The following is an 81,794-nucleotide window of genomic DNA, read 5'->3' as shown; positions in this document are numbered from 1 at the left end:
CCCATCCCGAACTCGGCCGTTAAGCGCCGTCGCGCCAATGGTACTGCGTCTCAAGACGTGGGAGAGTAGGTCACCGCCAGACCTGGAAAGAAACGCAAACCTCTCCGAAACGATCACACAACCCCCGCACCCAAAAACCCGCGGGGAACCCGCTGCGCAAACGCAGCTCGGACGCGGGGTAGAGCAGCCCGGTAGCTCGTCAGGCTCATAACCTGAAGGCCGCAGGTTCAAATCCTGCCCCCGCAACCAACATTGTTTCCGCAAGAACATCAACGGCTCAAGCGCCCAGCCCCGCCCTCCGCGGGGCCATTCGCATTTGCGCCAAGGCAATCCCGGCAAAACAGGCGGGGGGCCGTGCTCCGGATCTCCACTCGCAACATGGCCCATGCATTCGCGTCCGGCTGGACCCAGACCATCCCCAGCAACTCGCAGCAACCGGTCAGACTTGGCTCTCTCGTCGGTGCCTTCCAGAAGGGTCTCCAGCCGCGCCTGACACCCGTCGACCTTCGTCAGTTCGTTGGCGCGCGGCACGAGCATCTGTCATCGCGAGCCCACACCGAGATCTTGGAGTCGCTTCTGCAAGGTTGCCCACTTCGCTCGTGGCGCCTTCGAGTGGACCTGCAGGGGACTCAGGTTGACCACCTTGTCGATCATATCGAAAATTCGTGCGATCCCAAGTCCAGCTTCGCCAAGTCGCGGGCCAGCCGATGGCGATCATTTGCATCTTGGGCGCACGCTGCGGACAGGGCCTTCTGCAATTCAGTCGGGAAATGCTCGGCTAGACGACCTTTCGAAAAGGCCGGGGTCCGGAAGAGAATGCGTTGCGCCCCCGAGGCCGACGCGGCGAGCGAGGCCCGCCTCGTTGCTTCAAGGCCCTGCGCTGTGCTTCGTCCTTGCCGGCACGCGGATCCGCCTGCACCCGGCAACTCGGCGGCTTGTGCATCGGCATCGCAAGCGAGGCCGGACTGAAGATGGTCTCTCCGCCAACCCGGCTGCACCCGACCTTCGGTGCGACCGGCGCTTCCACCTCCTTGCCGAAACGGTGGACGGAAAGCCGCGACCCTTGTGTCCGAGGCTGGCGGGCAAGGGGGCGCTGCGTCGCGACGATGATCCGGGATGGATCACTGGGCCCCGAAGCCATTATGACAGGCCAGCCAAACGGGACAGGAGATTCCGCGATGCGGATGCGTGACACGATCATCAAGCCGATGCACCCGGAGGGTTTTCGCTTCCTGGCCATCTTCGCCGCCATCACGCTTGTTCTGTTCCTGCTGTGGGAGCCGCTCGGCTGGATCGGCGTGGGCCTGACGGTCTGGTGCTATTATTTCTTCCGCGACCCCGAGCGGGTGACGCCCGACCGTCCCGGACTGGTCGTCAGCCCTGCCGACGGCATCGTCTCGCTGATCGAGCCCGCCGTTCCGCCCGCCGAGCTGGGGATGGCGGACATGCCCCTGACCCGCGTCAGCGTCTTCATGAGCGTCTTCAACTGCCACGTGAACCGCAGCCCCGCCGCGGGCGAGGTCACCGCGATCTCATATCGCCCGGGCAAGTTCTTCAACGCCTCGCTGGACAAGGCCAGTGCGGACAATGAACGCAACAGCCTGCGCATCCGCATGGCGGACGGGCGCGATCTTGCCGTGGTGCAGATCGCGGGCCTCGTCGCGCGGCGCATCCTGTGCTTCGTCAAGCCCGGCGACCGGCTGGGAACGGGCGAGCGCTTCGGCCTGATCCGCTTCGGCTCGCGGCTGGATGTCTACCTGCCGCCGGGCGTCGAGCCGCTGGTCCGGGTGGGTCAGACCATGGTCGCGGGCGAAACCGTCCTGGCCGATCTCAACCCGACCGCGAGGGGGCCCGCATGACCGAACCGGTGCCACAGCAGGCCGAATTCTCGCTGTTCCAGTTGCTGCCGAACGCGCTGACCATCCTGGCGATCTGCGCCGGACTGACGGCCATCCGTCTGGGCGTGCAGGGGGATTACGTCCTGTCCGTGCTGCTGATCATCGGCGCGGGCATCATCGACGGGGTCGATGGAAGACTGGCGAGGCTTCTGGGCAGTTCCAGCAAGATGGGGGCGGAGCTGGACTCGCTGGCCGACTTCCTGAACTTCGGCGTGGCCGCGCCGCTGACACTGTATTTCTGGGCGCTGCAGGACATGCGCGGCCTGGGCTGGATCTCGGTCCTGGTCTTCGCGGTCTGCTGCGTGATCCGGCTGGCGCGGTTCAACGTCACCGCCAAGTCCGACGAGCCGCGCGACAGCGCCTATTTCCAGGGCGTGCCCTCGCCCGCGGGGGCGCTGCTGGTCATGCTGCCGATGTACCTGTCCTTCGCGATCGCCGACCGGGCGGTCCTGCCGGACACGGTGATCTGCCTTTACATGATTGCCGTGGGCCTGCTGCTGATCAGCCGCCTGCCGACCTGGTCCTTCAAGACCACCAAGATCTCGCGCGAGAACGTCAAGTTCTTCCTGGTGGGCGTCGCGGTGGTCGGGGCGGCGCTGTTCAGCTTCGCCTGGCTGACGCTCATCGTGCTGTGCCTGGGCTATGTCGCCATGGTGATCTGGGGTTGGATCGCCGGGCCAAGGCCGCGCCGCCATTAGCCGTCGTCGTCCCCGACCGCCTCGGCTTCCATCCCCTGGTCCAGCATCTGCTCGGCCAGGACGGCGGCGCCCGCCGGGCCAGCGCCGAAGCGGGAGGCCACGTCGGGGGCATAGCGGAACAGGTCCGTCCTCAGCCTGAGAAGCGACAGGTCCTTGGTCTTGGCTTCCAGCATGACGTCGAACTCAAGCCCCTCGGCCTCGCGCATGAAGGTCGCGAATTCAAAGGGGTTGGTGAAATCGGCGTGGCCGGTCCAGACGGGCGGCAGCAGCACGGTCTTGATGCGCGAGGTGGGCTTCACCACGCCCTTGGTCAGCGCACCCTTGCGGGGGCTCGCGCTTTTTGCCGCCTCGCGCTCCTTCTCGGTCACCTTGCGCTTGATCTCGCGCATCTCGGTGCGCGGAGAGGAGAAATGGATCTTGGGCCGCACGCCCTCGGGCCAGGATCGCAGGATGCGTTCCAGCGTGGGGCGCAGCGCCAGCCCCTCGGGGTTCAGGCACCAGTGGTGCTGATAGTCGAAGATCAGCGGCACGCCGCAGCGTTCATGGATCCACAGCACGTCGGCGGCGGAAAAGCGGATGTCGTCGTTTTCCAGCACCAGCCGGCGGCGGACGTGGTCGGGACATTGCTCGTAGCCCTTGATCCAGCGGGCGCGGCTTTCCTCGCGGTCGCCATAGACACCGCCCACATGGGTGACGAGGACGCCTTCGGGGCCCATGCCCATGCGGTCCAGCATTTCGGCCTGCGAGGAAAGGTCCCAGATGCTTTTCGCCGTCAGCGAGGGATCTGGGCTGTTCAGCAGCACGAACTGCGACGGGTGGAAGGACAGGCGGATGTCGAGCTCGCGCGCCCGCCGCCCGAGCGCCGCCAGCTCGGCATCGCTTTCGGCCACCATGTCGTGGAACTGCGGCATGTCGGGATGCGTCGCATAGGGCGCGAGGTCCGAGGACATGCGGTACATGTCGATCCCCATCTGCACGAGATAGTCGAAGATCGCGTCCAGGTATTCCAGCGAGGTCTTCAGGTGCGGGTTCTGCCGCCAGCGCCGCGTGTCGTTGCTTTTCAGGCCGGGCCGGCCCATCACCTTGACGGGAAAGCCCAGACGCAGGGGGCGGTCACTCATGGGGCAGGGTCTCCTCGGGGAAGCCGATCCGGGCGGCGAAGTGGTACCAGTCGGCGGGACGCAGCGCGCCGCCCGTGGCCTGGGCATGGCCGCTGCCGTATTCCGCGCCCGCGCCGGGCGGGCGGTGGCGGGCCAGGAAGTCGATCAGGTCCGTGCCCGTGGCGCTGCGCGCGGCGAAATGGACCCAGCCGGGGCGATAGCCGGTGTTGGCGGCCAGCACGATCTTGTCCTTCAGCCGCCCGCGCCAGGACTGGGCGATCAGCGGATGGATCTGGCAGGGCGAGGAAAAACGGATCAGCGCGACATCGCCGCGCACCTTGGGCGGCACGCGCCTCGCGCCCTCCAGCGCCGCCGCGACCTCGGCCTTTGCAGCAAGCAGTTGCGCCGTCTCGGGGTGCCCGCCCTTCAGCAGCTCCTTGGGCGAGTCGCACTTGAGCAGCAGGGCCAGCGCGGGCGCAGGGTCGGCCAGGGCGGTGCGGCGCGGCGCGTTGACCAGCGAGGCCGCGTCGCGCAGCGCCGTCTTGCCAAAGCGCGCCTGCGCCTCGGCCAGTTCGGGGAAATCCCCTTCGGCCATGTCGCCGACCAGCCCCAGCGCCGCGAGCCACAACAGCTCCTCTGGCGGATCCAGCGCCTGCACGCACCACCAGGCCAGCAGCGACGATGTCGGCTCGGGCAGCCGGCCGTTCCCGGTGATCACGACCGCCTCGCCGGGGGTGCCCCGGGGCACGTGGTGGTCGATCAGCACGGTCGGGGTCCCAGGCAGGATCTCGCCCTCGCCCACGCCGAGGTCGGTGACGATCAGCCCGCCGGGGGCACGTGCCGCAAGTTCCTGGCGGAGCGCGGGCGACCAAGGGTTTTCGCCCTTGCCCGTGATGCGGATGTCGGAGGGCCGTCCCGCGCGCTCCAGCGCGCGCGACAGGATCGCCGCGGCCGACAGGCCATCGGCGTCGAAATGGCCCAGGATCAGGGGGCGCCGGTCCGGGTCGAAGCGGTCCAGCGCCGCCCGGAAGGCGGCGCTTGCATCGGCAGGGGTCTGGACGGGCGGGAAGGGCATGGTCCTCAACGGCGCAGGGCGTGGCGGGTTTCACGCCGCGGGTCAGGTAAACCCGCGCGCCCGTCGCCCGGGCACCCCGGAAGGTCAGCCGCCGAAGGGGGGCGTCTCGGCCAGGGCCTCGGCCAGCGCCGCGATGCCGGGCGCGATCTGCTCGACGGCGATCGAGCCGAAGCCCAGCCGGAAACAGGGGCAGGGCGCGGGCGGGTTCTCGAAGAACACCGCTCCGGATTCGATCAGCACGCCCCGTGCGGCGGCCCGCCGCGCCAGGTCCCCGCTGTCGATGCCGGGGGGCGCCAGCATCCACAGGCTGGTCCCGCCCGCCCGGTCCGCCCCCGCGATGCGGAAGGGCGTTCCCTCCAGCGCCGCGATCACGGCGGCGCGGCGGCGAGCCATCTCGGCCCGCAGCCGCGTGATATGGGTGTCGTAATGCCCCTGCGCCAGGAAATAGGCCGTCACCCGCTGCAACTGGGTCGGAGGATGGCGCAGGATCATCGCCCTGAGCGCGCGCGCCGCCTCGATCAGCGGGGCCGAGGCCACCAGGTAGCCCAGCCGCAGCCCCGGGAACAGAGACTTGGAAAAGCTGCCCAGGTAGATGACCCGGCCCGCGTCGTCCATCGACTTCAGCGCCGGCATCGGCGGGACCAGATAGGACATCTCGAAGTCGTAGTCGTCCTCGATCACCAGCAGGTCGTCGTCGGAGGCCCGCCGCAGCAGCGCCTCGCGCCGGGCCATCGGCATGGTCGCCCCGGTCGGGATGTGGTGGCTGGGGGTGGCGATCACGATGCGCGTGCCCGGGGGGATCGCCCCGACATCCATGCCGCCCGCGTCCACGGGCACAAGGCGCATGGGCACGCCGCGCGCCCGCAGGGTTTCGGCGAAATCGGGATAGCCCGGCTCCTCGATCGCCACGGGGCGGCCGGGGTCCGCAAGAATCTGCAGCGCGATATACAGCGCGTTCTGCGAACCCACGGTGATCAGCACCTGGTCGGGCGTGGCCGCGATGCCGCGCCGGGGCAGGGTGGAGGAACAGATGTGGTCGATCAGCATGGGATCGTCCCGGGTCATCAGGTCGATCGTCAGGCCGCCGAAGTCCCGCGCCCCCAGTGCGCGCCGGGCGCAGTCCCGCCAGGCGGCATGGTCGAACAGCCTCGGGTCCGCCTGCCCGAAGAGGAAGGGATAGGGATGGCTGCGCCAGTCCGCGGGCTTGCGGATGACCCGTTGGCGGGGCCTTGAGGCGCCCAGCCAGTCGCCCCAAGCCACCTGCTCGCCCCGGGCGCTGGGGGCCTGACCGGCCACGCGCCGGTTCGGCACCGTTTCGGCCACCACGAAGCCCGACCGCGGCCGGCTGGCGATGTAGCCCAGCGCCCCCAGTTCCGCATAGACCAGCGTCACCGTCATGCGCGACACGCCCAGCGCCCCCGCCAGCTCGCGGGTCGAGGGCAGGCGCGTGCCGGGCAGGCAGCGCGCTTCCAGGATGGCGGCGATCATCCCCTCGATCAGCCGCGACTGCAGCGGCCGGTCCTTCGCCCCCCGAAGGCGGATCGAGTCGAGAGGCAGCAACGCGGCCATGATCTGGACCTAGCTCTATTCCCAACTGGACCTATGCCGCGACACTAGGCCGCGCCATGGTAGCCGCCAAGCCGCATCTCAAGACGGCGCAACCTCTTGACAGGGAGTTACCGAATGACCCTCGCATCCATCCTGCGCCACGGCGCGGCCGTCTGCGCGCTGGCCGTCGCCGCTGCGCTGCCCGCCGCCGCCAAGGACTTCAGGATCGCGGTCGGCGACGGCGCCGGCGGCACGCAGGAAGCCTTGGGCCGCGCCTTCATCGCCGCGCTGGAAAAGCAGACCGGCGGCGCCCATACGGCCAAGCTGTTCCTGAACGGCCAGCTCGGGGACGAGCAGGACACCGTTACCGCCGCCGCGACCGGCACGCTGGATTTCTCGATCCTGGCCATCAACAACATCACGCCCTTCTCGCCGACCGTGGGCGTGCTGACCATGCCCTATGTCATCATGTCCCAGCAGGACGCCGAGACGCTGACCCAGGGCGAGATCGGCCAGTCGCTGGTCGACCGCACGATCGAGGACGCGGGCGTGCGCATCCTCGGCTGGGGTTATTCGGGCTTCCGGGTGCTGACCAACTCGAAGCGGCCCGTCCAGACCCCCGAGGACCTCAAGGGCTTGGTGATCCGCGTGCCCAAGAACGAGATCATGATCGAAACCTACAAGGCTTGGGGCGTGGACCCGACGCCCATGGCCTGGTCGGAAACCTTCGCGGCCCTGCAGCAGGGCGTCGTGGACGGTCAGGACAACCCCTACATGACCATCCATGCGATGAACTTCGACGAGGTCCAGAAGCACGTCACGAACATCCGCTCCATCTTCTCGATCGAGCCGCTGGTCGTGTCCGAGCAGTTGTTCCAGTCTCTTTCCCCCGAGGAACAGCAGCAGCTGGTCGCGGCCGGGAAAGAGGCGACCCAGGCCTCCAGCGCGTTCCTGAAGGCCGAGGAGGCCAGGATCCGCGACGAACTGGCGGCGCGCGGGATGCAGATCGCCGATCCCGCGGACGGCGAGGCGCAGTTCATCGAATTGGCGACCGGCAAGGTCTGGCCCAGGTTCACCGACAGCATCGGCGGCAAGGAGGTGCTTGACCGCGCCCTGGCCGCGCTGGGCCGCCCTGCCACGTAAGTTCTCAATTCCTCCCCCCTCGCGGCGGCGCGCACCGCCCGGCAGCGGCCGCCGCGCTTTTTTCCCGAGCATCCGCATCACGTCGGAGGATGGATCATGCGTGCCGTCTGGCAGCACCTCGACCATATCGAAAGCTACATCTGCCGGGCGCTGCTGGCCGTCTTCGTGACGCTGCTGTTCGTCCAGATCGTCGCCCGGCAAGTCTTCGGCACCTCGATCACCTGGATCGAGGAGCTGTCGGTCATCCTGTTCGTCTGGTTCGCCTATTTCGGGGCCAGCTACGCCGCGCGCATGTCGGCGCACAACCGGGTGACGTTCCACATCAGGATGCTGCCGCGATCCACGGGCCGGGTGGTCGAGGCCTTGGGCGACGCCTTCTGGGTGATGTTCAACCTCGTCTTCATCTGGTTCGCGATCCGGTACATCGGCGCGCTGAAGCCCTTCGTGAAGGCGCAGACACTGGGCTGGCCCATGAAATGGGTGATGGCGCCCATGGTCGTGGCCTTCGCGCTGATGACGGTCCGCATCCTGCAGGTCAACTACATGAAGCTGGTCCTGGGCCTGGACCCGCGCGACCCCGACGAGGTCGTGATCGACTCCGAACTCCAGCTTGCCGAACAGGAACTCGCACCCCGGAGGGCCGCCTGATGGATACCGCGATCATCCAGGTCCTGTTCGGGACCCTGGCCATCCTGCTGCTGATCGGGGCGCCGATCTCGGTCGGCCTGGGCGTCTCGGCGCTGGCGACCATGTGGTACCTGGGCGACAACCCGATCAAGATGGTGCAGATGGCCTGGTCCTCGGTGGGGTCCTTCCCCCTGATGGCGCTGCCGTCCTTCATCCTGGCGGGCGCGCTGATGGAAGCCGCGGGCATCTCGCGCCGCCTCATCACCGTGGCGGAAAGCCTGGCCGGGCCCTTCACCGGCGGCATCTCGGCCGCGACGATCATCGCCTGCGTGTTCTTCGGCGCCATCTCGGGCTCGGGCCCCGCCACCACCGCCGCCGTCGGGATGCTGATGATCCCGGCCATGGCGCGGGCGGGCTATGCCAAGTCCTACGGCGCGGCCGTGACGGCCAGCGCGGGGGGGCTCGGGATCGTCATTCCGCCCTCGATCCCCATGGTGATCTTCGGCATCTCGGCCATGGGCCTGCAGGCCCCGCCCGAGGCGATCGAGAAGTTCGGCCCCTTCCAGACTGTCTCGATCAGCAAGCTGTTCATCGCGGGCTTCCTGCCGGGCTTCCTGATGGCCTTTGCGCTGCTGGTCGCCAACTACTTCCGCGCCCGCCGCGCCGGCTACTGGGGCGGGACCGAGCCGCTTTCGGCGCGCCGGATCGGGCTGGCGTTTTATCAAGGCTTCTGGTCGGTGCTGGCGCCCCTGGTGATCCTGGGCGGCATCTACGCGGGCTTCTTCACGCCCACCGAGGCCGCGATCGTGGCGATCTTCTACACGCTGTTCGTGGGGATCGTGATCTACCGCGAGATCGACCTGCGCGCGATCTTCAACGCGCTCGAGGCGACGACCTGGCTGACGGGCCGCGTTCTGCTGGTGCTGTTCACCGCGACGATCTTCGGCCGCATCCTTGTGGAAAACCAGATCCCCGCGCATCTGGCCGACGGCCTGCTGTCGCTGACCACCAGCAAGGTCGCGATCTGGGCCATCATCATCGCCTTCCTGCTGATCGTGGGCATGTTCATGGAAACGCTGGCCGCGATCATGATCCTGGTCCCGGTGATGCTGCCCGTGGCCTACAGCGTCGGCATCGACCCGATCCACTTCGGCATCGTGATGATCTGCACCCTGTCGGTGGGCTTCATCACCCCGCCCTTGGGCGAGAACCTGTTCATCGCCTCGGGCATCTCGAAGCTCGACTACGAGGTGATCGCGGCCCGGGCGATCCCCTTCATGCTGGCGCTGGCCGCCGCCATCGCCCTGATCGCCGCCTTCCCCCCCATCGCGCTGTGGCTGCCGCGCGCGCTGGGCTATTGACGAAAGGACCGACCCCATGACCCCCAGGAAGCTGACCGCCGAGGACCTGAAGGCCACCTTCGACGCCTTCAACCGCCACGACATCGACGGCGTGATGACCCACTTCGCCCCCGACTGCGTGTTCTGCACCGTGGCGGGTGACAACGAATACGGAAACAAGGTCGAGGGCCGCGACGCCATCGCCCGCGCCTTCACCGGCGTCTGGACCGCGATGCCCGACGTGCAATGGGCCGACCACGAGCATTTCCTGTCCGAGGACGGCACCCGCGGCGTCAGCCAGTGGACCTTCCGCGCCACCAACCCGGACGGCACCCGGACCGAGGTGCAGGGCGCCGACCTGTTCCGCATCCGCGACGGGCAGATCGTCGAGAAGCAGGCGATGCGCAAGCAGCGGCCCGCCATTCCCGCGAAGTGAAGGGCCCGACCATGCAGACCAGACCCTTGCGCGGATCGGCGGCCTATGACGCGCATTACGACCCGCTGACCGCGCGGACGCTGGGCCGGGGCAGCGACTATGCCCCGACCTACTGGATCGCCACCGCCGGCCAGCCGCCCGAGGACGACGGCCCGGTGACCGGCGACATGGATGTCGAGGTGGCCGTGATCGGATCGGGCTACACCGGCCTGAACTGCGCCATCGCCCTGGCCCGCGACCACGGGATGCAGCCGGTGGTCCTGGAAGCCCACGGCACCGCCTATGGCTGTTCCACCCGCAACGGCGGCCAGGCGCAGTTCTCGGCCGGCCGGCTCAAGCGCAGCCAGTGGATCGAGCGCTGGGGCCTGGACGTGGCCCGCCGCCTGCACGGCGAGATGTTGGAAGCCTTCGACTACTGGCGCAGCCAGATCCGCGACCATGGCATCGACTGCGACCCGCAGGACGGTGGTCATTACTACATCGCGCACAAGGCCTCGGTCGTGCCCGGCATGGCCAGGGAGGCCGAGCTGCTGCGCGACAGGTTCGGCTATGGCGCGAAGATGATGTCGCGCGACGAGGTCATGGCCGAGGTCATCCGCGACCACGAGGCGCAGGGCGCCATGTTCGAACCCGACGGGGTCGGCATCCATGCCGCCAGGCTGGCCTTCGGCTATTGCCGCCTGGCCCGCGAACTTGGCGCGAAGGTGCACACCGACAGCCCCGTGGAAGGCTGGGTCTACCGGGACGGCCGCCACCACCTGCGCACGCCGGGGGGCACCGTGCGGGCCCGGAAGGTGGCGGTGGCGACGGCGGGCTATGCGCCGCGCGGGCTGCACGCCCGCCTGCGCGACCGCCTGCTGCCGATCATGTCGAACAGCGTCGTCACCCGCGTCCTGACCGGGGCCGAACTGGCCGAGGTGGGCGCCAAGGTCGGCTCGCCCCTGACCGACACCCGGACGCTGCGCCATTACTATCGCCTGCTGCCCGACAACCGCCTTCAGATCGGCTCGCGCGCCGCGATCACGGGACGCGACGCGGCCAACGCCCGTCACCTGGCCGGGCTGCGCGAGGGCCTCGCCCGCAAGTTCCCCGTCCTGCGCGGGATCGAGCTGGATTTCAGCTGGTGGGGCTGGGTCGATGTCAGCCACGACATGATGCCGCGCATCACCGGCCTGCCCGACCTGCCGGGCGCCTATTACGCGCTGGGCTACGGCGGCAACGGGGTCATGTATTCCGCGATGGCCGGGCGGCGCATGGCGCAGCTGGCCGCCGGGGTCCGGCTGCCCGACCTGCCGATCTTCGGCAGCGAACTGAAGCACGAGGGGTGGAAGACGCCCTTCCGCCGGTTGGGGCAGTGGGGCCTCTACCAGCTTTATCACTATCGCGACGAACGCCAGTAAAGGAGAGACTTCAATGCGGATGACGACCGAGGAGGCCTTCGTCAAGGTTCTGCAGATGCATGGGATCGAGCATGCATTCGGCATCATCGGCTCGGCGATGATGCCGGTGTCGGACCTGTTTCCGAAGGCGGGGATCACCTTCTGGGACTGCGCGCACGAAACGAACGCAGGGCTGATGGCGGACGGGTTCACGCGCTCGACGGGCAGGATGTCGATGGCGATCGCACAGAACGGGCCGGGGGTGACGGGGTTCGTGACGCCCGTCAAGACCGCCTACTGGAACCACACGCCGCTGCTGCTGGTCACGCCCCAGGCGGCCAACCGCACCATCGGCCAGGGCGGCTTCCAGGAGATGGAGCAGATGCGGCTGTTCGCCGACTGCGTGGCCTACCAGGAGGAGGTGCGCGATCCTTCGCGCATCCCCGAGGTCCTGAACCGGGTGATCATGCAGGCCTGGCGCAACAGCGCGCCCGCACAGATCAACATCCCGCGCGACTTCTGGACCCAGGTGATCGACGTGGACCTGCCGCAGGTGGTGGCCTTCGAGCGCCCGGCGGGCGGCGAGGCGGCGGTGGCCGAGGCGGCGCGGCTGCTGTCGGACGCGAAGAACCCTGTGATCCTGTCGGGCGCGGGCGTGGTCCTGTCGGGCGCGATCCCCGACCTCGTGCGGCTGGCCGAGCGGCTGGATGCGCCGGTCGCCTCGAACTACCAGCACAACGACAGCTTCCCCGGCAGCCATCCGCTGGCGGTGGGCCCCCTGGGCTACAACGGGTCCAAGGCGGCGATGGAGCTGATCCGCGACGCCGACGTGGTGCTGGCGCTGGGGACACGGCTCAATCCCTTCTCGACCCTGCCGGGCTACGGGATCGACTACTGGCCCAAGGATGCGAAGATCATCCAGGTCGACATCAACCCCGACCGGATCGGCCTGACCAAGAAGGTGACGGTGGGCATCCAGGGCGACGCGGCCAAGGTCGCGCGCGCGATCCTGGCGCAGCTTTCGCCCGAGGCCGGCGACGAGGGCCGCCAGGCGCGGCGCGACCGCATCGCCCGGACCCGGTCGCGCTGGGCGCAGGAGCTGTCCTCGCTGGATCACGAGGAGGACGACCCCGGCACCCGCTGGAACGAGGAGGCGCGGGCGCGCGACGCCGGGCTGATGAGCCCGCGCCAGGCCTGGCGGGCGATCATGCAGGCGGTGCCGCGCGACGCCGTTGTCAGCTCCGACATCGGCAACAACTGCGCCATCGGCAACGCCTACCCGTCCTTCGAGGCGGGGCGGAAGTATCTGGCGCCGGGTCTTTTCGGACCCTGCGGCTACGGCTTCCCGGCCATTCTGGGCGCCAAGATCGGCAACCCCGGCACGCCCGTGATCGGCTTTGCGGGCGACGGCGCCTTCGGCATCTCGATGAACGAGATGACCGCCTGCGGGCGCGACGACTGGCCGGCGATCACCATGGTGATCTTCCGCAACTACCAGTGGGGCGCCGAGAAGCGGAACACGACGCTGTGGTATGACAACAACTTCGTGGGCACCGAACTGGACCGCGACACCTCCTATGCCGGGATCGCGCGGGCCTGCGGGCTGGAAGGCGTGGTGGTGCGCAGCCCCGCCGAGCTGACGGCGGCGCTGCACGAGGCGGTCGAGCGGCAGATGAAGGAGCGCAAGACCACCTTCATCGAGGTGCTGCTGAACCAGGAACTGGGCGAGCCCTTCCGCCGCGACGCGATGAAGAAGCCCGTGCCCGTGGCGGGCATCGACCCCGCCGACATGCGTCCCCAGCGGGTTCCCGCCTGAAACGCGCCCCCGGGCGTCCTGGCGCGCCCGGGGTTTCCGTCCCGCACGAAGACGCCCGAACCCGCGACCGGCCTTGCGGCCGGCGCATGGATGCCGCCTGCTCGATGAAAGGATGCCATGGTGGTGGTGATGACCTCGCAGCTTTCGGTCCCGTTGCTTTCCCGCCTGCGCGAGCTCTTTCCGGGCTTCGCGGTCTCGGCGCTGGTGGCCGCGACCGCGCAGTTCCTGTCCGAGCATTACGGCGCCCCGGCGATGCTGATGGCGCTGCTTCTGGGGCTGGCGCTGAACTTCCTGGCCGAGGAGGGAGCGAAGACCGCTCCCGGCATCTCGATGACGGCGCGCACCGTGCTGCGGCTGGGCGTGGCGCTGCTGGGCGCGCGCATCTCGGTCGAGATGCTGGCGCGCCTGGGCTGGCCGCTGGTGCTGCTGGTGGTGGCCGGCGTGGTGGCCACGATCCTGTTCGCGCTGGCGGTCGCGCGGCTTTTCGGGCGCAGGTGGCGCTTTGCGCTGCTGACCGGGGGCGCGGTCGCGATCTGCGGGGCCTCGGCCGCGATGGCGATCGCGGCCGTCCTGCCCCGGCACGAGCGCTCCGAACGCGATCTCGTCTTCACGGTGCTGTCGGTGACGGTGCTGTCCACGGTGGCGATGGTGATCTACCCGATGCTGACGGGCTGGCTGGGCCATGACGACCACAAGGCCGGGGTGTTCCTGGGCGGCACCATCCACGACGTGGCGCAGGTCGTGGGGGCGGGTTTCTCGATCAGTCCCGAGGCGGGCGAGACCGCAACGCTGGTCAAGCTGATCCGGGTGTCGATGCTGGCGCCGGTGGTGCTGGCCTTTTCCGTGATCATCCGCGCCCGCGGGCTGGCCGGTCCGGCCGAAGGCGCGCGCCCGCCGCTGCTGCCCGGCTTCGTTCTGGGGTTTCTGGCGCTGGCGGCGCTGAACTCGCTGGGGCTGGTTCCGGCCGGGATCGCGGCGCTTGCGGGCGACCTGTCGCGCTGGTGCCTGCTGGTCGCCATCGCCGCCGTCGGAATCAAGACCTCGCTTGCGCGGATGCTTGAGGTGGGCGCGGGGGCGATCGCGCTGCTGGTGCTGGAAACGCTGTTCCTGGGCGGCTGGGTCATGGCCGGGCTGCATCTGCTGGGATGAGATCATGAGACTGCTTGACCGTATCTACGACGCCGCCCGGGCGCGGCCCGCCCATGTCATCCTGCCCGAGGGTCAGGACCCCCGCGTGCGCGAGGCCGCCGCCATTGCCGCGGGCGAGGGGCTGGCCCGCATCACCCTGATGGGCGGGGACGCGCCCGGCGCCACGCGGCTTGACCCCGCCGAGGCACCCGAGTTCGAGCAGCTCGCCGAGGCCTGGCTGGCGCTGCGCCGCGCCAGGGGCGCCACGCCCGAGGCCGCGCGCGCCGCCATGCTGGACCCCATCCAGCAGGCGGCGATGCGAGTGCGGTCGGGGCTGGCCTGCGGCACCGTGGGGGGCGCGGTCGCCACCACCGCCGACACCGTGCGCGCCGCGCTGCAGATCATCGGCAAGGCCGGTGACGCGCGGCTGGTGTCGAGCTTCTTCCTAATGCTGGGCTGCGCGCCGGGCACCGCGCTGCGGGGCGGCATGATCTTTTCCGACTGCGGGCTGGTGGTGGACCCCTCGGCCGAGGAACTCGCGGGCATCGCGATCGCCGCCGCGCGATCCTGCCGCCAGCTGCTGGCCGAGGAGCCGCGGGTGGCGCTTCTGTCCTTCTCGACGGCGGGTTCGGCCAGCCACCCCAAGCTCGACCGCATCCGCGCCGCGCTTGAGCTGATCCGCGCAGAAGCGCCCGACCTTCTCGTGGACGGCGAACTGCAGTTCGACGCCGCCCTCGACGAGGCGATCCGCGCCCGCAAGGCGCCCGACAGCCCGCTGCGCGGCGCACCCAACGTCCTTGTCTTCCCCGACCTTGCGGCGGGCAACATCGGCTACAAGATCGCCGAGCGGCTGGGGCGGATGACCGCCATCGGCCCCATCCTGCAGGGCCTTGCCCGCCCTGCCAACGACCTGTCGCGCGGCTGCAGCGTGCAGGACATCACCGCCGCGATCGCCATCACGACCCTTCAGGCGCAGCGATAGCGCAAGGCAGCGGAAAGGGCCGGGGGCCTGTGCCACGGGGGACCGCCGTTGCGGCGGATCCTGCCGGCCTTACTCCGCCCCGGACAGGAAGGCGTCCACCTCGCGCGCCGTGCGGTCCCGCAGGGCGGCGTCGAAGTCGAGGGGCGACAGGGCGGCGTGGTCCTGCTGGTCGAAGCCATGGTCGGCCCCGGGCAGGACCTCGATCCTGAGCCGCGCGCCCCGCTCGCGCAGGCGCTCCGCCAGATCCTCGCAGGCGGGAGTGCTGATGATCTGGTCCTCGGCGGCCAGGACCATCAGGATCGGCGGGGCGGCGGTCCAGTCGCCCTCGTCCGCGCCGTTCAGCAGCCCGCAATAGGGATAAAGCAGGATGACCCCGTCCAGACGGCGCAGCAGGTCCGCCGGGCTTGCGGGCCAGCGGTCCAGCCCGGGCGGAACCTGCCGGGTCAGGGCGAGGCGCAGGAACTCCATCGCGGCCCATCCGCCATGCGAGGCTCCCAGCACGATCCTGCCGCCCGCGGGCAGCGCCGGGTCGGCCAGCGCGACGGCCAGGTCGCCCGACCGCTCGGCGCCGGGCAGCACCTGTCCTGCACAGACCAGCCGCCAGGCCTCGAAGCGGTCCAGCCCGCGGGGGCGATGGCTGTCCAGGATCAGCGCCCGGTATCCCCGCGCGGCAAGGCGTTCGGCCCAGAAGTCCATGTTGTCGTGGACGCCGTCGCAGCCCGACAGCAGCACCGCGCCCCCGGCCTCGGCGGTGCCCCGGGGCGGCGCCACGATGCGCCAGAAGGGCGCCAGTTCCGCCCGGCGCCGCGCGGCGGCCTCGGACGAGCCGGCCAGCCCCGCCCAGTGGCGCGCCGTGTTGGCGCCGAGCCCGGCCAGGACAAGGACCGCCAGCGCGGCGGCGATCAGCAGCGCCCGTTTCACCCGTTGTCGCATCCCTGCTGGAATCCCATGTCGCAATGGGCGGTCAGACGGGCGCTGTCGGCCGGGGTCCAGCCCTCGGGGGCCGTCACGGCGACCCAGGGACCGATGTAGTCGCGCGCGTAATAGGAATGGCCGTGCCCTTCGGGGGCGCTGGTGGCCAGGATCATGTCCACGACAAGCTGGAACTGCGTCACCACGGGGGTGAAGCTGAGATCGGGCGAGACGTCCGGGGCGGGCGGCTCGCGCATCCAGGCGGGCGCGCGCCACAACGAGGCGGGCTCGTAGAAGACAATGGGATCGCTGGAATACTGCAGGAACATCAGCCGCATGTCGCCCCAGCCCTCGGGGCCGCCCGCGTCCTGCGTGTGGCTGGCAAAGCGGATCAGCCGCCCGGCGCCGACCTGGGGCGCGACATAGGGACTGCCGGGCCTGCGCTCGGCCATGGCCTCGTTCCAGCGGGCCGAGGGGAAGGGCGGCCCGGCCCAGAGCGCGCCGGCGATGGGGTTGTCCAGCAGGGCAAACAGGTCCGTGCCGTACATCGAAGCCCAGGCGCCGAGGCTCAGCCCGTGAACGTAAAGGCGGGGCCTGCGGTCGCGCGGAAGGCTGCGCCAGTGGCGGTGGATCGTGCCGATCAGCGCCCGCGCCTGGTCGAGGCCCGCCCGGGTTTCCAGCAGCAGCGCCATCGGGGACTGCAGGTAGGAGTACTGCGCCGCCACCGTCGCGATGTCGCCGTTGTGCATGTATTCGACGACATCGAAGCTGCCCGGATCGAGCCAGCCGGTCCCTGTCGGCATGGCGACGATCAGAACCTTCCGTTCAAAGGCGCCAAGGCGCAGCAGCTCGGCCAGGGCGCGATCGGCGCGTTCCTGCGCGCTGTCGGCCTCGGCCAGACCCACATAGACCCGGATCGGGTCCAGGGCCGGGCTTCCCCGGAAGGCGGCGATCGCGCGGGCATCCGGTCCCTCCGTGACGAAGTTCCGGCCGGGCTGACCCATCGCCCCCCAGTCGATCACCGAGGCGGCGCTGCCGGGCACCCGGGCATCGTCCGGCGGCGGGGGCGCGGTGTCGAACAGTTCCTGCGCTGTGGTATAGGACTGGTCCAGCCCGCGGATCACGCGGTCCAGCACGCCGTCGCGCGTGATGACCGCAAGCGCCAGCGTCACGAGCAGCAGCCCCGAGACATCGGCCGTCCGCCGGGGCATGTGCCTGTAAAGCCACGCCCGCAGCCGGTCGAAGGTCCAGCGCACCAACGCCCCCGCCAGCATCAGCGCCGTGAAGACCAGCAGCGCCGCCACCGCCATGTTGGGCACGTCGACGCTGTCGAGCAACTCCATCCCCATGCGGCTGCGGATGCCGTTCTGCCAGTCCCGCGCACGCGCCAGGCAGAAGACCAGCAGCGCAAGCGCCGGGGCGGCGGCCAGAAGATGCGCGACCGTCGCGACCCGCCCGCGCACGCGCGGCAGGCCCAGCGCGCGCCACAGCGTCACCAGGAAGCGGCCGATCATGTAGCCCAGGGCCGCCACGAGCCCGCCCAGCACGCCCTGGACCAGCCAGCCCCGCGGGATCAGCGAGGGCGTGAGCGAAGCCGCGAAGAAGGCCAGCCCCAGGCAGAGCGGGAACAGGGACACGTGGAGAAGTCGCCGGCGTTGCATTCGGTCCGCCTGTGATTCGGTGGCATTCAGGTTGGCCCGATTTCCGCAGGAATGACAGCGCAAGATCATGCGGCCCCAGCCGGTTCGCCCTCGGGCGCCGCCCTGATGCCCAGCCATCGCCAGGGCGCGGTCAACCGGCCCGTGGCCCTTTCGTATACATTGATCGAAAGTGCCGGCATATGCATCTGCCCCGACAAAACGCTTGCCACGCGAAAGCCTTCGCGCCTAGCATCCCTGCAATGAATACCTTTGGGAGGGGGTGTGCATGGCTTCGGTGACGATGGACGGCGTCCGCAAGTCCTATGGCTCGCACGAGGTCCTGCACGGCATCGACATCGGCATCGAGGAAGGCGAGTTCGTCGTCCTGGTCGGACCCTCGGGCTGCGGCAAGTCCACGCTGCTGCGGATGCTGGCGGGGTTGGAACATATCACCGCCGGGCGCATCCTGATCGGCGGGCGCGTGGTCAACGACCTGCCGCCCAAGGACCGCGACATCGCCATGGTGTTCCAGAACTATGCGCTCTACCCCCACCTGACGGTGGCCGAGAACATGGGCTTCTCGCTGAAGCTGGCGGGGGCCTCGCGCGCGGCGATCGCGGACAAGGTGCGCCCCGCGGCCGAGATCCTGGGGCTCGCGCATCTGCTGGACCGCTACCCCCGGATGCTGTCGGGCGGCCAGCGCCAGCGCGTGGCCATGGGCCGCGCCATCGTGCGCGACCCGCAGGTGTTCCTGTTCGACGAGCCCTTGTCGAACCTGGACGCCAAGCTGCGCGTCACCATGCGGACCGAGATCAAGAACCTGCACCAGCGGCTGAAGACGACAACCGTCTATGTCACCCACGACCAGATCGAGGCCATGACCATGGCCGACAAGATCGTGGTCATGCATGACGGCCGGGTGGAACAGATCGGCGCGCCGCTGGAGCTTTACGACCGGCCCGCGAACCTGTTCGTGGCGGGCTTCATCGGCAGCCCGGCCATGAGCATGATCCGCGGCACGCTGGCCGCGGACGGACAGTTCCTCGCCGACGACGGCTCGCGCCTGCCGGTCGGCGACACGGGCCGGGCCCGCGAGGGCCAGTCCCTGATCTACGGCGTCCGCCCCGAGGCGATGCAGCTTGGCGGCACCGTCCCGCTGACCGTCGAGGTCACCGAGCCCACGGGCGCGGAAACCTATGTCGTCGGCCGCATGGGGGGGACGCCGATCACGGGGGTGTTCCGCAGCCGCATCGACGTGCGGCCGGGCGGGACGCTGGACATCGCCATCGACCCTGCCGCCGTCCACCTGTTCGACGCCGAGGGAGGGCAGCGCCTGACCGCCTGACATAACAACCCCGCCGCGCCGGAAGAGGAGCCTGCGCCAAGGGGACGACAGAGGAGGAGAGTGAATGACCATCGACCGCAGAACGCTGCTCAAGGGCACGGCCGCGATGGCTGCCGCCGGCGCCCTGATCGGCCCCTTCGGCGCCCGCCGCGCCGCCGCCCAGGCCGCGGCCCCCGCCGGCGCCGCCATGTTCACCCCCGAGGAGGGCGCGTCCCTGCGCCTGCTGCGCTGGGTGCCCTTCGTCAAGGGCGAGGAGGAAGCCTGGAACGCCAACACCCAGGCCTTCACCGAGGCCACGGGCGTGGCCGTCACCATTGACCAGGAAAGCTGGGAGGACGTGCGGCCCAAGGCCGCCGTTGCCGCCAACGTGGGCACCGGCCCCGACATGGTGATGAGCTGGTTCGACGACCCCTTCCAGTATCCCGACAAGCTGGTGGAGGTGACCGACCTTTGCACCATGCTGGCCGAGCGCCACGGCGGCTTCTACGAGGGGCTCGCCGCCTATGGCCAGCAGGACGGCAAGTGGATCTCGACGCCCCTTTGCGCCATCGGCAACGCGATCTGCTACCGCGACAGCCACGTGAAGGCGGCGGGCTTCAACGAGTTTCCGCGCGACACCGAAGGGTTCCTGAAGCTCTGCCAGGCGTTGAAGGAAAAGGGCACGCCCGCGGGCTTCCCGCATGGCAAGGCGGTGGGCGACGGCAACAACTATGCCCACTGGCTTCTGTGGTCGCACGGCGGCCAGACCGTCAACGAAGCGGGCGAGGTCGTCATCAACAGCCCCGAGACGGCGGCCGCGATCGAATACGCCAAGCAGCTTTACGCGACCTTCATCCCCGGCACGGAAAGCTGGCTGGACATCAACAACAACCGCGCCTTCCTGGCCGGAGAGGTGTCGCTGACCGCGAACGGCGTTTCGCTGTATTACGCCGCGATGAAGGACCCCGCGCTGAAGGCGATCGCCGACGACATCCGCACGGTGAACCTGCCGGTCGGCCCGGTCGGGCAGCCGGTCGAGCTGGCGCAGACCTCGACCGTCTCGATCTTCAGCCACTGCAAGTTCCCGAACGCGGCCAAGGCCTATCTCGAATTCATGTTCCGCTCCGAGAACATGAACCGCTGGATCGAGGCTGCCAGCGCCTATTGCTGCCAGTCGCTGCGCGAGTTCGAGGCGAACCCCGTCTGGACCTCGAACCCGATCCACGCGCCCTATGCCAAGGCGTCCGAGTCGCTGCGGGTGAACGGCTATGCGGGGCCGCTGGGGCCGGCCTCGGCGGGTGCGATGGCCGACTATGTGCTGGTGGACATGTTCGCCGAGGCCGTGACCGGCCAGCGCTCGACCGAGGACGCCATCGCCAACGCCGAACGGCGCCTTCAGCGCTATTACCGCTGATCCCCCCGGGCCGGCGGCACCATCCGCCGGCCCTTTCCTGCACGGAGGGACCATGACCGCCACGCTTGAAACCCGGGCGCCCCGCAGGCGCCGCCTTGGCCGCCTGTCCGAAAGCCGCAACGGCCTGGGCTTCCTGTTCATGCTGCCGGCGGCGGTCTTTCTGCTGTTCTTCCTGACCTATCCGCTGGGACTGGGGGTCTGGCTGGGCTTCACCGACAGCAAGATCGGGCGGCCCGGCGTCTTCATCGGGCTGGAAAACTACCGCTGGCTGTTCGACGATCCCGTCTTCTGGCTGACGGTGTTCAACACGATCTTCTACACGGTCTTCGCCTCGATCGCGAAATTCGCGCTGGGCCTGTGGCTGGCGCTGCTGCTGAACCGGCACCTGCCGTTCAAGAACTTCTTCCGGGCCGTCATCCTGCTGCCCTGGGTCGTGCCCACGGTGCTGTCGGCCATGGCCTTCTGGTGGATCTTCGACAGCCAGTTCTCGATCATCTCGTGGTCGCTGATGCGGCTGGGGGTGATCGACCAGCCCATCAATTTCCTGGGCGATCCCTGGAACGCGCGCTGGTCGGTGATCGCAGCCAACATCTGGCGCGGCATCCCCTTCGTGGCGATCTCGCTGCTGGCGGGGTTGCAGACCATCCCGCAGTCGCTGAACGAGGCCGCGGCCATCGACGGCGCGACAAGCTGGCAGCGCTTCACCAAGGTCACGCTGCCGCTGCTGACCCCGATCATCGCGGTGGTGATGACCTTCTCGGTGCTGTTCACCTTCACCGACTTCCAGCTGATCTACGTCCTGACGCGCGGCGGCCCGGTGAACGCCACGCACCTGATGGCGACGCTGTCCTTCCAGCGCGCCATTCCCGGCGGACAGCTGGGCGAGGGCGCGGCGATCGCCGTGGCGATGATCCCCTTCCTGCTGGCGGCGATCCTGTTCAGCTTCTTCGGGCTGCAGCGCCGACGCTGGCAGCAGGGCAACGACTGAGGACATGGCGATGGCGCAAACCGAAGATCACGCGGTCGGGCTGGACCAGTACGAGACGCTGCCCCGGCGCATCCTGACCGTCTGGCTGCCGCTGTTCGTCTTTGTCTTCGTGCTGCTGTTCCCGTTCTACTGGATGGCGATCACGGCGGTGAAGCCGGACAACCAGCTGACGGACTACGCCAACCACAGCCCCTTCTGGGTGGTCGGCCCGACGCTTGAGCACATGCGCTACCTGCTGTTCGAGACGACCTATCCGCGCTGGATGTGGAACACGATCATCGTGTCGGTCGCCTCGACCACGATCTCGCTGGTGGCCTCGGTCTTCGCGGCCTACGCGATCGAGCGGCTGCGCTTCAAGGGCTCGCGGATCACGGGGTTGATGATCTTCCTGGCCTATCTCGTGCCGCCCTCGATCCTGTTCATCCCCTTGGCCTTCATCGTCTTCCAGGTCGGCATCTTCGATTCCCGACTGGCGCTGATCCTGACCTATCCGACCTTCCTGATCCCCTTCTGCACCTGGCTGCTGATGGGCTATTTCCGGTCGATCCCCTACGAGCTGGAGGAATCCGCGCTGGTGGACGGGGCGAGCCGCTGGCAGATCCTGACCAAGATCGTCCTGCCGCTGGCGGTGCCCGGACTGATCTCGGCCGGGATCTTCGCCTTCACGCTGTCGTGGAACGAGTTCATCTATGCGCTGACCTTCATCTCCAGTTCCGAAAACAAGACCGTGCCGGTGGGGGTGCTGACGGAACTGGTGCGCGGCGACATCTACGAATGGGGCGCGCTGATGAGCGGGGCGCTGCTGGGCTCGCTTCCCGTGGTCATTCTCTATTCCTTCTTCGTGGATTATTACGTCTCGTCGATGACGGGCGCGGTCAAGGAATAGCGATGAGTTCTGAGGATGCGGGTCTTGCCGTCCTGGCGGTGGGCGAGGCGATGGTCGAACTGTCGGCCAGCGCCACGCCCGGCCAGTGGCACCTCGGCTTTGCCGGGGATACGCTGAACACGGCCTGGTACCTGCGCAGGCTTCTGCCGCCCGAACAGGCGGTCGGCTACCTGACGCGGGTCGGGCAGGGCGGCTTTTCCCGCCGGATGGTGGATTTCATCGCCCAGGCCGGCATCGTCACCGACCACGTCGGCACCGATCCGGGGCGCGAGGTCGGGCTTTACGCCATCGACCTGGACCGGGGCGAGCGCAGCTTCACCTATTGGCGCAGCGCCTCGGCCGCGCGCGGGCTGGCCCAGGACGCGGACGAGCTGTCGCGCGCCTTCGCCCGTGCGCGTGTGATCTATCTGTCGGGGATCACGGCGGCCATCCTGCCGCCCTCCGGGCGCGAAACCCTTGCCCTTGCGCTGGGACAGGCGCGGGACCGGGGCGCGCAGGTCGTCTTCGACCCCAACATCCGGCCCCGCCTGTGGGAGGATGCCGCGACCATGCGCGACCAGGTCACGCGCTTTGCCGGTCTGTCCGACCTGGTCCTGCCCAGCATGGACGACGAGGCCGCGCATTTCGGCGATGCGGGGCCCGGGGCCACCATCGACCGCTATCTGGCGGCAGGCGCGACGCAGGTCGTCGTCAAGGCGGGCGGCGGCCCGGTCCATTACGGCGGCCCGGCGCAAGGCTGCGTCGAGGGGCTTGAGCGTGCTGTTCCCGTGGACACCACCGCGGCGGGCGACAGCTTCAATGCCGGCTATCTTGCCGCGCGGCTTCAGGGCCGGGACGTCGAGGAGGCCATCCGCGCCGGGCATGCCATAGCCCTTCGGGTGGTCGGGGCGCGCGGGGCGCTGGTCGAGATCTAGGCGCCACCTTCGGCGAAGTGGCGTTCCACGTTGCGCACCAGCGCGTCGAGATGGCTTTCCATGTGCCGCCGCATGGCGCCTGTATCCCGCGCCGCCAGCGCCGCGACCATGCCGCGGTGATCGGCCAGCACCCGGTCCGCATCCGTGCGCTGCCGCGCCGACATGAAGCGGATGCGCCACAGGCGCGCAAGGTATTCACCATGGGTCCGGGCCAGCGCCGCGTTGTGGCCCGCCGCCACGATCAGCCGGTGCATCTGCATGTCCAGGTCGAAGACCTCGACCGGGTCGCCGCCGGCGTGGTCGCGCTCGACCGTCTCGCTGAGCCGCGCGATGACGGCGATCTCCTCGGCCGTGGCGTTCCGGCAGGCCAGCTCGCCCCCGAACAGTTCCAGTTGGCGCAGGACGGCGACCTCGTCCAGCGCCTCGTCGCGCGTGGGATCGGCCACCAGCGGACTGCGCAGGGGCCGCAGGGTGACAAGGCCCTCCTTCGCCAGGATGCGGACCGCCTCGCGCAAGGGCGTGCGGCTGACGCCCAGCCGCTCGGCATGGTCGCGTTCCTTGACCGGGCTGCCGGGGGGCAGGGCGCCCGTCAGGATCTCGCGACGGAGCCGCGCGGCGATGGCGGCCGGGAAGGTCGCGGGCCCGGGCGCGGGGTCGGACATCAGTTGACCGGCGTCAGGGCGGGCCGGCCCGCCAGCACCGCGTCAAGGTTGCGCCGCTGCAGGTCCAGCATGGCGCCGCGCGTTTCCACCGTGGCCGAGCCGATATGCGGCAGCGGCAGCACGTTCGGCGCGCGGGCAAGGCGCGGGTCCACCTCCGGCTCGTTCCAGAAGACGTCCAGCGCCGCGCCGCGCAGCCGGCCCGCTTCAAGCGCCGCGATCAGGGCGGGCTCGTCGATGACCGAGCCCCGCGCGACGTTGACCAGCACGCCGTCCGCGCCCAGCGCCGCCAGCACCTCGGCCGAGACGATGCCGCGCGTGGCCTCGCCGCCGACGATGGCGATCACCAGATCGTCCACGGCGCGGGCGAGTTCGACCGGGTCGGCGTGGAAGCGCCAGTCCCCGGGCGTGTCCTTGGGGCTGCGGGACTGATAGTGGACGGGGCAGCCGAAAGCGGCCAGCCGGTCGGCGATGGCGCGCCCGATCCGGCCCATGCCGAGGATGCCGATCGTCCGTCCCGACATGCGCCGGCCCAGCGGCGGGCCACCCTGCGTGGCCCATGTGCCCTCGCGCACCGCACGGATGGCGGGCTCGAAGCCCCGGTTCAGCGCGATCAGCATTCCCACGGCCAGGTCGGCCACGTCGTCGTTCAGCACGTCGGGCGTGTTCGTGACCGTGATCCCCCGCGCGCTGGCCGCCGCCACGTCGATGGCGTCATAGCCCACGCCGAAATTGGCGATCACCTGCAGGTTCGGCAGCAGGTCCATCTGCGCGGCCCCCAGGGGCTCATGGCCCATGTAGCCCAGGGCCCGCACCGCCGCACGCCCGTCTTCGGGAAGGCCGGCCAGATCCTCCAGCCGTGCCAGCATCCGCGCGCCGTCCTCGGCCCAGGCCGCGCGGGCCGCGTCACCATAAGGGCCGATCACCAGCCTGTCCGTCATGGGAAGCCCTTTCACAGCGAGGCGGTGATGCCGCCGTCCACATAGACGACGGTGCCGTTCACGAACGAGGCCGCGTCCGAGGACAGGAAGATCGCGGCGCCGACCAGTTCCTCGACCCGGCCCCAGCGGCCCGCCGGGGTGCGGCGCGTCAGCCAGTCGTTGAAGGCGGGGTCCGCCACAAGCGCGGCGTTCAGGGGCGTGTCGAAATAGCCGGGGGCGAGGCCGTTGCAGTTCAGCCCGTGCCGCGCCCAGTCGGCGGCCATCCCCTTGGTCAGGTTCGCCACCGCCCCCTTGGTCGCCGTGTAGGGCGCGATGCCGGGTCGCGCCAGCGCGCTTTGCACGGAACAGATGTTGACGATATGCCCGCGTTTCCGCGCGATCATGTGCCGCGCGCAGGCCTGCGCCACGTTGAAGACGCTGGCCACGTTGGTCTGCAGAAGGCGCTGGAAGGCGTCCTCGGGGAACTCCTCCAGGGGCGCGCGGTGCTGGATGCCCGCGTTGTTGATCAGGATGTCGATGGGACCGGTTTCCGCCTCGAAGCGGTCCACCGCCGCGCGGGCGGCGGCGTGGTCGGTCACGTCGAAGGGCAGGGTCTCGACCGCGAAGCCCTCGGCCCGCAGCGCCTCGGCCGCGGCGTCCAGCCGCGCCGGGTCGCGTCCGTTCAGCACCGGCATCGCGCCCGCCTGCGCCAGCCCGCGCGCCAGCGCGAAGCCGATCCCCTGGGACGAGCCCGTGACCAGCGCCCGCCGTCCGGTCAGGTCGAAGAGCTTCAGCGACATCATCCGCGCCCGATGAAGGGCATGTTGGTCGCCATGACGGTGACGAACTGGATGTTCGCGCCCTCGGGCAGGGACGCCATGTGCAGCACCGTGTCGGCCACCACCTGCGCGTCCATCACGGGCTCGACCCGCGTCGTGCCGTCGGCCTGCGGCACGCCCTTGGTCATCGCCACCGCCATGTCGGTCAGCGCGTTGCCGATGTCGATCTGCCCGCAGGCGATGTTGAAGGGCCGCCCGTCGAGGCTGATTGAGCGCGTGATCCCCGTCACCGCGTGCTTCGAGGCCGTGTAGCCGATGGAGCCCGGACGCGGCGCGTGCGCGGACACCGAGCCGTTGTTGATGATCCGCCCGCCCTGCGGGTCCTGCGCCCGCATCACGCGGAAGGCCGCGCGGGCACAGATGAAGACGCCGTTCACGTTGACGTCGATCACGCGGCGGAACTCGTCGGCCGGGATCTCGTCGGGGGTCTGGGGGACGAGCCCCGTGCCCGCGTTGTTGAACAGCACGTCCACCCGGCCCCATTCGGCCACCGCCCGGTCGAAGGCCGCGTCCACCGCGTCGGCGTCGCAGACGTCGCAGGGCAGGACCAGCGCCGCGCTGTCCCCCGCCGTCTCGCGCAGTGCGTCCTCGCGCCGGCCGATCAGGCCCACGCGCCAGCCGGCGTCCAGGAAGGTCCGCGCCGTGACCCGGCCGATGCCGCTGCCGGCCCCGGTTATGAGGATGGTCTTGTCCATGCCCTGTCCCTTTGTCTTGTGGAGGTGCCGCCTAGTGGTTGTCGCGCGGCAGCGACTGCGCCACGCGGCGGTAGGCGGTGGCAAGCTCGATGCAGCCGCCCTGCGCAAGCTGGCCCACGGTCTTGCGATAGATCTCCTGCCATGGGGTCTGGTTGACCAGTTCGGGCGGGGTCCAGGCATCGCGCCGGGCCTGCCATTCGGCCTCGTCCACCAGCGCGTCCAGCCGGCGCGCGTTCAGGTCCAGCCGCACCCGGTCGCCCGTCTGCAGGAACGCAAGGCCGCCGCCCACCACCGCCTCGGGCGAGGCGTTCAGGATCGAGGGGCTTTCCGAGGTTCCCGACTGCCGCCCGTCGCCCACCGTGGGCAGGTGGCTGATCCCGGCCTTCAGCACCGCGTCCGGCGGCTGCATGTTCACCACCTCGGCCGAGCCGGGATAGCCCACGCAGCCCACGTTGCGGATGAACAGCATGCAATGCTCGTCGATCGCCAGCGCGGGGTCGTTGATGCGGTCGTGGTAATCCTCGGGGCCCTCGAAGACGACCGCGCGGGCCTCGTGGATGCCTTCGCGGCCGTCGTCCGACAGGAAGCGGTCGTGGAAGTCCTTCGAGATCACGCTGGTCTTCATCAGCGCGCTGTCGAACAGGTTGCCCGACAGGACGAGGAACCCGGCCTTTTCCCGCATGGGCTGCGTCACGGGGCGGATCACCTTGTGGTCGGTGGACCGCCAGCCCGCGACGTTCTGGCCCACGGGCTTGCCGGTGACGGTCATGGCGCCTTCGTGCAGAAGGCCCGCCTCCTGCAGCTCGCCCATGACGGCCGCGACGCCGCCCGCGTGGAAGAAGCTTTCGCCCAGATACTCCCCGGCGGGCTGCATGTTGACCAGCAGCGGCAGGTCGAAGCCGACGGTTTCCCAGTCCCTGACGTCCAGCTCCACCCCCGCGTGGCGCGCGATGGCCTGCAGGTGCGGGGGCGCGTTGGTTGACCCGCCGATGGCGGTGTTGACGCGGATCGCGTTCTCGAAGGCCTCGCGCGTCAGGATGTCCGAGGGCTTGAGGTCGTCCAGCACCATCTGCACGATCCGGCGGCCCGTCTGATAGGCCATGCTCATCCGTTCGCGGAAGGGCGCGGGGATGGCGGAACAGCCGGGCAGGGACATGCCCAGCGCCTCGGCCATGGCGTTCATGGTGCTGGCCGTGCCCATGGTGTTGCAATGCCCAAGCGAAGGGGCCGAGGCGCAGACGCGCTCGATGAACTCGGGGTAGTCGATCTTGCCTTCCGCCAGCAGGCGGCGGCTTTCCCAGACGATGGTGCCGGACCCCGCGCGGCGGCCCTGCCACCAGCCGTCCAGCATCGGCCCGCCGTTCAGCGTGATCGCGGGCAGATCCACGGTGGCCGCCCCCATCAGCATCGCAGGCGTGGTCTTGTCGCAGCCGGTGGTCAGCACGACGCCGTCGAGGGGATAGCCGTGCAGCACCTCGACGAGGCTCAGATAGGCGAGGTTGCGGTCCAGCGCCGCCGTCGGCCGCTTGCCGGTTTCCTGGATCGGGTGGACCGGAAATTCCATCGGGATGCCGCCCGCGTCGCGGATGCCCGCCTTGATCCGGTCCATCAGGAAGACGTGGATCTTGTTGCAGGGGGAAATGTCGCTGCCGGTCTGGGCGATGCCGATGATCGGGCGCTCCGAGGTCAGTTCCTCACGGGTGAAGGTGCTGTTCTGGTAGCGTTCCAGATACAGCGCCGTCATGCCCGGGTTGTTCGGATTGTCGAACCATTCCTGGCTGCGGAAGCGTTTGTTGGCGCGCGTGTCCCCCATGAGCGTCTCCTGGCTGGTGGATCGCCCTTGAGATTTACCGGGGCATGATTCTGGTATACCATTTCGAAAAGCCCTGTAAAGCGGGCCGTCCGGCACCGCATGACCCAGCGAGGAGGCGACGATGCTGATCCACGAAGATCCTGCCCTGCCCCATGCGGCGCCCCCCCAGGGGATGAGCCGGCGCCAGTCGCTGCGCAGCATCGGCCTTGGCGCCGCGGCGGCGATGGTCGCGCCGCAGGTGGTGCTGGCGCAGGCCGCCACAACGCCCGAGCCGCCCAGCACCGTCACCACGCCCCCGCGCAGCTTCGCACCCGACGCGCCCCCGAACGTCTACTTCTGGGACCCCGACGTGATCGCCGTGGACCCCTCGTTCAACGGGCTCGCCCAGCCGAACGCGCCGATCCGGCGGCTCTGGACCGGGGCGCTGTGGGCCGAGGGGCCGGCCTGGAACGGCGTCGGCAAGTTCCTCGTCTGGTCGGACATCCCCAACAACCGCCAGATGCGCTGGCTCGAGGACGACGGCCATGTCAGCGTCTTCCGGGCGCCCTCCAACAACTCGAACGGCAACAGCTTCGACCGGCAGGGGCGGCAACTGTCCTGCGAGCACCTGACGCGGCGGGTCGTGCGCTATGAACTGGACGGCTCGATCACCATCCTGGCCGACCGTTTCGAGGGGAAGCGCTTCAATTCCCCAAATGACGTGGTCGAGCATCAGGACGGCAGCGTCTGGTTCACCGACCCCCCCTATGGCGGCCAGCTTTACGAGGGCGCGCCGGATGCGCCCGGCGGCCGCTCGAACCCCGAGGGCCGGCTGAACAACCGCCTGGGCCAGCCGCCCGAGATCGGCGAGGCCGTGCGCGAGATGGACCACGGCATCTACCGCATGGCCCCGGACGGCGCGATCACCCGTGTCGGCACCCAGGACCAGGTGGCGAACCCGAACGGGCTGTGCTTCTCGCCCGACCATGCGCGGCTTTACGTCGCCAGCACCGGGGCGGGGCCGGGCGACAACGGGCAGGGCGGCACGGGCGAGATCTTCGTCTATGACGTGGCCGGCGGCGCGCTGTCGAACCCGCGCGTTTTCAGCGACTGCATGGTGGACGGGGTGAAATGCGCCCCCGACGGGCTGCGCTGCGACGTGAACGGCAACCTGTGGGCGTCCAGCAACGCGGGCCGCGCGGTCGGCTACAACGGCGTGACGGTCTGGTCGCCCGAAGGCAACCTGCTGGGCCGCATCCGCCTGCCCGAGGTTTGCGGCAACATCTGCTTCGGCGGGCCCAAGCGGAACGTGCTGTTCATGGCCGCCAGCCAGTCGCTTTATGCCGTCCACACCGCCACCCAGGGGGCCGGTCCGTCCTGACCTGCTTGCCGCCGGGCGCGGCTGCACTAGCATCCGGCCCGGAACACGCCAGGGAGGACGCGGTGGTGGAACTGGGATTGCCCGAAAAGGGGCGCTTCGTGGGTCGGGCCTGGCTGCCGGGCACCGGCCCGGCGCTGGTGGAACGCCGGGGGGACCGGCTGGTCGATGTGACGGCGGCCGAGGTGCCGACGATGCGCGACCTGCTGGAACTGGACGATCCGGCGGGCTGGCTGGACGCGCAGGCGGGCCGCGATCTTGGCTTGCTTTCGGATTTCGCCGTCACGGGGGCCTCGGGCGATGCGGCGCGGCTGCTCTCGCCCGCCGATCTTCAGGCGATCAAGGCCAGCGGCGTGACCTTTGCCGCCTCGATGGTGGAACGCGTGATCGAGGAACAGGCGGCGGGGAACCCCGATCTCGCCGCCGGCATCCGCGCCCGCATCGGCGAGGCCATCGGCGCCAACCTGCGCGGGATCGTGCCGGGGTCGGACCGCGCGGCCGAGGTCGCGCGCATTCTCAAGGCCGAGGGTCTGTGGTCGCAGTATCTGGAGGTCGGGATCGGACCCGACGCCGAGATCTTCACCAAGTGCCAGCCCATGGCCTCGGTCGGCTGGGGCGCGGATGTGGGGCTGCACCCGATCAGCCGCTGGAACAACCCGGAACCCGAGATCGTGCTGGCCGTGGACAGCCGGGGCCGCATCAGGGGCGCGACGCTGGGCAACGACGTCAACCTGCGCGATGTCGAGGGGCGGTCCGCGCTGCTTCTGGGCAAGGCCAAGGACAACAACGCCTCGGCGGCCATCGGGCCCTTCATCCGGCTGTTCGACGGCGGCTACGGGCTGGAGGACGTGCGCCGGGCCGAACTGACGCTGCGGGTGGAAGGGCAGGACGGCTTTGTGCTGGAAGGCGCCTCGTCCATGGCGCAGATCAGCCGCGACCCGGCGGACCTGGTGGCGCAGGCGGTCGGGCGGCACCACCAGTATCCCGACGGCTTCATGCTGTATCTGGGCACGCTCTTTGCGCCGACCCAGGACCGGGACGCGGCCGGACAGGGCTTCACCCATCACGCGGGCGACGTTGTGACCATCGCCGAGCCCGGCTTGGGCGCACTGGTCAACACCGTGCGGCTGTCCACCGACTGCGCGCCCTGGGACTTCGGCGCGGCGGCGCTGATGCGGAACCTGGCCGGGCGGGGCCTTCTGGGCGCTTGAAACCCACCGTGCCGCCTGTAACGTATACACGGGCGGAGGAGAGTGGAGGAAGGCGCATGAAGGTTCTGGTCCTGGGCGGGGCGGGCATGGTCGGCCGCAACCTGGCGGCGCGGCTGCTGGCGGATGGCGAACTGGGCGGGCAGCCGGTCGAGATGCTGACGCTGTTCGACGTGGTGCCCGCCGATCTTCACGGCACCGGCCGCACGAAGGTCGAGAGCCGGACGGGCGATATCTCGGACGCCGAAACCGTCCGGGCCTTGGTGGCCGACCGCCCCGAGGTCATCTTCCATCTCGCCGCCATCGTCTCGGGCGAGGCGGAGGCGGATTTCGACAAGGGCTACCGCATCAACCTGGACGGCACGCGCAACCTGTTCGAGGCGATCCGCGCCTTGGGCGATTATCTCCCGCGCGTGGTGTATACATCGTCCATCGCGGTCTTCGGCGCGCCCTTCCCCGAGGCGATCGGGGACGAGTTCCTGACCGCCCCCATGACCAGCTACGGCACCCAGAAGATGATCGGAGAGCTTCTGCTCAACGATTACTCCCGCCGCGGCATCTTCGACGGCGTGGGCATCCGCCTGCCCACCATCGTCGTGCGCCCCGGCAAGCCCAACAAGGCGGCCTCGGGCTTCTTTTCGGGCATCATCCGCGAGCCTCTGGCGGGGACCCCCGCCGTCCTGCCGGTGGACGACGACGTGCGCCACTGGGTCGCAAGCCCCGCCGCCGCCACCGGCCTCCTTCTGCACGCGGCGACGATGGACACCTCCACCCTGGGGGCGCGGCGCAACCTGACCATGCCGGGCCTGTCGGTCACCGTGGGCGAGATGATCGAGGCCCTGGGCGAGGTCGCGGGCCCCGAGGCCGTGGCCCTGATCCGGCGCGAGCCCGACGCCACCATCCGGGCCATCGTCGCGGGCTGGCCCCGCAACTTCGATCCCGCCCGCGCGCGCGCGTTCGGCTTTGACGCCGACGCGAGCTTCCAGGACATCATCCGGGCCCATATCCGCGACACCGCGGCCGCCGGATGACGCCCGGCGGGCCCGCAATCAGCCGCGCGGCCCGGCCGCGTTCGGTGCCCTCGCAGGCGGCGGGAATGAGCGCGCGCGACCGGGCCTACCACGACCTGCGCTATCGCATCCTGAACGGCCGGCTCGCCCCCGGCACCACGCTGCTGGAAACGGAACTGGCCGCGCTGCTGGGCCTGTCGCGCACCCCCGTGCGCGAGGCCGCGATCCGGCTGGCCGAGGAAGGGCTGGTCAGCATCCGCCCCCGCCACGGCATAACGGTGGTGGACCTGACGCTTGTGGATTTCCGCGACATCCTTGACGTGTTCTCGGCGCTCGAGGTGCGGGCGGTGGCGCTGGCGGCCTCGCGCCCGGCCGGGCCCGCCGCGCGCGAGGCGCTGGTCCAGCTTGTCCAGCGGATGGAGCGCGCCACGGCCGAGGGCGACATCGCCCGCTGGTCGGACCTCGACGACGATTTCCATTCCACGTTGGTGGGGCTGTGCGGCAATCCGCGCCTGCAGCGGACCATCGGCGAATACTGGGGCCTGCAGTATCGCGGCCGCCGCCTGATCCTGCCGCATCGGCCGTTGCCGACGGCGTCGGACGCCGAGCACCGGGTGATCCTGGACGCCGTGCTGTCGGGCGACGTGGCGGCCGCCCATGCGGCGCATCTCGCGCATCGCGCCCGCGCCGACCGCGTGCAGCTTGCCCTTCTGCACCAGGTGCTGTCCCCGGCCGAGCCGCCGGTCCTGCCCATCCTTTCCTCCGACAAGGAGCTGACATGAACCGCATCGACCTGACCGGCCGCCGCGCCGTCGTGACCGGGGGCGCCCAGGGCCTGGGCCGCGCCATCACCGAGCGGCTGGCTGCCAGCGGCGCCGCTGTCGAGATCTGGGACATCCAGGACGGCCCGGCCCGGGACGCGGCGGCCGCGATCGGCGGGGCGGTCCGCGCCCGCGTGGTGGACCTGTGCGACGACGAGGCCGTGGCCCGCGCGGCCGAGGCGGCCGGGGCGGTGGACATCCTCGTCAACAACGCCGGCATCACCGGGGGCAATGCGCCGACCTGGCAACTCGACCCCGCCGTCTGGCGGCAGGTGATGGAGGTGAACCTGACCGCGCCCTTCGTGGTCTGCCGCGCGCTGGTGCCCGGCATGATCGAAAGGGGCTACGGACGCATCGTCAACATCGCCTCGGTCGCGGGCAAGGAGGGCAACCCCAATGCGGCGCATTACTCGGCCTCCAAGGCGGGGGTCATCGCGCTGACCAAGTCGCTGGGCAAGGAACTGGCGGAAACCGGCGTGCTGGTGAACTGCGTGACCCCTGCCGCCGCCCGCACCCCCATCTTCGACCAGATGAGCCAGGAGCATATCGACTACATGCTGTCGAAGATCCCGATGAAGCGGTTCCTGGAGCCGGCCGAGGCGGCGGCCATGGTCGCCTGGCTCGCGTCCGGGGACTGCGCCTTCTCGACCGGCGCGGTCTTCGACCTGTCGGGGGGCCGGGCGACCTACTGAGCGCGCGCCATCGCGGCGCCATGGGCCGCGATGATTCCGGCCGCACCCGTCGCGGTCGGCCGCCCATCCCCATACGCGCCCCGCGCCGAAGCAGGCTGCCGGTCGCGCAATGCTGTCCTGAGGGGCGCGCGAGAGTTCAGCGGCATCTCGACGGTCGTGATGCCCGCGCCGATCGGCGCCTTTGCAGCTTGGGCTTCGGGCGGGGTGTTGCCGCGCAGGATGGGGAAAAGAGTGCGGCTCAGGCCCCGGCCGCCAAGGCACGCGCCCGGGTCAGCCCCGCCAGCACGGCGTCCTCGGCCGCGACCTGCCGCGCGGCGATCCCCTGCGCGCGCAGCGCCCGCGCGTAAAGCCCGGCCAGCGTGCCTTCGCCCACGATCACCACGTCGCGGCCCAGCCACCAGGCCCTGGCCGCAGCCAGTTCCGTGCCGATCAGCAGGCCCGACAGACGCGCCCGCGCCGCGTCCGGCGGCAGCCCTGCCAACAGCCCCTCGGCCCGCAGGGTGAACAGCCGCGCGGTCAGCCACTCGGGGCGGGACATGCCGTCCGAGACGCCGCTGTCGAAGGCCCTTTCGTCCCAGCCCGTGCCCGCCATCCCGTGCCGCAGGACCGAGCCGGTGGACAGCCAAGCGAACATCTCGCCCGTCATGAAGCTGCGGAAGCTGACGACCTCGCCCGCCGAGACCTCGGCCCACTTGCTGTGCGTTCCGGGCAGGCAGACGACGCCGTCCCAGTCGGGGGCAGCGGCCAGCACGCCCGCGACCTGCGTTTCCTCGCCCCGCATCACGTCGGCCGAGGGGCGCGCCTGCGACAGCCCCGGCACGATGGACACCGCGATGCGCGGGTCGCGCGCGGGCGCCCGCGTCAGGGGCGGGCCCAGCGGCGGACAGGGGACGGCGCGATAGGCGGCCTCGATCCAGCCCTGCCGCGCGCCCACCATGCCGCAGGCGACGACGGGCGTGACGCGGTCGGGGTCCAGCCAGGGCCCGACCAGCGCCAGCAGCGCGGGTTCGAAGGCGTCGGGCGCCAGCCCGCCCATGCCCTGCTCTGACTCTGCCTGCGCCACGGGGCGGCCATCGGCGCTCATGGCCCAGGCGCGCAGCCTGCTCGTGCCCCAGTCGACGGCGATCCAGTCGGGCCTGTCCATCTCAGATCGTGACCCCGCCATCGACCAGCACCGCCTGCCCGCTCATGAAGCGGCTTTCGTCGGACAGCAGATAGACCACCATCGGCGCAAGGTCGTCCACATGGGCCAGCCGCCCCATGGGCTGGCGGGCGATGAAGTCGCGCTCGGCCTGGGCGGGGTCCGCCGCCGCCGCGATCCGGCCGCGCAGCGAAGGCGTGTCCACCGTGCCGGGGCACAGCGCATTGGCCCGCAGCCCCGCGCGGACGTAATCGGCGGCAAGGGACTTGGTGAAGCCGATCACCGCCGCCTTGGTCGTCCCGTAGGCGCAGCGGTTCGCGAAACCCTTCACGCTCGAGGCCATCGAGGCCATGTTGACCACCGAGGCCGCGCCTGTCGCCCCGGCCCGCCGCAGGAGCCCCGGCAGGGCGGCGCGGGTGACGTGGAACATGGCGTGGATGTTCACGTCGAAGCTTTGGTGCCACTCGGCCTCGTCCGTGTCGGCAAGCGCGCCGTTCACCACGATGCCCGCGCAGTTGAACAGCCCGTCCAGGTCGCCCGCACCCCCGACCACCGCCCGCACGGCCCCGGCGTCGGTGACGTCCATCGCAGCCGTCTCGATCCCCTGCGCGGCCAGGTCCGCCAGCAGGCCCGCGTCGCGGTCGGTCGCCAGCACCCGCGCACCTTCCGCCGCGCAGGCCAGCGCCGCCGCGCGCCCCATCCCCTGGCCCGCCGCCGTGATGAGGATGCGCTTGCCCTCCAGCCGTCCCGCCATGCCGTCCCCCCTGTCTGCGGCGAAGGATGCACCGATGCCCCCGCGGCGCAAGGGCGAGTTTGGTTGCCTTGCGCCGCGCGGCCGTGACAAGTTGCGGCCGATCAAGGAAAGGCCTCCCTCATGTCCGATGACCTGCCGCTGTCCGGCCTGACTGCCGTCTGCATGGCCGCCAACGTGCCCGGCCCCGCGGCGGCCGCGCTGCTGGCGGCGCAGGGGATGGCGGTGGTCAAGATCGAGCCGCCCTCGGGCGACCTGACCGCGCACGCGATGCCGCAGTGGTATGCCGAACTGAACCGCGCCGCGCGGGTCGAGACGGTGGACCTGCGCTCCGCCCCGGGGCAGGCGCGGTTCCGCGAGCTGCTGGCGGGCGCGGACCTGCTGATCTCCAGCCACCGCCGCGCCGCGCTGGCCCGGCTGGGGATCACCGTGCCGGCCCTTGCGGCGGTCAACCCGCGTCTTGCCTGGGTCGAGATCGTGGGCGACGAGGACGCCCCCGACGTGCCCGGCCACGACCTGACCTATCAGGCGGCGGCCGGTCTGCTGGACGGGCGGATGCCGCGCACGGTGATCGCCGACATGGCCGGGGCCGAAGCCGCGGCGCGCGCCGCCGTCATCCTGCTGCTGGCGCGAGAACGGGGCCGCCCGCAGCGCCATGCCGCCGTCGGGCTGCGGCAGGCGGCGGAACGCTTCGCCGCCCCTGTCCGCCACGGCGTCACCGTGGGCGGCGGGCTTCTGGACGGCAGCCTGCCCGACTACGCGATCCACCGCCTGCGCGACGGCCTTGTCGCCTGCGCCGCGCTCGAGCCGCATTTCTCGGCCCGTCTGGCCGAGGTCGCGGGCGGGGACATTCCCGGCTTCTTCGCCGGGCTGACCGCCGAGGAATGCCGCGCGCTGGCCATCGAACGGGACCTGCCGCTGGAGCCGTTCCGGGCGTGACCGCCGTCCGGGCCGGATGTTGACGCAGGCCGCGTCTTGCGCCCGAAGCGGGAATGCAGTAAAGGCCGCCAGTCGTCGCAAGCCCGCAAGGGGTCTGCGGCGGTTCACCTGTTCATCACGCCGCGTGCGCCCCTTTGTCGCTGTTGGGGCGTTTCCGGCCAAGGAGATAGCGACATGAAACTGCATGAACTGCGCGACAACGAAGGCGCCGCCCGCAAGAAGAAGCGCGTGGCGCGCGGCCCGGGTTCCGGCAAGGGCAAGACCGCCGGCCGTGGTATCAAGGGCCAGACCTCGCGTTCGGGCGTGGCGCTGAACGGCTACGAAGGCGGCCAGATGCCGCTGTACCGCCGCCTGCCGAAGCGCGGCTTCTCGAAGCCGAACCGGCTGGAATTCGCCGTGGTCAACCTGGGTCAGCTGCAGGCCATGGTCGATGCGGGCAAGCTGACCGCCGGCCAGACGGTGGACGAGGACGCGCTGATCGCGGCCGGCGCCACCAAGCGCAAGCGCGACGGCGTCCGCCTGCTGGGCAAGGGCCAGCTGACCACCGCGCTGAACCTGACGCTGTCGGGCGCCTCGGGCTCGGCCGCGGCCGCCGTCCAGGCTGCCGGCGGCTCGCTGACGCTGACCCGTCCCGTGGCCGCGCCCGACGCCGCCACCGCCGAGTGAGCGGCCGAATAAGCTGTTGAAGCGGTGCGGCGCGCCGCCTAGATAGCAGTGAGTTTTTCCCAGCGCCGCCGCACCGGCAACGGTCCGGCGGCGCTTTCCAATCCGGCCCGCGGATGCGCGGTGCGAGAGACGAGGGCAGTCATGGCGTCAGCCGCAGAACAGATGGCCGCAAACCTCAGCTGGGGTCAGCTGGGCCGCGCGACCGAGCTTCGCCAGCGCATCTGGTTCACCATCGGTCTGCTGATCATCTATCGCCTGGGCACCTATATCCCGGTCCCCGGCATCGACGGCGGCGCGCTGCGCACCTTCATGGAGCAGGCGCAGGCGGGCATCGGCGGCATCCTGTCGATGTTCACCGGCGGCGCGCTGGGCCGCATGGGCGTCTTCGCCCTGGGCATCATGCCCTACATCTCGGCCTCGATCATCGTTCAGCTTCTGACGGCCATGGTTCCCTCGCTGGAACAGCTGAAGAAGGAAGGCGAGCAGGGCCGCAAGAAGATCAACCAGTACACCCGCTACGGCACCGTGCTGCTGGCGCTGTTCCAGGCCTATGGCATCGCGCTGAGCCTCGAGGCCGGCGGCATGGCCCATGATCCGGGCTGGTTCTTCCGCGCGGCGGTCATCATCACGCTGGTCGGCGGCACCATGTTCCTGATGTGGCTGGGCGAGCAGATCACCGCCCGCGGCATCGGCAACGGCATCAGCCTCATCATCTACGTCGGCATCCTGGCGGAAATCCCCGGCCACCTGGCGCAGTTCTTCGCGCAAGGGCGCTCGGGCGCGATCTCGACCCCCGTGATCCTGGGCATCATCGTCCTCGTGATCGTGGTCATGGCCTTCGTGGTCTTCATGGAACGCGCGCTGCGCAAGATCCGCATCCAGTATCCCCGCCGCCAGGTGGGCATGAAGATCTATGACGGCCAGTCCAGCCACCTGCCGCTGAAGGTGAACCCGGCGGGCGTCATCCCGGCGATCTTCGCCAGCTCGCTTCTGCTGCTGCCGGTGACGATCTCGACCTTCTCGGGCAACCAGACCGGCCCGGTGATGTCCACGATCCTGGCCTATTTCGGGCCCGGCCAGCCGCTCTACCTGCTGTTCTTCGCGGCGATGATCGTCTTCTTCAGCTACTTCTACACCCAGAACGTGGCCTTCAAGTCCGACGACGTGGCCGAGAACCTCAAGAACCAGGGCGGCTTCATTCCCGGCATCCGTCCCGGCAAGCGGACCGAGGAATACCTGGACTATGTCGTCAACCGGGTGCTGGTGATCGGCTCGGCCTATCTTGCCGCCGTCTGCCTTCTGCCCGAGGCGATCCGCGACTGGTTCTCGGTGCCCTTCTACTTCGGCGGCACCTCGGTGCTGATCATCGTTTCGGTGACGATGGACACGATCAACCAGATCCAAAGCCACTTGCTTGCCCACCAGTATGAGGCTTTGATCGAAAGGTCGCAGCTGCGCGGCAAGCGCAAGGCCGGCGAGCCCAAGCCCCGCCGCCTGCCCGCCCGCCGCTGACAAAGCCATCAAGGGGGGGGACGCGTGACGATCAACATCATCCTGCTGGGACCGCCGGGGGCGGGCAAGGGAACCCAGGCCCGCACGCTGGTCGAGGACCGGGGCCTCGTCCAGCTGTCCACCGGCGACATGCTGCGCGAAGCGCGCAGTTCGGGGACCGAGATGGGCCGGGTGGTCGCGGATGTGATGGACCGCGGCCAGCTTGTCACCGACGAGATCGTCATCGGACTGATCCGCGAGAAGCTGGACACGGTGGATGCGCCCGGCTTCATCTTCGACGGCTTCCCGCGCACGCTGCCCCAGGCCGACGCGCTGGAGGATCTGCTGTCGGGCATGGGCCGCGGGATCGACGCGGTGATCGAGATGCAGGTCGATGACGAGGCGCTCGTGGACCGCATCAGCGGCCGCTTCACCTGCGGCAGCTGCGGCGAGGTCTACCACGACCGCACCAAGCCCACCGCGAAGGATGGCATCTGCGACGTCTGCGGCTCGACGGACCTGCGCCGCCGGGCGGACGACAATGCCGAAAGCCTCAAGACGCGGCTGATGGAATACTACAAGAAGACCTCGCCGCTGGTCGGCTACTATTACGCCAAGAAGACCCTTGCGCCCGTGGACGGCATGGCCGCCATGGAGGACGTCGGCGCCCAGGTGGCGGCGATCGTCGATGGCCTCGGGCTGGCTTCGGCGGGCGGCGCGCGGGCTGCCGGCGGTTGACGGACCGCCCGTGATCCATTAACCGCAGGCATCTCATTCGAGAATCACCCATTCGGGGTGAAGCGATGGCCCGACGGCGCGATGCCGCGGGCCATTGGTTGTGAAAAAAGCTTCCGGCGCTACGGAAGCGCAACATAAAAGGACCACGGACTTGGCCCGTATCGCTGGCGTCAACATCCCGACCGGAAAGCGCGTTCCCATCGCGCTGCAATATATCCACGGCATCGGCCCGCTGAATGCCGAACAGATCTGCGAGGCGGTCGGCATCGACCGCGCGCGCCGCGTGAACGACCTGTCGGACGCCGAAGTCCTGCAGATCCGCGAATACATCGACGCCAACCTGACCGTCGAAGGCGACCTGCGCCGCGAAACGCAGATGAACATCAAGCGCCTGATGGACCTGGGTTCCTACCGTGGCCTGCGCCACCGCCGCGGCCTGCCCGTGCGCGGCCAGCGCACCCACACCAACGCCCGCACCCGCAAGGGCCCGGCGAAACCCATCGCCGGCAAGAAGAAGTAAGGGAGGGCGAGACTCATGGCACGCGACAAGACGCGCATGAAGCGCAAGGAACGCAAGAACATCGCCACCGGCGTGGCGCATGTGAACTCGTCGTTCAACAACACCAAGATCCTGATCTCGGACGTGCAGGGCAACGCCATCGCCTGGTCGTCGGCCGGCACGATGGGCTTCAAGGGCTCGCGCAAGTCGACCCCCTATGCCGCCCAGATGGCCGCCGAGGATGCCGGCCGCAAGGCGCAGGAACACGGCATGCGCACCATCGAGGTCGAGGTCCAGGGCCCCGGCTCGGGCCGCGAATCGGCGCTGCGCGCGCTGGCCGCCGTCGGCTTCAACATCACCGCGATCCGCGACGTGACGCCGATCGCCCACAACGGCGTCCGTCCGCCCAAGCGCCGGCGCGTCTGACGACCCCACATTGACCCGTCCCGCGCCGCACATGTCGGCGCGGGACGGCTTTCGCATTTTACCTCGGGCGTTTCCGGCGGCTGGTCATGGGGCCGGAAACAGGAATGGAGGAAATCGCATGATCCACAAGAACTGGGCCGAGCTGATCAAGCCCGCGCAGCTGGACATCCGGCCGGGCGGCGATTGGGCCCGCGTGGCCACCCTGGTCGCCGAGCCGCTGGAACGGGGCTTCGGCCTGACGCTGGGCAACGCCCTGCGCCGCGTGCTGATGTCCTCGCTGCAGGGCGCGGCCATCACCAGCGTGCAGATCGACAACGTCCTGCACGAGTTCTCGTCCGTCCCCGGCGTGCGCGAGGACGTGACCGACATCGTGCTGAACCTCAAGGGCGTCACGCTCAAGATGGACGTGGACGGGCCCAAGCGCCTGACGCTGTCCGCCAAGGGCCCGGGCGAGGTCAAGGCCGGCCAGATCTCGGAAACCGCGGGCATCACCGTGCTGAACCGCGACCATGTGATCTGCCACCTCGACGAAGGCGCCGAGCTGAACATGGAACTGACGGTCGCCATCGGCAAAGGCTATGTCGCCGCCGACAAGAACCGTCCCGAGGACGCGCCCATCGGCCTGATCCCGATCGACGCCATCTTCTCGCCGGTCAAGCGCGTCAGCTACGAAGTCACGCCCACCCGCGAGGGCCAGGTGCTGGACTATGACAAGCTGACCATGCGCGTGGAAACCGACGGCTCGCTGACCCCCGAGGACGCCGTGGCCTATGCCGCGCGCATCCTGCAGGACCAGCTGTCGGTCTTCGTGAACTTCGAGGAACCCGAATCGGCCCGCAGCGCGGATGCCGAGGACGGGCTCGAGTTCGACCCGCGCCTGCTGAAGAAGGTGGACGAGCTGGAGCTTTCGGTCCGTTCGGCCAACTGCCTCAAGAACGACAACATCGTCTATATCGGCGACCTGATCCAGAAGACCGAGGCCGAGATGCTGCGGACCCCGAACTTCGGCCGCAAGTCGCTCAACGAGATCAAGGAAGTGCTTTCGGGCATGGGCCTGCATCTCGGCATGGACGTGGTGGACTGGCCGCCGGAGAACATCGAGGACCTGGCCAAGCGCTTCGACGACCAGTTCTGAGAAATCCGGGGGCGCGGCCCCGCCTGCATCGCCTGTGCACCGGATGTGCATGAGGTGAGCAGGCGCCGTGCCCCCGCAAGACCGGGCAATCCCGCCCCAAGGAGAGCGGCCCGCACGCATGGGCTGCCGGACAAAGCAAAAGACGTAAACGGAGAATCATCATGCGTCACGCCCGTGGCTACCGCCGCCTGAACCGCACCCACGAACACCGCAAGGCGCTGTTCGCCAACATGGCCGGCTCGCTGATCGAGCACGAGCAGATCAAGACGACCCTGCCCAAGGCCAAGGAACTGCGCCCGATCATCGAGAAGCTGATCACGCTGGCCAAGCGGGGCGACCTGCATGCCCGCCGCCAGGCCGCCGCGCAGCTCAAGCAGGACATGCTTGTCGCGCGCCTGTTCGACGTGCTGGGCCCCCGCTACGCCAACCGCCAGGGCGGCTATGTCCGCGTCCTGAAGGCCGGCTTCCGTTATGGCGACATGGCGCCCATGGCGATCATCGAGTTCGTGGACCGCGACACCTCGGCCAAGGGTGCGGCCGACCGCGCCCGCCTGGAAGCCGAAGCGAACGCCGACCTTTCGGCCTGAGGCCACATTCCCCTTGGCGTCACCCTGACGCTACGTCATTAAATAACCCGCGCAGCCTCGCTGCGCGGGTTATTTAGTATTTCCGTTCACCGAAAACTAACCATTGCTCATTAAGACCATGGTAGTGCGTGGCAAGACGGACCTCTGGCGTCCATATAATCTTGGTTGACCTTAATGGTTGCAATTTGTCTAAAAAGACATGTCATCGAGAGCTGAAATTTCCGCGACCTTGGCACGTCTGCAGAAGCTGGCGCCCAAGGGCTATTACATCGGCCTGCACATTCGCTTTGCTGCGCCCATCATGCAGTTCCAGACCTATCCGGAAACCTGGGCGGAGCGTTATTCCAGCAACGCCTATGCGCTGCGGGATCCGACGATCGCCTGGGGGTTTTCGACCACGGGCGCGGTCCGCTGGTCGGCCATGCCCATCCCCGATCCCTTCGGCATCCTGGCGGACGCTGCCAGCCACGGGCTGATCTACGGGCTGACGCTGTCCTGCGGGCCTATCAAGTCGCGCACCATCGCGAGCTTTGCCCACGGCACGCGCGAATTCAAGGATGACGAGATCGAGACGATCTCGACGATGGTACGACGGCTCCACGACATCACCGAGCCGCCGGAGAGCCTGACGAAGGCTCAGCAAGAGGCCCTTCGATGTATCGCGGAGGGCGATCGTCATGCGGCAGCCGCTGCCAAGCTCGGCATCACCGAAAGTGCGTTCAAGGCCCGTCTGATCTCGGCCCGCGAACGGCTGATGGCCAAGACAACGGCCGAGGCGCTGCAACGAGCCAAGGATTACCGACTGCTATAGGACCGTTCGCCCGTCACAAACTCCAACCGCGGTCGCTCCGGGGGGCCAAATTCCTCAACCCACGGAGAAGACCATGCAGACCACCACGCTTTCCTTCAGCAATCTTCACAACCACGGCGAACTGTTCGCCAACCTGTTCCGGGCCCGTCGCCAGAGCTTCATCATCCAGAAGAACTGGGACCTGCCGCAGGCGGACGGGATGGAGTTTGACCAGTACGACACTCCCGCCAGCCGCTGGGTCGCGGTTCACGACGGCGCCCACGAGGTGCTGGGCGGCTTCCGCCTGACGCCCACCACGGCGCAGTGCGGGATCTATTCCTACATGATCCGCGACGCCCAGCGCGGCGTCCTGGGCGGCACGATCCCGCAGGACCTGCTGTATGGCGAGGCTCCTGTCGATCCGCAGGTCTGGGAATGCACCCGCGTCTTCGTCAACCACTCGACGCCCATGGCGATCCGCCGCAAGGTCCACATGGCCATGGCGGGCGCCATGACCAGGACGGCGCGCGAGCTTGGCGCCACGCGCCTGATCGCCCTGACGGGGGCGACATGGCCGCGGTGGTACGGGCGCTGCGGACTTGATGCCGAGGCCATCGGCCGCGTCATGCTGATCGAGGGCGAAGAGAACCAGTGCGTTTCGATCAACCTCGTTCCGAAGATGCACTGATGCCCCGGCAAAGGTGGGGGATACCCACCGCATGGCGGGCAGCGTAATCTGCCCGCCATGGCCGATCTTTTCGACAGTCTTGTGCCCGACGAACCCAGGCCCGGCGCCGCGCCCTCGGCGCACCGGCCCCTGGCCGACCGCATCCGTCCAGGCCGTCTGGCGGATGTCATCGGGCAGGGCGAGGTGCTGGGGCCGGACGGCCCCCTGGGGGCGATGCTGGCGGCAGGCAGCCTGTCGTCGCTGATCCTGTGGGGGCCGCCGGGCGTCGGCAAGACCACCATCGCGCGGCTTCTGGCCGACCAGACCGACCGCGCCTTTGTCCAGATTTCCGCGATCTTTTCCGGCGTGCCCGAACTGCGGAAGGTCTTCGACAGCGCGAAGCTGCGTTTCCGTCAGGGGCAGGGGACGCTGCTGTTCGTGGACGAGATCCACCGCTTCAACAAGGCGCAGCAGGACAGCTTCCTGCCCCATATGGAGGACGGCACCATCCTTCTGGTCGGGGCCACGACCGAGAACCCGTCCTTCGAACTGAACGCCGCACTTCTGTCCCGCGCGCAGGTGATCGTGCTGAAGCGGCTCGAGCTTGCCGATCTTGAACGGCTTGCCCAGCGGGCCGAGCGCGAGATGGGCCGCGCCCTGCCGCTGACCGGCGAAGCGCGCGAGGCGCTGCTGTCGATGGCCGACGGAGACGGCCGCGCCGCGCTGAACCTGATCGAGCAGGTCATGGCCTGGAAGGTGGACCGCCCCCTCGGCCTTGATGAACTTTCGCGCCGCCTGATGCGGCGGGCCGCGATCTACGACAAGTCCGGCGACGAGCATTACAACCTGATCTCGGCGCTGCACAAATCCGTCCGCGGCTCGGATCCGGACGCCGCGCTCTACTGGCTGGCGCGGATGCTGGAAGGGGGCGAGGACCCGCGCTATCTCGCCCGCCGCATCACCCGCATGGCGGTCGAGGACATCGGGCTGGCCGATCCCGCGGCGCAGCGGCATTGCCTGGATGCCTGGGCGCTTTATGAACGGCTGGGCTCGCCCGAGGGCGAACTCGCGCTGGCGCAGGCGGTGATCTATCTCGCGCTCGCGCCGAAATCGAACGCGGGCTACGCCGCCTACAAGGCCGCGCGCGCCGAGGCGAAGAAGACCGGCAGCCTGATGCCGCCCGCCCATATCCTGAACGCGCCGACCCGGCTGATGAAGGACCAGGGCTATGGCGCGGGCTATGCCTATGACCACGACGCCGAGGACGGGTTCTCGGGGCAGAACTATTTTCCCGAAGGGATGAAGCGCCCCGTCCTTTACACGCCGGTCGAACGCGGGTTCGAGCGGGAACTCAAGAAGCGGCTCGACTGGTTCGTGAGCCAGCGCGCGCGGCGCGGCGGTTGACTTTGCGCGGGCGCGCCTACAGGTCAGCGGGATGATGAATCCGGTAATTCAGGTGGCGCTGGGCGGCGCCCTCGGCGCCTCGGCGCGCTATGGCGTGAACTTGGGCGCGGCACGGCTGTTCGGGCCCGTCTTTCCCTGGGCGACGCTGGCGGTGAATGTCGCGGGCTCGTTGCTGATGGGCCTGCTGGTGGCGGCCCTGGGGCGCGACAGCGGGTGGGCGCCCCTGCTGATGACGGGGGTGCTGGGGGGCTTCACCACCTTCTCGGCCTTCTCGCTGGATGCCGTCGCGCTGTGGCAGAAGGGGCAGGGGGCCGTGGCGGCCCTTTATGTCGGCGCCAGCGTCATCCTGTCGCTTGCCGCCCTGACGGCCGGGCTTTCCATGGGGCGTCCGGCATGAGCGGCGTGCAGATCCTTCGCGTGGGTGAGGACGAGGGCGAGCAGCGGCTGGACCGCTGGCTGAAGAAGCGCTTTCCCCAGCTGAACCAAATCGCCATCGAGAAGCTGTGCCGCACCGGCCAGATCCGCGTCGATGCGGGGCGCGTCAAGCCCGCCACCCGCATCGAGCCTGGGCAGGAGGTCCGCGTGCCGCCCCTGCCCGACGCGGCCCCCGCGCCCGCCGCGCCGCGCCTGCGGGAAACCGATGCCGAGATGATCCAGGCCGCCGTCCTGTGGAAGGACGAGCATATCATCGCGATCAACAAGCCGCCGGGCCTGCCGTCGCAGGGCGGCTCGGGGCAGGGCGAGCGTCACGTGGACGGCCTGACGCCCGCGCTGATGTTCGGCTACAAGGAAAAGCCGAAGCTGGTGCACCGGCTGGACAAGGACACCTCGGGCGTGTTGCTGCTGGCGCGCACCGACCGGGTGGCGCGGCGCCTGTCGGAAGCCTTCCGCGCCCGCACCACCCGCAAGATCTACTGGGCCGCCGTCGCGGGCGTGCCTTCGCCCAGGATGGGCACGGTCCGCTTCGGGCTGGTCAAGGCGCCGGGCCACGGGCGCGGTGGAGAGGGCGAGAAGATGATCTGCGTCCACCCCGCCAAGGTGGACCAGACCGAGGGCGCCAAGCGCGCCACCACCGATTACGCCGTGCTCGACAGCCTCGGCACCCGCGTCAGCTGGGCCGCGCTGGTGCCCGTCACCGGGCGGACGCACCAGTTGCGGGCGCATATGGCCGAACTCGGCCACCCGATCATCGGCGACGGCAAGTATGGGGGCTCGGGGCAGGAGAACCTGGGCGACGGCTGGGGCGCGCAGCTGGGCGGAGAGATCAGCCGCAAGCTGCACCTGCACGCGCGCTCGATCAGCTTCGACCATCCGATCACGGGCAAGCGCATCACCCTGACCGCGCCTTTGCCCGAGCACATGGCGCGGACCTGGAAGACCCTGGGCTGGTCGGAACGCGACGTGCCCGCAGACCCGTTCGAGGAAGAATGAAGCTCGTCATCTGGGACATCGACGGCACGCTGGTGGACAGCCACGCGATGATCATGGATTCGATGGCCGCCGGCATGGCCGCCGTGGGCCTGGCCCCCCTGCCGGACCGGACGGTCAGCGGCATCGTGGGCCTGTCGCTGCCGGTGGCGGTGCGGACGCTGCTGCCCGGCCATGACGAGGCGGTCCATGCCGCGGTCGTGGAAGGCTACCGGACGCATTACTCCTCGGCGCGGGCCGAGGCCGAATCGCCTCTGTTTCCCGGCGCCCGGGGCTGCCTTGACCGGCTGGCCGCAAGGGACGACCTGTTGATGGCGGTCGCCACGGGCAAGTCGCGCAAGGGGCTTGAGGCGCTGCTGGAGGCCCATGACCTTCAGGGCTATTTCACCGCAACCCATTGCGCCGACGGGCATCCGTCCAAGCCCGCGCCGGGGATGATCCTGTCCTGCCTGAACGACAGCGGGGCGCAGGCGGACCGCGCGGTGATGATCGGCGACACCAGCTTCGATATCCTCATGGCGGGGAATGCCGGCATCGCGGCCTTCGGCGTCGCCTGGGGCCATCACCCGGCCGAGGAGCTGACCGCGGCAGGGGCGCGGGCCGTCGCCCGCGACTTTCCCGAGCTTTCGGAACTGATCGAGGAGTGGGCAGCATGAGCGAATGGAAGGCGCGGCGGTTCTGGACCCGGGCCGAGGTCGCAGATGTCGAGGGCGGCTATGAGGTCCGTCTGGACGGCCGCCCCGTCCGTACGCCCGGCAAGCTGCCCCTCGTGCTGCCGACCCGCGCGCTGGCGCAGGCCGTGGCGGCCGAATGGGACGCGCAGACGGATGCGATCGACCCCGGCGCGATGCCGCTGACGCGGGCCGCGAACTCGGCCATCGAGCGGGTCGCGCCGCAGTTCGACGCCGTGGCCGACATGCTGGCCGACTACGGCGGTACCGACCTGCTGTGCTATCGCGCCGAGCATCCGGTCGAGCTGGTGGTGCGCCAGGCCGAGGGCTGGAACCCCTGGCTGGACTGGGCGCGGGACGATCTGGGCGCGGACCTGCGGGTCACGCAGGGGGTGATCCCGGTCACGCAGGACCGGGAGGCGCTGGCGCGGCTGCGCGCGCGGCTCGCGGAGCTCACGCCTTGGCAGCTGACCGCGCTGCATGACCTCGTGACGCTCTCGGGATCGCTGGTGCTGGGGCTTGCCGTGCTGGAAGGGCGGCTGGACGCCGAGGCCGCGCATCGCCTGTCGCGCATCGACGAGGAGCATCAGGCCGAGATCTGGGGCCGCGACGAGGAAGCCGACATCGCCGCCGGCGACCGCCTGCAGGCGCTGCGCAACGCCGCGCGGCTGCTGGCGCTGCTGTCGTCGCCGGACGTGGTGTCCGAAGCCGCGGCCGAGCCAGACGCTTGACGGGCGCGATCCGAGCGGCAGTATGAGGGTCAGGCGGGGCGCGCCAGGGTGCGGCCTCAAGGCCGGGCCGGGGGCGGACCCGCGGAACCGCGCCGGGCGCAGATCCGGCCGACAGCAGAGAGGACTTTCATGCGTTATACGGCTTTCCTGGCCACTGTGGCGGCTTCGGCGCTGACCGCGGGCGTGGCGCTTGCGGCCGAGGGCGACACCCTCGCGCAGGTCAAGCAGCGCGGCGTGCTGAACTGCGGCGTGAACACCGGCCTTGTCGGCTTTGCCGCGCCGGATGCGAACGGCAACTGGTCGGGCTTCGACATCGCCATCTGCAAGGCGGTCGCCGCCGCCGTGCTGGGCGATCCCTCCAAGGTGAAATACATCCCCACCACCGGGCAGACGCGCTTCACCGCGCTGACCTCGGGCGAGGTGGACGTGCTGGCGCGCAACTCGACCTGGACCTTCCAGCGCGACACCGACCTCAAGATGGATTTCGCAGGCGTCAACTACTACGACGGGCAGGGCTTCATGGTCCGCAAGGACCTGGGCGTCAGCTCGGCCACCGAACTGGACGGCGCGACCATCTGCATCCAGACCGGCACCTCGACGGAACTGAATCTGGCCGACTGGTTCAAGGCCAACAACATGACCTACCAGCCGGTCAACATCGATTCGAACGCCGAAGGCGAGCAGCAGTACATGGCGGGCGCCTGCGACGCCTACACGACCGACGCCTCGGGCCTGGCGGCGACGCGCGCGGCCTTCGCCGATCCCGACAACCACGTCATCCTGCCCGAGATCATTTCCAAGGAACCGCTCGGGCCGGCCACCCGCCACGGCGACAACAACTGGACCGACATCGTCCGCTGGACGCTTTACGCGCTGGTCTCGGCCGAGGAGTACGGCGTGACCTCGGCCAATCTGGACGAGCTGTCGCGTTCGTCCACCAACCCGGACGTGCAGCGGATGCTGGGCACGATCGACGACTACGGCACCATGCTGGGGCTGGACAAGGAATGGGCCAAGCGCGCCATCGCCGCCTCGGGCAACTACGGCGAGATCTTCGCCGCCAACATCGGCGAGCAGACGCCCATCGGGCTGCCGCGCGGGCTGAACGCGCTGTGGACCCAGGGCGGCCTGATGTACGCCATGCCGTTCCGCTGAAAACCCTGACGCCCTGCCCCGCTGACATGCGCGGCGGGGCGCTTCGTTCCGGCTGAACGACACAGCCCGGCCGAGGTGGACAGAAGATCCGCCCGGCCCAACTGGGAGAAACTTGCTCATGGCGCCTGCCTCCGGGGCAGGGCAGCCCTTCCGGCTGTCCATGCTGATCCACGACCGCCATTACCGCGCCCTGCTGATCCAGGCGCTGGTGTTCATTCTCGTGATGTCGCTTGCCGCCTGGCTGGTGAACAACACGGTCCAGAACCTCGCCCGCATGGGCAAGACCTTCGACTTCGGCTTCCTGTTCAACCGGTCGGGCTATGACATCCCCTTCAGCCTGATCCCCTACGATTCGAACTCGACCCACCTGCGCGCGGCGATGGTGGGGCTGCTGAACACGCTGCTGGTGTCCGCGCTGGGCTGCCTGTTCGCCACGATCCTGGGCGTCCTCGCGGGCGTGCTGCGGTTGTCGCGCAACTGGCTCGTGGCAAAGCTGATGACGGTCTATGTCGAGGTTTTCCGCAACGTGCCCCTGCTGCTGTGGATCCTGGTGATCCTGGCGCTGTTCACCGAGGTGATGCCCGCGCCCCGCGACTATCGCCCGGCTGCGGACGGGGCCGCCGGCGCGCAGATGATCCTGTTCGGGACCATCGCCCCCACGAACCGTTACACTGCCATCCCCGCCGTCGTGGCGGAACGCGATCCCGGCCCCGTCTCGGTGCTGGGGCTGCAGGTCGATGCGATGGTTGTGGCCTTCGCCGTGGCGCTGCTGGCCGCCTGGCTGATCCATCGCTGGCTGCGCGCCTGGGCGCAGTACCGGCAGGACACCACGGGACGGCGGCCGGTGACCTGGTGGATATCCCTTCTGCTGTTCCTGCTGCCCATCCTGGGGCTGAGCCGGCTGTTCGGCATCCACCTCGTCACGCCCGAGCTGCGGGGCTTCAACTTCGCGGGGGGCTTGAACCTCGACAACGGCTTCGTGGTGCTGCTGCTGGCGCTGTCGCTTTACACCGGCGCCTTCATCGCCGAGATCGTGCGCGCCGGCATCCTGTCCGTCAGCCGCGGCCAGACCGAGGCGGCCGCCGCCCTGGGCCTGCGCCCGCGCCCCATCATGGCGCTGGTGGTGCTGCCGCAGGCGCTGCGGGTGATCATCCCGCCGCTGATCTCGCAGTTTCTGAACCTGACCAAGAACAGTTCGCTGGCCATCGCCGTCGGTTATCCCGACCTGCGGGCGACGCTGGGCGGCACGACGCTGAACCAGACGGGCCGGGAGATGGAATCGATGATCCTGATGATGGGGATCTACCTTGCCATCAGCCTGATCGTGTCGGCGGCCATGAACCTCTACAATTCCCGTGTCCGGCTGAAGGAGCGCTGAGATGAGCGAGGTCCACGCCGAAACCGTGCCCTTTGTCCGCGACACCATGCTGCCCTCCGCGGCCCCGCCCGCCCGGCAGTCGGGGGCGGTGCTGTGGCTGCGCGAGAACCTGTTCTCGGGGCCTTTGAACATCCTGCTGACGCTGGCCGGGCTGGCCGCGCTTTGGGCGCTCGTGTCGCATCTGTGGCCCTGGTTCGGCCATGCGGTCTGGAACGCGTCCAGCATCGGCGAATGCCGCCAGATCATCGCCGAGCGCTATGGCCAGGGCGCGGGCGGCGCCTGCTTCGCCATCATCCGCGAGCGCTGGAACCAGTTCATCTTCGGCTTCTACCCGGCCGAGCATTACTGGCGTCCCACCGCCGTCTTCGGGCTGATGATGTTCGCGGTGGCGCCCATCCTGTTTTCCGAAAGCCGCCGGCTGCGCTGGACGGTCTTGGCGGTCAGCGCGGTCGCCAGCTTCGCCGCCTGCGTGGCGCTGGGCGCGCCCGGCCGCGCGCTGCTGGCCGTCGGCGCGGGATTCGTGGCGCTGGCGGCGCTGATCGAATACGCGCCGCGCCGGGCTCTGGCCTTCAGCGTCCTTTACCCCTTTCTCGCGGTCTGGATGCTGTGGGGCGGCTCGTTCTGGGGGCCGGTCGCGGTGCTGGCGGGCTTCGCGCTGGCACTGGCGATCTGGCGGCTGGGCGCACGGTTCGGCGCGGGGCTGCTGGGGCTTGCCCTGGGCGTCGCGGCGGCCGTCTGGTGGTGGGCGGCGCTGGGCCCGCGCGTGGCGGCCGACCTGCAGGGGCTGATGCCGCTGGCGCTGGCGCCGGTCGAATCGCGGTCCTTCGGGGGCTTCCTGCTGGCGCTGACCATCGGCGTCTCGGGCATCGTCATGTCGCTGCCGCTGGGCATCATCCTCGCGCTCGCGCGGCAGTCGAACCTGCCGGTGGTGCGGACGCTGGCCGTCATGTTCATCGAGTTCATCCGCGGCGTGCCGCTGATCACGCTGCTCTTCGTGGCCTCGATCCTGCTGAACTACTTCCTGCCGCCGGGCACCAACTTCGACATCATCCTGCGGGTCATCATCATGGTGACGCTGTTCGCCGCCGCCTACATGGCCGAGGTGATCCGCGGCGGCCTCGCCGCCCTGCCGCGCGGGCAGTACGAGGGCGCGGATTCGCTGGGGCTGACCTACTGGCAGGCGCAGCGGCTGATCATCCTGCCGCAGGCGCTGAAGATTTCCATTCCCGGCATCGTCGGCACCTTCATCGGCGTCTTCAAGGACACCACGCTGGTCACCTTCGTGGGCCTCTTCGATCCGCTGAAGCAGATGGCCGACACGATCCGCGCGACCTTCGCCTGGAAGGGCGCCTACTGGGAGCCCTACATCTTCACCGGAACCATCTTCTTCATCCTGTGCTTTGCCATGTCCCGGTACGCCATGTACCTGGAACGGCGGCTCAAGACCGACCATCGCTGAGGGGCTGCTCATGACCGAACCTGCGAACGCGGCCCGTCCGGCCTTCGGGACCGAGACTGCCGTCCAGATCGAGAAGCTGAACAAGTGGTACGGCACCTTCCACGTGCTGCGCGACATCGACCTGACCGTGCGGCGGGGCGAGCGGATCGTGATCGCCGGCCCCTCGGGGTCGGGGAAATCGACGCTGATCCGCTGCATCAACCAGCTTGAGGAGCACCAGTCCGGCCGCATCACCGTGGACGGGATCGAGCTGACCAACGACATCAAGAACATCGACAAGATCCGGTCCGAGGTCGGGATGGTGTTCCAGCACTTCAACCTGTTCCCGCACCTGACCGTGCTCGAGAACTGCACCCTGGCGCCGATCTGGGTCCGGAAGATTCCCCGGCGCGAAGCCGAGGAAACGGCGATGCATTTCCTGCGCGAGGTCCGCATCCCCGACCAGGCGCACAAGTATCCGGGTCAGCTTTCCGGTGGACAGCAGCAGCGCGTGGCCATCGCCCGCTCGCTCTGCATGAGGCCCAAGATCATGCTTTTCGACGAGCCGACCAGCGCGCTCGACCCCGAGATGATCAAGGAGGTCCTGGATACCATGATCGAGCTGGCCGAAGGCGGCATGACGATGATCTGCGTCACGCACGAGATGGGCTTCGCCCAGGCCGTCGCGCACCGGGTGATCTTCATGGACCAGGGCCAGATCGTCGAGGAGAATACGCCACAGGAGTTCTTCAACAATCCGAAGTCCGATCGTACCAAGCTGTTCCTCAGCCAGATTCTGGGGCATTGAGGGACAGAACAAAGGGGGTGACCGGATGAGCCAGATGTATCTTCTGTTGCTGGGGGTGCTGGGGATCGCCGCGCTGGGCAGCCTTTTCTCCAGCGACGACGACGAGGAATTCGACGAAGGCGAGGACATCCCCGACCTGCCGGTCACCGACGGGGACGACACCGACGAGGAGATCTCGGGCACCGACGCGGCCGAGATCATCCGCGGCTTCGGCGGCGAGGACACGATTGACGGGCGTGCGGGCGACGACTGGATCTATGCCGGGACGGGCGAGGATTCGGTCATCGCCGACGCGGGCGACGACCGCATCTTCCTGGGCTCGGGCGATGACGTTTACGGCCCGCCCGACACGCCCATCGACGAGGGCGACGACTGGATCGAAGGCGGCAGCGGCGACGACACCATCACCGTTCAGGACGGCAACCACGAGGTCTGGGGCGACGATTCGGACGACGACCAGGAAGGCGAGGACCTGCTGACCGCCGAGGGCGGGCAGGTGACGCTGCACGGCGGGCAGGGGGACGACACGCTGGCGGCCCATGACGGCGGCTCGGGCGATCCCTCGGTGGTCGATGTGCTTTATGGCGGCGACGGGGACGACGAGCTGACGCTGGGCGCGGGCGACACCGGCGATGGCGGCGACGGCGCCGATCGCTTCGTCATGGACACGAGGCTGGAATCCGCCGCGCGGATCGCGGATTGGAACGGCGACGACGAGATCGTGGTGAACTATGTCGGCTCGGCCGACAACCCGCCCGAGGTCGAGGTCCTGCAGGCGGGCGCGGACGCCCATCTTTTCGTGAACGGCGAGCTTCTGGCCGTGCTTCAGGACACCGATGCGGATGAGGTCGGCAACATCGACTTGGTGGCCCAGAGCAGTCCGACGGTGTCGTGACAGGCAGTCGCCCTGGCGAGACTGCATCAGCCCTCGATCCGGCGACGGCGCCCGCGCGCCGGTCGATCCCCGGAGCCCCCGAGGAAAAGGCCCGCCGGATCGGCGGGCCCTTGTCGTGTCAGACGGCCGTGCGGCGCATCTCGTCCAGGTAGATCTCGCGCAGGCGGCGCGCGACGGGGCCGGGGGCGCCGGTGCCCACCGCCGCCTCGTCGATGGCCACGACCGGCATCACGAAGGCCGAGGCCGAGGTGACGAAGGCCTCGTCCGCGGCCTTGGCTTCCTCAACGGTGAAATTGCGCTCCTCGACGGCCAGTTGCGCCTCGGCGGCCAGGCGCAGGACGGCGGCGCGGGTGATGCCGTGCAGGATGTCATCGGACAGCGCGCGAGTGACGATAGTGCCGTCCTTGACGATATAGGCGTTGTTGGACGTGCCCTCGGTCACATGGCCGTCCTCGACCATCCAGGCGTCGTCGCAGCCCCGCGCCTTGGCCTCCATCTTCGCCATGGACGGATAGAGCAGCTGCACCGTCTTGATGTCGCGCCGCGCCCAGCGCAGGTCGGGCAGGGTGCAGACGCGCAGGCCCGTGTCCGCCTGCGGGTTCTCGGCCAGGCCGGGCTTGGACTGGGTGAACATCACGACGGTCGGAGGCGTGTCCTTGGGCGGATAGGCGAAGTCCCGGTCGCCGGGGTTGCCGCGCGTGACCTGCAGGTAGACCAGCCCGTCGGTGATGTCGTTTTCCGCGATCAGGCGGCGGTGCGCCTCGAGCCATTCCTCGTCGGTCATGGGATGGCTCATGCCCAGTTCGTCCAGCGAGCGCGCCAGCCGCTTCATGTGGCCCTCGAAGTCCAGCAGCCGGCCATCCAGCACGCTGACGACCTCGTAGACCCCGTCGGCCATGAGGAAGCCCCGGTCGAAGATCGAAACGGTGGCCTGGTCCTCGGGCAGGTAGCGGCCGTTGACATGGACGATGCGGGTCATGGGGTTCTCCTGGAAAGGGCGCGCATGGGTTTTGCGCCAAGGCAGGCGGCCGATCAATGGCCTGTCCGCCGGATGGGCCACATGCAGGTGCAGAAAGCATGGTTGCAAGCGCAGCAATGATCCTTCAACTTGGCGCCGCCAGACGCAACAACCTTGCCCGAGGTCTCATGTCCTTCCGCCTGCAACCCCCTGCGCCCGCCCGGCTGAACCGCTGCCAGCTTTTCGGTCCCGGTTCCCGCACCCAGCTGTTCGAGAAGATGGCAGGTTCGGCCGCCGACGTGATCAACCTTGATCTGGAGGACTCGGTCGCCCCCGACGACAAGGAGCAGGCGCGGCGGAACGTCATCCAGGCGATCGGCGACGTCGAGTGGGGCAACAAGACGCTGTCCGTCCGAATCAACGGGCTGGACACGCCCTTCTGGTACCGCGACGTGGTGGATCTGCTGGAACAGGCCTCGGACCGGCTGGATTCGATCATGATCCCCAAGGTCGGCAACGCCGCCGACATCTACGCGGTGGATGCGCTGGTGACGGCCGTGGAACGCGCCAAGGGGCGCACCAAGCCCATCGCCTTCGAGGTCATCATCGAAAGCGCCGCCGGCATCAGCCATGTCGAGGAGATCGCCGCCGCCAGCCCCCGCCTGCAGGCGATGAGCCTGGGCGCGGCCGACTTCGCCGCCAGCATGGGCATGGCCACGACCGGCATCGGCGGGACGCAGGAAAACTATTACATGGCCCATGCGGGGCAGAAATACTGGGCCGATCCCTGGCACTGGGCGCAGGCGGCCATCGTCGCGGCCTGCCGCACGCATGGCGTGCTGCCGGTGGACGGTCCGTTCGGCGACTTCAGCGACCAGGAAGGCTTCCGCGCCCAGGCGCTGCGCTCGGCCACGCTGGGCATGGTCGGCAAATGGGCGATCCATCCCAGCCAGGTGGCCCTAGCCAACGAGATCTTCTCGCCCGGCGAGAAGGCCGTGGCCGAGGCGCGCGAAATCCTGGCCGCGATGGACGAGGCTCAGCGCTCGGGCGCCGGCGCTGCGGTATACAAAGGTAGACTGGTTGACATCGCGTCGATTCGTCAGGCACAAGTGATCGTGCGTCAGGCAGAGTTGATTGCGGCAGAGGCAACCCGCTGACACAGCGCATACCCGGACGGCACGGCGGGGAGGCCAGCCGTTTCCGGGGGAGGAGCGACAGGCCCCGTCCCTTACGGGGCCTGTCTCTGTTTCGGGGGCTGCCCCCGCTTTTCCGAACCGCCGCCCTTTTCAGAAATCGAACAGATCGCCCAGGAAGGACTCGCGCCGCTTCTTCTTGCCGTGGCGATGGTAGTCGTCGTCATCGTCGTGGCGGTCGCGATAACGGTCATCGGCGCGGCCCTGGTCCCCGAACGGCGGACGGCCCTGCAGGTGGGGCGCGGCGGTGGGCGCGGCGGCAGGCGTGGCGAAGGCGGCCGGGGCCGGCTGCTGGGCCGCGCCGGCGCGGTCGATGATCTTGTCCAGCTCGCCCCGGTCCAGCCAGACGCCACGGCATTTGGGGCAATAGTCGATCTCGACGCCGCTGCGGTCCGCCATCACCAGCGTCTCGCCATCAACCGGACATTTCATTGGCCGCTCCCTTGTTGTGCCTCCTGACAGGTAGGGCGCCCGTTCCGGGGTGCAAGGGTGCCCGGCGTCACAGCTGAGGCAGGATCGGCGCGGCGGCGACAAGCCGCCGCGTGACGGGATGGAGGGGGTGCGACAGGATGCGCCCGGTCGGGCCTTCCTCGACGATGCGGCCCGCGTCCATGACCAGCACGCGGTCGGTGATGGCGCGCACCACCGACAGGTCGTGGCTGATGAAAAGCCAGGCGAGCCCGTGCTGACGGCGCAGCCGCGCCAGCAGGTCCAAGATGCGCGCCCGCACCTGCACGTCCAGCGCGCTGACCGCCTCGTCCAGAAGGATCAGGCGCGGGCGGATGATCAGCGCGCGGGCGATGGCGATGCGCTGGCGCTGGCCGCCCGAGAACTCGTGGATGTGGCGCGACATGGCCTCCGCGCCGATCTCGACCTCGGCCAGGGCCTCGGCCACGCGGTCGCGCCAGTCGGCGGGGCGGCCGGTCAGGTGGAAGGGCTCGGCCACCAGGCGGTCCACCCGCCAGCGCGGGTCGAAGCTGGCGAAGGGGTCCTGGAAGACCGCCTGCACCTGCGCGCGCTGGGCCTTCGGCATCCGGGGGCCGACCCCGGCGCCGTCCAGGCGGATCGCGCCGCCCTGCAAGGCGTCCAGCCCCAGGATCGCGCGGGCGAGCGTCGATTTCCCGCAGCCGGATTCGCCCACCAGCCCGACCGATTCCCCGATGCCCACGTCCAGGCTGACCCCGTCCACCGCCCGCAGGACCGGACGGCGGGCAAAGAGCGCCGGGCGGGGCAGGCGGTATTCGCGCACCGCCCCTTCGACCCGCAGCAGGGGTCCGCCGCCCGCCGTCCCGCCCGAAGGCGCCGGAACATGGCGGGCGGCGGCGAACAAGGCGCGGGTATAGGGATGGGCCTGGGTGCGGAAGACCTGCGCCGTGGCCCCCGCCTCGACGATGCGGCCTTGCTGCATGACGGCCACGTGGTCTGCCACGCCCGAGACCACCGCGAGGTCATGGGTGATGAGCCACAGCGCCATGCCCTCGTCCCGCACGAGCCCGCGCAGCAGGTCCAGGATCTGGGCCTGGGTGGTCACGTCCAGCGCGGTCGTGGGCTCGTCCGCGATCAGCAGGTCGGGGGCATCCGCGATGGCCATGGCGATGGCCACGCGCTGGCGCTGGCCGCCCGACAGCTGGTGCGGGTAAAGCCCCAGCGGGAAGCGCGCGGCAGGCAGGCCGACGCGGTCCAGACGTTCGCGCGCGCGGACCAGCGCCTGCGCCCGGCCAAGGCCGCGGTGGCGGCGCAGGCCCTCGGCCACTTGGTCGCCGATGGTCATCAGCGGATTCAGCGCGGTCATGGGCTCCTGGAAGATCATGCCCATGCGGCGGCCCCGCAGGGCGTCCATGGCGCGCTCGGGAAGGTCCAGCAGGTTCTGCCCGTCCAGGTCCACCCGGCCGCTGGCGCGCGCGCCCTCGGGCAGAAGGCCGATGGCCGCCAGCGCCGTCATCGACTTGCCCGAGCCGCTTTCGCCCACAAGCGCGGTGACCTTGCCCGGCTCAAGCGGCAGGGACACGCCGCACACCACCTGCCGACTGGCGATGGTGATGGACAGATCCTTCAGCGCGATCATGTCAGCCGCGCCTTGAGCCGGGGGTCCAGCGCGTCGCGCAGGCCGTCGCCCAGCAGGTTCAGCCCAAGCACCGTCAGCACGATCGCCAGCCCCGGCACGACCGCCACATGGGGCGCCAGCGTCACCATTGTCTGCGCGTCGGCCAGCATCCGGCCCCAGCTTGGCGTGGGGGGCTGCGCGCCCAGGCCCACGTAGGACAGCCCGGCCTCGGCCAGGATGCCCAGGGCGAACTGGATCGTGCCCTGCACGATCAGAAGGCTGGCCACGTTGGGCAGGATATGTTCGGCGCTGATGCGGGCCGGGCCCTTGCCCGAAATCTCGGCCGCGCGGATGTAGTCCAGCGTCCACAGCGGCAGCGCGCCCGCCCGGGTCACGCGGGCGAAGACCGGGATGTTGAAGATCCCGATGGCCAGCATCGCGTTGGCGGCCGAGGGTCCCAGCGCCGCCGTGATCAGGATCGCCGTCACCAGCGCGGGAAAGGCGAAGACCAGGTCGCCCGCACGCATGATCGCCTCGTCGAGCCACCCCCCGCGCGAGGCGGCCGCCGCCAGCCCCAGCGGAACGCCCACGGCCGCGCCGATCCCGACCGCCAGCAGCGCCACCGACAGCGAGGTCCGCGCCCCGATCATCACCATCGACAGCAGGTCGCGGCCCAGGTGGTCGGTGCCCAGGGGATGGGCGCCGCCGGGGGGCAGCAGGCGGTTCGCCACATCCACCCCCGTCACGTCGAAGGGCGTCCAGACCAGCGACACCAGCGCCATCGCCAGCGCGATCGCTCCCAGCGCCGCGCCCGCGACCAGTCCCATGCGATGACGCCCCGGGATCATCGGCCCCTCAGCCTCGGGTCCACGGCGGCATAGGCCAGGTCCACCAGAAAGGTGACAAGGATCACGGCTGCGACCAGCACCAGCACCGCCGACTGGACGACCACGAGGTCGCGCTGGCTGATCGCCTGGAAGATCAGCCGGCCGAGGCCCGGCAGGTAGAAGACATTCTCGATGATGATCGCGCCCGCCAGCAGGAACGAGAACTGCATTCCCAGGATCGTCAGCACCGGGATCAGCGCGTTCCGCAAGGCATGGCGGCGCAGGACCTGCGCCCGGCTCAGGCCCTTGGCGCGGGCGCTGCGGATATAATCCTGGCCCAGCGTCTCGATCAGCGCGGATCGCAGCACGCGGGCGAGGATCGCGGCCTGCGGCAGCGCCAGCGCCACGGCGGGCAGGACCAGGGCGCGCAGGGCCGCCAAGGGGTCGGACCAGCCGGGAAAGCCCCCGGCCGGAAGCCAGCGCAGCTTCACGGCGAAGACCAGCACCAGAAGCATGGCGAACCAGAAGTTCGGCAGCGCGATGCCCACCTGCGCGGCGCCCATCGCCAGCGCATCCGCCGGGCGGCCACGGCGCGAGGCGGCCAGCATCCCCACCGGCAGCGCCACCGCGACCGCCAGCCCCAGCGCCATCAGGGCCAGCGGCAGCGAAACCTGCACCCGGTCGAGGATCATGCCCGCCACCGGCGCCTTGTAGGCAAGGCTCGTGCCCAGATCGCCCGTCAGGACGCCGCCCAGCCAGCGCGCGTAGCGGGTGGGCCAGGGCAGGTCCAGACCCAGCTGCTGGCGCAGGGCGGCCAACGTGTCGGGCCGCGCGCCGGTGCCCAGCACGAACACCGCCGGATCGCCCGGAACGAGGTCCACCACCGCGAAGATCACCGCCGAGGCGACAACCAGCGCCAGCGCCAGCAGGGCGAGCCGCCGCGCCAGCATCCTCATCCGGGAACGCCCCGGGGCGACAGCGCCAGCGCCATGAACAGCGCGCCGGGCAGGGGATTGTCGTTGTAGCGGGCGGTTTCCACGAAGCCGAGGTCGCGATAGAGCGCCAGCGCCGCGGTGAAGTCGCGCTGGCTGTCCAGGCGGACGAGCCCGCAGCCCGCCACCCGCGCCGCGCCGATCAACGCCTCGGCCATGCGCCGGCCCAGCCCCAGGCCCCGCGCTCCGGGGCGGAGATACATCCGCTTCAGCTCGGCGCTGCCGTCGGGCAGGGGGCGCAGGGCGCCGATGCCGACAGGCCGGCCCTCCAGCTCGGCCAGAAGGAAGGCCCCCCGGGGCGGGACGTAGCTGCCGGGCAGGGCGGCGAGTTCGCCGTCCACGTCCTGATGGGTCAGGTCCAGGCCCAGCCCCTCGATGTATTCCACGAACAGCGCCCGCACGGCGCCGAGGTCGTCGGGGAAGCGGGCAGGGCGGATCGTCGCGCTCATGACCCCGGCACCTCGATCTTGCCGATCAGGGGCAGGTCGTCCTGTGGGCTGACGCTGTGCCGCTCGATCATGCGGTGGACCTCGGGATTGCCGTCGCCGCGATGCAGGGCGCGCAGGGCCAGGATCACCTCGTCATCCGCGCGGGTGCCGCGCAGGTTGTGGCGCACATATTCGTCCCAGGTGGCGATGTGGTAGCTTTCCGACCAGTGCCGGGGGTTTTCCAGATCGCGCAGCAGCGCCCAGTTGCGCGCCCCGTTGCGGCGGCGGCTGGCGCGGCGGCGGGCCATCAGGCGCAGGAACTCGGGCGTGTCCCCGATGTCGATGACATAATCCACCATCACCATGATCGGCCCCGACCGGCCGCGCAGGTCCAGCGCCAGTTCGGGCGCGCGGAACCGGCCCACGGGGTCGAGATCGAGCTTGCCGAACTCGGGCTGGCTGAACCAGTGGCCGATCACGGCGCCGAGGATCAGCAGGCCCGCCGCGCAGACCAGCGCCGCGTCCAGCCCCTGCAGGTCGGCCACCATTCCCCAGAGCCAGCTTCCCGCCGCCATCCCCCCGAAGGTCGCGGTCTGGTAAAGCGCCAGCGCGCGCGCCACGACCCAGCGCGGCGTGGACAGCTGCACGGTCACGTTGAACAGCGAAAGCGCCAGCACCCACGAGGCCCCGGCGGGCAGCAACGCCAGCCCCTGTACGAAGACGTTGTCGCTGGTCGAAAGGACCAGGCACGAGGCCGCGAAGCCCATGAAGGCGACCCGCACGACGTTCTCGTTGTTCATCCGCTCGCGGATGCGGCCGTTGGCGGCGGCACCGAGGATCGCGCCCAGGCCGTAGCAGCCCAGCAGCAGGCCCAGCGTCAGCGAGCCGCTTTCGGGGTGCTCGGTCGCGATCAGGGGCAGCAGGGCCAGCACGGCGACCGCCGAAAGGCCGAACAGCGCGCCGCGCGCCAGCACGCGCATCAGGTTCGGCGACAGCGCGACATAGCGCAGGCCCGCGGCGACGGCGGGGGCCAGCGGCTCGGGCGGGACGTCGCGCTTGCGGGCGGGCGGCTTCCAGCGGGTCAGCGCGAAGATCAGCGGGACGTAGCTGAAGGCGTTGACGGCAAAGGCCGCGGCCGCGCCATAGCCCGCAACGATCAGCCCGCCCGCCGCCGGGCCGACCGAGCGCATCAGGTTGAAGCCGACCGAGTTCAGCGTGACCGCCGCCGGCAGGTCCTCGCGCGGGACCAGGTCGCCCATGCTGGCCTGCCAGGGCGGGTTGTACAGCGCCTGTCCCATCCCGATCAGGAAGGTCAGCGCCAGCAGGCTGTAGGGATCGAGCCAGCCGTAGCCCGCCACCACCGCCAGAAACAGCGACACGCTGGCCATGACGCCCAAGGCGATCAGCAAAAGCCGCTTGCGTTCGAAGATGTCGGCCAGCGCGCCCGACAGCAGGGCGAACAGCATGATCGGCAGCGTGTTCGAGGCCTGCACCAGCGCCACCAGCGTCGCGCTGTCGGTCAGCTGCGTCATCATCCAGGCCGCACCCACGGCCTGCACCAGCCCGCCGAAGTTCGACACCAGCGTCGCCGCCCAAAGGGTGCGGAACGCCTTGTGGCGGAACGGGGCAAGGGCGGACGGGCGCGACATCCGCGCCAGACTAGCGGTCCCGGCGGGAAGGGCAATCCGGCGAGGGCAATCGGGCGTCGGCACGGGTTGGCCGGGCAGGGCCAGGCTGCTCGACTTGACCCGGGGCACCACGCGGCCATGCTGCGGCTGCTCGCCGCCCGAGGTCCGCATGTCCGCCCCTTTCCCCTCCGACAGCCTTGCCCTGCGCTGCCTGGCGTTGCGGGCGATCATGGACGGCCGCGGGGTCGAGGCGGCGGTCCTGTCCTCGCCCCGCAGCCTTGCCCATTATGGCGGAGATGCGCCGGGGACGGGGACGGGGGCGCTGCTGGTCGTCACCGCACGCGAGGCGCTGTGGGTAGCCGCCCATGTCGGGGACTGGACGAAGACCTGGGCAGAAGCGGCGCGGCTTCTGCCGGAGGGCTGTGCCCTGGGGCACGAGGGCGGGGCGGCAGACGGGCTGGCGGCGCTGGCGCAGGCGCTGAAACCGCGGCGGATCCTGTGCATCGGGGCCGAGGTGGCGCGCCAGATCGAGGAATGGAAATCACAGGCCCCCACCGGGCAGACGGCGGGGGCCTGAAGCGGCGGCCCAAGGGGGAGGACCGGGCCGCCGGGCAGCAGGGGGCTCAGCCGCGGCGGCGGCCGGTGAACAGCGACACGATCAGCAGCAGGATCACCGCGCCGATGGTCGAGAACACGATCGAGCCGATGAAGCTGGTGCCCTGGACCGTGGCGCCGGGGACCGCGGGCGCCGCGCCCAGGTTCCAGCCCAGCGCGGGGAACAGCCAGCCGGCCAGAAGGGCGCCGAGAACGCCCACCACGATGTTCATGACGACGCCCTGACCGCCGCCCTTGACGATCAGGCCGGCGAGCCAGCCCGCAATGGCACCGATGATGATGGAGATGATGAAGCTCATTGTTCTTCCTTTTGTCGGTTGAGGGCAGGCCACACCGGGCCGCCGGATGTGGGCGGAACGTTGATTTCCAAGGGCGGTTCCGGCTTGCCGGGAACATGATCGAAGGCTTTGGGGGGCTGCGCCAAATCGGCAACAGATCACGTCGTGTTCAAAAAGTCGCGGGCGCGGCAAATTTGTCACGATGTTGTGGCGATGCCGGTGCAATTCTTGACGACGGCCGCGCTTCGTCGGCCTATGGGCCGATCGGACCGGCCCGCAGCCTGCCCTGCGATTCGCGCCGGCCATTCTGCCAACCTCTGCGCAGCGTCCGGTCTGACGCGCGCGCTGCCATGCGTGAAGGATAACCACCAGATGCGTCTCGCCTCTGCTGCCCTTTTGGCCTGCGCCCTGGGCCTTGCCGCCTGCGGCCCCACCACGCCGCCCGTCCAGGCGCCGCCGGCCAACAACTTCGTGCCCGATATCTACCAGGCCCGGGTCGACCAGGGCCCGAGCGGCGAGGCGCTGCCGATCCCGGCGATCAAGCCCGCCTACCTGCGCGAGCGCAACGTGCGCACCCGCGTTCCCTATAACGGCCCCGACGCGCCCGGCACCGTGGTCGTCGATCCGTATGCGCGCTTCCTCTACCTGGTCGAGAACGGCGGCATGGCGACCCGGGTCGGCATCGCCGTCGGCCGCGCGGGCGTGGGATACGCGGGCACCGCGACGATCAAGCGCAAGGCGCGCTGGCCGTCCTGGACGCCCACGGCGAACATGGTGGCGACCGAGCCCGAGCTTTACGGCCAGTTCCGCAACGGCGTGTCGGGCGGCCTCAGCAACCCGCTGGGCTCGCGGGCGCTTTATCTCTACGAGGGCGGCCGCGACACCTATTACCGCATCCACGGCACGATGGACCCTTCGTCGATCGGCAAGGCGACTTCGGCGGGCTGCATCCGGCTGTTCAACCAGGACATCATGGACCTGTTCGACCGCATCCCGACCGGCACGACCGTGAAGGTCCGGACCGAGGCGGAATCGCGCCTGCTGGAAGGCCCGCTGATCCAGACCCCGGACGGCTACCTGGAACCGGCTGCCGCGCCCGTGCAGACCGCGGCCGCGGCGGGTGCCCCCGTCCAGACCGTCGCGCTGGTCGAAAGCGCGGTCCCGTCCTACTGATCGCCTGACCTGCCCTCAAAGACGCCCGGCCCCTCGCGCCGGGCGTTTTTGCATTGCGCCGCTGTGATTCTTGCGCAAACGTCTGGCCAAAACAGGCATTTGCGGGCGATCCGCCCCTCATGAAGGACGGCAAGGACGAGCATGGCGAAAGTTGCGAAGCCCGATGAAGCCGGTGGTGGCGCCACCGACGATGCCGAAACGCTGGTCGCCAGGTCGCGGCAGCCCGCTCTGGGCCGGCAGGCCGACCGGGCGCTGGGCACGCTGGCCCGGAAGATCAGGGCCTTGCGCGACGAAACGCGCGGCAAGGGCGGCGACGAGCAGCAGGTCAAGGACCTGGGCGCGGCGCTCCGCCGGGTGCGGGCCGAGATCGTGCGGCGCGGCGAGGCCGCGGCCGAGGATGATGCCGGCGAGCAGGATCAGGTCCCGGCGCCTGCCGCAGCGGCGGCGGGTGCCCGTGCCCCGCGTTCCCCCGGGATCCGCGCGGGCCGTCCCGGCGCCCGCAAGATGCCCAAACCGCAATCGTCCGAGCCGGCGCCGGAGCCGGCGGCCGAGCCCGTGCGCGCGCCGAAGATGAGCCGGGCCGAGGCGGGCGCCCTCGCGCCCGAGGCCTCGCCGGCCGCGCGGCGGGAAGGCGGCGCGGCCCCGCTGCCCGGGCGCAAGGCCGAAGCGGGCGCCGCGCGCGAGGACAAGGCCGAGAAGAAGGCCCGCAAGGACGCCGAGAAAGCCGAGCGCAAGCGCGTCAAGGAGGCCGAGAAGGCCGAGGACAAGGCCGCGCGCAAAGCCCGGAAGGACGCCGAGAAGGCCGGCAAGAAGGCGGGCAAGCGGCCCGGGGACAGCTCGGCCGCCTGATTCCGGCGCGCTTTTGGCCCGCGGCGGGCATAGTCGTCGGACGGGGCAGGGGCGGGCGGCGGTCCGCCCAGGGCACAGGGTTCGAAATGTCGGGAAACCCCGCGCCAAGGTTCACTTTGGCGCGGGGTTTTGCTATCGCGGACCCGATACATGACGAGGGATTCCCCGTGCGCCGTTTCCAGATCGTCGTCCTTGCGGCACTGGCCGCGACTCCGGGCCTTGCACAGGACGCAGGCGCCCCTCCGGCTTCGACTCCGGCTCCCGCTGTCGTGGCGGCGGCCGAGGCCCAGGCCCCGCTGAACGCGATCGAGACCCCGCCGCAGGTTCCGGATGCCCCGGCTGCTTCGGACCCGGCCGCCGATCCGCCGGACGCTGCGGCCGCGCCGCCCGCCGCTGCGGCGCCGTCCGGCGAGCCTGCCCGGGAACCCGCCGCGGCGAAGCCCGAGACGGCGGACTCGGCCAAGGCCGCCAAACCCGCCGACAGCAAGGAGCGGCGCTGCACGGCGGACGGGCGCAGCTGCATCACCGTGGCCTCCTACGTGGCCGATGTCTGTTCCACCATCGAGCGCGCGGCAGGCGAGAACCGGCTCGACCCCAACTTCCTTGCCCGGCTTCTGTGGAAGGAAAGCCTGTTCGAGCCCGAGGCGGTGTCCCCCGCCGGCGCCCTCGGCATCGCGCAGTTCATGCCGGACACGGCGCGCCTCCGGAAGCTCGACGATCCCTTCAACCCGGCCAAGGCGATCCATGCCTCGGCCGACTACCTGCGCTATCTGATCGACGGCTTCGGCAACATGGGTCTGGCCGCAGTCGCCTATAACGGGGGCGAGCGCCGGGCCGAGACCTTCTTCAAGGGCGGCAACGTCCTGCCCTTCGAGACGCAGGACTATGTCGAATCGATTACCGGCCACAACGCCTGGAAATGGCGTGACGAGCCCCCCGCGCAGATCGACCTGCGGCTGGACAGGGACAAGCCCTTCGGCGAGGCCTGCGTGCAGCTGGCCGCGAACCGCAAGCTCAAGGAATTCAGCTCGCCCCAGCGCAGCTATGCCTGGGGCGTGATCCTGGCCTCGCATCCCAAGCAGTCGGGGGCGCAACAGCAGGTCAACCGGCTGAACCGCCAGCTGCGGCCGATCCTCGGCGGCAAGAAGATCACCTTTGTCCGCAAGACCATGACCGGCAGCGGCAAGCGGGTCTATACCGCGCAGGTCGGCTATGCGTCGCGGGGCGAGGCGAACGCCTTCTGCAGCCAGTTCCGCGCCGTGGGCGGACGCTGCATCGTGCTGAAGAACTGACGATCCCGGAAGGATGCGGGGCCACGGGGCCCCGCAAACCCGTCACTCGGCCCAGCGCACTTTCGTCAGGTCGTTCGCGGGCGTGGGGGCGTTTTCCCATAGCCCCTCGATCCGGGCGTCGGCGACACCGATCTTGGCCAGCTGGAACAGGAAGGCCGCCGGGTTGTCGTCGGCCAGCATCTCCTGCGCCTGCTTCAGCAGCGCGCTGCGCTCGCCCGCGTCGGTCGAGGCGGTGAAGCGCGTGATCAGGTCGCGGAACGCGGGGTTGTCATAGCCGATGTAATAGCCGTCGCGGGCGTAGATATCGATGTCCAGCGGCTCGACATGGCTGATGATGGTCAGGTCGAAGTCGGCGCCGCGGAAGACGGTTTCCAGCCACTGCGCCCATTCCATGTTGGTGATCTGCGTCTCGATCCCGACCGCGCGCAGTTGCGCCGCCACGATCTCGCCGCCGCGCCGGGCATAGGGCGGGGGCGGCAGGGCCAGGCGCAGGCTGAGGTTCGACACGCCCGCCTCGGCCAGCAGGGCCTTGGCCTTCTCGGGATCATGGGGCGAGCGGTCCAGAAGGTCCGTGTAATCGGGATGGTGCGGCGCGAAATGGCTGCCGATGGGGGTGCCATGGCCGAACATCGCCCCGTCGATGATCGCCTGACGGTCCACCGCCAGGGCGATGGCCTTGCGCACGCGGGGATCGTTCAGCGGCGCATGGCGGTTGTTCATGGACAGGATCGTCTCGCCCTCGGTCGTGCCCAGGATCACCTTGAAGCGGGGATCGGCCTCGATCTGGGGCAGGGTCTCGGGCGCGGGATAGATCGGGAAGGCGTCCACGTCGCCAGCCATCATCGCCGCGAAGGCCGCCGTGGGGTCCGAAATGAAGCGGAAGGTGGCCGAGCGCAGCGCGGGCTTTTCGCCCCAGTAGCCGTCGAAGGCTTCCAGCGTGATGTGGTCGCCCTGGGTCCATTGCCCCAGGCGGAAGGGGCCGGTGCCCACGGGCGCGGTCGCGGCCTGCGCGGCCGAGGCCGGGTCCAGGATCACCGCGTCGCCCCAGGCCATCTTCCAGGGAAAGCTGCCGTCAGGGCTGTCCAGCGTCACCCGCACCAGCTCGGGCGTCACCGCCTCGACACCGGTGATTCCGGCAAACAACTGCTTCTGCGCGTTGGTGGAATCGGGCGCGCGGGCCCGGTCCAGCGAGAAGACCACATCCGACGCGTCGAAACCCGCGCCGTCGTGGAAGCTTACGCCCGGGCGCAGCTTGAATTCATAGACAGCGCCGTTCTCCTTGGCTTCCCAGCTTTGGGCGAGCCCGGGGACGATGGTGCCGTCAGGGGCAAAGCGGGTCAGCCCCTCGAACAGGTTGGCATAGACCACCTCGTCGATGGCGGCCGCGGCATTGGCGGTGGGGTCCAGCCCCGGCGGCTCGAGCACCATGCCCAGCCGGATCGTGTCCGGCGCGGCAAGCGCGGGAGCGGCGATCAGCGCCAGGGCGGCGGCGGTCGGAAGGCGGTGCGGCATAAAGGTTCCCCGTGGCCAAATGTCGCGCGGACACTACGGGCGAGACGGCCGCGCGATCAAGCGCGCTGTCGTTTCCGGGCAGGGATCGCCTGCTGCAGCGGCCCCGCCAGCAGCAGCCAGACCGAACTGACGACCAGACCCCACAGGGCCCAGCTTTGCGGATGGAAATCGACTCCGATGGCCCAAAGGGCAAAGACAACCCAAGCCCCCATCATCGGCAGCGACAGCGCCCGCCAGCGTTCCGTGCGGACGGGATGGATGAACTTGACCGGCAGGAACATCGCCACCGTCAGGGCGATCACCAGCGCCAGGATCACCCAGTAGGACGGTTTCAGCGCAAAGAGCACCAGCACCAGCATGTTCCAGCAGGCCGGAAAGCCCGCGAAGCTGTTGTCCTTTGTCTTCATCCGCGTGTCGGCCATGTAGAGGATCGAGCCGAAGACGATGGCGATGGTGCAGACCCAGCCCGTCCAGCCCGGCAGCAGCCCCGACTTGAACAGGGCAAAGGCCGGGATGAAGATCCAGGTGATGTAGTCCACCATCAGGTCCATCGCCACGCCGTCATAGGTCGGCCAGTTGTCCTTGACCCGGTAGCGGCGGGCCAGCGGCCCGTCGATCCCGTCCACCACCATCGCCACGATCAGCCAGACGAACATGGTGGACCAGTCCCCGTCCACGGCGGCCAGCAGCGCCAGCACCGCCCAGATGGCGCCCGTGGCAGTGAAGAGATGGACCCCGAGGGCCTTGAGACGCAGCATCATGGGGCTTTCTCGCACCGCCGCGCGGGCCATGCAACCGGATCAGGCGGGCGGGATCGGCAGGGCCGAGGTCGCCTTCATCTCCTCCATCGACAGCAGCGCGGTGACGTTCTGGATGCGGATCTCGGAGATCAGCGACTGGTAGAAGCGGTCATAGGCGCGCGCGTTCCGCACCATGACCTTCAGGATATAGTCGATGTCGCCCGCAAGCCGGTGCGCCTCGATCACCTCGGGGCGGGCGCGGACGGCCGCCAGGAAGCGGGCGGCCCAGTCGGCGTCGTGTTCGGTCGTGCGGATCAGCACAAAGAAGCAGGCCTCCAGCCCCAGCGCCTCGGCATCCAGCAGCGCGACCTGCGCGCGGATCACGCCCTGCTCGCGCATGCGCCGGATCCGGTTCCAGACGGGCGTGCGCGAGGCCCCAACGCGGCTGGCGATCTCCTCCAGCGGCAGGCTCGCGTCGCCCTGCAGCAGGGACAGTATCTTGCGGTCCAGTTCGTCCAGCCGGACCGGCGTCTGCCTTTCCTCAGCCATCTGGATAATTCTTCCTGTATCGGGGGCTTGGGGCCATGAATACGTCCTTATTTCCTTGGCTCTCTGGTCATTGGCAACATGTTTTTCCTATTTTGGAAAGGAATTCTCCAGCAGGCCGCCGTTCATGTCCAAGACCTTTGCCCCTTCCGCCCGCACGCCCGCCGTGCTGACCGCCAACAACCTGCTGGACGGCCTGTCCGTCTGGATGTCGGCGCGCGGCTGGACGACGGACCCCCGCGCCGCCACGCTTTACGAGGACGCGGCCACCGCCGAAACGGCGCTGCTGGCCGCGCAGGCCCAGCCCGACGTGGTGGTCGCTCCCTATCTGGTCGAATCCGGCCGCGACGAGAATGGCCTGCCGATCCCCGTCCATTTCCGCGAGGCCTTCCGCCAGGCAGGCCCCTCGGTCGAGACCAACGCCACTTCCACCCCCGAGGCTGCCCATGCTTGACGCCACCAACGACGACGGCCGCGCCTATCTGCAGCACCGCGCGGCCCAGTTCCGCGCCCAGGTCGCGCGGCGGCTGGACGGCAGCCTGACCGAGGACGAGTTCCGCCCCCTGCGCCTGATGAACGGCGTCTACCTGCAGCTGCACGCCTACATGCTGCGGGTCGCGATCCCCTACGGCACGATCAGCCCGAACCAGATCCGGGGCCTGGCCGACATCGCCGACCGCTGGGACCGCGGCTACGGCCATTTCACCACGCGCCAGAACATCCAGTTCAACTGGGCCAAGCTGGTGGACATCCCCGACATGCTGGACGCGCTGGCCGACGTGGGACTGCACGCCATCCAGACCTCGGGCAACACCGTCCGCAACGTGACGACCGACGCCTTCGCGGGCGCGGCCGCCGACGAGATCGAGGACCCGCGCCCCTGGGCCGAGCTTCTGCGCTTCTGGTCCACCGACCATGCCGAGTTCCAGTTCCTTCCGCGCAAGTTCAAGATCGCCATCTCGGGCGGCAAGCGCGACCGCGCGGTGATCGCCGCCCATGACATCGGCCTGCGCCTGCGCCGCCAGGACGGGAAGCTGGGCTTCCAGGTCTGGATCGGCGGCGGCCTGGGCCGCACGCCCATGATCGGCAAGGTCGTGCGCGAGTTCCTGCCCGCCGAGGACCTGCTGCCCTACGTCGAGGGGATCCTTGCCGCCTACAACCTCAGCGGCCGGCGCGACAACAAGTACAAGGCGCGGCTGAAGATCACCGTGGCCGAGCGCGGGCTGGACGTGATGCGCGAGGAGATCGAGGAAGAGTTCCGGCGCCGCCGCGCCGTCTTCCGCGGCCACGACGAGGAACTGCTGGCCAGCCTGCGCGACCGCTTCGCCGCGCCCGTCTTCCGCGAGGTGGACGAGACCGGCTTCCAGGCCGCGCTTGCCGCGAACGGCGCCTTCCGGTCCTGGGCCGACACCAACCTGTCGGAACACCGCGTGCCGGGCTATGCCAGCGTGACCGTGACGCTGAAGGCGCCGGGCGCGGTGCCGGGCGACTGCACGTCGTCGCAGATGCGCCTGGTGGCGGAACTGGCCGAGCGGCACGCCCATGGCGACATCCGCATCGCGCATGACCAGAACATCGTCCTGCCGCACGTGCCCAAGTCGGAACTGCCCGCGCTTTACGCCGCCCTGCGCGAGGCCGGGCTGGCGACGGCCAACGCGGGGCACATCACCGACATCATCTCCTGCCCCGGCATGGACTTCTGCACGCTGGCGACGGCGCGCTCGGTCCCGATCGCGCAGGAGCTGGCGGATTACGTCCGCGCCCGCGACCTCGACGACGAGATCGGCAAGTTCGACGTCCGCATCTCGGGCTGCATCAACGCCTGCGGCCATCACCACCTGGGCCATGTCGGCATCCTCGGGCTGGACCGGGCGGGCGTCGAGAACTACCAGATCACGCTGGGCGGCGACGGCTACGAGATGCCGGCCATCGGCGAGCGCGCCGGCGCGGGCTTCCCCTATGACCAGGTGGTGCCCGCCATCGGCCGCCTGATCGACGCCTATCTGGAACTGCGCGAATCGCCCGAGGAACGCTTCATCGACGCCCTGCGGCGGCTGGGGCCCGCGCCCTTCAAGGCGGCGCTTTACCCGGCCGAGGCCAGCCATGCTTGACGCGAACCTCGACAGCCGCGCCGCCACGCTGAACGCGCGCTACCGCAACCACGCGGCGGTGCAGGTGCTGCGCCATGCGCTGTCCGATCCCGACCTGGGGCGGGTGGCGCTGGTGTCGTCCTTCGGGGCGGAATCGGTCGTGCTGCTGCACATGCTGTCGGTGGCCTCGCCCGACACGCCGGTGCTGTTCATCGACACCGAGATGCTGTTTCCCGAAACGCTGGACTACCAGCGCGAGATCGCGGCGCGGCTGCCCCTGACGGACGTCCGCGTGATCCGCGCTGCAGCCGAGGAGATCGCGGCGGTGGACCCCGACAACACGCTGCACCAGCGCGACACGGACGCCTGCTGCAACGTCCGCAAGGTCGTGCCGCTGGAACGGGCGCTGTCGGGCTTCGACGCCTGGATCACGGGCCGCAAGCGTTTCCAGGGCGGCGAGCGGAAGGAGCTGGACTTCTTCGAGCCCGAGCCGCCGCTGCGGCTGCGGGTGAACCCGCTCGCGCATTGGCGCCCGCAGGACATCATCGACTACATGGACGAAAACGCGCTGCCCCGGCATCCGCTGGTGGCGCGGGGCTATCCGTCGATCGGCTGCGCGCCCTGCACCTCGCCGGTCAGGCCGGGCGAGGACCCCCGCTCGGGCCGCTGGCGCGGTTCGGCCAAGACGGAATGCGGCATCCACTTCATCGGCGGCAAGATCGTGCGCGGCCCGATCGCGCCCGAGCCCACCCCCGAACCCCGGCCCGAGCCGGAGGTTGCGCGGGTTGCCCCCGCTGCCCATCTGCACGTAGTGACGCCGGTCATGGAACGCCCCGCCGCAAGCAAGGACAACGACATGACGACCGCCGACCTGACCCAGGGCTCCCCCGCTGCCGTGACCGAGGCGGACGCGCCGGTGCTGGTCCGTGACGACGGCTTCCACCCCGTCGCGGGCACGCCCGACGTCAGCCTGCCGTCCGACACCGATCCCGACAGGCTGGCGGATCACCTGAACGCCGCGATGATCGCGGTCGAGTTCCCGGCGATGACCGACGGGCGCGGCTTCACGCTGGCGCGGCTGCTGCGCGAACTGGGCTACACCGGCCGCATCCGGGCGACCGGGGCGCTGATCGCCGACCAGTATGCCATGGCCCGCCGCGTCGGCATCGACGAGGTGCAGATCCCGGCCGCCCTTGCCCGCCGGCAACCGGCCGAGCAGTGGCTCGCCCGCGCCGACTGGCGCGAGTGGGACCACAGGTCGCGGCTGGCCGGCTAGTCCCCGGCCGCTTCATCCCCTAGATTATCGCGGACACCCGACATGACCCTGGATATTCCCTTGGCAGACGATCCCCACGTCACCCAGCCCAAATCGACCGCCGGCCTTCTGCCGGACGCGCAGACGGTCACCGCCGTCCGCCACTGGACGGACGGGCTGTTCTCCTTCCGCGTGACGCGGCCCGCCTCGCTGCGCTTCCGCTCGGGCGAGTTCGTGATGATCGGCCTTCTGGGCGACAACGGAAAGCCGATCCTGCGCGCCTATTCCATCGCCTCGCCCAACTGGGACGAGGAGCTCGAGTTCTACTCGATCAAGGTGCCGGACGGGCCGCTGACCTCGCGCCTTCAGCACATCAAGCCGGGCGACCAGATCATCCTGCGCCCCAAGCCCGTGGGCACGCTGGTCCTTGACGCCCTGCTGCCCGGCAAGCGGCTGTGGTTCCTGGCCACCGGCACCGGCATCGCGCCCTTCGCCAGCCTCATGCGCGACCCCGAAACCTTCGAGCGCTACGAGCAGGTGATCATGATGCACACCTGCCGCACCAGGGCCGAACTGGACTATGGCCGCGAGCTGGTCGAGAACCTGCGCCACGACCCCCTGCTGAGCGAGATCCACGGCGACGACTTCACCGACCGCCTGATCTACTACCCCACGACCACGCGCGAGGAGTCGCCCTTCATGGGCCGGATCACCGACAACCTGGCCAGCGGCAAAGTCTTCGCCGATCTCGGCCTTCCGGCGATGAACCCCGCCGAGGACCGCGCCATGGTCTGCGGCAGCCTGGCCTTCAACGTGGACGTCAAGGCGGTGCTGGAAAGCTTCGGCCTGCACGAGGGCGCCAACAGCGAGCCGCGCGAGTTCGTCGTGGAAAAGGCCTTCGTGGGCGAGGGCGTCTGACCGGCCCGTGAGCCCCTGGGCGGAACTCCGGCTTTCGCGGCCCTGTTCGGTGACAGGACCCACGCAAAGCCGGAGACGACCATGAAGCTTGCAGTTCTTGCCGCCTTCCTGGGGATGGCCACGCCCGCCGCGCTTCTGGCGCAGACGGCCACCCCGCCGACCGACTCCACCGTGACCGGCACCATGCCCTCCGGCGAGGCGACCGACGGGGCCGCGTCGCAGAACCCGGTGGTGATGCCCCATTCCGAGGCCGCGCCCGCGCCTGCGACGGCCCCTGCCGCCGCCTTGGCCACCCCTGCCGCCACGCCGCAGGATTTCGTCAACCAGGCCGCCAGCAGCGGCATGTTCGAGGTTCAGTCGAGCGAGCTTGCGCTGGAGCGCGCCGGCAGCGACGAGGTCAAGGACTTCGCCCGGATGATGATCCGCGACCATGGCGAGCTGAACGAGCAGCTCAAGGCCGTGGCCGCCGCCAGGGGCCTGACCGTTCCGGCCGAGATCGCCGGCCCCCCGGCGCAGCACATGGAGGCCGTGATGGGGGCCGAGGGCGACAGATTCGATCAGGCCTACCTCGACCATCAGGCGCAGGCCCATGCCGAGGCCATCGCGCTGTTCGAACCCTGGGCCGAGCAGACGGACGACACCGACATGGCCGCCCTGGCGCAGAAGGCCGTCCAGCACATCCGCACCCACCAGGAGACGCTGGAAAAGATCCGCGCCGACTGAGCGGCCCGGATCATCCAGGGCGCCGGAGCCAGCCGCCCGGCGCCCTTTCGCGTCCTTGTGCCACGTCGGGGCGGGGACTGCCCCGCGTTGACACGGCCCTCGGGGACACCCATGTTGCCGCCCCGAATCTGCCAAAGGTCGTGTCATGCCCGTCGTCGTCGTCGAATCTCCGGCCAAGGCCAAGACAATCAACAAGTATCTGGGCGACGACTACACCGTTCTCGCGTCCTTCGGCCATGTCCGCGACCTGCCGCCCAAGGACGGATCGGTCGATACGGACGCCGATTTCGCGATGAAATGGGAAGTCGCCGCGGAATCGAAGAAGCACGTCAAGGCGATCAAGGACGCGCTGGCCTCGGACCCGAACCTGATCCTGGCGACCGACCCCGACCGCGAGGGCGAGGCGATCTCGTGGCACCTGCGCGAGGCGCTGGCCTCGTCGCTGAAGAAGGCGCAGGTCAGCCGCGTCACCTTCAACGCGATCACCAGGAACGCCGTGACCGAGGCCATGGCGAACCCCCGCGACATCGACCAGCCGCTGGTCGACGCCTACCTGGCCCGCCGGGCGCTGGATTACCTCGTGGGCTTCAACCTTTCGCCGGTCCTGTGGCGCAAGCTGCCGGGCGCCAAGTCCGCGGGCCGCGTCCAGTCGGTCGCCCTGCGGATCATCGTGGACCGCGAGATGGAGATCGAGGCCTTCCGCGCCCGCGAATACTGGACCGTCCATGCGACGCTGGCCACGCCCAAGGGCGACGAGTACCGTGCCCAGCTTGTGACCTACGCGGGCAGGAAGCTGGAACGCTACGACCTCGCCAACGAGGAAGCGGCCAGGCTGGCGGTGAAGGCGGTGGAAAGCCGCGACCTCAAGGTGACCTCCGTCACCTCCAAGCCCGCCAGCCGCAATCCCTGGCCCCCCTTCATGACCTCGACCCTGCAGCAGGAAGCCAGCCGCAAGCTGGGCCTGGGCGCGCGGGCCTGCATGTCGGCGGCGCAAAGGCTTTATGAGGCCGGCTACATCACCTACATGCGGACGGACGGCATCGACATGGCGCCCGAGGCGGTCATGGCCGCCCGCGACGCCATCAAGGCGCGCTTCGGCGAGGCCTATGTCCCGAAAAGCCCCCGCGTCTACAAGAACAAGGCCAAGAACGCGCAGGAAGCGCACGAGTGCATCCGGCCGACCGACATGATGCTTTCGCCCGACAAGCTGAACGTCGAACCCGAGCAGAGGAAGCTCTACGACCTGATCTGGAAGCGCACGCTCGCCTCTCAGATGGAAGCCGCGCGGATGGAGCGGACGACCGTCGAGATCGGCTCGGCCGATGGACAGGTCGGCCTGCGCGCGACGGGCCAGGTGATGCTGTTCGACGGCTTCCTCAAGGTCTACGACCAGGGCACCGACGATGACGAGGGCGAGGACTCGGCCCGCCTGCCGCAGATCGCCCAAGGCGAGCCCGCCGCCAAGCGCGCCGTGGTGCCCGAACAGCACTTCACCCAGCCGCCGCCCCGCTATACCGAGGCCACGCTGGTCAAGCGGATGGAGGAGCTGGGCATAGGCCGGCCGTCCACCTATGCCAGCATCGTCACGACCATCCAGGACCGGGAATATGTCCGCAAGGACAAGAACCGCCTGATCCCCGAGGACAAGGGCCGGCTGGTGACGGCCTTCCTGGTGAAATACTTTCCCCGCTACGTCAGCTACGACTTCACCGCCGAGATGGAAGGAGAGCTTGACGACATCTCGTCGGGCGAGCGGGAATACCGCGAGGTCCTGCGCCGCTTCTGGCGCGACTTCACCGCCGCGCTGGAGGGGACAAGCGAGCTGCGCATCACCGAGGTGCTGGAGGCGATCGACGAGGCGCTGGCCCCCCATCTGTATCCGGCGCGCGCCGACGGGGGCGATCCGCGCGAATGTCCGCTGTGTGGCAAGGGTCGGCTGAACCTCAAGACCGCGCGCTCGGGCGGGGCCTTCATCGGCTGCAACAACTATCCCGAATGCCGCTACACCCGCCCAATCTCGGGGGCGGAAGGCGAGGCGGTGGGCGACACCGTGCTGGGCCTGGACCCCGAAGGCATCGAGATCAGCCTCAAGACCGGCCGCTTCGGGCCCTATGTCCAGCGCGGCGAGGCGACGGCGGAACAGCCCAAGCCCCCGCGCGCGTCCATCCCCAAGGGCTGGGATGCCGCGTCGATGGACCTGGAAAAGGCCCTGATGCTGCTGAACCTGCCGCGCGAGATCGGGCCGCATCCCGAGGACGGCGTGATGATCGAGGCGGGGATCGGCCGCTACGGTCCCTACGTCAAGCACGGGTCGCGCTATGCCAACCTGCCCGAGGTGGACGAGGTCTTCACCATCGGCATGAACCGCGCCGTCGAGGTGCTGGCCGCCAAGCCTCAGCGGGGCCGGGCGGCCCCTGCGGCGGCGCTGGCCGAACTGGGCGAGCACCCCGAGGGCGGCGCGGTCCAGGTCCTGAGCGGCCGTTACGGTCCTTACGTGAAATGGGGCAAGGTCAACGCCACCCTGCCGCGCGACGTGACGCCCGAGTCGCTGACCATGGAGCAGGCGCTGGAACTGATCTCGGCCAAGGCCTCGAAGGGTGGCAAGAAACCCGCGGCGAAGAAGGCCGCCAAGGAGCCTGCCAAGGCCGCGGCCAAGAAGCCCGCCGCCAGGAAGACGGCGAAGGCGGCCGAAAAGGCGCCCGCCCGGACCGCGACCCGGAAGGCGGCGGCCGGAAAGGCGACCGAGGGCTGAGGCGGGATCGAGGCATGGCATCCGGTGCTTTCCGATCGGCACCGGATGCGCCATCGTCACGCTTGGAATGGGTATTTGGGTCAGGAAGAAACGGCTTCATCCTGATCCAGGTGCCTCGGCCGTCCTGAAAATCGCGCCACCCTGCACTTTTCAGCACCCGGGAAGGAGCCATGCAGATGCGAGGACTTGTCCCTTCCGTTGTGCTGGCGGCAGCGCTTGCCGCCGCTCCGGTCCTTGCCGATGACGCCGACGACCTCCGGCGCGTCCGTTACGCCTGCGAGGGTGACAGGGCGATGGAGGTCGTCTTCCTCAACACCGCGGGCGGCAACGGCTATGCCTTTGTCCTGGCGGATGGCGAGATGATCCCCATGCGGGTCGCCGTCTCGGCCTCGGGCGCGCGCTACCTGTCGCTTGAGCCCGAACCCACCCGTCAGTTCTGGGAGGCCAAGGGCCGGGCCGATCTTGTGGCGCTGGAAGGCGGAACGGAAATGCCCCTGCGTCAGGGCTGCGCGCCCCTGGACTAGGGGCCCCTCGTTGACACCTGCGCCCCCCCCGTGCAGAACCCCCGAAAGGGTTGCACGGGGGGACCATGCGCAAGGTTTACGAGAGCGCGGATGCCGCGCTGGAAGGTTTGCTGCGGGACGGCATGTCCATCGCGGCCGGGGGCTTCGGCCTTTGCGGCATTCCGGAACTGCTGATCGCCGCGATCCACAAGTCGGGCGTCAAGGACCTGACCATCGCCTCGAACAACTGCGGCGTGGACGGCTTCGGCCTTGGCATCCTGCTGGACAGCAAGCAGATCCGGAAGATGCAGTCGTCCTATGTGGGCGAGAACGCCGAGTTCATGCGCCAGTATCTCAGCGGCGAGCTTGAGCTGGAGTTCAACCCGCAGGGCACGCTGGCCGAGCGGATGCGCGCCGGCGGCGCGGGCATTCCCGGCTTCTACACCAAGACCGGCGTCGGCACGGTCATTGCCGACGGGAAAGAGGTCAAGACCTTCGACGGCGAGGACTATATCCTCGAACGCGGGATCGTGACCGACCTGTCCATCGTCAAGGCCTGGAAGGCCGACGAGACCGGCAACCTCGTCTTCCGCAAGACCGCGCGCAACTTCAACGTGCCGGTCGCCACCTGCGGCCGCGTCTGCGTGGTCGAGGTCGAGGAGATCGTTCCCGCCGGTTCGATCGACCCCGATCACATCCACCTGCCGGGCATCTATGTCCACCGCATCATCCAGGGCGAGCACGAGAAGCGCATCGAGCAGCGCACCGTGCGCAAGCGCGCCGATCAGAACAACGCGCCCGCCGCGCAAGGGGAGGAAGCCTGATGGCCTGGGACCGCAACCAGATGGCGGCACGGGCCGCGCAGGAGCTTGAGGACGGCATGTATGTCAACCTCGGCATCGGCATCCCGACCCTCGTGTCGAACTACATCCCCGAGGGCGTCCATGTCACGCTGCAGTCGGAAAACGGGATGCTGGGCATGGGGCCCTTCCCCTACGAGGGCGAGGAAGACCCCGACCTCATCAACGCCGGCAAGCAGACGATCACCGAGCTGCCCCATTCCGCCTATTTCGACAGCGCGCAGTCCTTCGCCATGATCCGCGGCGGCAAGATCGCCATGGCGATCCTGGGCGCGATGGAAGTCGCGGAAAACGGCGACCTCGCGAACTGGATGATTCCGGGCAAGCTGGTCAAGGGCATGGGCGGGGCGATGGACCTGGTGGCCGGCGTCAAGCGCGTGGTGGTGGTCATGGACCACACCAACAAGGCCGGCGAATCCAAGGTGCTGCACCAGTGCACCCTGCCCTTGACCGGCAAGGGCGTCGTGGACCGCATCATCACCAACCTGGGCGTCCTGGACGTGGTGCCGGGCGGGCTGAAGATCGTCGAGGTCGCCGATGGCGTGACCGAGGACGAGCTGCGCGCCGCGACCGAGGCGACGATTGTCGACTGACGCAATCGTCCGGCGCGAGATGCGCTGGACCGATGCCGAGGGTCGGGGGCTCGAGCATTGCCTTCTGACCCTCGGCCCCGAAGGCCTGACCCTGGAAGGGGTCGTGGCCGGCACGCGCGAGGGCGAGTACGGTGCCCATTACGAGGTGCGCACCGATGCCTCGGGCCGCACGCGCGCGGTTCGCCTGCGCTATGTGGGCGGGCCGGAACTGCGGTTGACCGTGGACGCGGACGCCCGCTGGCGGGACGCAATCCGGGACGTCCGGCTGCCCGACCTCGACGGGTGCCTGGACGTGGATCTCGGGATCACCCCCGCCACCAACACGCTGGCGATCCGGCGGCTGGGTCTGTCGGTGGGCGAGGCGCGTGCCATCCGTGCGGCCTATGTCCCGCTGCCGTCCCAGATCGACGGCGTCTTCGTTCCCTCCCCGGCGGATCAGCGCTACACCCGGCTCGGGGATCGCCTGTGGCGGTATGAGGGGCTGTTCCGCAGCTTCGTGGCCGAACTGCCGGTCGATGACCTTGGCCTGGTGCTGGACTATCCGGTGCTGTTCCGTCGGCTGGATGCGGCAAGGGGCGCCTCGGACGACGCGCAGCCTGCGCCTGCGGGCGCGCCTGTGCGGGGCGAGGCGTGGCCATGAGCGCCACAGCGGCGCGGGCCGGCGAAAGCCTGACCCCTGACGCCATCGCCGCCCTGTTCACTGCCCCGGACGGCGGCTTTCTCTGCGCCCGCTGGGGGCGGCCGGTCGCGCCGGTGGTCTTCGGGCTGGACGACGCCTCGCTGGGCGTTTTCCGGGCGGCGACAGCGGCGGTCCTGGCCCATGCCCGCCATCCCATGACCGAAACCGATCCTGAAATGGGCGCAAACCTCATGGTCTTCGCCGTCCGCGATTGGGACGAGCTGGCGGACCTGCCCGACCTCGACCGCCTGACCGGCAGGGAGGGCCTGCCCGAACGGCTGGCGGCGCAGGGGGCCGAACAGTACCGCCTGTTCCGCTTCGATCCCGACGGCAGCATCCGCGCGGCTTTCGCCTTCCTCCGGCTGGGTGGTGCGCTGAGCCAGTCCCACCCCGCGCAACTGGCCGAGTCCGTCGCGGTCAACGCGCTTCTGACCTGGGCGCATCCGGTGACGCCCTCGCAGCCGCTCGCCGCGCTGATCCGCGCGGCCTATGATCCGCTGCTGCCCGCCTGCGCCCGCGACCCCAGCCACGCGCTGCGCCTCGCCGCGCGGCTCCAGGCGCCCTCTTCTTCGTGAAAATATCCCGGGGGAGCCGTCCGCAGGACGGCGGGGGCAGAGCCCCCATCTTCCTGCCCGAGGTTTTCTTCCGCCGCCGGACGTGCTTGACCCTTGCCCCGAACCGGCAAGGGCCCTGCGCATGACACACCGTTTCCCGATCCGCGTCTATTACGAGGACACCGACCTCGGGCAGATCGTCTATTACGCCAACTACCTCAAGTTCATCGAGCGCGGCCGGAGCGAATGGCTGAGGGCGGCGGGCGTGGACCAGCAGCGCCTGCTGGAGGACTCGCATCTGGCCTTTGTCGTCCGCCGGGTCGAGGCGGATTACCTCAGCCCCGCCCGCTTCGACGACCAGCTCGAGGTCGTGACCACGCTGGAGCAGGCTTCGGGGCCGCGCGTGACCGTCTCGCAGGCCGTCGAGCGCGACGGAAAGGTGCTGTTTCAGGCCCGCGTCACCGTGATCTGCGTGGACCTGCGGACCATGCGCCCGCACCGCCTGCCCCCGGCGGTCCAAGCCGCGCTGGCCGGCTGACAGCTGCCGCCGCACGGAACTGTGTTGACCTTTTGAATGGCCTTCCTCGATAGGATGATGGCAAACGCGCGGAACTGCGCAAGAACAGGCAAGTCTCGATGGAAAATCTCGCAATCGGTGCGCCGGCCGATTTCTCGCTGATCGCGCTGTTCCTGCGCGCGGGCCTCACCGTGAAGATCGTGATGGTGCTGCTGGTCCTGGCCTCGGTCTGGTCCTGGGCGCTGATCATCCAGAAGCTGATGGTCCATGCGACCGCCCGCCGCGACGCCGCCGGGTTCGAGCGGCGCTTCTGGTCGGGCGAGCCGCTGGACGACGTCTTCGACCGCATGAACGGGCGCTCGGGCGGCCCGGCCGAGCGGATCTTTTCCGCCGGCATGACCGAATGGCGCCGGTCGCAGCGCGATGACGGCGGGCTGATCGCGGGCGTGCTGCAACGGGTCGAGCGCGCCATGAACGTGGCCATCGGGCGCGAAGGCGACCGACTGACGCGCGGCCTGCCCTTTCTGGCGACGGTCGGATCGACCGCGCCTTTCATCGGGCTTTTCGGGACGGTCTGGGGCATCAAGACCGCCTTCGAGGGCATCGCGCTGAGCCAGGACACCAGCCTTGCCGTGGTGGCCCCAGGCATCGCCGAGGCGCTGGTCGCGACCGCGCTGGGCCTGCTGGCCGCGATTCCGGCGGTGATCTTCTACAACAAGCTTTCCTCGGACGCCGACCGCATCAGCGCCGGGCACGAGGCCTTTGCCGACGAATTCGCCACCATCCTGTCGCGCCAGGTCGAGGACGCGTGATGGCGGGCGGGGTCGCGCGGCGCAACACCAGCCGCCGCGGTCGGCGGCGGCATGCGCCCATCGCGGAAATCAACGTCACGCCCTTTGTGGACGTGATGCTGGTGCTGCTGATCATCTTCATGGTGGCCGCGCCCCTGCTCACCGTGGGCGTCCCCCTGCAACTGCCGCAGACGGCGGCCGAGGCGGTGACGGCCGAGCCCGAGGAGCCGCTGACCATCTCGCTGCCCGCGGAAGGACCGCTGGTCCTGATGACGACCGAGGTGCCGGCGGGCGAGCTTGTCCCCCGCCTGCGGGCGGTGGCCGCCGAGCGGCAGTCGAGCCGCATCTACCTGCGCGCCGACGGGGCCGTGGCCTATGCGCGCGTGATGGAGGTCATGGGCGCGCTGAACGCGGCCGGGTTCCGCGACATCGTGCTGGTCACCGACTCGGGCGGCCCGCGGATGGATGGCTGATCCGTTCCCCCCCAGCGAGGCGCGCGAGCGCCGGATCGGCGCCTGGATCTCGGGCGCGGCCCATGCAGCCCTGATCGGCTGGGTGGCGGTCGGCGGTGCGCTGTTCCGCCCGCCGCAGGCCCCCGCGCTGCGGATGTCGCCCGTGGAAACCATGTCGGCGGCCCAGTTCGAATCGATGGCCGCCGCCGCGCGCGGCTCAGGGCCCATCGGGGCCGAGGCCGCCGTCACGCCGGCCCAGCCGCGCCCGCCCTCGGCCGAGGTGATCGCGGGCGGCCCCGTGGCGATGGCTCCGCCCGCGCCGGACGCCGACCCGCAGGCGCTGCCCGCGCCCGAGTTCGCCGGCGAGGCCGCGCCGAACCTGTCCGACCTTCAGGTGCCCCAGACGCCCGTGGCCGTCGCCACCGTCGCACCCATGCCGCAGCAGCCCCCGCAGGCGCAGGACGAGGCGCTTCCTTCGAACGCGGCAGGGGTAGACCTGCCCCCCGACCTGCCGAGGGTCGCGGCGGCCCCGCCCTTGTCTTCGCCCAGCGCGGAAGCCGCCGCGCCTGCCGCGCTGCCACCCCCGCCGGTGCTGATGACCTCCGAGGCACCCTTCGAGGTCGCCGCCGCCCGCCAGCGCCGCGCCGAGCGGATCGCCGCCGCCGAGGCCGCGCGCGCCGAAGCCGAAGCCGAAGCCGAGGCACGGGCACAGGCCCAGGCGGCCGAAGCGGCGCGGCAGGAGGCAGCACGGCAGGAGGCAGCACGGCAGGCCGAGGCCGAGCGCCAGGCGCAGCGGCTCACCGGTCGTGATGCCCCCGGTCTCGTCGCGGCCCTGGCCGAACTCACCCGCAGGGCCGAGCTGCAGCGCGCGCCGGCGCTTTATCAAGTGCCGAGCCGGCTGCCGAACGCCTTCGCCCTGGGCAGCCCCGAGGACAGCGCCATCTGCGTCACCGACGGGCTGCTCGGCCTGCTCGACGGCCGAGAACTCGCCGGGGTTCTGGCGCATGAGATCGGGCATATCGCCAGCCGCGA

At 69.6% G+C, this 81,794-nt stretch carries 83 protein-coding genes, 1 tRNA gene, 1 rRNA gene and 1 pseudogene; 63 read left to right on the top strand and 23 right to left on the bottom strand.

Annotation, left to right across the window (positions count from 1 at the left end):
- The 4 genes from rrf to CK240_RS13870 form a co-directional block, all read left to right on the top strand.
- Positions 1-82, top strand: a 5S ribosomal RNA gene (gene rrf / locus CK240_RS13885); the annotation flags it as partial.
- Between the two features lie 90 nt (positions 83-172).
- Positions 173-249: transfer RNA gene (locus tag CK240_RS13880), tRNA-Met, on the top strand.
- Positions 250-1,178: 929 nt separating this feature from the next.
- On the top strand, positions 1,179-1,859 hold the full coding sequence (locus tag CK240_RS13875; protein WP_095640935.1) for a phosphatidylserine decarboxylase: 681 nt from the start codon (positions 1,179-1,181) through the stop codon (positions 1,857-1,859).
- The gene (locus tag CK240_RS13870) at positions 1,856-2,596 is read left to right on the top strand and encodes a CDP-alcohol phosphatidyltransferase family protein (RefSeq protein WP_095640934.1); all 741 of its coding nucleotides are present in this window, start codon (positions 1,856-1,858) and stop codon (positions 2,594-2,596) included. The genes CK240_RS13875 and CK240_RS13870 overlap by 4 nt, the downstream gene beginning before the upstream one ends.
- Here the strand turns inward: CK240_RS13870 and uvsE are convergent.
- From uvsE to pdxR, 3 genes are all read right to left on the bottom strand, one after another.
- A complete protein-coding gene (gene uvsE, locus CK240_RS13865; RefSeq protein WP_095640933.1) occupies positions 2,593-3,717 on the bottom strand; it encodes a UV DNA damage repair endonuclease UvsE in 1,125 nt (374 codons plus the stop codon). The genes CK240_RS13870 and uvsE overlap by 4 nt on opposite strands.
- A complete protein-coding gene (locus CK240_RS13860; protein WP_205957845.1) occupies positions 3,710-4,771 on the bottom strand; it encodes a single-stranded-DNA-specific exonuclease RecJ family protein in 1,062 nt (353 codons plus the stop codon). The genes uvsE and CK240_RS13860 overlap by 8 nt, the downstream gene beginning before the upstream one ends.
- Positions 4,772-4,855: 84 nt before the next feature.
- Positions 4,856-6,340, bottom strand: a complete 1,485-nt coding sequence (gene pdxR / locus CK240_RS13855) for a MocR-like pyridoxine biosynthesis transcription factor PdxR (protein ID WP_095640932.1) — start codon at positions 6,338-6,340, stop codon at positions 4,856-4,858.
- Between the two features lie 114 nt (positions 6,341-6,454).
- Here pdxR and CK240_RS13850 point away from each other — a divergent pair, with 114 nt between their 5' ends.
- The 8 genes from CK240_RS13850 to CK240_RS13815 all read left to right on the top strand — a co-directional run bounded on the left by CK240_RS13850 (position 6,455) and on the right by CK240_RS13815 (position 15,170).
- Entirely contained in the window at positions 6,455-7,462 is a 1,008-nt protein-coding gene (locus CK240_RS13850; RefSeq protein WP_095640931.1) for a TRAP transporter substrate-binding protein, read from the top strand.
- A gap of 96 nt (positions 7,463-7,558) precedes the next feature.
- Positions 7,559-8,110 (top strand): TRAP transporter small permease, encoded by a 552-nt coding sequence (locus tag CK240_RS13845; protein WP_095640930.1) that lies wholly within the window; start codon positions 7,559-7,561, stop codon positions 8,108-8,110.
- Positions 8,110-9,450, top strand: a complete 1,341-nt coding sequence (locus CK240_RS13840) for a TRAP transporter large permease (RefSeq protein WP_095640929.1) — start codon at positions 8,110-8,112, stop codon at positions 9,448-9,450. Before CK240_RS13845 ends, CK240_RS13840 begins: the two co-directional genes overlap by 1 nt.
- 16 nt (positions 9,451-9,466) lie before the next feature.
- Positions 9,467-9,865, top strand: coding sequence for a nuclear transport factor 2 family protein (locus tag CK240_RS13835; protein ID WP_095640928.1), 399 nt, complete (start codon positions 9,467-9,469; stop codon positions 9,863-9,865).
- Positions 9,866-9,876: 11 nt separating this feature from the next.
- The gene (locus tag CK240_RS13830; protein ID WP_095640927.1) at positions 9,877-11,265 is read left to right on the top strand and encodes an NAD(P)/FAD-dependent oxidoreductase; all 1,389 of its coding nucleotides are present in this window, start codon (positions 9,877-9,879) and stop codon (positions 11,263-11,265) included.
- 13 nt (positions 11,266-11,278) lie between these two features.
- Positions 11,279-13,060 (top strand): sulfoacetaldehyde acetyltransferase, encoded by a 1,782-nt coding sequence (gene xsc, locus CK240_RS13825; protein WP_095640926.1) that lies wholly within the window; start codon positions 11,279-11,281, stop codon positions 13,058-13,060.
- Positions 13,061-13,177: 117 nt separating this feature from the next.
- Complete coding sequence (locus CK240_RS13820) at positions 13,178-14,209, top strand: YeiH family protein (RefSeq protein WP_240517428.1); 1,032 nt, start codon at positions 13,178-13,180, stop codon at positions 14,207-14,209.
- 4 nt (positions 14,210-14,213) lie between these two features.
- Positions 14,214-15,170 carry a phosphate acyltransferase gene (locus CK240_RS13815; RefSeq protein ID WP_095640925.1) on the top strand — a complete coding sequence of 319 codons (957 nt, stop codon included), beginning with the start codon at positions 14,214-14,216 and terminating at the stop codon, positions 15,168-15,170.
- A gap of 69 nt (positions 15,171-15,239) precedes the next feature.
- Here the strand turns inward: CK240_RS13815 and CK240_RS13810 are convergent, their stop codons facing one another.
- Together CK240_RS13810 and CK240_RS13805 are read right to left on the bottom strand one after the other, a co-directional pair.
- Positions 15,240-16,091 carry a dienelactone hydrolase family protein gene (locus CK240_RS13810; RefSeq protein ID WP_240517427.1) on the bottom strand — a complete coding sequence of 284 codons (852 nt, stop codon included), beginning with the start codon at positions 16,089-16,091 and terminating at the stop codon, positions 15,240-15,242.
- Complete coding sequence (locus CK240_RS13805) at positions 16,088-17,719, bottom strand: alpha/beta hydrolase (RefSeq protein WP_240517426.1); 1,632 nt, start codon at positions 17,717-17,719, stop codon at positions 16,088-16,090. Before CK240_RS13805 ends, CK240_RS13810 begins: the two co-directional genes overlap by 4 nt.
- 289 nt (positions 17,720-18,008) lie before the next feature.
- Here CK240_RS13805 and CK240_RS13800 point away from each other — a divergent pair, with 289 nt between their 5' ends.
- From CK240_RS13800 to CK240_RS13780, 5 genes are all read left to right on the top strand, one after another.
- Positions 18,009-19,067, top strand: coding sequence for an ABC transporter ATP-binding protein (locus CK240_RS13800; protein ID WP_095640922.1), 1,059 nt, complete (start codon positions 18,009-18,011; stop codon positions 19,065-19,067).
- 64 nt (positions 19,068-19,131) lie between these two features.
- Positions 19,132-20,460, top strand: coding sequence for an ABC transporter substrate-binding protein (locus tag CK240_RS13795; protein WP_095640921.1), 1,329 nt, complete (start codon positions 19,132-19,134; stop codon positions 20,458-20,460).
- 52 nt (positions 20,461-20,512) lie between these two features.
- Positions 20,513-21,448, top strand: a complete 936-nt coding sequence (locus CK240_RS13790) for a carbohydrate ABC transporter permease (RefSeq protein ID WP_095640920.1) — start codon at positions 20,513-20,515, stop codon at positions 21,446-21,448.
- A gap of 10 nt (positions 21,449-21,458) precedes the next feature.
- Positions 21,459-22,334, top strand: a complete 876-nt coding sequence (locus CK240_RS13785) for a carbohydrate ABC transporter permease (RefSeq protein ID WP_205957844.1) — start codon at positions 21,459-21,461, stop codon at positions 22,332-22,334.
- A 2-nt stretch (positions 22,335-22,336) separates the two neighbouring features.
- Positions 22,337-23,248, top strand: a complete 912-nt coding sequence (locus CK240_RS13780; RefSeq protein WP_095640918.1) for a sugar kinase — start codon at positions 22,337-22,339, stop codon at positions 23,246-23,248.
- Here the strand turns inward: CK240_RS13780 and CK240_RS13775 are convergent.
- Genes CK240_RS13775 through CK240_RS13755 form a run of 5 tightly spaced genes read right to left on the bottom strand, consistent with a single transcriptional unit; the run spans position 23,245 to position 28,174 of the window.
- Positions 23,245-23,910, bottom strand: a complete 666-nt coding sequence (locus tag CK240_RS13775) for a GntR family transcriptional regulator (protein ID WP_095640917.1) — start codon at positions 23,908-23,910, stop codon at positions 23,245-23,247. The two genes, CK240_RS13780 and CK240_RS13775, sit on opposite strands and share 4 nt — an antisense overlap.
- A complete protein-coding gene (locus CK240_RS13770; protein WP_095640916.1) occupies positions 23,910-24,848 on the bottom strand; it encodes a 2-hydroxyacid dehydrogenase in 939 nt (312 codons plus the stop codon). Before CK240_RS13770 ends, CK240_RS13775 begins: the two co-directional genes overlap by 1 nt.
- Before the next feature lie 11 nt (positions 24,849-24,859).
- Entirely contained in the window at positions 24,860-25,627 is a 768-nt protein-coding gene (locus tag CK240_RS13765; RefSeq protein ID WP_095640938.1) for an SDR family oxidoreductase, read from the bottom strand.
- On the bottom strand, positions 25,627-26,361 hold the full coding sequence (locus tag CK240_RS13760; RefSeq protein ID WP_095640915.1) for an SDR family oxidoreductase: 735 nt from the start codon (positions 26,359-26,361) through the stop codon (positions 25,627-25,629). Before CK240_RS13760 ends, CK240_RS13765 begins: the two co-directional genes overlap by 1 nt.
- Before the next feature lie 31 nt (positions 26,362-26,392).
- A complete protein-coding gene (locus CK240_RS13755) occupies positions 26,393-28,174 on the bottom strand; it encodes an IlvD/Edd family dehydratase (RefSeq protein ID WP_095640914.1) in 1,782 nt (593 codons plus the stop codon).
- Positions 28,175-28,295: 121 nt separating this feature from the next.
- Here CK240_RS13755 and CK240_RS13750 point away from each other — a divergent pair, with 121 nt between their 5' ends.
- The 5 genes from CK240_RS13750 (at position 28,296) to CK240_RS13730 (ending at position 33,262) form a co-directional block, all read left to right on the top strand.
- Complete coding sequence (locus tag CK240_RS13750) at positions 28,296-29,534, top strand: SMP-30/gluconolactonase/LRE family protein (RefSeq protein ID WP_095640913.1); 1,239 nt, start codon at positions 28,296-28,298, stop codon at positions 29,532-29,534.
- Between the two features lie 65 nt (positions 29,535-29,599).
- On the top strand, positions 29,600-30,742 hold the full coding sequence (locus CK240_RS13745; protein WP_095640912.1) for a fumarylacetoacetate hydrolase family protein: 1,143 nt from the start codon (positions 29,600-29,602) through the stop codon (positions 30,740-30,742).
- A gap of 56 nt (positions 30,743-30,798) precedes the next feature.
- Positions 30,799-31,770, top strand: coding sequence for a D-erythronate dehydrogenase (gene denD / locus CK240_RS13740; protein WP_095640911.1), 972 nt, complete (start codon positions 30,799-30,801; stop codon positions 31,768-31,770).
- Between the two features lie 65 nt (positions 31,771-31,835).
- A complete protein-coding gene (locus CK240_RS13735) occupies positions 31,836-32,531 on the top strand; it encodes a GntR family transcriptional regulator (protein WP_205957843.1) in 696 nt (231 codons plus the stop codon).
- Positions 32,528-33,262, top strand: a complete 735-nt coding sequence (locus CK240_RS13730) for an SDR family oxidoreductase (RefSeq protein ID WP_095640909.1) — start codon at positions 32,528-32,530, stop codon at positions 33,260-33,262. The genes CK240_RS13735 and CK240_RS13730 overlap by 4 nt, the downstream gene beginning before the upstream one ends.
- Positions 33,263-33,500: 238 nt before the next feature.
- Here the strand turns inward: CK240_RS13730 and CK240_RS13725 are convergent, their stop codons facing one another.
- Together CK240_RS13725 and CK240_RS13720 are read right to left on the bottom strand one after the other, a co-directional pair.
- The gene (locus tag CK240_RS13725) at positions 33,501-34,406 is read right to left on the bottom strand and encodes a 2-dehydro-3-deoxygalactonokinase (protein WP_095640908.1); all 906 of its coding nucleotides are present in this window, start codon (positions 34,404-34,406) and stop codon (positions 33,501-33,503) included.
- 1 nt (position 34,407) lies between these two features.
- Complete coding sequence (locus tag CK240_RS13720; protein ID WP_095640907.1) at positions 34,408-35,157, bottom strand: SDR family oxidoreductase; 750 nt, start codon at positions 35,155-35,157, stop codon at positions 34,408-34,410.
- 120 nt (positions 35,158-35,277) lie between these two features.
- Between CK240_RS13720 and CK240_RS13715 the strand changes: the two genes are divergently transcribed.
- From CK240_RS13715 to CK240_RS13620, 20 genes are all read left to right on the top strand, one after another.
- Positions 35,278-36,093 (top strand): CoA transferase, encoded by an 816-nt coding sequence (locus CK240_RS13715; RefSeq protein ID WP_095640906.1) that lies wholly within the window; start codon positions 35,278-35,280, stop codon positions 36,091-36,093.
- 174 nt (positions 36,094-36,267) lie between these two features.
- On the top strand, positions 36,268-36,759 hold the full coding sequence (gene rplO, locus CK240_RS13710; protein ID WP_095640905.1) for a 50S ribosomal protein L15: 492 nt from the start codon (positions 36,268-36,270) through the stop codon (positions 36,757-36,759).
- A 141-nt stretch (positions 36,760-36,900) separates the two neighbouring features.
- Positions 36,901-38,271 carry a preprotein translocase subunit SecY gene (gene secY, locus CK240_RS13705; RefSeq protein WP_095640904.1) on the top strand — a complete coding sequence of 457 codons (1,371 nt, stop codon included), beginning with the start codon at positions 36,901-36,903 and terminating at the stop codon, positions 38,269-38,271.
- Between the two features lie 24 nt (positions 38,272-38,295).
- Positions 38,296-38,988 carry an adenylate kinase gene (locus CK240_RS13700; protein WP_095640903.1) on the top strand — a complete coding sequence of 231 codons (693 nt, stop codon included), beginning with the start codon at positions 38,296-38,298 and terminating at the stop codon, positions 38,986-38,988.
- Positions 38,989-39,139: 151 nt separating this feature from the next.
- Positions 39,140-39,508: a 30S ribosomal protein S13 gene (gene rpsM / locus CK240_RS13695; RefSeq protein ID WP_095640902.1), complete on the top strand. Its 369-nt coding sequence runs from the start codon at positions 39,140-39,142 to the stop codon at positions 39,506-39,508.
- A gap of 15 nt (positions 39,509-39,523) precedes the next feature.
- Positions 39,524-39,913, top strand: coding sequence for a 30S ribosomal protein S11 (rpsK, locus tag CK240_RS13690; protein ID WP_095640901.1), 390 nt, complete (start codon positions 39,524-39,526; stop codon positions 39,911-39,913).
- Positions 39,914-40,031: 118 nt separating this feature from the next.
- On the top strand, positions 40,032-41,048 hold the full coding sequence (locus CK240_RS13685; RefSeq protein WP_095640900.1) for a DNA-directed RNA polymerase subunit alpha: 1,017 nt from the start codon (positions 40,032-40,034) through the stop codon (positions 41,046-41,048).
- Between the two features lie 161 nt (positions 41,049-41,209).
- Entirely contained in the window at positions 41,210-41,635 is a 426-nt protein-coding gene (gene rplQ / locus CK240_RS13680) for a 50S ribosomal protein L17 (protein WP_095640899.1), read from the top strand.
- Between the two features lie 199 nt (positions 41,636-41,834).
- Positions 41,835-42,446 carry an autoinducer binding domain-containing protein gene (locus CK240_RS13675; RefSeq protein ID WP_095640898.1) on the top strand — a complete coding sequence of 204 codons (612 nt, stop codon included), beginning with the start codon at positions 41,835-41,837 and terminating at the stop codon, positions 42,444-42,446.
- Between the two features lie 73 nt (positions 42,447-42,519).
- Positions 42,520-43,113 (top strand): acyl-homoserine-lactone synthase, encoded by a 594-nt coding sequence (locus tag CK240_RS13670; protein ID WP_095640897.1) that lies wholly within the window; start codon positions 42,520-42,522, stop codon positions 43,111-43,113.
- A 57-nt stretch (positions 43,114-43,170) separates the two neighbouring features.
- Positions 43,171-44,496 carry a replication-associated recombination protein A gene (locus CK240_RS13665; RefSeq protein WP_095640896.1) on the top strand — a complete coding sequence of 442 codons (1,326 nt, stop codon included), beginning with the start codon at positions 43,171-43,173 and terminating at the stop codon, positions 44,494-44,496.
- Positions 44,497-44,527: 31 nt separating this feature from the next.
- Positions 44,528-44,893 (top strand): fluoride efflux transporter CrcB, encoded by a 366-nt coding sequence (crcB, locus tag CK240_RS13660; protein ID WP_095640895.1) that lies wholly within the window; start codon positions 44,528-44,530, stop codon positions 44,891-44,893.
- Complete coding sequence (locus tag CK240_RS13655) at positions 44,890-45,927, top strand: RluA family pseudouridine synthase (protein ID WP_095640894.1); 1,038 nt, start codon at positions 44,890-44,892, stop codon at positions 45,925-45,927. Before crcB ends, CK240_RS13655 begins: the two co-directional genes overlap by 4 nt.
- A complete protein-coding gene (locus CK240_RS13650) occupies positions 45,924-46,580 on the top strand; it encodes an HAD-IA family hydrolase (protein ID WP_095640893.1) in 657 nt (218 codons plus the stop codon). Before CK240_RS13655 ends, CK240_RS13650 begins: the two co-directional genes overlap by 4 nt.
- Positions 46,577-47,326, top strand: coding sequence for an ATP12 family chaperone protein (locus CK240_RS13645; protein WP_095640892.1), 750 nt, complete (start codon positions 46,577-46,579; stop codon positions 47,324-47,326). The genes CK240_RS13650 and CK240_RS13645 overlap by 4 nt, the downstream gene beginning before the upstream one ends.
- A gap of 129 nt (positions 47,327-47,455) precedes the next feature.
- A complete protein-coding gene (locus CK240_RS13640; RefSeq protein WP_095640891.1) occupies positions 47,456-48,481 on the top strand; it encodes an amino acid ABC transporter substrate-binding protein in 1,026 nt (341 codons plus the stop codon).
- 118 nt (positions 48,482-48,599) lie between these two features.
- Positions 48,600-49,859, top strand: coding sequence for an amino acid ABC transporter permease (locus CK240_RS13635; RefSeq protein ID WP_095640890.1), 1,260 nt, complete (start codon positions 48,600-48,602; stop codon positions 49,857-49,859).
- Between the two features lies 1 nt (position 49,860).
- Positions 49,861-51,318: an amino acid ABC transporter permease gene (locus CK240_RS13630; protein WP_095640889.1), complete on the top strand. Its 1,458-nt coding sequence runs from the start codon at positions 49,861-49,863 to the stop codon at positions 51,316-51,318.
- 10 nt (positions 51,319-51,328) lie between these two features.
- On the top strand, positions 51,329-52,105 hold the full coding sequence (locus CK240_RS13625) for an amino acid ABC transporter ATP-binding protein (protein ID WP_095640888.1): 777 nt from the start codon (positions 51,329-51,331) through the stop codon (positions 52,103-52,105).
- Positions 52,106-52,130: 25 nt separating this feature from the next.
- Positions 52,131-53,000, top strand: a complete 870-nt coding sequence (locus tag CK240_RS13620; protein WP_095640887.1) for a calcium-binding protein — start codon at positions 52,131-52,133, stop codon at positions 52,998-53,000.
- 118 nt (positions 53,001-53,118) lie between these two features.
- On the opposite strand, the gene CK240_RS13615 is transcribed toward CK240_RS13620, so the two are convergent.
- Positions 53,119-53,979, bottom strand: coding sequence for a D-amino-acid transaminase (locus CK240_RS13615; RefSeq protein WP_095640886.1), 861 nt, complete (start codon positions 53,977-53,979; stop codon positions 53,119-53,121).
- A gap of 167 nt (positions 53,980-54,146) precedes the next feature.
- Here CK240_RS13615 and CK240_RS13610 point away from each other — a divergent pair, with 167 nt between their 5' ends.
- On the top strand, positions 54,147-55,115 hold the full coding sequence (locus CK240_RS13610; protein WP_095640937.1) for an L-malyl-CoA/beta-methylmalyl-CoA lyase: 969 nt from the start codon (positions 54,147-54,149) through the stop codon (positions 55,113-55,115).
- A gap of 129 nt (positions 55,116-55,244) precedes the next feature.
- On the opposite strand, the gene CK240_RS13605 is transcribed toward CK240_RS13610, so the two are convergent.
- From CK240_RS13605 to CK240_RS13580, 6 genes are all read right to left on the bottom strand, one after another.
- Entirely contained in the window at positions 55,245-55,583 is a 339-nt protein-coding gene (locus tag CK240_RS13605; RefSeq protein WP_095640885.1) for a TFIIB-type zinc ribbon-containing protein, read from the bottom strand.
- Positions 55,584-55,650: 67 nt separating this feature from the next.
- On the bottom strand, positions 55,651-57,216 hold the full coding sequence (locus CK240_RS13600; protein WP_095640884.1) for an ABC transporter ATP-binding protein: 1,566 nt from the start codon (positions 57,214-57,216) through the stop codon (positions 55,651-55,653).
- Positions 57,213-58,043: an ABC transporter permease gene (locus CK240_RS13595; protein WP_420818629.1), complete on the bottom strand. Its 831-nt coding sequence runs from the start codon at positions 58,041-58,043 to the stop codon at positions 57,213-57,215. Before CK240_RS13595 ends, CK240_RS13600 begins: the two co-directional genes overlap by 4 nt.
- Positions 58,040-58,978 (bottom strand): ABC transporter permease, encoded by a 939-nt coding sequence (locus CK240_RS13590; protein ID WP_095640882.1) that lies wholly within the window; start codon positions 58,976-58,978, stop codon positions 58,040-58,042. Before CK240_RS13590 ends, CK240_RS13595 begins: the two co-directional genes overlap by 4 nt.
- On the bottom strand, positions 58,975-59,463 hold the full coding sequence (locus tag CK240_RS13585) for a GNAT family N-acetyltransferase (protein WP_095640881.1): 489 nt from the start codon (positions 59,461-59,463) through the stop codon (positions 58,975-58,977). Before CK240_RS13585 ends, CK240_RS13590 begins: the two co-directional genes overlap by 4 nt.
- Positions 59,460-61,091 carry an MFS transporter gene (locus CK240_RS13580; protein WP_095640936.1) on the bottom strand — a complete coding sequence of 544 codons (1,632 nt, stop codon included), beginning with the start codon at positions 61,089-61,091 and terminating at the stop codon, positions 59,460-59,462. Before CK240_RS13580 ends, CK240_RS13585 begins: the two co-directional genes overlap by 4 nt.
- A gap of 148 nt (positions 61,092-61,239) precedes the next feature.
- Between CK240_RS13580 and CK240_RS13575 the strand changes: the two genes are divergently transcribed.
- Positions 61,240-61,647 carry a hypothetical protein gene (locus CK240_RS13575; RefSeq protein WP_095640880.1) on the top strand — a complete coding sequence of 136 codons (408 nt, stop codon included), beginning with the start codon at positions 61,240-61,242 and terminating at the stop codon, positions 61,645-61,647.
- Between the two features lie 46 nt (positions 61,648-61,693).
- On the opposite strand, the gene CK240_RS13570 is transcribed toward CK240_RS13575, so the two are convergent.
- Positions 61,694-61,984, bottom strand: coding sequence for a GlsB/YeaQ/YmgE family stress response membrane protein (locus CK240_RS13570; RefSeq protein WP_095640879.1), 291 nt, complete (start codon positions 61,982-61,984; stop codon positions 61,694-61,696).
- Positions 61,985-62,335: 351 nt separating this feature from the next.
- Here CK240_RS13570 and CK240_RS13565 point away from each other — a divergent pair, with 351 nt between their 5' ends.
- From CK240_RS13565 to CK240_RS19005, 3 genes are all read left to right on the top strand, one after another.
- Entirely contained in the window at positions 62,336-63,136 is an 801-nt protein-coding gene (locus tag CK240_RS13565; protein WP_095640878.1) for a L,D-transpeptidase, read from the top strand.
- Between the two features lie 141 nt (positions 63,137-63,277).
- Entirely contained in the window at positions 63,278-63,985 is a 708-nt protein-coding gene (locus tag CK240_RS13560) for a hypothetical protein (RefSeq protein ID WP_095640877.1), read from the top strand.
- A 167-nt stretch (positions 63,986-64,152) separates the two neighbouring features.
- Positions 64,153-65,277, top strand: a complete 1,125-nt coding sequence (locus tag CK240_RS19005) for a lytic transglycosylase domain-containing protein (protein WP_240517425.1) — start codon at positions 64,153-64,155, stop codon at positions 65,275-65,277.
- A gap of 42 nt (positions 65,278-65,319) precedes the next feature.
- Here the strand turns inward: CK240_RS19005 and CK240_RS13550 are convergent, their stop codons facing one another.
- The 3 genes from CK240_RS13550 to CK240_RS13540 are packed head-to-tail and all read right to left on the bottom strand — an operon-like array spanning position 65,320 to position 68,078.
- Positions 65,320-66,789: an ABC transporter substrate-binding protein gene (locus CK240_RS13550; RefSeq protein ID WP_095640875.1), complete on the bottom strand. Its 1,470-nt coding sequence runs from the start codon at positions 66,787-66,789 to the stop codon at positions 65,320-65,322.
- Between the two features lie 56 nt (positions 66,790-66,845).
- Positions 66,846-67,550 (bottom strand): CDP-alcohol phosphatidyltransferase family protein, encoded by a 705-nt coding sequence (locus CK240_RS13545; RefSeq protein WP_095640874.1) that lies wholly within the window; start codon positions 67,548-67,550, stop codon positions 66,846-66,848.
- Positions 67,551-67,589: 39 nt separating this feature from the next.
- Positions 67,590-68,078 carry an Lrp/AsnC family transcriptional regulator gene (locus tag CK240_RS13540; protein ID WP_095640873.1) on the bottom strand — a complete coding sequence of 163 codons (489 nt, stop codon included), beginning with the start codon at positions 68,076-68,078 and terminating at the stop codon, positions 67,590-67,592.
- A gap of 124 nt (positions 68,079-68,202) precedes the next feature.
- On the opposite strand from CK240_RS13540, the gene CK240_RS13535 reads away from it, so the two are divergent.
- The 16 genes and pseudogenes from CK240_RS13535 to CK240_RS19255 form a co-directional block, all read left to right on the top strand.
- The gene (locus CK240_RS13535; RefSeq protein ID WP_095640872.1) at positions 68,203-68,529 is read left to right on the top strand and encodes a DUF2849 domain-containing protein; all 327 of its coding nucleotides are present in this window, start codon (positions 68,203-68,205) and stop codon (positions 68,527-68,529) included.
- Positions 68,522-70,186 (top strand): nitrite/sulfite reductase, encoded by a 1,665-nt coding sequence (locus tag CK240_RS13530; protein WP_095640871.1) that lies wholly within the window; start codon positions 68,522-68,524, stop codon positions 70,184-70,186. Before CK240_RS13535 ends, CK240_RS13530 begins: the two co-directional genes overlap by 8 nt.
- Positions 70,179-70,904, top strand: a pseudogene (locus CK240_RS19265) (phosphoadenylyl-sulfate reductase); the annotation flags it as partial. The gene CK240_RS13530 and the pseudogene CK240_RS19265, both read left to right, overlap by 8 nt.
- Positions 70,905-70,988: 84 nt before the next feature.
- Positions 70,989-71,441 (top strand): DUF934 domain-containing protein, encoded by a 453-nt coding sequence (locus CK240_RS19460; protein ID WP_338048970.1) that lies wholly within the window; start codon positions 70,989-70,991, stop codon positions 71,439-71,441.
- Between the two features lie 42 nt (positions 71,442-71,483).
- The gene (locus CK240_RS13520; protein ID WP_095640869.1) at positions 71,484-72,338 is read left to right on the top strand and encodes a ferredoxin--NADP reductase; all 855 of its coding nucleotides are present in this window, start codon (positions 71,484-71,486) and stop codon (positions 72,336-72,338) included.
- Positions 72,339-72,419: 81 nt separating this feature from the next.
- Entirely contained in the window at positions 72,420-73,061 is a 642-nt protein-coding gene (locus CK240_RS13515; RefSeq protein WP_095640868.1) for a DUF4142 domain-containing protein, read from the top strand.
- Between the two features lie 145 nt (positions 73,062-73,206).
- Entirely contained in the window at positions 73,207-75,813 is a 2,607-nt protein-coding gene (topA, locus tag CK240_RS13510) for a type I DNA topoisomerase (protein ID WP_095640867.1), read from the top strand.
- Between the two features lie 176 nt (positions 75,814-75,989).
- Positions 75,990-76,337 (top strand): MliC family protein, encoded by a 348-nt coding sequence (locus CK240_RS13505; protein ID WP_167650054.1) that lies wholly within the window; start codon positions 75,990-75,992, stop codon positions 76,335-76,337.
- 65 nt (positions 76,338-76,402) lie between these two features.
- Complete coding sequence (locus CK240_RS13500) at positions 76,403-77,140, top strand: CoA transferase subunit A (RefSeq protein ID WP_095640865.1); 738 nt, start codon at positions 76,403-76,405, stop codon at positions 77,138-77,140.
- Entirely contained in the window at positions 77,140-77,769 is a 630-nt protein-coding gene (locus CK240_RS13495) for a CoA transferase subunit B (RefSeq protein ID WP_095640864.1), read from the top strand. Before CK240_RS13500 ends, CK240_RS13495 begins: the two co-directional genes overlap by 1 nt.
- On the top strand, positions 77,759-78,409 hold the full coding sequence (locus CK240_RS13490; RefSeq protein ID WP_205957842.1) for a putative glycolipid-binding domain-containing protein: 651 nt from the start codon (positions 77,759-77,761) through the stop codon (positions 78,407-78,409). The genes CK240_RS13495 and CK240_RS13490 overlap by 11 nt, the downstream gene beginning before the upstream one ends.
- On the top strand, positions 78,406-79,023 hold the full coding sequence (locus CK240_RS13485; RefSeq protein WP_095640862.1) for a hypothetical protein: 618 nt from the start codon (positions 78,406-78,408) through the stop codon (positions 79,021-79,023). Before CK240_RS13490 ends, CK240_RS13485 begins: the two co-directional genes overlap by 4 nt.
- Before the next feature lie 121 nt (positions 79,024-79,144).
- Positions 79,145-79,540, top strand: coding sequence for a tol-pal system-associated acyl-CoA thioesterase (gene ybgC, locus CK240_RS13480; RefSeq protein WP_095640861.1), 396 nt, complete (start codon positions 79,145-79,147; stop codon positions 79,538-79,540).
- A gap of 98 nt (positions 79,541-79,638) precedes the next feature.
- On the top strand, positions 79,639-80,331 hold the full coding sequence (tolQ, locus tag CK240_RS13475) for a protein TolQ (RefSeq protein ID WP_095640860.1): 693 nt from the start codon (positions 79,639-79,641) through the stop codon (positions 80,329-80,331).
- Positions 80,331-80,783 (top strand): ExbD/TolR family protein, encoded by a 453-nt coding sequence (locus CK240_RS13470; protein ID WP_095640859.1) that lies wholly within the window; start codon positions 80,331-80,333, stop codon positions 80,781-80,783. The genes tolQ and CK240_RS13470 overlap by 1 nt, the downstream gene beginning before the upstream one ends.
- Positions 80,776-81,794, top strand: a 1,019-nt coding sequence (locus tag CK240_RS19255) for a M48 family metalloprotease (RefSeq protein WP_240517424.1), incomplete at its 3' end; no start/stop codon positions are given. The genes CK240_RS13470 and CK240_RS19255, both read left to right, overlap by 8 nt.

It is taken from the genome of Paracoccus salipaludis (assembly GCF_002287065.1).
Lineage (GTDB): Bacteria > Pseudomonadota > Alphaproteobacteria > Rhodobacterales > Rhodobacteraceae > Paracoccus > Paracoccus salipaludis.
The sequence above is the reverse complement of the archived record's forward strand: the minus strand, read 5'-3'. Positions and strand labels throughout refer to the sequence as shown.

What these genes read in the sequence shown, in the direction of transcription:
- CK240_RS13875 (WP_095640935.1), top strand. Translation starts at nt 1,179, where the DNA reads ATGCGGATGCGTGACACGATCATCAAGCCGATGCACCCGGAGGGTTTT.
- CK240_RS13870 (WP_095640934.1), top strand. Translation starts at nt 1,856, where the DNA reads ATGACCGAACCGGTGCCACAGCAGGCCGAATTCTCGCTGTTCCAGTTG.
- uvsE (WP_095640933.1), bottom strand. Translation starts at nt 3,717, where the DNA reads ATGAGTGACCGCCCCCTGCGTCTGGGCTTTCCCGTCAAGGTGATGGGC.
- CK240_RS13860 (WP_205957845.1), bottom strand. Translation starts at nt 4,771, where the DNA reads ATGCCCTTCCCGCCCGTCCAGACCCCTGCCGATGCAAGCGCCGCCTTC.
- pdxR (WP_095640932.1), bottom strand. Translation starts at nt 6,340, where the DNA reads ATGGCCGCGTTGCTGCCTCTCGACTCGATCCGCCTTCGGGGGGCGAAG.
- CK240_RS13850 (WP_095640931.1), top strand. Translation starts at nt 6,455, where the DNA reads ATGACCCTCGCATCCATCCTGCGCCACGGCGCGGCCGTCTGCGCGCTG.
- CK240_RS13845 (WP_095640930.1), top strand. Translation starts at nt 7,559, where the DNA reads ATGCGTGCCGTCTGGCAGCACCTCGACCATATCGAAAGCTACATCTGC.
- CK240_RS13840 (WP_095640929.1), top strand. Translation starts at nt 8,110, where the DNA reads ATGGATACCGCGATCATCCAGGTCCTGTTCGGGACCCTGGCCATCCTG.
- CK240_RS13835 (WP_095640928.1), top strand. Translation starts at nt 9,467, where the DNA reads ATGACCCCCAGGAAGCTGACCGCCGAGGACCTGAAGGCCACCTTCGAC.
- CK240_RS13830 (WP_095640927.1), top strand. Translation starts at nt 9,877, where the DNA reads ATGCAGACCAGACCCTTGCGCGGATCGGCGGCCTATGACGCGCATTAC.
- xsc (WP_095640926.1), top strand. Translation starts at nt 11,279, where the DNA reads ATGCGGATGACGACCGAGGAGGCCTTCGTCAAGGTTCTGCAGATGCAT.
- CK240_RS13820 (WP_240517428.1), top strand. Translation starts at nt 13,178, where the DNA reads ATGGTGGTGGTGATGACCTCGCAGCTTTCGGTCCCGTTGCTTTCCCGC.
- CK240_RS13815 (WP_095640925.1), top strand. Translation starts at nt 14,214, where the DNA reads ATGAGACTGCTTGACCGTATCTACGACGCCGCCCGGGCGCGGCCCGCC.
- CK240_RS13800 (WP_095640922.1), top strand. Translation starts at nt 18,009, where the DNA reads ATGGCTTCGGTGACGATGGACGGCGTCCGCAAGTCCTATGGCTCGCAC.
- CK240_RS13795 (WP_095640921.1), top strand. Translation starts at nt 19,132, where the DNA reads ATGACCATCGACCGCAGAACGCTGCTCAAGGGCACGGCCGCGATGGCT.
- CK240_RS13790 (WP_095640920.1), top strand. Translation starts at nt 20,513, where the DNA reads ATGACCGCCACGCTTGAAACCCGGGCGCCCCGCAGGCGCCGCCTTGGC.
- CK240_RS13785 (WP_205957844.1), top strand. Translation starts at nt 21,459, where the DNA reads ATGGCGCAAACCGAAGATCACGCGGTCGGGCTGGACCAGTACGAGACG.
- CK240_RS13780 (WP_095640918.1), top strand. Translation starts at nt 22,337, where the DNA reads ATGAGTTCTGAGGATGCGGGTCTTGCCGTCCTGGCGGTGGGCGAGGCG.
- CK240_RS13775 (WP_095640917.1), bottom strand. Translation starts at nt 23,910, where the DNA reads ATGTCCGACCCCGCGCCCGGGCCCGCGACCTTCCCGGCCGCCATCGCC.
- CK240_RS13770 (WP_095640916.1), bottom strand. Translation starts at nt 24,848, where the DNA reads ATGACGGACAGGCTGGTGATCGGCCCTTATGGTGACGCGGCCCGCGCG.
- CK240_RS13765 (WP_095640938.1), bottom strand. Translation starts at nt 25,627, where the DNA reads ATGTCGCTGAAGCTCTTCGACCTGACCGGACGGCGGGCGCTGGTCACG.
- CK240_RS13760 (WP_095640915.1), bottom strand. Translation starts at nt 26,361, where the DNA reads ATGGACAAGACCATCCTCATAACCGGGGCCGGCAGCGGCATCGGCCGG.
- CK240_RS13755 (WP_095640914.1), bottom strand. Translation starts at nt 28,174, where the DNA reads ATGGGGGACACGCGCGCCAACAAACGCTTCCGCAGCCAGGAATGGTTC.
- CK240_RS13750 (WP_095640913.1), top strand. Translation starts at nt 28,296, where the DNA reads ATGCTGATCCACGAAGATCCTGCCCTGCCCCATGCGGCGCCCCCCCAG.
- denD (WP_095640911.1), top strand. Translation starts at nt 30,799, where the DNA reads ATGAAGGTTCTGGTCCTGGGCGGGGCGGGCATGGTCGGCCGCAACCTG.
- CK240_RS13735 (WP_205957843.1), top strand. Translation starts at nt 31,836, where the DNA reads ATGAGCGCGCGCGACCGGGCCTACCACGACCTGCGCTATCGCATCCTG.
- CK240_RS13730 (WP_095640909.1), top strand. Translation starts at nt 32,528, where the DNA reads ATGAACCGCATCGACCTGACCGGCCGCCGCGCCGTCGTGACCGGGGGC.
- CK240_RS13725 (WP_095640908.1), bottom strand. Translation starts at nt 34,406, where the DNA reads ATGGACAGGCCCGACTGGATCGCCGTCGACTGGGGCACGAGCAGGCTG.
- CK240_RS13720 (WP_095640907.1), bottom strand. Translation starts at nt 35,157, where the DNA reads ATGGCGGGACGGCTGGAGGGCAAGCGCATCCTCATCACGGCGGCGGGC.
- CK240_RS13715 (WP_095640906.1), top strand. Translation starts at nt 35,278, where the DNA reads ATGTCCGATGACCTGCCGCTGTCCGGCCTGACTGCCGTCTGCATGGCC.
- rplO (WP_095640905.1), top strand. Translation starts at nt 36,268, where the DNA reads ATGAAACTGCATGAACTGCGCGACAACGAAGGCGCCGCCCGCAAGAAG.
- secY (WP_095640904.1), top strand. Translation starts at nt 36,901, where the DNA reads ATGGCGTCAGCCGCAGAACAGATGGCCGCAAACCTCAGCTGGGGTCAG.
- rpsK (WP_095640901.1), top strand. Translation starts at nt 39,524, where the DNA reads ATGGCACGCGACAAGACGCGCATGAAGCGCAAGGAACGCAAGAACATC.
- CK240_RS13685 (WP_095640900.1), top strand. Translation starts at nt 40,032, where the DNA reads ATGATCCACAAGAACTGGGCCGAGCTGATCAAGCCCGCGCAGCTGGAC.
- rplQ (WP_095640899.1), top strand. Translation starts at nt 41,210, where the DNA reads ATGCGTCACGCCCGTGGCTACCGCCGCCTGAACCGCACCCACGAACAC.
- CK240_RS13675 (WP_095640898.1), top strand. Translation starts at nt 41,835, where the DNA reads ATGTCATCGAGAGCTGAAATTTCCGCGACCTTGGCACGTCTGCAGAAG.
- CK240_RS13670 (WP_095640897.1), top strand. Translation starts at nt 42,520, where the DNA reads ATGCAGACCACCACGCTTTCCTTCAGCAATCTTCACAACCACGGCGAA.
- CK240_RS13665 (WP_095640896.1), top strand. Translation starts at nt 43,171, where the DNA reads ATGGCCGATCTTTTCGACAGTCTTGTGCCCGACGAACCCAGGCCCGGC.
- crcB (WP_095640895.1), top strand. Translation starts at nt 44,528, where the DNA reads ATGATGAATCCGGTAATTCAGGTGGCGCTGGGCGGCGCCCTCGGCGCC.
- CK240_RS13655 (WP_095640894.1), top strand. Translation starts at nt 44,890, where the DNA reads ATGAGCGGCGTGCAGATCCTTCGCGTGGGTGAGGACGAGGGCGAGCAG.
- CK240_RS13650 (WP_095640893.1), top strand. Translation starts at nt 45,924, where the DNA reads ATGAAGCTCGTCATCTGGGACATCGACGGCACGCTGGTGGACAGCCAC.
- CK240_RS13645 (WP_095640892.1), top strand. Translation starts at nt 46,577, where the DNA reads ATGAGCGAATGGAAGGCGCGGCGGTTCTGGACCCGGGCCGAGGTCGCA.
- CK240_RS13640 (WP_095640891.1), top strand. Translation starts at nt 47,456, where the DNA reads ATGCGTTATACGGCTTTCCTGGCCACTGTGGCGGCTTCGGCGCTGACC.
- CK240_RS13635 (WP_095640890.1), top strand. Translation starts at nt 48,600, where the DNA reads ATGGCGCCTGCCTCCGGGGCAGGGCAGCCCTTCCGGCTGTCCATGCTG.
- CK240_RS13630 (WP_095640889.1), top strand. Translation starts at nt 49,861, where the DNA reads ATGAGCGAGGTCCACGCCGAAACCGTGCCCTTTGTCCGCGACACCATG.
- CK240_RS13625 (WP_095640888.1), top strand. Translation starts at nt 51,329, where the DNA reads ATGACCGAACCTGCGAACGCGGCCCGTCCGGCCTTCGGGACCGAGACT.
- CK240_RS13620 (WP_095640887.1), top strand. Translation starts at nt 52,131, where the DNA reads ATGAGCCAGATGTATCTTCTGTTGCTGGGGGTGCTGGGGATCGCCGCG.
- CK240_RS13615 (WP_095640886.1), bottom strand. Translation starts at nt 53,979, where the DNA reads ATGACCCGCATCGTCCATGTCAACGGCCGCTACCTGCCCGAGGACCAG.
- CK240_RS13610 (WP_095640937.1), top strand. Translation starts at nt 54,147, where the DNA reads ATGTCCTTCCGCCTGCAACCCCCTGCGCCCGCCCGGCTGAACCGCTGC.
- CK240_RS13605 (WP_095640885.1), bottom strand. Translation starts at nt 55,583, where the DNA reads ATGAAATGTCCGGTTGATGGCGAGACGCTGGTGATGGCGGACCGCAGC.
- CK240_RS13600 (WP_095640884.1), bottom strand. Translation starts at nt 57,216, where the DNA reads ATGATCGCGCTGAAGGATCTGTCCATCACCATCGCCAGTCGGCAGGTG.
- CK240_RS13595 (WP_420818629.1), bottom strand. Translation starts at nt 58,043, where the DNA reads ATGATCCCGGGGCGTCATCGCATGGGACTGGTCGCGGGCGCGGCGCTG.
- CK240_RS13590 (WP_095640882.1), bottom strand. Translation starts at nt 58,978, where the DNA reads ATGAGGATGCTGGCGCGGCGGCTCGCCCTGCTGGCGCTGGCGCTGGTT.
- CK240_RS13585 (WP_095640881.1), bottom strand. Translation starts at nt 59,463, where the DNA reads ATGAGCGCGACGATCCGCCCTGCCCGCTTCCCCGACGACCTCGGCGCC.
- CK240_RS13580 (WP_095640936.1), bottom strand. Translation starts at nt 61,091, where the DNA reads ATGTCGCGCCCGTCCGCCCTTGCCCCGTTCCGCCACAAGGCGTTCCGC.
- CK240_RS13575 (WP_095640880.1), top strand. Translation starts at nt 61,240, where the DNA reads ATGTCCGCCCCTTTCCCCTCCGACAGCCTTGCCCTGCGCTGCCTGGCG.
- CK240_RS13570 (WP_095640879.1), bottom strand. Translation starts at nt 61,984, where the DNA reads ATGAGCTTCATCATCTCCATCATCATCGGTGCCATTGCGGGCTGGCTC.
- CK240_RS13565 (WP_095640878.1), top strand. Translation starts at nt 62,336, where the DNA reads ATGCGTCTCGCCTCTGCTGCCCTTTTGGCCTGCGCCCTGGGCCTTGCC.
- CK240_RS13560 (WP_095640877.1), top strand. Translation starts at nt 63,278, where the DNA reads ATGGCGAAAGTTGCGAAGCCCGATGAAGCCGGTGGTGGCGCCACCGAC.
- CK240_RS13550 (WP_095640875.1), bottom strand. Translation starts at nt 66,789, where the DNA reads ATGCCGCACCGCCTTCCGACCGCCGCCGCCCTGGCGCTGATCGCCGCT.
- CK240_RS13545 (WP_095640874.1), bottom strand. Translation starts at nt 67,550, where the DNA reads ATGATGCTGCGTCTCAAGGCCCTCGGGGTCCATCTCTTCACTGCCACG.
- CK240_RS13540 (WP_095640873.1), bottom strand. Translation starts at nt 68,078, where the DNA reads ATGGCTGAGGAAAGGCAGACGCCGGTCCGGCTGGACGAACTGGACCGC.
- CK240_RS13535 (WP_095640872.1), top strand. Translation starts at nt 68,203, where the DNA reads ATGTCCAAGACCTTTGCCCCTTCCGCCCGCACGCCCGCCGTGCTGACC.
- CK240_RS13530 (WP_095640871.1), top strand. Translation starts at nt 68,522, where the DNA reads ATGCTTGACGCCACCAACGACGACGGCCGCGCCTATCTGCAGCACCGC.
- CK240_RS19460 (WP_338048970.1), top strand. Translation starts at nt 70,989, where the DNA reads ATGGAACGCCCCGCCGCAAGCAAGGACAACGACATGACGACCGCCGAC.
- CK240_RS13520 (WP_095640869.1), top strand. Translation starts at nt 71,484, where the DNA reads ATGACCCTGGATATTCCCTTGGCAGACGATCCCCACGTCACCCAGCCC.
- CK240_RS13515 (WP_095640868.1), top strand. Translation starts at nt 72,420, where the DNA reads ATGAAGCTTGCAGTTCTTGCCGCCTTCCTGGGGATGGCCACGCCCGCC.
- topA (WP_095640867.1), top strand. Translation starts at nt 73,207, where the DNA reads ATGCCCGTCGTCGTCGTCGAATCTCCGGCCAAGGCCAAGACAATCAAC.
- CK240_RS13505 (WP_167650054.1), top strand. Translation starts at nt 75,990, where the DNA reads ATGCGAGGACTTGTCCCTTCCGTTGTGCTGGCGGCAGCGCTTGCCGCC.
- CK240_RS13500 (WP_095640865.1), top strand. Translation starts at nt 76,403, where the DNA reads ATGCGCAAGGTTTACGAGAGCGCGGATGCCGCGCTGGAAGGTTTGCTG.
- CK240_RS13495 (WP_095640864.1), top strand. Translation starts at nt 77,140, where the DNA reads ATGGCCTGGGACCGCAACCAGATGGCGGCACGGGCCGCGCAGGAGCTT.
- CK240_RS13485 (WP_095640862.1), top strand. Translation starts at nt 78,406, where the DNA reads ATGAGCGCCACAGCGGCGCGGGCCGGCGAAAGCCTGACCCCTGACGCC.
- ybgC (WP_095640861.1), top strand. Translation starts at nt 79,145, where the DNA reads ATGACACACCGTTTCCCGATCCGCGTCTATTACGAGGACACCGACCTC.
- tolQ (WP_095640860.1), top strand. Translation starts at nt 79,639, where the DNA reads ATGGAAAATCTCGCAATCGGTGCGCCGGCCGATTTCTCGCTGATCGCG.
- CK240_RS13470 (WP_095640859.1), top strand. Translation starts at nt 80,331, where the DNA reads ATGGCGGGCGGGGTCGCGCGGCGCAACACCAGCCGCCGCGGTCGGCGG.